The sequence below is a fragment of the Microcoleus sp. A006_D1 genome (assembly GCF_036702805.1).
Classification (GTDB): Bacteria; Cyanobacteriota; Cyanobacteriia; order Cyanobacteriales; family Microcoleaceae; genus Microcoleus.
Genome location: NZ_JAUBVZ010000001.1, coordinates 537,450 through 652,792, shown reverse-complemented (window position 1 = coordinate 652,792; position 115,343 = coordinate 537,450). Strand labels below are relative to the sequence as shown.

Below are 115,343 nucleotides of genomic sequence, written 5' to 3'. Positions count from 1 at the left end.
TAACAGGGAATGGGAAAAATAGCAGGTACCAGAAAGCAGGCTTGAATTGCCAATTTCACCGGCCTCCGGCTCGATCCATTATCAATTACCAGTTATCAATTACCAGTTATCAATTACCAATTAACTGTCAGCAATCTGTGATTGGAAGTAGCGGGCTGATTCGCCTGTAACCAATAGTCGATCGCTGACCGGAATCGAGGATCAGGATAAGTGCGATCGGACTGCGTGATTGGCGAAAGTTAAAAAACCAGCCAATGCCCGTATTTCCTCCCGCAGCTAAATCCGCCCTCGTTTCCACACTTCGGTACTAATTTATGAAGACACAGAATATTGCAAGATGCCTGAACTATTCGCTCGCATTCTATTTCTATTCCTCCTCTTCTCACTGCTCAAATCGTGGTGGGATACATCAGGAGGCAAAGACAATCCGTTATTAGACCGGCTGCGCGTTTTGTTGCTGATCAGCCTTTTGTTCCTGGCCTTTTTTGCGCCAGACACAGAAGTCGGAGCAGCAATTTTTGGTCTAATAGCCTTCTTCTTTACGCCGTTAGGTTTTTCGATCACGCTGCTGGTAATTGCATCGGCGCTGATCACGAACGGGGGCATCCGCAACCCGGCGCCGAGAATGATCCTAGCAGCGCTGCTAGTTTTGATTTTGTCGAGTCTGCCAGTTGTCGCTTACTGGTTCGCTGACCAAGCAGAACGAGACGCTGCTGCACGCACCACAGTTTGCTGCGACGAAACTGCTGCGGCGATCGTCCTGCTGGGCAAGGGAACCACTTCGCCTCACATCCCCAACCGAGGGGCAATCCAACTGACAGATGCAGGCAATCGCCTGCCCTATGCTGCTGTGCTTTACAAAAAGCAACTAGCACCTTTACTTATCGTTACCGCTGGGCCGAGACCGGAGTTGGAAGGCTCTGTTGGCGAAGCTAAGGATATCGAAACTTTGCTAGCAAACAACATGGGCGTGCCACGCAACAGTATTGTTCTGGACGATAACGGCCGGAATATACGCACCAGCGCCCAAGAAGTAAGAAAGATACTCGACAGCCGCGGTGTCGGGCGCAAAGTAATCCTGGTAACATCTGCGATTCAGATGCGCCGTGCCAGCCTAGCATTTGCAAATATGGGAATTCAGGTAATTCCCAGAGCTACTGACTTTTACACTTACCAGCCCACCGCAGGAGGGAAAACTAGACTCCGCTTAGACGCAGGGAAGTTTTTGCCTAGTGCAGAAGCCTTGGTAACTACCACGAAAGTATTCGATGAATATTTCGGGTCTTTTTATTACTATTTGCGTGGCTGGCAGAGTCCTAGGGCCTAAAGCGGCAAGTTGGTGGTGTTTTTCTGAGGCAACACCGACTGCTCCCCAGATTGGTTTAACATCTCATGAGAATGTGACCTTTGTGGGGGGCTGTATTTTCTCATTCCGGCGGGGTCGCCGACGGCAAAGTTGGCCATTAATGCAAACAATGCCCAAAAGAAAACCGGCTCCCACTCGGATTTTTTTGGGGCTGGCGCTTCTTTAGCTTTGGCGGAGGTGACGATGACTTTGAGGTCTAGTTTGCCTTCAATTTCTTTGCCTTTGAGAATTCCTTCGCTGCATACACCCTTAAAAACTAGCGGATCTGGTTTCGCTGCTTCTACTTTCGCTTCGTCTGCCATTTTTTTATCCTGATTTTGGTAGATTCGGTTGGATAGTAAATTCTCAGAGGTTCGGGGGGTATCCGGAAAGGATTGCGAATTTCTCCCTTGAGAATTAAGTTACATATGCACCCTGCCCCATTCCTGGGGATTTAAAGTCACGATCTAAACGCATTTCCAGCTAGTGCTGGTTGTTGTCGGGTAAACAACTTTGCCTTGAAGCTGCTACTTATGTATCTATCTGACGAAATAGCAGGTTTTTATGCAAAGTAATTTTTTTTGTTAGATTTATTCTAAAATCGGGCATGGAAAGATTTGTGATCTCGATCGGGCGATCGGACTTGAGATTAGGTTAAAAAAATAAGTTATCAAATTTGAAAATATCCACAAACAAGCTATCTCATCTGCAACCCGAACAACTGGCAGATTGGGCAACAGAGGCAATTAATCGCAGTAAATCAGGTCAAATTCCTGCTTATATACCTCTCCTTGCGCAAGCAGACAGACAAGTGTTTGCAGTGCAAATTCGGGCAATTGACGGTCAAAATTTGAGCTGGGGCAGCGCTGCTACAACATTCCCGCTGATGAGCGCCGTCAAGCCCTTTGTGCTGCTTTATTTGCTGTGCGAATTGGGCGAAACAGCGGTATTTGAGTGCGTGGGCTGCGATCCTTCGGAACTTCCTTTCAATTCCCTGACTCAACTCGAAACAGATAAAGGGAAGCCGAGAAATCCGATGATTAATAGCGGGGCGATCGCCCTTGCGTCTTTAATTCCCGGTAAAAATGCGATTGAGCGCTGTCAAAACCTGCAAACTTGGCTGAATCAACAAGCAAACAGTCAGTTATTTGTTGACGAGTTAATGCTCGATTCAGTGAATGCAAATCCGAATCAAAACAATTGGGATCTTGCCTTAGCAATGGTAGAATCGGGTTATCTTCAAAACTCGGAAATTGCTTTGGAAACCTACAATCGCCTCTGCTGTTTGTCGGGAACTGTGGAGGATTTGGCGAAGCTGGGAATGGTGTTGGTAAATGGTGGTGAAGCGATCGCGGAAAACTCCCGCACTGTCAAAGCGCTGATGGCTACTTGCGGTTTGTATGAAGCATCTGGCAGGTTTGCGCTGCGGGTGGGAGTGCCAGCTAAGTCGGGTGTTAGCGGGGCTTTGCTGTCGGTAATTCCGGGTGAAGGGGCGATCGCATCTTATAGTCCACCACTGAATAAAGAGGGGAATTCTGTAGGCGGTTTGTTTCTGTTAGAACAAATAGCTAAAAGTCTGCGGCTGAGCGTATTTGATTAAATTGGGAATTTGGAATTGGGGAATTGGGAATTTGGAATTGGGGAATTGGGAATTTGGAATTGGGGAATTTGGAATTTGGAATTTGGAATTGGTTATTAGAAAAATCACTAACAAGTAACCACTAACTATTACCCATGCCCAATGCCCGATGCCCGATGCCCAATGCCCCATGCCCATGCCCACTGACTATTACTTTTCGCCCAAAATAGCATAAACCACAGTTTCTTCTTTTTTGCCGCGCAATTGAATAGCTCCTACTTTTTGGCCTTCGTAGCGATCGCGCACGTAAGCAAAAGTCCTCCCCGTCACCAACAAATTAAAAGGACTATCAGACACTATTTCCTTATTCATCGCCTCCAATCTAGCAGCAACGTTAACAGCATCGCCGATTACAGAATAATTTAAACGCCGCGAACCGCCGACGCTACCGGCAACTAACTGTCCGGTATGCAAACCAATGCCAAACTTAATTAAAGGTTTGTGGTCAATTCTAAGCTGCTGATTAATTTCGTGGAGTTTTTCGTGCATGGCGATGCAAGCCGCCACGGCATTTAAAGCATCTTGTTGAATTTCTGCATATTCGCTGTGGCAAAAAGGCACACCAAAAACTGCCATAATTGCATCGCCGATGTATTTATCAACAACGCCGCCGTGATCCATAATACAGTCGGTCATTGCTTCCAGATAATTGTTCAGCCAGGTGAGTAAATCTCGCGCTGGCATTTTTTCTGAAATCGAAGTAAAACTGCGAATATCCATAAACAGCACAGTTGCTGTAAGTTCTTGAGGTTCGAGTTCTCCCTGTTCAAATATCTCTGCTTTGCGTGCCCAAATAAGCTGAGCAGTTTCGGGTGCGACGTGCTGTTCAAATAACCTCATCAACTGCTGTTTTTCGTACTGTTCGCGCAGTTGCAAAGCAGTGCCCGATAAAATAAGGGTTCCGATGGGTGCGGCAATGGGAATCCACCAAAAATAGCAGCCAAATAACACAGCAGCAGTGGCAATCCAAACTACAGGCAAACCAAGGGCGATCGCAATTCTGTCTTTAACACCTCGCTTGGACAAAACCCGAGAGGTAAGCGGGCCAATCCCCAACAATAACAAAAATTCTAGCAGTACCGGCAGCCGCTTGAGCAAGCGCTGATTGAGCAAATTGTCAATCAACGCTGCATATAAATAAACCCCACCCGTAGTTTTGTTGAGAGGTGTAGATATCTGGTCAAAACCAGTAGCTACTAGGCCGACTAAGACTAATTTATTCGCTAAAGCATTTTCAGGGATTCTACCTTCTACAACATCAACAAAAGCATAGGTGGGTAGATTTTTTGTGTTCCCGGGCCAGTTAACCCAGACTTTTTGGTCTTGCATATTTTGTGGCTGCGGCAGTAATACAGGATTTTGGGGGTTAGCAGCATTGTACCTCTGAGTGATTGCTAAACCGAAGTTAGGAATGGAGTCGAGAAATATTTTTGAATCGCGGCTAACGCCGTCGCTGTTGGGTTCGTGCATGATATGTCCGATACCTGCGGCGGCTGCTTTTAAAGATGCTACTGGTTGTTCTTTGGTGGTTCTTGGGAGTACAACTTTGCCGTTGGTGGCGATCGCACCGGCTAACATTTCATCTTTGGGACTCGGATCGACGAACAGAATGTCGAAACCAACTGCTGTGGGGGGAGATTTTTTCAGGGCTGACAGTAGTTCGGCGTAGCGATTGCGCGGCCACGGAAATTTACCGTATTCCTGCAAGCTTTGGGGCTCGATCGCAATTACTGCAATTCTGTCATCCCATCCCGGATTTGGCAAGATTCCCGATTCTCGAATTTGAAATAGGGTTTTGTATCCCAAATATTCAAGGGGTTTCCAGATTCCAAATTGCAGCATGGTTGCAGACAGGACACCTGCGGCGGCGCCTGTCAGCCAGGGAGGATTTGTGGTGATATATTGCCGGATGCCGATCAGTTGATGTTGTTTGAGACGATCGATCAATTCTTTGAACTTCATGCAATTAATTTGACGCAATAATTGACATCAGAGTCCGATGTTTCAGATTAGAAGACCGGGCGGTTGAAACCGCGTCTATACAAACAAAACCCGGATGGTGCGCGGGTTGAATACCAGCAGGTTAAAATTACCAGAAAGAATTGGTTGAAAGTTGTTTAGGGAACTGCCAGGTTGTAATGCCTTTCTGTGACTGACGGGCCTCGGACTACGATGTTGAGGCGGCGGCTTGGAGGTAAAATCCCTTGGATTTTGAAGTTTCCCTGTCGATCGATCTTAATTGTTTCGTTGTTGATATCAATTATGTCGATCGGGTTAATTTGACCGCTGAGGCGATAGATATTGCCACTGAGTCTCGACAAACTGCGGACTTTGAGTTGAGGTAGGCGAGGGCTGGCTGAGGGCGCCGCGGGCGGGGTTTGAGGGAAAATTACCGTAGTGTTGCCCCGGGTGACAGCTACTTGCGAGTCGGTGCGCCCCGATACTTCGACTGTACCTTCAATGGTTGCGACTGAGGTTTTGCCGTCAGGGCCGACGCTGACGCCAAAGGATGTACCCCTGACTCCGGCGACGCCTTCGGGGGTTTCTACTCTGATTGGGGCGGTTCTGGGAGATTTTTTTTGTTGGGCAATTTGACTTGTTTTGCCGAGTCCGCTGAAGGTATTGAGGGCGGCTATTTGGTTGGGCGGGATAATTGTTGAGGTGTTGGCGGCGGCTGTGGGCGCATTAGTTTTGCCGATCGACAATCTGACTCGCCCACGGCTGACAAAAATGGCTGTGTCTTTTTCGCCCCCTGCACTGCTTGACAAATTGGAGATTCTGACTGCGGTTTTTTCAGCAACTTCGACGATGCCGATGTTGTTGTCTATCGCTAACCGAGCTGTGGAATTTCGGCCGGTGATGATTTCGTCACCGTTCGCGAGTAGCCGATCGCCCACCACGGCGGGCCGCCCTTTCAAGGTGACTGTACCGCGAATTTCTTGAATTTCGAGCGATCGCACCAAAGCTGTTGCTTGAGCGTTGATCGTCTGGGTTGGGGATGGATTCGCCGCCACTGTTACCGGAAATTTTGGATATTTTGAGCCGGTTGGGAGTGCTGGAGGTCGATCGACTGAGACAATTTTAGTAGGGTTTGACTGCTGTTTGGGGGATGGAGAGAGCGGACTGGCGATCGTAGAGCGAAATGCCGGCAGACAGGCCAGCACAGCCAAGGACAAACTTAGGAGTGGAATTTTGGTCGATCGCCAGCACGTAAAAATTTTATTCATAATTTCTATTATTTCATGTTGAAGTTCCTAGACTTCATTTCCTCTCTTAGACTCCTTAAATCCGGCAATCGTTCCATTTTTTCTGCCATAAAGTATCCGCAAAAATAAGCTTTCTCAGCAGGAAAGCTTAGCATTAAATTTGATTTTTATTGTCAGATTTTAGTAAACTGTTACAACATGACACTTTACTAAAATCTGATGTTCAAAAATTTTGCCGTCCCTAGTTCAAAGTCCTTCATAGCATGAGTTTTCGCCGATGTAAAGGTTTCCGAGCAAGTATTTATTATAGCAAATATAAAATTAATTACTGCTGGTAAATGGTTTTTGCCTTCTGTCGGAAGGATGACTAATTGGGTAGAAATCCTGTAGTTGTGGCAATTAATAAAAAGATGCGCTTTGGGAAGCGATAAAAAATAATTATCTGAGGGTGGGGGGTTCAGGGAGTGGAGGTGGCGCTGCGGAGCCCCTAGCTGAGCTGCGCGATCGCGAAAAGCGAGGAAACATCCAGCAACTCGGACTAGAATACCGTCTTTTAGGAAAAGTAGATCGAAATTTCGCTGAAAAATCATGGCGGGCGATCGGGCGAGCTGGCGTTACTGTTCGATCGAGACCGCCAAACTGTAAAATGGACGCTTGTATATAGCTTATATAGAGCAGGAGAACAATTTCCGTGGCAATAGAAGTAGGTCAGAGAGTTAAGGTGCGCCGTCTCAGAGATCGGATACCTGCAAATATGGTGGGCAAGATCAAGGAGAATCCACTAGGCACTGTGGATGGATTCAGAATGGTTGATGGCAGCGGAGTAGGCGTGGTTGTCAAGTTTGACGTTGGTTTTGCGACTTGGTTCTTTGAAGATGAGCTAGAACCCGTTTAACAGAAGGCAGTTGTCAGTGGGCAGTGGGCAGTCGGTAGTGGTTCTTTCTGATTCCTGATGTGTGAGTTGTTAGCTGCTACCAATAACAACTGACAACTGACAACTGACAACTGACAACTGACAACTGCCCCAATCTCGATGGCGGTTGCGCTTAAATGTTAAAGAGTAAGCTTTGGCACTGAGAAGAGAAAATGGCTTTGATTTTGACATTTTTGGGCAAAGGCGGCACTGGCCGCAGTACGATCGCGATCGCAACAGCTAAAAAATATGCGGATCTTGGCAAACGAGTTCTGCTACTCGGCCAAGATCCGGGCCCTGCATTGGGTATTCTGCTAGGAGTTCCGCTGACTCCCACGCCCCAGGAAATCGCCCCCAACTTCAAAGCAGTACAGGTGCAAAGCGCGCCGCTGCTAGAACGCAGGTGGGACGAAGTTAAACAACTAGAAGCTCAATATGTCCGCACTCCTTTTTTCAAGCAGATTTACGGGCAAGAATTGGGAGTGTTACCGGGGATGGACAGCGCGCTGGCGTTGAACGAACTTCGGGAATACGACGACAGCAAACAATACGATGTAATTGTGTATGACGGTAGCGGCGGCATGGATACGCTGCGGATGCTGGGAATGCCGGAAATTTTGAGCTGGTATATCCGCCGCTTCCGCCAAGCTTTGGTAGATTCGGATTTGGGGAAAGCTTTGTCTCCTTTTATTCAACCGGTTGTCAGTACCGTGTTGACTGTGGATATGTCGGGAGACAATGCTTTTCAATCTACGAAGCAAGTCGATAATCTGTTGGATAAGGGTAAGGAAGCGCTGGCAGATCCGAACCGCACGGCGGCTTATTTGGTGACTACTGGAGATGCAAGTGCGATCGCCACTGCGCGCTATTTGTGGGGAAGTTCTCAACAAGTTGGTTTAACTGTGGGCGGTGTAATTGTCAATCAAGCAGCGGTGACAGAAACTGTTGCTGCGGATTTCGATCCTTTGACAGCAGTTGCGGTGCCAGCCCACAGCGATAATAATTGGCAGCCGTTAATTGATGCTTTGCCAGATTTTTATCAGGCTGGGAAAGCTCCTAAACCGATTAACATTAACACTGCACAGCGTCTAGTAAGTTTGTTTTTGCCTGGGTTTGACAAGAAAGAAATTAAATTGATTCAATCCGGACCGGAAGTGACGATCGAAGCGGGCGATCAGCGGCGCAATATTTTGCTGCCTCCAGCGCTGACTGGTAAGTCTGTGACTGGTGCTAAGTTCCAAAATGGTTACTTGATTGTTTCTTTTTAACAGTTAAGTTGTTCGGGATTTTGGGTGAATTTTGGGAACGGGCAAGATGCCCGTTCCACATTTTTAGGAAAATATTGAGAGATTTTGGAAAATGCGATCGCTTGCCGTTCGTCTATAATCAAATAAAGTCATGAGCAAATTTGGGGAAACAGCAATGGTTACAAAACTGCAATCTCCCGATAAATCAAATATCATCTACCCTGACGACAACGGTGAACCAATGTCAGACAATACGGAGCAATTTAGATTAATCGTCTGGATCAAGGAAAACTTAGAACTGTTATTTGCTAACGATGCTAATGTTTTCGTAGCAGGGAACTTGTTGTGGTATCCAGTGGAAGGAAATAACAAAATTTATCAAGCGCCGGATGCAATGGTAGTTTTTGGTAGACCAAAAGGTTATCGAGGTTCTTACCAACAATGGCTTGAAGATAATATTGTGCCGCAAGTGGTGTTTGAAATTTGGTCGCCAGGAAATCGCCTCACTCCGATGATTCAAAAATTCAAATTTTACGAACGCCACGGTGTGGAAGAATATTATTTGTACGATCCGCAAACATTAGAACTGACGGGATGGCAGCGTTCGGATGAAGAATTAGAGGCGATCGCACAAATGGACGGTTGGACAAGTCCCAGACTGGGCGTGCGGTTTGGATTGTCTGAGTCAGGACTGGAAATGTTCGGGCCTTCTGGAGAATCGTTTGTGAGTTTTGTGGAACTCGCTCAACTGCGACAACAAGCAGAAACGCGGGCACAGCAGGCAGAAAGTTTGCTGGAACAAGAACGATCGCGATCGCAAGCTTTAGAATTAAGACTGCGAGAAATGGGAATCGACCCAAATCAATTGTAGGAGACCGGGCGAATAGAATTCGCGTCTACACAAACAAAACCCGCCTCCGCGGGTTGAAGAAAAGACAGTTAAAATTACGCGATATTCTTCAGTCCGCGGAGGCGGACATCGTTTGTGTAGACGCGGTTTCAACCGCCGTCTTATCTTTTATCATTACCATTACCATTACCATTCCCATTGCCGCCAGTCGTAAGCAAAACCCGCTTAGCCAAAGGTTCCGGTACTTCTTGCAATCGATCGAACTCCCAGTTAAAAAATCCGACTCCCATCGTCTGCGATCGCAATTCTACGATCAAATCCTGCATTTCGGCGATCGGCAAATAAACCGAAACAGCATCCCATCCCTTCCAGTCTGGTTTACCTTCGTAGCCGAGAATTTGGCCGCGATGTCCGCTGACTAATTGCAACACCTTTGATGTACACTCGTTGGGAGCGCAAATTTCCACTTTGGCGATCGGCTCCAGCAAAGTTGATTCGCACTTCTCCATCCCCAACTGCATCGCCAACCGTGCCGCCTGCTTAAAAGCTTGTTCCGAACTATCAACAGAATGATAGGAACCGTTTGTCAGAGTCACCGATACATCTACTACCGGAAAACCCAACGGGCCACGATCCAAATATTCGCGCACTCCCACTTCCACGCCCGGAATGTACTGTTTTGGAACGACTCCGCCGACTATTTTGTCGCTGAAATTGAAACCTTCTCCGCGAGGCTGCGGTGCGATGTCGAGGTACACATCACCAAACTGTCCATGTCCGCCGCTTTGGTGTTTGTAGCGCCCGTGGATGGAAGCTACGGATTTGCGAATGGTTTCTTTGTAAGGCACTTGTGGTAAGTGAGTTACCATCGGCAAATTGTACTTGCGGCGCAACCTGTCTAAGGCTACTTTCAGGTGGATTTCACCTTGACCCCAAAGTATAACTTCGTGAGTATCTCCATGCTGTTCCCAAACCAGAGATGGGTCTTCTTCTAATAGTTTAGCTAAGGCAGAACTCAACTTAACTTCATCGTTGCGCTTTTCTGGGACGATCGCCAGTGCGTACACAGGCGAGATGATTTCAGCTTTTGGCAATAATTCGTCAGAACCCAGCACATCGCCTGTTCTCAAGCCTTCCAGCCTGCCCACAGCGACAATTTCCCCGGCACTGACGGACTGCAAACTTTGCGTTTGTTGGCCGATCAATCGGTACAAACCGTTAACTCGAACCCCGTTCAAAAGTGATCCGTCTGTCAGGGTTCCCCGCCACATTCTCACTAACGATAACTTACCTCCTTGAGGCGTGTAATAGGTTTTGAGGATTTGACCGAGAACCTTGTTTTCACCTTGTATAAAACCGCGTCGTTTTGCTGTAGTTTCCGGTGTCGGCGCTTCTCTGAGTAAAGCTTCCAACAGAGGCCGCACGCCGAAATCTTGTTCGGCGATACCGATGAATACGGGCACTATTAAATCTGCGCCTAATTCCATCTTCAAATCGCGGGTAATCTCTTCGACATCGGGATTGATTTCTTCCAGCAATTCTTCGAGCAAATGGTCGTCAAAATTGGCTAATTCTTCGAGCATTTCCTGTCGCGCGGCGCTTTCTTGTGCTTTGAGGTGTTCGGGAAGCGGGACGGGATCTGCGGGTGCGCCGGGGTGATAGTGGTAAGCTTGTTCGGTTACTAAGTCGATAAAACCGATGATTTGTTCGTTTTTGCCGATCGGGTATTGGTGAGGTACAATTGGTCTGCTAGAAACGGATTTGAGCGCGTTGAGCACTTCGGTGAAGTTGCTACCGCAAGTCGTTTCGTCTGTGCACGCGCGATCGATCTTATTGATGAAAACTAGGTGGGGAATTTCCCAATCGTCGAGGAATTTGAACAGCGGGGCGAGGGTTAAAGTGCGATCGGCAACGGGTTCGCAAACAATCACAGCCGCATCGACACCGATAAGTGCATTGTAAGTTTCTTGGGCAAATTCGATCGAGCCGGGACAGTCAAGAAATGTGAAGCGGACGTTTTCGTATTCGGCGGTGGCGCTGTTGACTTCTACGCTCATTTTGCGATCGCGCGCTTCCGGCGAACTGTCACCTACCGTATTACCATCCTTAGCATTACCCTTGCGAGTAATCGTCCCTGTCACCGACAGCAAACTTTCCAGCAGTGCGGTTTTACCGCTTAAATAAGGGCCAACAATTGCCACGTTTCGCGCGGCCCTAATGACATTTTCGTTCATATTGCCTCCTACACAAAGTGAAGGGGAAGGGGAAGGAGAAGATGATAATTCAGGAAAAAAACTTGTGTTTGCCGGTTTCTCCCATCTCTTCCCTTTTGAATTTGAAAACTTTTATTTTGTGATGTTCCTAGTTTAAGCTTAAATCGCGACACGAATTCATTAATTACTATAAAGTATTAAGTAGTTTTGTAAATTGAGTTGAGTCGTGAAAATGCTAATCCCAGAAACCGGGTTTCTTCCTAGATTTCTCGTACTCAACCGAAAATATTCATAGAAACCCGGTTTCTTCGCCTCACCAGTAGCCAGAAACCGACTCACGGGTAGCCAGAAACCGGGTTTCTTCCTAGATTTCTCGTACTCAACCGAAAATCTTCATAGAAACCCGGTTTCTTAGCCTCACGAGTAGCCAGAAAGATAGCCAGAAACCGGGTTTTTTCCACAAGATCTCGGTATCACCAACAGAATCGAAAAAAAACCCGGTTTCTTAGCCCCACGAGTAGCCAGAAACCGACTCACGGGTAGCCAGAAACCGGGTTTTTTCCACAAGATCTCGGTATCACCAACAGACTCGGAAAAAAACCCGGTTTCTTAGACTCACGGGTAGCCAGAAACCGACTCACGGGTAGCCAGAAACCGGGTTTTTCACCACAATATCTCGATATCACCAACAGACTCGGAAAAAAACCCGGTTTCTTAGCCTCACGGGTAGCCAGAAACCGGGTTTTTTCCACAATATCTCGGCATCACCAACAGACTCGGAAAAAAACCCGGTTTCTCCAAGTCTTAACCTCCACCAAACCCAAAAATCTGCTACAATCGGCAACAACACATCACCCACCAAGCCAATGATCCGAAAAATCTGGCAAACAATCCTCAAGCTGTGGCGGAAAATTTTCCCGCAACCCAAACCACCAGCACCCCCACCGCCAACTCCGATTCGCTCTTTTGGGGAATACGAACAGAAATTCATGGAGTTGTTAGAGGGAGTTGAACAAGGCTGGAGTCGCGGCGAAATCAAAGGCTTTTTAATCGGCAGCAATATCAAAGATGCTGAGTGGGAAAATTGGCTGCAAGAATTTGGAGAAAGGTTGCTGGTATCCCCGGAAACAAATTTAGAATTGGGTAGGCGCATGGTGCGGCTGGGTGCGGCAAATTGCGGGAGAATCAGTGTGGTTGCTGGCAATATCGGCAGGCAATTGTTGGCTGGGGAGAGTTTGAATCTGACTGCTGCGGATGATTCATCTATAAGTGATAATGTTCCTGAATTGTTGGGAAGCGAGAGTTTGAGTTTTTCTACAGATAGTTTGTCTGCGGCTAATCAAGGCGACTCAACTTCGCAGTCAGAATCTATAGGAAGAGAAATTAGTAAAGAGGCAGAAGAATTATTTCAGCAAGGAGTAAAACGTTATTATTCGGGAGATTTAGAAGGGGCGATCGCAGCCTTTGAAAAAGCCTTAGAAATTGACCCCAAATACTACTATGCCTGGAACGGGCTGGGCAATATTCTAAAGAATTTGGGCCACAACAGAGAGGCGATCGCAGCCTACGACAAAGCCTTAGAAATTGACCGCAAATACCATTTGGCCTGGAGCGGGATGGGCAATGCGCTATATCATTTGGGCCCCAACAGTGAGGCGACCGCAGCCTACGACAAAGCCTTAGAAATTGACCGCGAATACCACTTGGCCTGGTACGGGCGGGGCATTGCGCTAAAAGATTTGGGCTACAACAGTGAGGCGCTCGCAGACTTCGACAAAGCCTTAGAAATTGACCCCGGATTCCACTATGCCTGGCACGGGCGGGGCATTGCGCTAAAAGATTTGGGCAGCAACAGAGAGGCGATCGCAGCCTACGACAAAGCCTTAGAAATTACAGGCGATCAATTCTGGGAAGCTTGGTGTAATAGAGGTTGGGCATTTTTCAACTCCTATCGCTACACCGAAGCCATTCAAAACTGGGATGAAGGCTTACAAAAATATCAGCCCAGCAACCGCGACTATCGCGAAGCTTGCGGCAGATTGCACCTGCAAAAAGGCGATGCACACTACAGACACGGCAAACAAAAATCCCAATATTGGGATTTTTTCCACAAAGCCAAAGCCAGCTACGAACAAGCCTGCGAATTCTTGAAATCTCCCCCGATTCCAGAAGCTTATTTAGAAGTAATGCAAGGCTTAATTACCATCTGTCGCAGCTTGGGAGATCCCAAAACCAGCGAGTACCTTACCGAAGCTACTACCGCCTTAGAAAACTTACTTTTAGACAATCAAACTCACCCCGAAATCAAACAGCGACTCCAGCGCAAATTTGCCGGACTTTACCAATTAGAAGTCGATACCCTCGTCAAGTCTGGCAAAAAGATCAATGCACTAGAAAAAGCCGAATCGCGGAAAAACTTTTGCCTGCAATGGATGCGCGCAGGTTCGCCAAACCGCACCGATAGCCCAACTTATCCGCAAATCCGAGACTTGCTGGCAAACAACACCGCCACAGCAATAATTTACTGGCATCTCAGCCCAGTTTCCCTGACAGCTTTTATCATTACCCCAGACAACTTTCAAACAATCTCCACACCAGTCACCGATTTATCCCATGATTCCAAAAATCCGAGTTTAGAAAAATGGCTGAAAAACTGGAAAACCAACTATCAAAATTACAGCAAACTTAGCAAAGAACAAAACAAAGAATCCCATTCCTGGCGGCAATCAATGACAGCGCAATTGCAAAAACTCGCTGACATCCTCAAAATCCCCGAAATTTGCACGCACCTCACCAATATCAAAGACTTAATCTTAATTCCCCACCGCGATTTGCACCTGCTGCCACTGCACATTTTATTTTCCGATAATCTTTTCACTATCACCTATCTGCCCAGCATCCAAGTTGGGATAGACAGACTAGACAGAAAACCCTCACCTTCAATGTCTCTGCTGTTGGTAGAAAGCCCAGATCCATTACTTTTTGCTGAAATAGAAGCGCCCGCGATCGCGAATTTTTACCTTAACTGCAATACCATCCCCAGTTCACAAGCTACCAAAAACAATCTTAAAGAAGCTCTGCAACAACCTGCTGACATATTCCATTTTACAGGTCACGCCTACCACAATACAAAACAGCCGTCCCAGTCAGCCCTAATCCTGAAAAACAAACAGCCTCTAACTTCAGAAGAAATCGCCAAATTCGATTTAAAAAGCTATTATTTAGTCGGCCTTTCCGCTTGTGAAACAGGGATAACAGGAAAAGAAGAACTGATAGATGAATTTGTCGGTTTAGCCAGCAGCTTTTTAGCGGCGGGTGCTGTTTATGCCCTCAGCACTCTCTGGATAGTTGATGAGATTTCTACCGCCTTAATGATGATTCGATTCTATGAAATTCTGAACGAACAGCGTTGCCCAAATAAGTTACATCCGGCACTAGCCCTCAAAGAAACGCAAAAATGGCTCCGAACTATTACTTACAGCGAACTATCCGACTGGTATCTCGAATTGTCTGAAATAACGAAAGATAATTCCGCTTGCAGTCAAGATTTGAGAGACGAAGCTAACCTAATCCGCAGAAATGATGCTAAAATGGTGTCTCAGGAACCTCCTTATGCCGATCTCTATTACTGGGCAGGTTTCACGATTACTGGTAAAGTTAATCCCTAACTTCCCAACCCTCGACTATTATGAAAGCAACAGATATTATTCGGCTACAAGCGATCGGGGCTACTTTAGCTCAACTAGATTCATCTATTGAACTTGGCGAGTTGGAAGATAGTATTATAAGCTCTGCGATATTGGCTTTTGAAAAATTAGCCAAACAAAACACTGTTATCGACGAAATTTATACAAGAGAACGCCTCGACTTAAAAGAACAGTACCAAGCAAAATCAAAAGATAAACGCTACCAGCCGACAAGTGACAGCATTTACAGCACTGATGCTGGAAACTTAAGCCCTTCCTTTCCTCAGCCACAAGGAGAAGCGGAGAGTCCCTCTGAAATAGCTACAGCCTTTGACAATTTAATTGCATCATTTAATCAAATCAAAAGCCTGTACGCGGTTGAAAACCCCGTAGAAAGTTTTAAAATCATTATCGAACAAGAAGCGATCGCACTTTTGATTTTAGAAGCTCATTCTAAAGTGAGAGAACTATTTCCTAGCGAAAGATTAGCCTTGGAAGTCAAAACCGATCCAGAAATTGCCAATTGGCGATCGCTCTGGATTACGATCTATACTAAACTAGAAGTCGATGAAGCTTTTGATAAATTGATGATTCTTGATGATACTTGGTGGCTGGATAAGATAACTACTGTTGCCAATAGTAAATTGCATATTAGTTTGGGATTTGAGTCAAATGAGATTTGATTGGTCTGAATATTTGAATTTAGCGCAAGAATTGGCGGCAATCTCTGGCGATTCTGATAATAATGAGGCAAAATTGCGATCGGCTGTAAGTAGAGCATACTATGCAGTATTCTGCCTAGCTAGAAATTACTTGCGCGATGTTGAACAAGACTCTAGACTTTCTCGCAAAACTCCTGATATTAATGAACATCAATATGTCGCTGAAGAATTCATTTTTCATAAATCAAAAGCTAAAAAAATAATCAAAATAGGGGAGAATTTAAGCAGATTAAGGCTGTTCAGGAATAAGGCTGATTATGAAGATAGGGTGTTTACATTATCAAGCGATGTTAAAATTGCTTTGAAAACAGCTCAAAATATTATGACATCTCTGAGTGAATTAAATCGGGAAACTGAGTGATAAAAGTAGGGGCGGGTTCACCAACCATCTATGAAACCCACAAATAATTTCATAAACCCGCCCCATCCCCGCGATTATTTACATCAACATTTTACAAATAAATTCATGGTACATTTTTATTGTTGGTGGGGAGGGCGGGTTTATGAGATTGTTGCTTTTTATCATAAATGGTTGGTGAACCCGCCCCTACAAATTCGTCTGGTAACGAGTAATTTAATTAATGTCTCAGCAACCGCAAACCGCTCAATGTTACCAAAACTGTAGACCCTTCATGACCGATAACGCCGATCGGCATTGTGATATTTCCGAGAAAATTAGCTGCCAATAACAGTATAATGCAACTGAGTGCAAAAACAATGTTTTGCTTGACAACATTTTGAGCGCGGCGGCCCAAACTAATCGCATGGGCTAATTGTTCTAACTTATCTGCCATTAATACTATATCAGCAGTTTCTAAAGCCACATCGCTGCCGGAAATACCCATCGCAATGCCCACGGAAGCTTGAGCGAGGGCGGGTGCGTCGTTGATGCCGTCTCCTACCATTGCGACGGTTTGATACTGGGTTTGCAGCTTCTTAATTAGGTGCACTTTGTCTTCGGGCAAAAGTTCGGCGTACACTTCATTGATGCCTAATTGGCGGGCGATATATTGGGCGGTTTGCTCATTGTCGCCTGTCAGCATTATGATATGTTCTACGCCTAGTTTTTGCAAGCGTTTTACTGTGGCTGCTGCTTCTGGGCGGACTGTATCTGCTACTGCAATGATGCCTAAAATTTCATCGCCCTTTGCTACCCAAACAACTGTTTTGCCTTCACCTTGCAACCGATGACTGACTTCTGTTAATTCAGCAGTTGCTGCGACAAAATCGGCTTTACCAATAGTAATGATTTGATTGTTAACTTTACCGACAATTCCTTGACCAATTTTTGCTTGTACGTCGATCGCACTTGACAACGGTAACTGTTGCTGCTGGGCGGCTTGGACAATTGCTTGGGCGATCGCGTGTTCGGAATGAGCTTCTAGAGCCGCAGCCAATTGCAGAACTTCTGTTTCAGTATATCCGACTGCTGGTACAATTTGGATAACTTGGGGTTTTCCCGTGGTGAGGGTTCCAGTTTTGTCAAAGGCGATCGCCCGAACTTTACCAATTATCTCTAATTGCGCGCCACTTTTGAACAAAATCCCCTGTCTCGCCCCGTTAGCAATGCCCGACAGCAGCGCCGGCATAATCGAAGCCATCAGCGCGCAGGGAGAAGCGACTACTAAGAAAATCAGCGCCCGATAGATGGTGTCTTCCCAACTCCAGCCTAAAACAAAGGGCGGCAAAATTGCCAGCAGCAAGCCTAAACCGACAATTAATTTAGCATAACCGCGCTCGAACTTTTCCACAAACATTTGAGAAGGCGGCGATTCTGTTTGCGCTTGTTGCACCAGCCGAATCACTCGCTGAATCAAACTGCTTTCTGGAGTTTTGTGCACTTCCAATTGTAGCGCGCCCGCACCGTTAATCGTGCCTGCATAGACTTCATCGCCGGCGGTTTTTTCGACGGGCATCGATTCGCCGGTAATTGAGGCTTGATTTAATGCGCTGTAACCTTCAACAATTATCGCATCTGTGGGGATGATTTCTCCGGGCTTGACCAAAATGCGATCGCCAATTTCTAATTTTGCGATCGCAATTTCCCGTTCTCCATCGTACATTAACACCCGCGCAGTATCCGCAGTCAAGCTCATCAAACTGCGAATACTCCGTTCAGTCCGCTGCATAGCATAACCTTCTAGCGCGCCGCTAATTGCAAAGATTAAAATTAAAACAGCACCGTCAACAATTAAATGATATTCTCGCCGCCACAGCCCCAAACCTGCCGCGCCCAAAGCAGCCACAATCATCAACAAATCTACATCTAATTCATGTTCTTGAAATAGCGTAGTTAAGCCTTCGCGGGTGCTGGAATAGCCGCCGATCACGTAAGCAGCGGGCAATATTAACACGGCTAAGCCCAGCCAACCGACTTGTAGGGCGATCGAACCCAAAATTACCAGAATTCCGCACAGGGCGGCACTTAAGGCATCTGGGTGTTCTTCTGCGAGGCGCGAGAGGCGAGATATGGGGAGGGAGTTGGGAGTCATTGGGGAAATTGATTTGGTAGAATGACTCCTTTACCCTAAACCTTGACATTAGTGTCAATGTCAAGCTTTTGGCCTAAATTCCCTCCGGGTAGGGAGACGGCACTGCCGTCTCCTGTATTTCATCGAATGGCAAACCGCGATCGACTGTCGGTAAGGTCGATCGCACTTTAAACAAACTCTACCCTGGTATCTGTCCCAATCTAGCCATCAATTCATCAGCCGATAACTGAGGCAATTGTTCCAAAAACAACGTCAATTCTGCGACAGGTAAAGCCAGTAAATTAGCAACCATTGCAGGCAAACTCTCGGTAAATTCATTTAACCGCAGTGCCAAGACATTTTCTGCTAACAATCTCACCGCTTCTTGCCTTCCTGCTGCATCCACCGTGAGCATAGATATTCCCAGTAAAATCACCGTAAACTCGGCAGCAGGTATCCTGGAAACTGGAGAGAGAAACGCTATCATCAGCGAGTCTAACTCTCCAAATCTCACTCGCAGAAAGTTCTCTAAAATTAAGCGCTGTTGTTCTTGTCTTCCTTGTTCTAATCCTTGTTCTAATCCTTGCTCTAATCCTTGCTCTAATCCTTGTTCCTGTGCCGCTTGTAACTGTTCTTGAAAAAGAGGTGCGATAGTCATAATTAACTCCCGGTCTTCTGTTTCTATGGGCTGTTCTAAATCTGCTACTAAGTTTGATTGCAGTCGATACAGCAATTCTAACGCATTAGTTCGCAGGGGGTTGTCTGTAGCCAAGGCGATCAACTCGGCAACTGCTCTTTCCTGCACCTTTCCTCTGCCCAAAATCCTCAGCCACAAGGTTTCAGGAGTTTTTGGCAACTGATGGATCACCACAATTGCCGATCGCAAATATTCCCCCAAAAAATAGATTCCCGGCATCCAATTGGGTTCGTCTAGTTGTGCGCGAAACCCGTTTAACAGCGATTCTGACGCTGTGGGAGTGAGAATCCACAATTTTGGAAAATCATTTTCGTTAAGTCGAATATTGTCTCTTCTAGCTTCTCGCTCTAATTCGCTCTGAATATCAAACAATTTGCTGATGCAGCCGACAATTTCCCTGACAGTTACCGGGTTTCGTAATGGTTCAAAAATTGCCGTCGAAGTTGCTAGTCTTCCCAACAATCCCAAGTTTTCGATATGTTCTGGGACTGTGGCATTATGAGTAAAGTAAACATCGATTTCGCGCACTTCGGAAGTGACATCGCGACCGATATTGACTGTTCCTAATGGAGACAGCATCTCTTCTAGGTATTCTTTGGCAAAGCGGTCGTGAATTAATCGAGTCATTCGATTTTAGATTTTGGATTTTAGATTTTAGATTCACTGCATAAGTTGATTTTATCATGCTTTCAATCTGTATTTTAAATTATCTGTCATTGCGAGGAACGAAGCAATCGCAAAGACTTAGATTGCTTCGTTCCTCGCAATGACAATTATGAAAATTGACTCGTATCAATAATTAAACTCTCTTAAATAAGAATGTTAATCAGAAAATTTGCATAACCCCGCGTCGGACACGGCATTGCCGTTTGCCTACAGATATAGGGTACAATTTAGAATAGTTAGCCCTAGTTTTCGGAATTGGTATTATGCAGCAACAATACCTGACAATCAAACAACTTACAGACGCGGTAAAAGGCACAATTACGCCTCGGATGGTGCGGCATTATCACGCTTTGGGGCTGCTATCTCCAGCCGTGCGATCGACATCTAACTACAGACTGTACACCCGCAGCGACGTGCAAAGACTGCAAAGAATCGTCGCACTCAAGCAGCAAGGCTTTCAACTGTCTCACATCCGCAAATTGTTAGAAACAGACGCGGATGCTTCCCCAGACGCGCTGATGGCGACTCTGCAACGGCAATATCTGTCGGTAATTCAGCAGATTGTGCGCCTGCGAGAAACGGCTTGTGCCCTCGAAGGATTGCTGGGGCGGGATCTTTCGTGTCAAGCGGTGCAAGCGGGCGCACTCGCGCAATTGAGGCTGTTGGAGGCCCAAACTGAGGGACAGTTGGAACAACTTTGGGATGGTTGGGATGCGGGGGCACACACTCACCCGGAGGCGTTTGGGGAGTCGTTGCAGCATTTGTTGCCGGATTTGGGCGATCGCTCGGAAATTGAGGTAGACTTGCTTTCAAAACTGGTATTAGCCTGCGGAGATTGTTCGCTGTTGCCGTTTGTGAAGTTGAGCGAAACCGCAATTCAATCGGCGCGGGAAGCTTTGAAAAATCGGTGTCAAATCGTAGCTGATGTGCCGCCTGTTTTTGCGGCTTTGGATGGCACAAGATTGGCGCATTTGGGAACAAGTATCACAACTTTAATTGACGATCCGCACATCAATGCTGCGGCGGAAGCGGAACAGGAATTTTGGCATGGGCGCGAGTGGTTTGAAAAATTGTTGAAATTGGAAAAAGGATGTATATTAGTAGTAGGATATGCGCCGTCTGTGCTGATGGCGGTTTGTGAGGCGATCGCAAATGGGCAACTACAACCGGCTTTGGTGATTGGAATGCCGATCGGCTTCAGTCATGCTCCGGTGGCGAAACGGCGGTTAGTGCGATCGGGCATTCCTTATATTACGACTGTGGGAACTTTTGGCGGCGGGTTGTTGGCGGCGGTTGCTTTGAATGCTTTGGCTGAGTCTTTGATTGAAAAGCCGAATTGTCACTGTCATCTTAGAGCAGTTGACAGTTGACAGTTGACAGTTACATCCAACAAGAATCAAACTGTTTATTGATAGTGGATAAGCGAGTCTGTTGATGAAGTTATTAATGTCCTAAGCGATGTGGCGGTTCCTATAAGTTAAGTAAAAATGGGATTTAGATTAGTTTGGTTTCAATCTTTAATAGGGTTTAAGTTGAAATTCCTGGACGCATTTGGGCAAAAGAAACCGGGTTTTTACCTAATCTGCGGGCTGGAATGAAATATTTTCGCAAAAAACCCGGTTTCTGACTAGCTACCCAACCTCAGCGACTTGCAAAATTTCGTTAACAGGTCTGCCTCGTTTCAGTTCAACCCATTTAACCTCAATCGGTTGATAAGCGCAATAACATACTGCGATTTGCTGGTTGGTTTCGTGAGACGAAAACTGGTGGATGCGAGTCACAATCCAGTCGCCGTCTCTACCGTGAGTGATGCCATTGTCTGGGTCTTGCAGGTTGGTGTATTCTCGCACGCGATCGCCGATTTGGGGCAATTTGCCGGAAAAGTCCCATTCTTCTGTCAGCATTTCGGTTAAACCGCCGGAGGGCATTAATTTGCGTTCTCTCCAGCCTTCGGCGCTCATTGATTCGACTTTGTAAACGATCCAGGTTTCCTTGTTAGCCATAATTACCTCACTCTTGGTTGTCGTGCCAAAGATCTTGAAAAGAAGTCTGTTCGCCGTGAAAGATGCAATCGACTTCTAGTGGCAAATCTTTGTTTGTTCTAATTCTCTTCAGTTTCCAACCGTATCGGCTCTCCATTTCCCGGCATTTCTGGGGATCGGTGGCACTGTGTACGTTTTCTTGTTCTGACTGTTCTTGTTCCACTATCTTAATTACTCTTGTGACGCTGATGGGGGTTTGTTCTCAGCCAGCCATGCTTTCATGGCTTGTTCTATCAAGAGGTTGGACAAATTGCTGACCGTTCTTTTTTCCTCTTTTGCTCTCTCCTGTAAAGCCTGAAAGAGTTCTGGCTCTAAATATATGGTGGTTCTTGGCTTCTGGGTTGGCACGTCGGTAGGTTCTGTTCTAATGGGTGTTGTTCATTATTCTCCCTCTCAAGACTCTCTTTGTCATTTAAGTGCATTACCTATTAATATACTACATTACTTGCGGTCATCATGACAACTAGGAACGACAAAAAAAAATCGCCCTTAAATCAAATCACCACTTCCCCAGAGCCCCCCAAACAGTACCCGAAATTACCCCCCAAATCGCCCCCAAACCAGCCCCCACGATCGCACCCACGACAGGGGCCAACTGCACCGACACCCCACCGCTGAGGGCCGGAAATATCGCACAAACCCCCGCCCCCAACACCGCACCCGCCACAGTCCCCAAAAAACTGCCCCAAATCGAACCCAAAGCCGCACCGCTGACACCCGAAGGCTGAAACGACACCGGTAGCTTCGGCGCAAACCCGCAAACACCCAACAAACTCCCAGAAACCAAGCCCCCAACAGCACCCACACCAGCCGCCACGATCGCCACACCCACCAACAAACCCCCAAACTCGTTCACCGGCCGCATCTGCCCGTTATACTGCTGCCAAACCACCCACCCAATCCCCAGCAAAACACCAGCCACAGTCCCCAAAAACGCTCCCCAAACCGCCCCCAAAAATGCTCCCCGCCGGCCCCAAACTCTCCCGATCGGCAGCGCCAGAGGAGGCGCAAAAGCACCCCAAACACATCCCCAGACAGTACCAACCCCCGCGCCAGACAAAATCGCTTGCCCGATCGTCCTATTGTCACTAATCGCCCCAAACACCACACCGCTGATCGCAGCCAAAAAGAAAGCCCCCCAGAGACTCCCCACCAAAACTCCCCCCCACTTCCGCCAAATCTGGTTCGGCGACAAAGTAAAAATCCCCCACATCATCCCAAAAAAACTGCCCCAAATCGAACCGACAAAAATCGCCCCCAAAATCGCGCCGCCGCCCTCAGCAATTGCCGAAAAAATCCCCGCCAAAGCGGCCAAACACAAAGTCCCCCAAACACCACCCCAAGCAGCATCCTGAACAATGCGTTCCAACTTGCTAGGGGGAATCCGAGGCACCGGAGTCCGACTCCGAGAAGGAATCGGTAGCATCGGCAGTTGATAGTTGCCCATTTGGCGTGGCAGCCCCGTGGCGGGCTGTTGTCGGCGCGCTGCGGTCTCCCTCACAGGAGGCGGGGGTTGGGGCTTTTTACGCTTGGTTGTGGCGGGCTGCAAGTGCAATCCGTTGCTGACTGCGCCGCGCGAAGGAAACGGATCGCGGCCTTTGAGGAGTTTTGCCCGATCGCACCAAGGGCACCGACTCAGATGATTTCCGTATTTGTGCTGAGTGTTTTTGCTGCAAGTAATTAGAGAATCTTCCGCTTCCCGAATCGCATTCACCCAAGTTTTCGCATCCGGGCGCGCCGCCGGATTCCCGTGCCCTTCCTCAAAACAGCGGACAAACATCTGCCGCAGCCGCGGATGCAGCATCTCCAAAGGCGGCGCGGCGGGCATCGGGCGGTAGGGTATCCGCTTGGTACCGCTGGGGAAATGGCCCGATCGAATTCTCGCTTCCAAAGACGGCGGTTCGTCGCTACCGAGATAAACTCCCGAAAACGGGTGCGTACCTTCCATCAGCAATTGAAAAATTAGTACCCCCAAACCGAACAAATCGTGCTCTGGAGCTCGATCGATATCGCGGAAAGTCTGTCCCTGCAATTCCGGCGGCGTAAACTCCGGTTTCCCCACGGGACACCGATAAACGTAACCCGTATAAGGATCGCGCACTTGAAAGGAATCGGTGTCTACCAGCGTTACCAACGCCGTATCCGTCACCAGAATGTTCGACTCGTTCACGTCGCCGATGACGTAACCCCTGACGTGGAGGGCGTTTACCGCCGAGGCGAGATTTCTGGCGGTGCGGTGCAGGTAAAGATAGTTAAATAGCGGTTTTTGTTCGCGCCTGGTTTTGGGTGTATAAAAAGTGTGTACCGGCAAGGCTTTCTTGACGCGCGGCATCACAAAACCGACGATTTTTTCGCGCCCGCCGACAGTATGCAGCAAATCCAGTGGCCAAGCAATTGAAGCGTGTCCCAGTTCCGCGATCGGCGCATCCGGCGGCATACTGAACATGACAGTGAGTTTGTCGCCGTCTTCGTCTGTCGGTCTGTGGTAGATTTTTGCTACTAGGGACGAGTCTTGGGCGATCGGGTAGATGCGACCCTCACCACCGCTGGCGATCGCGCTGTTGCTGTCGATCGCAATCAGTTGTCCGCTAAATTGGCGCTGCAACTGCATAGAATTCCGTTAGGGGATAGAGGATTAGTCGATTTTAGATTTTAGATTTTGGATTTTAGATTAAAGAAAGCTACCCCACTGATAAACCCGTAATTCTATTTTATTGTGGGATGGGCATCCTGCCCGTCCTGGAAAACTCAGCAACAGGCTTTCCGGCCTGTTCCACAATAGTTCAATTTTGCAATTGTGCTTACAATCGATCGGGTTCGATTCCCATTTCTCGCAGTCTTGATTCTAAAGCTTGCGATCGCGATCGTTCTTGTTCCAGCAGCATTTCTGCCTGTTCGGCCCGCAGCCGTTCTTGTTCGGCCCGCGCCTCGGCTTGCTGTCGCAGTCGATCGATCTGAGCAAAACTCATAAACGGTTCTCCAGAGGGCCCGAACATTTCGAGTCCTGTTTCAGATAATTGAAACCGCACTCCCAGTCTCGGACTTACCCAACCCTCCATTTGTTCGATCTGTTCTAATTTTCCCTCAACCCGCAACCATCCTATCAGTTCCAATTTTTCTGGATCATACAAATAGTATTCTTCCACACCGTAGCGTTCGTAAAATTGAAATTTTTGCATCATCGGAGTCAGACGATTTCCCGGCGACCAAATTTCAAAGGCGACTTGCGGCGCAATATTATCTTCGTTCCACTGTTGGTAAGAACCTCGATATCCTTTGGGGATGCCAAAAATTGCCATCACATCTGGTGCTTGGCGTAGTTTATTATTCCCTTCCACCGGATACCAAAGCAAGTCACCTGCTACAAAAACATTCGGATCGTCTGCAAACAGCAATTCTAAATTTTCTTTAATCCAAACGATTAATCGAAACTGATCCGTATTGTTTGACATCGGTTCGCCGTTATCGTCGGGGTAGATGATCTTTGATTTTTCGGGAGATTGCAGTTGTGTAAGCATTGCTGTTTTCCCATTTTTTTGAGGAGTTGATTTTATTGTAGTCGATCGCCTGTTTCGTCTTCCAGTTCGTCAACTGCGGTTTTAATGAAATTATCCACCAGCCAGTCGCGGGTACGCGAGAAATTGCTCTCCAATTCTAGGTAATGACTGCCTAATTTTGTTTTAAAGTCTTTCGGGAAAATCTCTTTAGCCCCTAACAGATTTTTCCAACGAGTTAGCTGGCTGCTATTGCGATCGGGAAAGCGGTTGTACAGATAGTCGATCGCGATCGCATCCATCAGATCCGCCCCCAGGATTTCCCGCCGTTTTTCCTCGTTTCCCGGCGCACTTTCCGGCTGCTGAGTTAGATCGATATTTTCGCTGACAGTTGGTTCAATCAACTGCTGAATCAGCCAGTTTCCCGCACGGAAAAAATCGCGATCGAACTCCAAGTAAATCGCGCCAAACAAAGCCTCAAAACTCTCGGACAAAAATCTCTTATACTCGATTTTGTCTGTTTCTTTCCCGAGTTCACTGCGCCCACAGAGTTCGTTCAATTTGAAATTTTGTGCGAATTCTGCAAGTTTTTTCTGTTCTGCTAAACCTGTTTTTAAGGTTGAGATTGCCTCCGCATCCAGGTGGGGATATTCGCGGTACAGGTAATCGGTAACAACAGCACCGAAAATCGCTCCGCCTAGGAGTGACAGGCGTTGGTGCTTCACTTCTTGCCCGGATGGAGAGTGGTAGGAAGGGCGAGTCAAGGCGATTTCCAGCAGTTGGGTTTGCCCGAAGTCCGAAAGGTCGATCGCTACTTTGACTGCTTCAACATCTACATTTTTGCTGGTTATGTATTCTAATTCTTCTTCACAATTTCCCCACTTTTCCAACCAATCACCCCCAGCATCTTCCACATACAAATCAACAAAATCCACCCCACAATTTATCCAATCATCCTGCATTTTTCGGGCTGCTTCTAGTTCTTCTAAGACTTTTTGCAAATTGTTTTCAACGGTGCTTGTACCTTGTAATGTCATAGTATTGATTTTGATGTAATTAGTTTTTATTTCCCACAACTTCACCGCGATCCAATCCAATCTCAATTCAATTTATACCGAGTTGCTAGCTATTTCGCTCTGATTGATTGTTCGGTAAATCTTCCCGTTACTGAGGCAGGAATTACGCAGAATCTCTATCTTTCGTAGGGTGCGAATTGCACACCTTACCGCTATTGATTGCTGCGGTAAATCTTCCCGTTGCTTAGCATTTGTATCAAGTACCTGCGGCCGCAGTCTGCTCAAGCCCTCCCGGAAACACAAAATGGGAGGAAAAATCTCTAGCCTTCCCTTTGGCAGGAAGCAGTCTGATGTTTAGGTTGGTAGTATTCTCTAGAATTCTGCAATGTGCGAGTTATTCAAAATTTGTTGTTCACCGAGTGTTTAGCAGTCGAACTATTCTCAGCAGCAGATCGGGTGAATTTAGGGGAATTTGAGGTAACGACCTGCGGGCAAATTATCACTATTATATAATGCAATGTTAACTAACTGGTTCAGGAAATTTGCATCTTTCGTATCATAACTTAAAAATAGTCCTCTGTCAATCCCCCATGCTTGAAGAGTTTGTTGCCATTTTTGATATTTTTGTTCAGAAAACTCATCAGAAAGAGTAGTGACTTGAATGCAGAGGGGCTGCTGTTGGCGGTTGCTGACGATCGAATCGGTGGCCATAGAAAGATCTGCTACATAGCGATACAAAACACTGCCTTGGCGTTCGACTATCCGGGATGCGATCGCACGAATCACTATATCATCAGCCGGATCGAATTTACCGGCCTTGAGTTTTTGTTTCCAGATGTAAAACTTGCGATCGTTTTCCCTCAACCATTTAGGAAATAGATAGCTGTACCAATACCTTTCGCCTGGAGTCATTAACTCAAACGCAGCCTGTTGTTCTCTTTCCGAAGGTAGAGATTGAACCGCCAGCCAAACCTGAGAATCTCGGATAAGCTGTAGCAAAAAAGCCATCACAAATTTCTTAGCAGTTAGCGAACCGGGTTTAACATCTTTCACCCAGCGATTGATTTCATCCAATCTTCTCGCCAAACTGGGATCTATTGGATCTGCTGCGCTAATTAGGGAGTTGAGCTTATCCTTAATCTCTTGTGCTTGCAAGTGACGACCTACTGTACAGACTAAACCAGAATTGTTGACACCTCGATTTTATTATAGAACCGTGTCAAATTTTCGCCGCTCATTCAGTTGAACGGATTAGACTTGTTGCAAAATTCAGAATCGGGAATTTTTAACCGCAGATGCAACGCCGATTGACTCAGATGGATGTTCGCTTTTGCAAGATGTCTATTTTTAATTGTGCTGTGCCTCCGAACTCGAAAAAGTTGCTAACAATAATGTTAAGTCATCATCGGTGCGTTCGGAAACGCGGGGCGATCGCAAAAATGACTCTAACTGCTGTTTCGCATCCGATTCTTCTTTCGCTTCGCCAGAAAACCGAAACAAAGGTGCAAAAAACGGCTTGTGCGGCGTGCCTTCCGGGATTTTGAGAGCTAGCATTTGCAAGCCATCGGAAAAAACAGCCAAGTGCCGCAGTTGTTCCCGCAGTACCTGAAATTGCGCTGTTTCGATCGCATTTGGCGAAACCAAAAAGATAGTTTCGTTGATATATTCGCCGCAGGGAGGTATGGTAAGGGCGATCGCATTTCCCGCACTATCACCCGCCACCGCCGCACCATCGCCAATTTGAGCAACTGCGATCAATTCCGGCGTAGCAACAACCGCAATTAAAGTGCAAGCCAAATCTCTCGCCGCCACTTCCCGGGTTGCCGCTTCTGCTTCCACAGCCGCCCGCGCGACTTGCAGAGATGCGGTAAAAAATACCTGCCATTCTTCGTCACTTTCCGGCTGCAAATCCTGTTGGCAAATCGTTTCCACAACCGCTTCCACAGCAATTTTTGCCCCCACTTCTGCCAGTGCAGCCGAGCCCGCGCCGTCAGCAACCGCTGCCACCAAAACACCGTTCGGCAAGACGCGCCAGCAGTGGGCATCTTGACAGGGTTGCGATCGTTTTTCGTGGCTTGTACCAGTCACCGATGCTGCTACAACTTGCCAATTAGATGATGAATTCTCCATTGATAACTCTTTAATTCAAAACTTCGTAAATTCAAAATGTAGGGTGCGTGATGGATACCTTACCGCTTACATGGGGAGAGGGCGGGTTTTGCCATTTTTTTAGTCATTTGTATCATAAATCCTTCGCTAAACCCGCCCCTACAAACTGCCAACTGCCAACTGCCAACTGCCAACTGCCAACTGCCAACTGCCAACTGCCAACTGCCAACTGCCAACTGCCAACTGACTAATGACTAAACAGTTCCCCATCCGGGCGGCGGTAGTGCAACTTGTTCATCAATTTTTGAGTGAGAAACTCTCTGCATACTAGCCGACAGCCAGATGAACATCTCTCGAAAATCTAATCCTCTCAATTTTACAGGCGTGCGCTCGACAATTTCTGCGAGACGAGCGATATTAGCACCTTCGACTCCGACTGCAAAAAAAGCCACGCGTTTGTTAGTTTCTTCCTGTTGAATGCGCTGTGCTGCTATTTCCACAACATCATCTGATTCGCCTTGAGGTTCGCCGTCGGTAATCATGAATACCCACGGGCGATAGTAAGTAATGCCATTGTTGCGGTATTCCGATTTGCGGGCGGCAATCAAATCTAGTGCTTGCTGAATACCTGCGCCCATGTGGGTTTGTCCTTGAGCAGTCAGCAGTGGTGTCTCGAACTGGTCGGCAGTCACAAAATCTTGCACGACTTTGATATTATTGTCAAATGAAATAATCGCGACTTCGACTCGCTTTTTAGCTAGTTCGTCTTTAATTAGGTCATTCCTAAAAACTTCCAGCCCCTCATTCAAGGCATCTATCGGTGCGCCTTGCATGGAACCGGAGGTGTCCAGCAGGAGGACGCAGGGACAGCGCGGCTCTGGATTTTCGGCAAATTCTACGGCTTCGTCTAGTCTCATGGTTCGGGGTTGACCTTGGAGTGGCTCGGTTTTTAGGTTTGTTACTTTATAGCAGAAGGAAGAAGGAAGAAGGAAGAAGGAAGAAGGAAGAAGCGATCGACCGCATGGGTTAGGAGTATTAATCACGTTCTAATCGTCTCGATCGCATTTTACCATTTCCGTGAAATATCAGCGTCAAATATCGGTGTCAAATATCAGAAGGGCGATGGCTTACGCCCCGCTACGCTACGATCTTGTGTTCATCCGCGTGCATCCGCGTGCATCTGCGGTCAAAAAAACAAATTCATTCCTGTCTGTGGTAACATAGGTTGATAGTATTCCTGCAAAATAAGGGTAAATCTTATGATTGCAACAGTCACACCAAAAATCACCTTTGACCAATTCCTTGTAGAATGTCCAGAAGATGGACTCTATGAACTGGTAAATGGAGAAATTGTAGAGATGAATGCCACAAGAAATCATTATGATGTTGCTAATTTCATGTTATTTGACTTCAATGATGAAATTCGGCGACTAAATTTGAATTATGTAGTCAACATTACAGCCGTTATCAGAACTGTAAATAAAGCTGGAGTAGAACAAGGGAGGAGACCGGATGTCAGTGTAATCGATCGCGATTTATGGCGATCTAACCGTTCTGCTTATGCTGCTTTGCGAGAACCAATTCAATTGGCAGTCGAAGTAACATCAACAAATTGGGATGACGATTACATTGATAAATTGGACGAGTATCAGCGCCTCGGAATTCCTGAGTATTGGATTGTCGATTATTTAGCAATTGGCAGTAGAGACTTTCTGGGAAATCCCAAAGTTCCAACTATATTTGTCCACCTTTTGGATGCAGACGGTAACTATCAAACAACTGCATTTAAGGGCAGTGATAGAATTGTGTCGCGGACTTTTCCAGAATTGACGCTGACAGCCGAACAGGTGATGAATGTTTAAATTAGGTTAATGGAGCTAACTCTGTTATTATATATGAAAAATTACTAAAAACATGAAATCTATTTCCGAACAAAAAGCTATTAGTCCTTGGAATTACAAACCTTGGTGGTGTCAGCCTTGGTCGATTCTTTTGACTGGTACGAGTCTAATTTCAGGTAGTTGGTTTTTGCTAAAAACTGTTTGGATAACTGTTTTAGTCGCGATTCCTTTATTAGCTTGGATGGGATTTTTCTTATTGCTTTGGCCGAGATTGATGCTGTCTAGCGGTGCTTTAGATTCTCATTCAGATTAAGTTTTGAATGGTGCGTAGTTTGTAGGATGCGCACTGCGCACCGGTTGAATTTGTAACCCACATTTAACACCGATTGACTTTCTGTGGGTGTGCACCGCGCACGGGTTGATTTTACAACCCACATTTCAAACCAGTTGAATTTGTCGCAGTGCACACCCTACTCAACCGGTGCGCAATGCACACCCTACAGTGGGTAAGGTGCGCAGTGCGCACCCTACAATAATCCTACATTTGCGGGTAATAGTCTTGAATTGCTTTCACTTCCATCGGGTGAGATTTGAGCGATCGAATTCCCGCTGCTGTCGCCTTGGCACCGGCTATTGTGGTAATAATCGGGATTTTGTAAGTCAAAGCTGTGCGGCGGATAAAGATTCCGTCAGCGCGGGATTCTTCGCCGGAAGGTGTGGTAATAATTAGTTGGATATTCTCATTCTTGATCGAATCCAATAAATTTGGCCGCCCTTCATGCAGCTTCAATACCAAATCTACCTCTAAACCTTGCTCTAGCAAAACTTTGCGTGTCCCGTGGGTTGCTACTATTTTGAAACCCAATTCCAAGAATTCCTTGATAACTGGGACTACTGCTAGTTTATCCCGATCGCGCATCGAAACCAGCACAGTTCCCGACAGCGGCATCACTTGGCCTGCACCGAGTTGAGCTTTGGCGAAGGCTTTGCCAAAATCTGTGTCGATTCCCATGACTTCGCCAGTCGATCGCATTTCCGGCCCTAGCAATGTATCAGTTCCTGGGAACTTAGCAAATGGTAGCACAGCCTCTTTCACGGAAACGTGAATTGGTACAATCTCCTTGGTAAAACCTAAAGCTTCGAGAGTTTGGCCCGACATGACTCGCGACGCCATTTTTGCCAGGGGAACCCCAATCGCCTTGGACACAAAAGGTACTGTTCGAGAAGCGCGCGGGTTAGCTTCCAAAATGAAAACTTCCTCCCCTTGAACGGCAAATTGAATGTTCATCAACCCGATGACTTTCAGCGATTTTGCTAACTCTATAGTCCAGCGGCGGATTGTGACTAAAGCTGCGTCGGGAAGCGTTTGGTAAGGGATGGAACAAGCCGAGTCGCCGGAGTGGATACCCGCTTCTTCGATGTGTTCCATAATACCACCGATTGTGACATTGCCAGTCGCATCGGCGATCGCATCTACATCAACCTCGATCGCATTTTCCAAGAACTTGTCAATTAAAATCGGATGATCCGGTTCTACCAGCACCGCGTAGGTCATGTAACGTTCCAATTCTGTATCGGAATAAACAATTTCCATGCCGCGTCCGCCCAACACGTAACTAGGCCGCACCACCACCGGATAACCGATCCGTTGAGCTACGATCAAAGCATCCTCATAACTGCGCGCCAAACCGTTAGCTGCTTGCTGAATATCCAACTCCCGCAGAATCTTTTCAAATCGTTCCCTGTCTTCAGCACTATCAATTGAATCCGGTGAAGTTCCCCAGATTTTTGTTTGTACGTCAGGATGATTTTCGAGAGCCTTTTGTAAAGGAATCGCCAATTTAAGCGGTGTTTGTCCGCCAAATTGAATGATTACTCCCTCGGGATTTTCCGCCTCGATGATGTTGAGAACATCCTCTTTTGTTAGCGGTTCAAAATACAGGCGATCGCTCGTATCGTAATCTGTCGAAACCGTCTCCGGGTTCGAGTTGACCATAATTGTCTCAAACCCATCTTCCCCGAGGGAATAAGCAGCGTGACAGCAACAATAATCAAACTCAATCCCCTGTCCGATTCGGTTCGGGCCGCCACCTAGAATCATCACTTTGCGCTTAGTAGAAGGCAAAACTTCCGACTCTGGGGCGAGACTGTGACCGACTGGCGAAATCTTCTTTTCTTCATCCCCCAAGTCCCAAATTGCTGCTCCCGCTTCGTAGGTGGAATAGTAATAAGGTGTAAACGCTTCAAATTCAGCGGCACAGGTATCAACTGTTTTGTAAATCGGTATTACACCCAACTGTTTGCGGTAAGCGCGGACTTCATCTTCTGATGTTTTGGTGGCGTAAGCAATTTGCCGATCGCTAAATCCCAACTGCTTTACTTCAAACATTGTGTCTTTTGTCAACTGCTTGAGCGCAGTCCGTTTCAAGAACTTCTCGGCTTCCAGCAATTCCTGCATTTTATCCAAAAACCAGGGATCAATTGCTGTGAGCTCGAAGATTTCTTCCACCGACATTCCCATCATCATCGCGTGGCGAGCTGTAAAAATGCGATCGGGATTTGGTGTACGCAATCCAGCGCGAATTTGTTCCAAACTAGGCAATTTTTCCGGTTTGTCGCACCCGAAACCTGCGCGGCCAGTTTCCAATCCCCGCAGCGCTTTTTGGAAAGATTCGTTGAAGGTTCGCCCGATCGCCATTACCTCTCCTACTGACTTCATTTGCGTCGTCAGAGTCGGTTCGGAACCGGGGAACTTTTCAAAAGCAAATCGGGGAATCTTCGTCACCACGTAGTCAATTGTCGGTTCAAAAGACGCCGGAGTTTTCTTGGTGATATCGTTGGAAATTTCGTCTAGGGTGTAACCTACCGCTAATTTTGCCGCCATTTTGGCAATGGGGAAACCGGTTGCTTTCGAGGCCAAGGCGGAGGAACGAGAAACCCGGGGATTCATTTCAATGACAATGAAATCGCCGTTGACTGGATTCACCGCAAATTGAATATTGGAACCGCCGGTTTCAACTCCGATTTCGCGGATGATTTTAATCGAAGCATCCCGCAGGCGCTGATATTCTTTGTCTGTCAGAGTTTGGGCTGGTGCGACGGTAATCGAATCGCCCGTGTGCACGCCCATTGGGTCAAGATTCTCGATCGAACAAATAATCACTACATTATCTGCCAAATCGCGCATCACTTCCAGTTCGTACTCTTTCCAACCAATCAAAGATTGTTCGATCAAGATTTGCGACACCGGACTGGCGTCAACGCCACCTTGTGCCATTTCTTCAAACTCTTCTTGATTGTAAGAAATGCCGCCTCCCGTGCCGCCCATTGTAAAAGCAGGACGAATAATTAACGGATAACTGCCGATTTGGTGACCGATTGCTTTGGCTTCGTCGAGATTGTTGGCAATTCCCGAAGGGCAAACGGCGACACCAATTCGTGCCATCGCTTCCTTAAATAACAGTCGGTCTTCTGCCATTTCAATTGCTGGCAATTTAGCACCAATCAACTCAACGTTGTACTTTTCCAAAACGCCATTTTTAGCGAGTGCAACTGCTAAATTGAGCGCCGTTTGACCGCCCATTGTCGGCAAAATTGCTTGAGGTCTTTCTTTAGCAATGATTTGTTCGAGGATGGCCGGCGTTAGAGGTTCGATGTAAATGCGATCGGCAGTTTCTGGATCGGTCATAATCGTTGCAGGGTTGGAATTCACCAGCACTACTTCATAACCTTCTTCTCGCAAAGCTTTGCAAGCTTGCGTCCCCGAATAGTCAAACTCGCACGCTTGGCCGATAACAATTGGGCCGGAACCAATGAGAAGAATCTTTTTTAAGTCTTGACGACGGGGCATAGGTTCGTAATTGGTAATTGGACAAGATTAACGATAAATTTGACATTTTGCACCAATTTGGACGAGTCGGAGCCTGAAACTGGCAACTTTCGCAGCTAGGGGAAGCCCCGCCCCGAAGAGTTCGATCGCAAAATGGTGCAACATATCATCAAGTCCAAACTATTTTAATTGTTGTTGGTAATATCGTGTTGTAAAATACAAATCCGCTGGTAAAATGCTTTGAGCGTTCCGCCGCTGCTGGCTTAACCCGATTTACAAGGCTTCTGAGTCGATCGTACACTCTGCTCTACACCAGATAAATATTTTTTATGGCGAAACAGGCAGGATGCCTGTTCCACCACAGATGAATTTGCTTGATGGGCAGGCATCAGGGCCTCCCCTCAAGCAAATATCGGGAATACAGGCATCGTGCCTCAACTTACACCAGTTGCATTAGTTTTTGGAACTGGTATCAATCGAAAATCGTAAATCGTCTTACCTTTGTCGATTTTTCAGGTAGCTCTTAATTTTTGTTGTCGGTTCCATCAGCCACGGCTCCCATCTTTTGTATTTTACCTTTAGCCTCGAAAGCCAATCAGAATTATTTTTAATTCGGCTCAGTTCGTCCTTAAACGGTGTCTGAGACAACATCTCCAGCCATAATTTATTAGGCTGCGGGCTTTGCCAAGGTTTCGGACTGGAGATAAAGTGCATCACTCTGGTGGACGTATCCTCCGTATCGGGATTGTTCCATATCTGCTCTAATTGCTTCCACCTTCCCGCCAAAACCGAATTTGACGTTCCCTGGTCGCAATCGCACCAAAGGTTTACTCTAGCGTTGTCGAGCATTTTTTCTGAAAGTTTTTCTGACTCCCAAAGCTTCAGATTGAAAACTAAAAGACCTGCATTGAAATAAGGCTTTTTATCGGCCGGATTGTTCGGATTTCCCCAGACATTGAGCGCTGCTGCTACGGGCATTCCTTCAAAGTCTAAGTTCCACAGCGGCTCTAAACTACCCAGAACAATCATGTCGCTGTCGAGCCAAATCAGCCTGTCTTTTGCCTTAGTATATTTCTCCGGTTCCAATCTCGCGTAAGTCAGCTTAGAACCCGACAGGGACAGCAATCCCCCGTAATTCGGTTTAACTTCTTCCCATTCAATCTCGTATTTGCAGCACTTCTGCAACTTTTCCCTTTGCTGTGTATTTATACCTGTTGAGACCACAGTAATGTTGACGGGCAAATTCGGATCTTCAGTAATATTGAGTTCTATGGACTTCAGCAGCGCTGCTATCCCCAAAATGTAATTGTGATCGCCAATAATGGATACGTTCATTCCACTCATTGATTAAAGTGTATATAAAATAACCCTACCATAATTTTTTGTGAAGTCAAAGCCGATCGCCAGTTAAGAGAACTTGTGCAAAAACCGAGTTTCTGCACAAGCCCTAAAATTTAACAATCCAACGGCTATTTCCGGCGCTGGGAGCGCCACAGAATTGGCTGTAACAGCCTAATTTGTAAGCTTTTGGCGGCGGTTGGCGGCGAATCAGGACACTGACAACTTGCCCCGGCCCGGCGGTCGGCTGCGGGCGACGACCATCGCCGACGGCAGCAAATCCCAGCCGATAAAAAGTGTGTATAGTTTGTAACACCGCTGTGCGGGAACCGACAACCGATATCCGCACGACTTCTGGTTGGGATACTGCACAGCCGTCATATCGATTTAAGATTTTGGATTTTAGATTTTAGATTGTCCTGAAAGTTTAATCGGCGCAGCCTACAAGTTTATGCGATTGCAACGCCCGCGCCAGCTCGCAATGACATACAACTCTCCCTATCTCCACTCTCTCCCCTCTCCCTCTCCTCCCTTCTCCCTCAACTCAATCCAACCTACTAGATGAGGGAATGCGCCGAGGATCGGGTAAAATATGAAATCGTTCTAAAACCTTAAAATCAAAAATCTCAAATACCCATATGCCTAGAACTCCCAGCGAATATTCCGTGCACCTGCTGATTGATGGCGGCCACCGCGAAGAAATCCGTTTTGCAACCCTGGCAGAATTTCAACAGTGGTATAAAACTCTGGTTCCCAAACAAGATTCGTCAGAATTTGTCAATGTCCCGATCAAAAATATTCAAGGCGAATACATGGTAATTCGGCCTACCAGCATTCTCGGAATTCGCGTAGAACCGATATTTAGTTCTAGCATCGATCGCTATGATGAATGATCGATCAGGAAAGTTATCAATTGAGTAGGAAAGATTGTAAATTGAGTAAGATTTTTCGTTATCAGCTATTGGCGATCGCCTGTTGCGTTTTGGCGATCGCATTTTCGGTGCCCGCGATCGCAATTCCGGCGCTGCAACCCATTAGTGTAAATCAATTACAACCGAGTGAGTTGGAGTCGATCGCCTTTGACGCTCAAATCTGGGGCGAAAATGGCAAACCGGGCGATAAGCAATTGCTGTTAAAGTCGATCGACTACAGCCTCGGCTATCTTAACTCCCAAGCGGCTGCTAGTGCTTACAGTCGCTATCCGGTAGCAGGTATTACGCGCGATCGAGTTCGGCGATCGCTCGATCGATTCCGGCAATTAGTTGTCAGTTCTACAACTCCAGCACAACTCCAGGAATCTGTCAAGCGGGAATTTGTTTTTTACAAGTCGATCGGCAAAGACAACAAAGGAACAGTTGCATTTACGGGTTATTTCGAGCCGACTTATCCGGCCTCTCGCACACCTAATTCCGAATACCGTTACCCCCTGTACAGAGTGCCGCCAAACATGGGTTCTTGGGCGAAACCTCACCCGACTAGACTGGATTTGGAAGGTGCGGATGCTTTGCAGGGAAGTAAAGGATTGCTGCGGGGATTAGAATTAGTCTGGTTGCGCGATCGATTCCAAGCATTTCTCGTACACGTCCAAGGTTCCGCGAAGTTGCAGCTAACAGACGGCGGCGTAATGACAGTGGGTTTTGCGGGGAAAACCAGTCAGAGTTATACAGGAGTCGGGCGAGAATTAGTTAAGGACGGCAAGTTTACTTTAGAACAGCTAACATTGCCCAAACTAACGGAATATTTTACCAATTTTCCCGCAGATATGGACAAGTATTTGCCGAAGAATCAAAGCTTTGTGTTCTTCCGGGATACTAACGGAGCACCTGCTACGGGAAGCATTGGAGTGCCTGTAACTGCCGAAAGGTCGATCGCCACCGATAAAGTGTTAATGCCCCCCGGCGCGCTAGCATTAATTAGCACGAAACTGCCCTATCCCAATGCGGCGGGAAAACTCGAACAAAATGCCGTGAATCGGTTTGTTTTGGATCAAGATACGGGCGGTGCAATTAAAGGCGCGGGCAGAGTTGACGTATTTATGGGCACGGGAAACCTGGCGGGCGATCGGGCTGGTTATATCAACTCTACTGGAGAACTGTATTATCCGCTATTGAAGTAGAGTGATTCTAGGACAAAATCTTGTAATTGCGATCGCGATCACGGGGCGGGTTCACCGAAATTTATGTCATCAAATTGCATAACTCAAAAACCCGCCGCATCCCATCGCAAAACCCCAAAAACTTTTGTCCTAGTATCCAGTAGCACAGAATGCTGCCCAATACTTGGGATGACTAAACGGCTGTTCCTCTGTCGATGCCATTAACCACAGTTCCACGCGTTGCCCAGATTTTTTATCTAAATTTAAGGATTTAACCCAAACTCCAAAATCCTCCTTGCTGACTGCGCGCATCCAGTTTTGGGACGCGTTCAAAGCGACTGCTACTGAAACTTTCGGTAGCAATTCCTGATAAAATTTTATCATTAAAATCGCCGTCGCAAAATCATCGACCGACCACAATGTGCTCACAACATTCATACTCCCAGCATACAAGAAGCCGCTGGGTAAACCAATGTATTCATCAGTCATTTCTGTTGAACTGGTTAACCCGGTTTCGCAGGCGGAGAGTGTCACGAGATTGCACTTGCTTAACTCTAAATCGGCAAATATTTCTCGCAAAGTTAGGCATTTTTCCGGGATGGCTTTTCGCCCACTTCGCATTGTCACATAGCGCGGTGATTCAAGCCCCCTCTCTTGAAGCCCCCCCTTACCAAGGGGGGGTTGGGGGGGGTTAATTTCCTCTTGAAGCCCCCCCTTACCAAGGGGGGGTTGGGGGGGGTTAATTTCCGAGACCGATTCGATGGAATCGGCTAGGGCTAGAAGGGACAGCAGCGGATAGTCAAAGTTAAAGACTCCGTGACAGGAAAAGTGGATGTAGCTGGCATTGGAGAGGTTTTTGAGGTTTTCGTTGAAGGCGATTTTTGTGGCTTGTTGTTTGATTAAAATGTCATGGGTATCGAATTTTTGTTTGATTATTTGTACTTCCATGTCGGCGTTCGATAAATCTTCGGTAGGATTCTGAATCGCAAATAATGGCTGAAGTTCGGGGGCGGGAGATGTGCGGGTTTTGATGCGGTTTTGTACGAGTTCGAGTAGTTGCAAACTGGGGGCGTATTTCACGCCGCTGGGGAAGCAGTCTAGGAGGTTTCCGCGAAACAACATTGTTTCTTGGGTGAACCGGGTTTGTGATGTGAATGGTAGGGCGTGGAGGGGGAATAGGTGCAGGTAGCGATGGGGTACTAATATTAGTTGGCGGCAATGATTGGGGATTTTGGCGACTATCTCGTTGAGGCGCAAGATTTCGGAGAGTTTGTGCAGTTTGGCGGATAGGGTTTGTTGCCAGATTTTTTGTTTGGCTTTGTCGCGGTATTCGTTGAGATAGTCGTTTTTCCAGGTTTCTAATTCGGCTAATTCGGTGGCGGTAATTTGTACTAAGTCTATTTTGTCGCGGGTGATGATGAAGGCTGATCCTCCCCAGTCTTGGTTGTTAAATTTGGGGTTGCCGATGTACCATTCTACAATTGCTGTTTCTGTATCTAATGTTTGCTGGAATTCGGCGATGTTTATGGGTTCGACTTTTTGAGTTAGGGCGAATTCGGGTTCTCGCTGTTTTATCTGTTTCAGCAATTGTTCTAATTGCTGCAATGTTGTTGCTAATTTGTCTTTTTCTTGTTGAAATGATTCGGGGCTGAGACTGCGGGTTTGAGTTGGGCGTTGTGTGTCGGAGTCTTCGGAAACTCCCTTGCTAAGGGTGGGAGAAAGAGTGGGAGAGGATGATTCTGTTTCTAGGAATTGTTGGGAGGCGGCGATTTGGCTGCGTAGGTTTCTGAGTTGTTGTTTCTCGGATTCTGTGGCGGTTTTGGGATAGATTTCGCTGTTGGCGAAGAGTTCGACTAGGTAGCGGGATTTGCTGCGTTCTACGGTTTGGACTGCTTTGTGATATTGTTGGTGGTTGATGCAGGATTGCATCATTTTTTCGTAGATGTTGAGGTTTTCTTCTATTAGTTGTCGTTTGCGGGTTTGGGATGTTACCCACTCGCGGGTTTGTTCGACTGCTTCGATGGCTTTTTCGTAGCCGAAGATGGCTGTTTCCCACAAACTTTCGTTAAATCCTAAATCGCCTAAGTTCTGCCCACTCCGTAGACAGTCAAGGGGTAAGGTGGTAGGAGTGCAAACTTCTAAAGCAGCTTTATGACATTTAATCGCCCTTTCTAAATTATCACCCCTGTCTCCCTGGATTCTCTCACTGTAAGCAGTTGCCAAATTATTTTGAGTCATTGCCCAATCTTGGGGAAAAGCTTGGCGGGTACAAACTTGTAAAGCAGCTTCATAAAAGGCGATCGCCCTTTCTAAATTATCACCCCTGTCTCCCTTGATTCTGTCACAGTAAGCACTTGCCAAATTATTTTGAGTTGTTGCCCAATCTTCGGGAAAAGCTGCGCGGGTGCGAACTTGTAAAGCTGCTTCATAAAATGCGATCGCCCTTTCTAAATTATCACCCCTGTCTCCCTTGATTCTGTCTGAGTAAGCAATTGCCAAATTATTTTGAGTCATTGCCCAATATTGGGGAAAAGCATCGCGGGTGTAAACTTGTAAAGCAGCTTCAAAAAATACGATTGCCATTTCTATATTCTCTCCCCTGTCTCCCTTGATTCTGTCACTGTAAGCAATTGCCAAATTATTTTGAGTCCCTGCCCAATCTTGGGGAAAAGCTTGGCGGGTGTAAACTTGTAAAGCAGCTTCATAAAATGCGATCGCCTTTTCTAGATTATCCTGCCTTTCTCCTTTGATTCTGTTACTGTAAGCAGTTGCTAAATTACTTTGAATATCTCCCCACTTTTCGGGATCATCATATCTGTTAAAAATTTTCAGTACCACATCGTAGCCTGCAATGGCAATTTCCATATTGCTGCTTTTGCTACCCAGTGGAAACTCTTGAATCAAGTTACTGAAGTTAAAAATCTTAATAATAATAACTCTAGCTTGGCGGATTTTTTTTTCTGCTATGATTTTAGTTGCCCACTTCCGTAAAAATTCCGCAAAGTCATCATCGATCCGTTTTCCCTTGGATTTCAAGATGGCGATTTGTGCTTCCTTGTTCGGGGAGTCTATCAGGGATTCGATCAGGTCGAAATAGGTTTGTTTTTTGCTTTTCATTGCACCACCCATGTTTGAGATATTTTACATTTTTTGCTGCGGGAAAACAAGGGGTTTTTGGGTGGGTTTCTGGGGCTCAAGAAACCGGGTTTTTATGGAGATTTAGGGTTATTTGCAAGTATTTGGGAGAAAAACCCGGTTTCTGGGTGGGTGGCTGGGCTCTGGGATAGACTTCTGTTTACCGCCGAGGCCAGATCCCCCCTTAGCTTGCCCCCTACTCCCCCTTAAAGAAGGGGGACAAGATTCCGATCAAAGTCCCCCTTCTTAAGGGGGATTTAGGGGGATCTGGCCACCGCTATAAACGAGAGATAAAAAGAGTTTTAGTCTCCTACACAAACCCAGACTAACCCAACCCTTCAACCAACAAATTGCGAGCACTTTCCAACGCTTCCTGCAACTTACTAGCATCGCGTCCCCCAGCCTGCGCCAAATTAGGCCGCCCGCCGCCTTTACCGCCGCAAAGTTGAGCAATTCCCCCAATAAACTTGCCAGCTTGCAATCCTTTCTTATTGACTTCAGGACTAAAAGCAGCTACCAAACTCACCTTATCCACATCAGCAACCGAAGCCAAAATAACCGCAGCATTTCCTAATTTTTGCTGCAATCTTTCCGCCGCAGTTTTCAGCGCTTCTGCATCGACATCACCCAATTGAGCTACAATGATTTTGAATTCACCGATCGCCTCAGCCGCATTTAACAACTGGTCAGATTTCGCGATCGCCAATTCCGACTTCACAGCCGCCAACTGCTTCAGAGTATCCTTCAACTCATTCTGCAAATTAGTAATCCGGTTGGGTAACTCTTCCGGCTTCGCCTTAAATCGATCGCCCAAATCGCGCACAACCCTGTCACGCACATTCAAATAATCCAACACAGCCTGGCCCGAAACCGCCTCAATCCGGCGAGTACCAGCCGCAACCCCAGCCTCCGAAACAATCTTAAACAGCCCGATTTCAGCCGTATTGCTGACGTGAGTCCCCCCGCACAATTCCATAGAAACGCCGGGAAAGTCGATAACTCGCACCACGTCGCCGTACTTCTCGCCAAACATCGCTGTAGCGCCTTTTTCCCTCGCTTGGGCGATCGGCATTTCAGCAACTTCCGCAGCGTGGGCTTCCGCAATCCAACTATTAACTAAATCCTCAATTTTCTCCAACTCTTCTGCTGTCACAGCGCGGGGAGAATTGAAATCAAACCGCAATCTTTCCGTCGATACCAGGGAACCAGCTTGGGAAATTGAATCATCCACAATTTTTCGCAAAGCTGACTGTAATAAGTGAGTTGCTGTGTGGTTGGCTTGAATTCGGCGGCGGCCGCTATTGTCAATTTTCGCAGTCAAACTATCGCCAACTTTCAACGTTCCCCGTTCCACTAAGCCGAAATGCACGAAGAAATCCGACTCTTTCTTCACATCATCAACTCTCACCAACAAACTCTGACCATTCTCTCCGCTTTGCAAATAACCTTTATCCCCAAGTTGTCCGCCGGATTCTGCATAAAACGGCGTTTGGTTCAACACAATTTGTACCTCGGTTCCCGCCTCTGCTGATTCCACAGCTTGGCCGTCAACTAAGATAACTTTTATCTCAGCTAAACTCGACAATGCAGCATAACCAACAAACTCAGTTCCTTGGATAGTCTCAGCCAACTTATCCAATGAACCCTGCACCGTCAAATCGATAGTTTGATGAGCTTCTTTGGCGCGAGTTTGCTGTTCCTTCATCGCGACTTCAAAGCCTTCTAAGTCAACAGTAATTCCCTGTTCTTCAGCAATTTCTTGAGTTAGTTCTAAGGGGAAACCGTAGGTATCGTAAAGCGTGAAAGCATCTTGTCCGCTGATTTGTTGGTTGGCTTGCTGTTTTGTGCGATCGACAATTTCCTCCAACAGCTTCTCTCCCCGTTCCAAAGTCTTGAGAAACTGGGCTTCTTCCCTTGCCAATTCCGCCTTAATTTGAGCTTCCCGCGATCGCACGTTCGGATAAGCAGCTTCCGAAAGGGCGATCGCACTTTCAGCCACCCGCACCGTAAATTCACCCTGAATCCCAATCAGCCGCCCGTGGCGCACCACCCGCCGAATCAAGCGGCGCAAAATGTAACCGCGACCAACATTCGACGCGCGAATTTCGTCTGCAATCATGTGTACCACAGCCCGAATATGATCGCCAATTACTTTCAGCGAAACCTTGACATTTTCATCACTATTATGGTAATCAATTCCGGCAATTTCAGCCGCCGATTGGACGATCGGAAAAATCAAATCTGTTTCGTAATTGTTAGGGACTTTCTGGAGGATTTGCGCCATCCGTTCCAATCCCATCCCAGTATCAATATTTTGATTTTGCAGCGGTGTTAAATTGCCCTCTGCATCCTTATTGTACTGCATGAAAACCAGGTTATAAAATTCAATAAACCTGCTATCATCTTCGAGGTCAATATTATCGCCTCTTTCCGGGTGGAAATCGTAATAAATCTCAGAACACGGGCCGCAGGGGCCTGTCGGGCCAGATTGCCAGAAATTGTCTGCTTCTCCCATGCGTTGAATGCGATCGCCCGGAATCCCAATTTCATCGCGCCAAATCGCAAAAGCCTCGTCATCTTCGCGAAAAACGCTAACAACTAAATTGGATGCTGGTAAACCGAAAACTTGCGTAGAAAGTTCCCAAGCCCAGGCGATCGCCTGTTTCTTGAAATAATCCCCAAAACTGAAATTACCCAACATCTCAAAAAACGTGTGGTGGCGGGCGGTGCGGCCGACGTTTTCGATGTCGTTGGTGCGGATGCACTTTTGCGAAGTCGTGGCGCGCGGTGATTCTGCGGTGCGCTGTCCGAGAAATATCGGCTTAAATTGTAGCATTCCGGCGATCGTCAGCAACACTGTCGGATCTTCGGGCACCAAAGAAGCGCTCGGCAATATTTTATGTCCCCGTTGGGAATAAAATTGGAGGAAGGTTTCGCGGATTTCGCTACCACTGAGAAACTTAGGAGAAATAGACATGACAAAAATTGTTAAGTATGTAAGGATGTAGCAACAATAGAATTTATAGTCCTGGACGCACGGGTGTCCAGAAACCGGGTTTTTCAACCAGAATACTTGCTTAAAATCCTCAATCTCGGTGAAAAAACCCGGTTTCTTTGTTCGGAGTGCGTGAGTCCTAACTTACATCTATGTGGATATTCATATCATTATACTTAGTAATGTAAAGACCCATCAAGTTTTGCAAATTGTGCTTTACTCCTCCCAAAGCTCGTGCTAACTTAATAATAGACACCGAGACGTAAAACACAGGAGGTCGCCATATTTAGAAACAAAGTTCGAGGATATAGGCATGGTGTCTCCGGTCTAGATTCCGAGGCGCGGCAGAAATTAACCGAGCACAACTTGGAATAGTGGCAACGCTGCGATCGCGCAGTCAAGCCAAACCGCAGTCGAGTCAGACTTATTGTGCTTGCGGATTAAAAGTAAAGCTGCACAAGTTGTAAACCCTAGTAAGTAATTGTTCTTTACCGGAAACACATCTCGTTTGTTAGAAAAAACAAAGCTCTCATATTATTGGGCCTGGTCATTGTCGATCGGGCCCTACGCTTTTTTGTAGGGAAAGAGGGGGAGACGGGGAGAGAGGGAGACGGGGAGACGGGGAGACGGTTTGATCTCTACTCTTCAGTCCGCGGAGGCGGACTTCGTTTGTCTAGGCGCGGTTTCAACCGCCGACTTAGGCGGACTTCGTTCCACTTTTTGCCGTGGCCAGGCCCTCTGGCCCACCGGCACTGTCAATATGGGATATCATAGAAAAATCTGTACAAAACATTAAAACCTACGTCGCTGACTGCGAGACAGTCTACAATTGATCAGCTTGCTGCAACGCAAGGATAGCAAACCGCTATTTTGGGGAGCCTCATTGTGGCTCTGATGATTGCCTCCAAGAACCTGAATTTCAGGAGATTTAGAGTGAAATTTCTCAAGAATCTCATCCCCGACGAAGGGGTGAGAGTGTCTAACAGTCAAGCTGTGCCAAGTCAAAAAGCCCATGTATCCGACAACTGTCACCAATCACAGTAAAAGTCGCCAGCACGTCTTTTAGCCTTGTTCAAACGGTTCGACTAGCAGTTTAACAAAAAATATAGTACACTTCTTAAACTCACAATTTTCGGAGATTCGAGGTAAAATCATGGCCGAAATAACCAAAGAAGAAATGCGCGAACGGCTGGGAAATATTGACCAGATTCGCGATATAATTTTCGGGGCGCAGCTTAGAGAATACGACAATCGTTTCGACAAAATAGATTCCGAGATCTCGATGATGCAGCAAGATATGCAGGCTCGCATCGAACAGGTAAAAACAGTTCTGTCCACAGAAATGAGGGCGGCAGTTGATTCCTTTGAAAAGAAAGTTAAATCCCTCACCTTAAACACGCAAGAAGAAAGCGCCGACCTGCGGCAGCAAATCGATCGCGTTAACCGCAAATTCTCCAGCAGCATGGAAGCCCTCGACGAGGCTATAGACAATCAAACCAGTTCACTTCGCGACGAACTCTCCCAAACCAGAGAGCGACTATCTGAAGAAACCCGCACTTTGAAAACACAGGTTTTTGAAGAGCTAGATCGCCGCTTTTCTATGCTCAGAGATGTTAAAGTTTCTAGAGACGACATGGCAGAAATTCTGTTTGAACTCGGCATGAGGCTCAAAGGAACAGAATTTGTACCCGAACTTAAAGGCGTTGCGGATAATAAGTTAAATACCGAATTTCTGTTGCCGGAGCGCCACAATCACGGATAATAACGCATGGCTTTACCGAAAGAAAATCCGGAAGTTGAAGATCAGCTAGAGGGTTTTGTTTCTCAACCTGACGAGTCTGCTGCCGATGCAGCAACCCAGCTAGAACCCTTGCTGAATCTGTTAGTCGATCTCAAAATTATTGCTGGTTCAAAACAGCAAAATCCAGAGCCAGAAAGTCACAGCAGCAGCAACAACAATCAAGCTGGGGCCCTCGGCGGGTTGATGGATTTGTTAGGTATTTCTTCAGCAGAGCAAGAGGAAATTGCAGCCGTCCTGCCGCCAGAAACAGGCTCTCGCCCACCGGAGTTTACTGATTCTCCGGCGGTTGCACGCGAGCCCAAAAGTAGGCTCTTCCCTACTCAAAAACTCAACAGTTCTGAACTGGAAAGAAACTATTCCTCAGCTAAAACTATCAATATTTCCGCAGATGTTTCGGATGTTGAGCAAGAATTGCCACCGATATCAGAAGCATCGCCTGACTTGACAATTTCAGATTCTCCCCACTACGTACAGGCGGAAAAATCCGAGGATTTCGACACCGCTTTAGAGGATTTGACCGCTCCCCAAACTCTGGCACCACCAGGAGCAACTGAGCAGAATGCCGCAGTTCCCACACTTCTCCCGGCGTCAGAAAAAATATATTTAGATGCGGTGGTTGCTTCGGTTCAATCGATGCCAAACTTGTTAGAAAATCCGACACACATATCCCAGCAAGCAGAAATATTAGGCGAAATTAAACAAGACTTAAATGAAGCCGACAACGCGATGGGAAGGCTGCAAAATCTAATTTTTGGCTCGCAAATGTCGGATATCGAGCAAGTGAAAAATCTCCTCGCACAAAATGACTTGCCCGGGGTGCGCCACCTGCTGGCAACCATCGATGATAAATTAGGAAAACTGGAACACCAAATCCACGATCCCCAAGAGCTGATCGCCCTGATGCTGCCTTGGATCGGAGAAATTCTCAGCCGCAAAATTGCCGATTCCAGAGAAGAAGTTGTCAACGCGATCGTGCCAATTATTGACGAAGTGATTAGGGCAAAAACTCAGGAAAACAAGTCGGCAATGAGTTCGGCAATAGCTGAGCTGCTTCCCGACGCCCTTGCTCAACAAATAGTGAATTCGCCAGAGGATATTGCTAAGGCGATCGCCCCAGAAATCGGCATGGCAATTAAAGAGCAAATTCGCCTCGATCAAGAGTCGATCGCCCAAGCCCTCGCCCCCGAAATGGGCAAAGCGATTACAGCCCAAATAAAACTCGAACGCGACTCTATGGTGGATGCGCTCTATCCCGTAATTGGCAGTACAATTTCCCGATACATGGCAGAAGCTATCAAGACAATCAATGAAAAAGTGTCAAATGCCATCAGCGTCGAAGGAGTTCAGCGCAAAATTCGCTCCAAAGTACAAGGAGTCTCCGAAGCTGAATTAATCCTCAAAGAATCAGTACCCTTCACCGTCCAAGCAGCATTCTTAATTCACAAAGCATCAGGCTTGATTATTTCGGAAGTTCAAAACTCAGAAAGCTACCAGTTAGAATCAGAAATGGTAGCAGGAATGCTGACAGCTATTCGCAGTTTTGTTAACGAGTGCATCGTTCGACCTGGAGAAGTTTCCGAACTCAATCAAATCGAATACGGCGACTCAAAAATTATGCTAGAAGTAGCGGGATACTGCTACATGGCAGTCGTAATTAAAGGAGAACCGCCACAGTCGTTCATCACCAAACTGCGGAAAACAGTTAGTAATCTTATCCTTAATTACGCTAAATTAATTCACGAGTTTAACGGCGATCCCGGTACTATACCGGACTCGCTGCACCCGTTTATCAAAAGTTTATTCGACCCGTTGGAAAGGGAAAAATCAACAAAACCCCCGATCGCCCTAGCGGGTATCAGTTTACTCGCCCTCAGCTTAATTTTAGTACCTTGGGGAATTTATCAGTACCGCAGCAGCATCGACCGCCGCCTCGAAGCAAATGCCGCTTTAGCTTTAGCATCGACCCCAGAATTAGCGGTGTACCGCTTAAACGCCGACGTGGATGGCAACACTCTCAAATTAACCGGAAAATTGCCAAATCCAGAATTGCGCGCAAAAGCCGCAAAAATAGCCGCATCCACTGCACCAAATCTGAAATTAGACAATAAAATTGTCGCTGTAGATGTACCTCCCGATCCCGTGTTGACGGCGGCTGAGGTGCAGCGGATTACCGCTGTTTTGAACCGCTTGTCGGGCGTTTCTATTTCTAGTCGGTATGACGATCGCAAAGTTATAGTAGAGGGCACAGTCACCGAAGGTGCCGACTCACAGAAAATTGCTCAGTCCCTGAAGCAAATTCCCGGCGTTCAGTCGGTCATCAGCACTGTTAAACTAGATCCGCTCAAGATTGCAACCCGCATCTACTTTGAGCAAGGAACGACAACATTAGACTCAACACATCGAGAAATCATCGCCAGTGTCAAAAATTTCATGGATCAATATCCTCAAAAACATATTAAGATAATTGGGCATAGCGATCGAACTGGGGAACTTGTCACAAATCAACGGTTGTCACTCCAGCGTGCGGCAGCAGTGCGAGATGCTTTGGTGCGACAAGGTGCTGATCCGAAGCGCCTCCAAACGGTCGCCAGCCCAAATCCTCCGGCCGGCGTGGAACCCAATCAACCGCTACTTTTAAGCAGATGCGTGCTATTTGAACCCATAACTAAGACCATAAACAGCAAATAATTATGTCCGTTACTATATCTAAAAAAATGTGCATGATCGGCGATTTTGGCGTCGGCAAAACCAGCCTGATTCGCCGTTTTGTCGATCATCGGCAATTCAGCGACCAATACCTCTCCACTGTCGGAGTGAAAATTTCCCGCAAAAGTATCATATTAGAAAACACAAAACAGCAGGAAGTCGTCACAGCACAGTTACTGATTTGGGACTTAGAAGGACATACAAAATTCAAAGGAATCGCACCGACTTACTTGCAGGGATCTGGGGGCGTTTTAATCGTTGCCGATGTCAGCCGAACCGAAACAGTTGAGCGAATCTCCGAACACATTAAGCTTTTTTCTTCAGTCAATCCCAAAGGATCAATTATCATCGCTTTGAACAAAGTAGACTTGATTGACGAAGAAAAATTGGCACTGCTAGTGGAAATCTCCCATTCGATAGGTCAAGACAAAGTAATAGCAGTATACACGACATCTGCTAAAACAGGCAAAGACGTTGACGAAATCTTCCACAAACTAGCTTACACAATGGTAGAACAAGTATGAATTCCCTTTTCAAGAAGCTTTTAGGCCCGCGACAAACAGAGTATTTTGTAGTAAATCACAATTTCATCATTCAAGAAATCTCTGCCGAAGTGCAGAATTATGCCGATACTCCCAGCGACGCGATCCCCGGTGCAGATGCTCGCATCAGTTTTCCCGAACTGATTGGCATTGAAAATATCCTGATGTCGATCGTGATGGGACGGCGGCCGAGTTTTGAACTCAAAGGTATCGCTCGGTTTGCCGACAACCACCGCCCTTTATACTTCGATCTGTTGGCGATAGAGCATGAAAACGAACAAGATATGGCAAGTAATTTGCTCATCTTGATTGAAGATGCCACCGAAAAAATGGTGATGAAGCAATCCTTAATTCAGAGAGCGAATGAAGCTAATCTTTTGGTGAGCGCCTTAGCCGCTTCAAAAGATTATATAGATAAAGTGATTCGCTCGATGGGCGATGCTTTGTTGGTGACATCAACATTAGGAATTATCAAAACAGTCAATCAATCGGCACAATGGTTGTTTGGGTACAGCGAAGCAGAATTGCTCGACCATCCCCTCTCCAAAATAGTAGTCGAAGAAACCTTGCTTTACCAAGCTCGCCACCGCTATATTTTGTCTCAAAAAGAGCTGCTCAGAGAACTGGAAGTAGTCTGCATTACTAAAACAGGAGAAGAAATTTGGGTAGAGTTTTCCTGTTCGGCAATTCAGACAGAATTACAGGGACTTTACGATTTCATCTATATCGGCAGGGATATTACAGAACGCAAGCAAGAAGAAATAGAAATTCGCCGCTCTTTGGCAAAAGAGCAAGAACTCAGACAGGTGAAATCTCGTTTTTTCTCGATGCTCGCTCACGAATTCGGCAATCCTTTAAATACAGTATTATTTGCTACTCAAATCCTCAAAGAATACGGCGACGAAATCACCAACGAGGAAAAACAAGAATACCTCGAACACGTTAGATCGGCATCTAAACACATGGCTCAGCTATTAGATGACGTGCGGTTGCTCAGCAGCGCCGAAGCAGGAAAACTCAAATTCAATCCCGCCCCAGTTGACTTGCAAAAATTTTGCAGCGAGTTAGTAGAATCTATTAAAATTAGTTACGGGAAAAATCATAAAATTAACTTTAATTGCCGAAAAAATCACACCTCGCTCGCGAAAAAAACAGCTCAGGAGTCGGAGGAAACCCAACAATTGCCCGCACTCGATTCCAAATTGCTGCGGCACATCTTGACAAATTTGCTTTCTAATGCTGTCAAATATTCGCCGATCGACAGCAATATTTATTTTCAATTAAATTGTCATAATGAAGAAGCTATATTTAAAATTAAAGACGCAGGCATTGGCATTCCTATAGAAGACCAAGAACAACTGTTTGAATCTTATTACCGCGCCCAAAATGTGGGAAAAATACCCGGTACAGGACTGGGTTTATCCATAGTCAAGCAGTGTGTAGACTTGCACGGAGGTCAAATCGAATTTTCCAGCGAGACAGGGTTAGGCACTACCTTTATAGTCACAATTCCCTTTTACAAACACAGATAAATATAGCCTTTCTCAGAAAGATCAGGTACGCGAACGGCATAGGGCTATGGGCATAGGGCATAGGGCATAGGCCTCCGTGGGCATACCTCACCACGCTTGAGAACCGCTATAGATTAATTTCAGATAATTCGATCCCCAGGGCGCATTCACTACTAAAAATGTCACATGAAAACCTTGTTAAAAAAACTGTTAGTTCCCCCCCACTTGGAGTACCTAGCACTGGATAAAGACTTTTTAATCCAAGAAACATCTCTCAAAGTGCAGCGGTTTGGCGACTGTCCCGAGGAAGTAGCGGCCGGCAACGATGTCCGCATTCCCTTTCCCGAATTGGTGGGAACTGAAGAAATTTTAATCGATATTTTTGAAGGGCGGTTGCCAAATTTTGAATTAAAATCGATGACGCGGGTATTAGAAAATGGCTCGCGGCTTTATTTTGATATGTATATCGTCGAGTTTAGCAATGACGATAATTATCACAGATTAATTGTATTTTTTGAAGACGTAACCGACAGGATGGGTTTGGAACAAACTCTAGTCCAAGCTACCAATGAAATGAATATTTTATTGAGTACCTTAGCCGCTACTAATAATTATGTTGAAAAAATCATTACTTCAATGGCTGAAGTTTTGTTGGTAACAACATCATCGGGAAAAATTAAAAAAGTGAATCAAGCGGCTCAAGATTTGTTCGGTTACAGCGAATCAGAATTAGTCAGCCAGCAAATAGATACTCTTGCTGCTGTTGGCGAATCTTTGCAAGCAGTCAGCCAACAGCCGCCTCAACTATCTCAAACTAATACCGAAGTAATTTGCACGGCAAAAACCGGAGAAAAGCTCACAGTTTCCTTTTCCTGTACGGCGATTCCGAGTGACATGAAAAATATTTCTGAATCTTTGGCCGCCCTCCAAGATTTCGTTTACATCGGCCGCGATGTTACAGACAAACAGCGCGCCCGCAAGCGAAAAATAGCTCAGTATGTCACCACTCGCATCCTGTCGGCATCCGAAACAATCAAAAAAGCTTTAGCAGCAATTCTCCCCGTAATTTGCGATAGCTTGGGATGGGATACCGCCGAGCTTTGGATGCCAGAATCTGGGGAAAAACTGCTGTCAGGAAGTAAGAGAATAACTGCGATTTCAGACCCCAATTTGCTGCGATGCGTCGCCAGTTGGACAAAACGCTCAGTTTCTATCCCCAAATTTGCCGAATTTGCCGAACAAATGACCTGTGCCATGGGAGAAGGATTGCCCGGTCTAGTTTGGGCTAGCGGTTCCCCTCAATGGATTGCAGATGTCACAGAAAGTGATAGTTTTATGCGCCGAGAAATCGCCGCAGCAGAAGGACTACACGGAGCTTTTGGTTTCCCAATTTTGGGCGACCACGAGGAGGAAAATTCGCAAAGGTCTGTGTTGGGAGTGATGATTTTTTTTAGCCGCGAAGTGCAGTATTTTGATGAAGAATTGCTCCAGACAATGGCAACAATCGGCAGCCAAATCGGTCAATTTATCAAGCGAAAGCAAGCCGAAATAGCTTTGCGGGAAAGCGAAGAACAACTGCGAGATTTATTTGAAAATGCTACTGACTTAATTCAAAGTATTGGAGAGGACGGTCATTTTTTGTATGTAAATCGGGCTTGGCAGGAAACTCTGGGCTACAGCGAAGCAGAAATTGCTCAAATGACTGTTTTTGATATCATTCATCCCAACAGTTCCCAAGAGTCTCTGGATATATTGTATCAAGCTATTACGAAAAAGATTGTCAATGAAAATACATTTTATCCCGACTCAATTCAAGTAATATTTATTACTAAACATCACGAACAAATTTTGCTGGAAGGCAGCATAAGCTGTAAATTTGCGGAAGGTTCGCTAGTGGCAATTCGGGCAATTTTGCGAGATATTACTGCTAGACAAATGGCAGAAGACGCGCTAGCAAAATCTGTGTCGCTGCTGCAAGCAACGTTTGATTCTACTGCTGATGGTATTTTAGCTATTGACAGGAACGGGAAAATAGTCACTTTCAATCGAGAATTTGTAGAAATGTGGGACATCCCTAACGAAGTGATGGCACTGCGAGACGACGCGACAACGATCGCGTTTGTGCAGAACCAACTCAAAGACCCCCAAGCATTCCAAGAGAGAATAGAATCGCTTTATGAGCAGCCAGAAGCCGAAAGTTACGACTTGTTGGAATTTCAAGACGGCAGATTTTTTGAACGCTATTCGGAACCGCAGCGCCTGGGAGACAAAATTATAGGTAGAGTCTGGAGTTACCACGATATTACGGAACGCAAGCAAGCAGAAGATGCTCTGCGGGAAGAACAAGAAAAATCAGAAAAGCTGCTGTTAAATATCTTGCCTAAGGCAATAGCAGAACGCCTCAAGCAAAACGAAACAACTATTGCGGAATACTTTCCGGAAGTGACTGTTTTGTTCGCAGATATTGTGGGGTTTACAGCTTTGTCTAGCACCATGAATCCGATCGACCTTGTGGAACTCCTGAATAAGATTTTCTCAGGATTTGACCTTTTGTGCGAAAAGCACGGCTTAGAGAAAATCAAGACTATCGGCGACGCATATATGGCGGTGGGAGGGCTGCCCTATCCCCGGATCGATCACGCTGAGGCGATCGCCCAAATGGCCCTGGATATGCAAACAGAAATAGCTCGGTTTAATGCTCAGAATAAAAAATATTTTAGCATCCGCGTCGGCATCCACAGCGGCCCTGTCGTTGCCGGAGTAATTGGCATCAAAAAGTTTATTTACGATTTGTGGGGCGACACGGTAAATATTGCTTCCCGGATGGAATCTCACGGGTTGTCTTGGCGGATTCAAGTCAGCGAAACTACTTATAAGTTATTGGAACACAAATATTTGTTTAAGGAGCGGGGAATTATTGATGTTAAAGGTAGAGGGCGCATGAGAACTTATCTGCTCGTTGGTAAAAAATAAGTTTAGTCAGTTGGCAGTAGTCAGTTGGCAGTTGACAGTTGACAGTTGACAGTTGGCAGTTGATAGTTGGTAGTTGGCAGTAGTCAGTTGGCAGTTGACAGTTGACAGTTGACAGTTGGCAGTTGATAGTTGGTAGTTGACATCAGGCTGAGGACTAAAAGTGTTGCTAAAGTTAGTTAGCAATACTTTTTGGTCGAGACTTATGGAACTTGCTAATTTTTCGGCAAATTTACGATCGCCCTTAGAATTTCTCGATCGCCATCCGGTGACTGTTGCGCCATCAACTTCCCTGGGGGAGGCGATCGCTCTGATGCGTCGGGCGAGAAACACTTGCCCGCTGGCGAATGCACCGCCGCACTCAAACGCCACGCTAAAAACATCGATGAGTTGCGTCTTAGTTGTCGAGGAAAATCAGCTAGTCGGAGTGCTGGGCCCGCCAGATGTGCTGAACTTAGCCGCCGAATCGGGATGGCAAGAAATGCCAGTTGCCGATGCAATGACGCGGAATTTAATTGTCTTAAAAGAATCAGAATTTACCGATATTTTTACCGCATTTAAGCTATTTTGTCAACACTCGATCGATTGTTTGCCAATTGTGGATGAACGGGGTCAACTCGTAGGTTCAGTCAGCGCAGAAAAGATTCGCCCAGCCATGTATAGCTGGATAGAGTTACTGCAACAAGCAGCGGCAAAACGGACGGAAGAAAAAGGCGAAGTGTTAGACGCCCAGCGACAGGAAGCCGCAGCGGCGGGCCTCCGCCGCGAGGAACAACTCAAACTCACCCTAGAGTTTACCCGTACCGCTAGTTGGCAGTGGCAACTCGCCACGGGCAAACTCACCGGAAACGACAGCGGTTTCCGGCTGATGGGTTTAAGGCCCGGAACCGATGAGTTAAATTATCGGGTTTGGCGCGATCGCGTGCATCCAGACGATCTCGACAGAGTCGAGTCAGCCCTCACTGGCGCCCTAGAAAACCGCAGCGACTACGAAAGCGAATTCCGGCTGATTTCTCCCGAAGGCAAGCTGTACTGGCTTTTGGAAAGGGGTAGAGGCATTTACAGTGAGACGGGTGAGGCTGTGGAGATGGTGGGGATCTCGATCGACATTACCGATCGCAAACAAGCAGAAATCGCTTTGCAGAAGCTCAATGCAGAGTTAGAAATGCGAGTCCAGCAGCGGACTCAATGGTACGAACTAGCAGTATCGGCGGGCCAAGTGGGGATTTGGGACAGGAATTTGGAAACCGCCGAAATCTACCTCGATCCGTCTGTGAAAGCTTTGTTGGGCTATCAAGACGCAGAGATTCCCAACTGCATGGAAAATTGGACATCTCTGACTCATCCCGACGATCGAGCTGTAGTCGAGGCAGCAGTAAATGCTTATCTAGATGGCGTGACAGAAATTTTTGAAGTCGAACACCGGATGCTGCACAAAGACGGCAGCACCTGCTGGATATTTGCCCGCGGCACTGCTGTGCGATCGCCCGAGGGCAAGGTTTGCCGCCTGATCGGGACTGACACCGACATTACCGATCGCAAATTGACCGAAGAAAAACTGCAAAACTCCGAAGCCGAACTGTTGGCGCTGTTTAATGCGATGACAGATGTCGTGATGGTTTTCCATGCCAGCGGCCGCTGCCTCAAAGTTGCCCCCACGGCTCCCCAACTGCTGTACAAACCGGCTGCTGAAGTGCTCGGCAAAACCCTCGCCGAAATCTTCCCAGAAGCGGAAGCTAATTTTCTCCTCGGCCACATTCGCCAAACCTTGGGATCTGGGGAAACCCACAGAGTTGAATACAGCCTGGAAATTGAGGGGAAGTTAATCTGGTTTGATGGCAGTGTTTCGCCACTGGGAGTCGATCGGGTGATGTGGGTAGCCCGAGACATTACCGATCGCAAACAGGCAGAAGCTGCACTGCAAAAGAGTGAGGAAAAGTTTCGCAATTTGTTTGACGATGCTCCAATCGCGATCTGTTTGGCAAGCGTGCGCGACTACCGGATTATCAAAGTGAATGAAGCTTACCGCCAAATATTGGGCTACAGCGATGCGGAGTTGGCGACGATGACTTTTACCGATCTCACGCATCCAGAAGATTTACAAGCAAAAATCGATGGAATCAAGCAGTTGGTCGAGGGCAATATTTCTCGCTTCCAAATGGAAAAACGCTTGATTAAGAAGAATGGCGAGTTGATGTGGGGAAACTTGACGGTGACGCTGATCCGCGACAGCGACGGCCCTCCTCTCTACACCATGGCGGCGATCGAAGATATCAGCGATCGCAAGCGGGCAGAAAGGGAATTGCAGCAGTTAAAAGAACGCCTGCAATTTTTGCTGGCTTCTAATCCGGCGGTAATTTTTACTGCCGCGCCGGGGAGAGAATTTTGTACTACTTATATCAGCGACAACGTTCAGGCAATTGTGGGCTACGACCCCCAAGAAGTGTTGGCAGATTCTAACTTTTGGTCGAGCCGCATTCATCCTGAAGATCTGCCGCAATTTATAGTAAACTTTTCTGATTTGTCCGAAAATAAAAATTGCATTTGCGAGTACCGCTTTCGGCATCAAGATGGAATCTACCGCTGGCTGCGGACGGAACTAAAACTCTTGGTTGACAGCAGCGGTATTCCGATCGAAATTATTGGTTACGCGGCGGACATCAGCAATTCTAAACACGCTGAAATCGCCCTGAGGCAGCAGTTCGAGCAAGAACGGCTAGTTTCGGCGATCGCCCGCCGCGTCCGCCAGTCTTTGGAATTAGAGGAAATTCTCAACACCACGGTTGCGGAACTCCAGCAAGTCTTGTTAGCCGATCGAGTTTTGGTTTATCAAATTTTACCCGAAAGTGGCGGTTTAGTCATTGCTGAAGCCGTGGCCGAAGGATGCAGCCCGCTGGTAAATAGATGTTTTGGCGAAGAGGTTTTCCCCGCCCAAAGTTATCAGCTTTATTTGCAAGGGCGAATTTCTGCGATTTCCGAACTAGACGATCCCTCCATTACACCTTGTGTGGTGGAGTTTATGCAACAAATTGAAGTTAGGGCTAAGTTAGTAGTGCCGATTATTCAGCACAGCCAACTTTGGGGATTGCTGATTGCACACCAGTGCGATGGGCCCAGGGAGTGGCAAGAATGGGAAATCAATTTATTTCAGCAGTTGGTTAATCAATTGGCGATCGCCATTCAGCAATCTCTACTCTACCAGCAACTGCAAGCGGAACTTATCGAGCGCAAACAAGCGGAAGCAAATTTAAAAATTTCTCTCAAAGAGAAAGAAATCTTGCTCAAAGAAATTCACCACCGCGTCAAAAATAACCTCTGCGTAGTTGCCAGCCTGTTAGAATTGCAATCTAACACAGTTGCCGACCCGCAATTAGCCCTCATGTTTGAAGAAAGTCAGAATCGCCTCTACTCTATGGCTCTGATTCACGAGAAACTGTACCGCTCGACCAACCTGGCGGAAATTAATTTTGGCGAATATCTGGAAGATTTGGTAACGAACTTGTTTCACTCTTACAATATAAGTGACAACCGCATTCAGTTGCAGGTAATAGCTGAACCAATTTCCCTAAACCTTGAAACCGCTACTCCCTGCGGTTTAATCGCTAATGAATTGGTTTCAAATACCCTGAAACACGCTTTCCCTCACGGCACGAGCGGTACAGTTAGTGTAGAATGCTATCAAACGGGCGATCGGGAAATCCACCTCTTCGTTAAAGACAACGGCATTGGCTTTCCTGAAGAATTAGATTTTAGGAAAACTAACTCGATGGGCTTTCAAGTTGTCTGCACTTTAACCGATCAGTTAGAAGGAACCATCGAACTGTCAAGAAAAATAGGCACAGCATTTCACTTAATATTTAACGAATTAAACTACTTTCAGAGGTTGTAAAAAAATGAATTTTTCACAAAAACAAATTCAGATTTTGATTGTCGAAGACGAACTCTTAATTGGTAAAAATTTAGTATTAAAATTAGAAAAATTGGGATATAAAATCGTCGGTCTTGTTTCTTCAGGAGCCGATGCCATCCAGCGCGCCAATGAAATTAAACCAGATTTAATCTTAATGGATATAGTCATCAAAGGTGACATTGACGGCATAGAAACAGCAGCCAGAATAAATCAAGAATTAGAGATCCCAATTATCTATACAACTGCCTATGCTGACGACGAAACTTTGCAGCGAGCCGAAAATACTGGCTCTTACGGCTACCTCCTCAAACCGTTTAAAGAAAGAGAAATACACGCCACCATCAAGATAGCGCTGAGCAAACATCAAGAAGCAGTGAGGATGAAAAAAATAATTGCATTAGCCGCAGCGAAAAGCGAAAGTAGAGCGCGACTTGTTTCAATGGCATACCACGATTTAAATACTCCGTTGACTACCATACAGCTATCGGCTGAAATGCTGGAAGATAGTGAATTGCAGGCGAAGCCAGGAACTCCCAATAAAAATGTCGCTCGCATCAAAAAAGCCGTCAGTAATATGAGCGAATTGCTGGAGGATATTTTAATACTCAGTAAAGCAGAATCAGGCAAATTTTCCTTGAGTTTAAATCAGCTAAATGTGACGGATTTCTGCACCTCTATTTTAGAAGAAATGCAACCGATAGTCACCCAAAAGCACGTCCTCACTTTCCTCGCCAAAACAGAGCCTCTGTACGCCCATCTCGATCCAAAATTGCTGCACCACCTCTTGACTAATTTGCTTTCAAACGCTATCAAATATTCTCCAAACGGCGGCCATATTAGTTTAGAATTAAGCTGCGAAAACCAGCACATAATTTTTGGAGTTCGAGATGAGGGAATTGGGATGACAGCGGAATATCAAGGAAAACTATTTCACCAGTTTGAACGGGGGACGAATGTAGGCCAGATTAAAGGCTCGGGTTTGGGACTTTGCATTGTTAAACACATCGTTGACTTGCACGGCGGTACAATAACTGTGGAAAGTGCGATCGACAAAGGTACTAAATTTAGTGTCGCGCTGCCTTTTCTGAGTCATTAGTCATTGGTCATTTGTCATTGGTTATTGGTTATTGGTTATTGGTTATTGGTTATTGGTTATTGGTTATTGGTTATTCCTAGACGCAGAACATAATTATGTAGGGTGCGAAGTCCGCACCTTACGGCTATTATTCACGCGTTGCAAAAATCCTGGATTTTATTATTTCTTCCTTCTTCCTTCTTCCTTCTTCCTTCTTCCTTCTTCTACAAATCGATTGGGAGACAAAATCTCAATCGCCCAATCTTTTGATCCTGCCGCCGAGTTAGCAAATCGCTCCGCCAAAGCAGGTACAATCGCCAAAGGATTGCTCAAACCCGAAAAAACGTGGAATCCCGGGCGAGAGCCAATTTCCCCGACTATGGGCAGCTTATCAGCGCTAAATGCCACAATACAATCGTGCCAAGTTGCGGGTAAATTTGCCGCATCTGGTAAAACCTTGCCGATACCCGCACGAATTGCCGTTTCGCTGGTTTTGCGATCGACTTTAGCATTCAAATCGCTCAAAGTCCGAGACAATTGCCCGATCCGCAAACTGCCATCATTAAATTGAATTGCACCAGAATCTAAAATCGGTGGTAACAACTCATTACCTGGTTTATCCCAAAGAAAATCTAGCTCAATTTTACTCGATTCAGCTTCCAATTCAAAACGTTTTAATACCGCGGGCATCACCAAAGTCCTGAGTTTCAAATCCACAGGTGCAGTCTCCAAAATCTCGGCGCGACTAAAATAAACTCCCGCAGAAATACCCGCCGCCTTCAGCAAACTGCGACTCCAACCTCCAGCACAAATCACCGCATTTTCGCAAGCATAACTTTCGCGTACAGTCTGGACTCCAGAAATCCGATTTCCCTCTGCTATTAAACCAATTACTTCAGCAATTTCTATAGTTCCTCCCAACCGCACAAACCCTTGACAATAAGCTATATTTGTGGCAGTCGGCGAAATGTGACCGTGACGCACAGTTAGAGCTCCGGCGATCGCACTTTTATTCAGCAAAGGTTCCAACTCACCAGCTTCTGCAACGCTCAAGAGCTGCGGAGGAATGGCAAAATGCGCGTAATTTGCCGCAACTTTTTCGGGATCAGTACCCGCATCAATTGTCAGCAACAAATCCAACTCGCGAAACTCAGTACCAGCCTCTAATTCCGCCGATAAATTGCGGTGGCGTTCGATACCTTCGGCACACAATTCACGAGTTAAATCGGTCGTACCCGACCAATAAGCCAAGCCGCCGTAACTAAAACGAGTACCATTGTGCGCGATCGCATCTCGTTCCAAAAGCAGCACGGAAAAACCTTTTTTTGCGAGTTCGTAACTCACCGCTGCACCCGTAATCCCGCCGCCGACAACAATCCAGTCGTAACTTTTCATGGGCAATTCAAAGGGAAGAAAGAAATGATGCTTTGATTTTATATCAATTATGAAAAGTAGGGACACGGCAATGCCGTGTCCTACTCCCCGTGCCGGACACGGCATTGCCGTGTCCCTACGGTTCTTCTTCCTTCAAAAAAGTCTCTACCTACAGAAAGAGGCGATGTGCGATCGCCCTAACAGAAACTTCCACCCCTCGGGAGATGTTTGCGGCCGGAGATTTTTCGTTAAATAGTAGGAATTACAGACAGCACAAAATTAGAAACACCACAGAGGTTTTTATGAGTATCGACAAACCGGGCAAAGATATGCAGCGCACTGCCAATCCGGGCGATCGCATTTCCGAGGAACCGCAAAGCATCGAAGAAAAAGCCGAGCAATTAGCGGTTGACCACGTGCCAGACATCACGGGAGATGTGGTGACAGTTCCCACTTATTTCGTCGTAGAAGAACCGGATGGGGAAAAGAAAGCCCTGCACCACGTCAAAGATGCCGAGGAAATTTCTGACGTAATTCGGCAGATGCGCGTTGACGAAAATGGCGATCGGATTATGGATTAACTTCAATCCAATAAAAACGGGTTTTGTAGAAAACTTATCGCTAGAAATCATGGAAACAAATCAAAGAAATACTACGCCCTATCCCAATATTCCGCCGATTCTAGAAAGTGACGACACAGAGTATCGCGACGCGGGCATTACGAGTACAGTTTCAGTTGCAGGCCATCCCCTCCACCCAGTGCTGATCGTGTTTCCGATCGCCTTTTTAGTAGGAGCCGCCGGCACGGATATCGGCTACTGGCTGACAAGCGATCCGTTTTGGGCGAGAGCTTCGGTTTGGCTGATCGGTAGCGGTTTTGCTGCGGGGATTTTGGCTGGGATCACGGGCTTTTTAGATTTTGCGAAAATTAAAAGAGTGCGCGATCGCAGTGCCGGTTGGTTGCACATGGGCGGCAATGTGGCGGCTCTGGTACTTTCGCTGATTAACCTGCTGTTGCGGCAAGGAAATGCTGCTGAGCCGATCGTGTTTACAGGCTTAGGATTGTCGATCGTCGTTGCCACCTTGCTGGGCGTTACAGGCTGGTTCGGCGGCGAACTAAGTTTTCGCCACAAAGTCGGCGTCATCGGCCCTAGCAGTCAAAATTAGTAGGTTTGCGATCGTTTTTAGTAGGGAATTCAGTCCTGTAGATTGAATAAATTAGGACTAAAGTCCTGACTACAAACTCAAAGATTGTCCAATCCAACTCAGATAAGCCTCGCTGCCAGCGACAATCGGAATCGCAATAATTTCGGGAACTTCATAGGAATGGAGTTCCTGAACTTTTGTTTTTAAAGCCTCAAATTTAGCCAAATCAGTTTTAATCACCAACTGCCACTCTGACTCGGAATGAATCTGCCCTTGCCAAGTATAAATCGAGCGAATTGGCGACAAACTCACACAAGCAGCCAGCTTATTTTCAACTAGAGATTTGGCGATATTCTCCGCCTCCGCCTCCGATCCCGCAGTTACCAACACCAACCCAAAATTAACAGTCATAACGATTTAAAATTAATTTGAACAGAAAACCTCGATCGCATTCCCAGGAAACGTCATTGCCGTGTCCGGCGCGGATCTCTGCCACTTTTAATAATTATAGTCCTGGACGCACGGGTATCCAGAAACCGGGTTTTTTACCGAGATTTACGGTTTAAACCAAGTATTTTGGTAAAAAAACCCGGTTTCTTGGTGAGCGAGTGCGATCGCTAAATTCGTATAAGATTGAAAATTTTAGCAAAACTTTTTAAAATTGGTATGAGCTGTTAGTTGTCCTTGATTGATTACCAATTCCCAATTACCCATTACCGATGCTTAACTTCCGAAACATCCCAAGAATTGACTTTGCACGCCGCAGCTAAGGAAAAGTAGCGCCTAGTCGATTCCGGTAAAATAGCTCCGTCCAACAAAGCATGATCTAAATTAGCTCCTATTAACGTCGCCTCGCTCAAATCTGCCGCCATCAAATCAGCTTGACACAGCTTTGCCCAATTCAGATTTGCCCCTCTCAAACAACTTCCCCTCAACTTAGCCCCGGTTAAGTTTGCACCCGCCAACTTCACCCCCCGCAAAATAGCCGCGCTGAAATTCGCCCCCGCCAAATTCGAGCCTTCCAAATTAGCTCCCATCAGTTTAGCTTCGCTGACGTTAACGCCGCTCAAATCTGCACCGCAGAGATTCACCCCTGTCAACTGCGCTCGCCGCAGACTAACTCCGGTTAATTGAGCTCCAAAAAGTTTTGCACTGTTGAGCTTTGCACCATAAAGGTTTGCCCATTTAAAATTAGCTCCCGTTAGATTCGCGCCGAGGAAGTTAACTAATTGCAAGTCGGCGCTGCACAAATTGGCATTCCACAACACAGCACTCCGCAGGTTGGCGCCACTTAAAGTTGCGCCACTTAACTTTGCTCTCGGTAACTTTGCTTTTACCAAAAAAGCTCCGCTCAAATTAGCTTTTGTCAAATCTGCGTCTGAGAGTTGGGTTTCGCCCATTTTGGCAAAACTCAGATTTGTTCTTTGCATCTGTGCGCCTTTGAGTGTTGCTTTGGTGAGAAATGCTCTGCTGAGGTTGGCCCCGGAAAGATTAGCTCGCGAAAGGTTGACTCCGATTAAGATGGCTCCGCTGAGGTTTGCCCCGCCCAGATCGGCTCCAGCAAAGTCTCTTTGTCCTTTTTCGTAATTGTTGAGTAGTTCGCTAACTTCCATAGGGCGTGATACCTTCTCTGATTGGTGGGGGTTCGATCGAGAAATCTTTACTCTTCAGGTTGTTTCAGAAATTGTACTGTTACAAAAATTAGACTGTTTCAGCGTTGGCATCAAACGGTATAACTTCTGGTAACATTACTTTCTGTTCAAGCGCGATCTCTTAATAAAGATTTTATATAGTTCTCGCGGTAGCGATCGCCCTTTCGGTACTTTTGAATTAAAAGTTAATGTTTAGTGACATAGATAGTCATTGCTTAACATCGGCATTAATCTGCAACTTCAGCCGCAGCGTACCCTTGAATCCTGCGGGAGGTTTCCAGGAAGTTAAGGCTTTCTTGAGAGTCTCAAGGGCGTCTGTTGCTTGCAGCGTCGAGGTTTGATTGTCGTTAGCGAAGCCCTCGAAGAGGATCGCCACTTGCTGTACGCTGCCGTTTTGTACCGATAACTCCCACACCGTCTCGCCGCTAACCCCCGCCGGGAGGTTAACAGATTTGAGGTATTGAGTCAGAGATGCGATCGCCCCTGCATCCAACCCTTGGGCGCTGACTACTTGCAAGCGAGCAGCAATCTGCTGCTGGGGTGGCGGTGGCTCTAGCTGTCGCAGTAATCCCATAGGGGCTGTACTCACCGGTGCCGGGCTGTTAATCCCGCCAAAGTTGCGAGTGCCACCTCTCGTTTGCTCGCCCCCCTCAGACTCGAAAATACCTTCATAGCTGACACCCTGGGGCAATTCCACAGGCACTTGCACGCGACGACGAGTTCCATCTGGTTCGACTCGCACTTCTTCGCTCACAGCCACAAAAGCCGTGTATTCCGACAGCAAGCGATAAGTCAGAGCAGTATTAGTCACAGCTTCCACCAAAGATTTAGTCTCGCCGCCAAACATTTGATTCATTAAATCTTGAATGCGCGATCGCCCCCAAAGTTGAGCTACCGCCGAATTTCCAAAATCCGTAGCGGTTGGTGCGACTGAAGTTGACTCCCGCTGCCGCCCGCCGGATTGAGCAAAATTAACAGGTAAAATCTGCTCGTAAGCTTTGCCGCCCGCTTGAGTGCCGCGGATGCGAAGTTGGCCGTTAGTTCGATCGGTCTTTTTGCCAAACAAAACCAGCGGTTGACTCGCAAATAAGTCTGGGGGTGCGATCGGATAAATCTCCGGTTTTTCCCCCACTCCTTCCCAACTAATTTGAATATTAGTCAATACCGGACTATTAATTTGACGAAAAAACTTTTCTGCCGCTGCTGCTGACGGTTCATCTTGACGAATTACTTGAGACGTGCCTCTTCCCACTTGGGCCAAACGGTTAAGCAAAAACCGATTCACCGAACCGCCGACACCAAAACTATAAAGTCGATTTCCCGGTTTCAGACTCCGCTGCACCAGAGCCAGCACTTCTTTTTCATTGCCAATATAACCATCAGTAATTAGTACAATACTCCGCAGCATCCCTGCTTTTGTCGCCGGAAAATTCATCACTGCTTGAATGCCATTGAGCAGTTCTGTTCCGCCGTTAGCCTGCAATTTATCGATATAATTAATTGCCCTTTGTCGATTTTCTGCCGTATTTGCTAAGGGAGTAGTTGAAAGCGCTGTCGCCGTGTTGGCAAAATCAATAATAGTAAAAGTATCGTTGGGATTCAGCCCTTGAATAAAGCGGCGCATCAATTCCTTGGATTTTACCAGCGGATCGCCCTGCTGAGAACCGGAAGTATCCATCAAGAAAATGACTTCTTTAGGTACAATTTCATGAGTTTTGTAGTTGAAAGCCGGAATCAAATAAGTAGCAAAATGGCCGCCGCGCTGGTCGGATTGAGTTAGAACTGTTGCGCGAGTATTTTCGCCCGCTACTCGATAGCGGAGAATTAAATCTTTGTTGGGAATTGTGTCAGAATTGGCTAATTGGACTTGCACAATATTGCCGCTGCGGTCAGTTATAATTTGATGGGAAGTAGAGCGGACATCGCCGATCGCAACTCCGGCATCTATTTCTACCGAAACAGCGATATCCTGACCAGATCGCGTGCTGGGAGGCAAAACAGGCGGGTTAATGCGATCGGCATCGGTCGTATTTCGCGAAATATAGCGCGGGCCAACCACTGTGGGAAACACAAATTCGTAATCACCGCCGACAAACTTGAGACTTTCGGTATAGCGAATCGTAACTTCTATTTTTTCTCCCGGTTTGATATTAGCGAGAGACTGAGTAAAAATATTAGATCGTTCTTGTTCCAACAAACCCGCAGTCCGGCCTTGCTGTCTGGCTTTTTCGTAAATTTCTACAGCTTCATCGCGGCGTTTGATATTAGCTTTAATAGTACGATCGCCTATTGTAATTTCCATGTCATCCACCGCCGCTTCATCGGGCAAAGGAAATACATAAACAGCTTCTAAAGATTCGGGAAAAGGATTTTCAAACTTCTGTACAACTTCGACGCGGGAGATATTGCCAGCAATTTTGGCTTTAACTTCAGTCCGTTTGAGAGCAAATACTTGTTCTCTGGCTGTATTTTGAGTCTTGACGAACAAACCGCCAACTGGACAGCGAGTTTCGGGCGATCGCGCGCGATCGCAACTAACATCGTTACTAGCCAGGATTTTTGGCGGCCCAGACGAATGATTTTGCCCAGGAGTGTTTGCCCGCGCCCCATTGGGAGCGAGCCACACGCCGCACTCGTTAGCGAAGCCCTCGAAGAGGATCGCAGCGAGCAATGCGATACCAGCAGAAAGCAACCGTTGAGGGGATAAAACGCAGACAAACTTCATAGCTGTTTTTTGATCAGACTGGAGGTGCTTTGTTTACCATGACCTTACCATTCGCGAAACGTTCCTGAGTTACCTTTCTGGGAAACATGACTTAACGGGATTTTAGATTTTAGATTAAAGATTTTAGAATTGACTCCAGAGGCGCAGACGCTTGGCTGGCATCGGTATGGAGGTCGGTTAGGGCGATCGACTGCTAACCCAACCTACAAGATCGTATAATAGTTAGATAGCTTAAATAATTCTAACCTCAACCTCTCAACCTCTAATAAATTGAAAAAGCCATGAATTTTATCAACCCCAAAACCGACTTTGCCTTTAAAAAAATCTTCGGCTCGGATGACAGTAAAGACATTTTAATTAGTTTCTTAAATGCTCTCCTCTACGAAGCACAGCCAGTCATCGAAGATTTAGAAATTATCGACCCCTATTTAGCTCCAAACATTAAAGGTATCAAAGACACTTACCTGGATGTAAAAGCCAAGATTAATGGTGACAAAACTGTGATTATTGAAATGCAGGTTTTGAATGTAGAATACTTTCAGCAGCGGGTTTTGTATAATGCAACTAAAACATATTCAATGCAGCTAAGCACAGGAAGTGGCTACAGCAAGTTAAACCCTGTGATTGCTCTGACGATTACAGATTTTAAAATGTTTGAGAACATGGACACAGTGATTTCGCATTTTATCTTCAAAGAAAAGACATTTTTAGTAGATTATCTAGCAGATCAATTTGAGATGGTGTTTGTGGAGTTACCAAAATTCAACAAGGAACTAGATGAATTAGAAACCTTGACAGATAAGTGGATATACTTCATGAAAACAGCTCAAGCTTTACAGGCTGTTCCAGAAGAATTGGGAAATGTAGAGGAACTGAAACAGGCTTTTAAAATTGCCAGTACAGCAAATCTAAATGCTCAGGAACTAGATGAGTTAGATAAGCGAGAAATCTTCATTCAAGACCAGCGTGGCTCCATTAGTCTAGCTACCAAAATAGCCCTTGCAGAAGGAATCGAACAAGGCATCGAACAAGGCATCGAACAAGGCATCGAACAAGGCATCGAACAAGGCATCGAACAAGGCATCGAACAAGGGATCAAACGAGGACAGTTGCAATTAGTTGTTCGTTTATTGGAGCGCCGTGTCGGGCCGCTGTCGTCGGAGATTCAAGCTCGCATCAGTCAGTTATCCGCTGAGCAATTAGAGAATTTAGGAGAGGCTGTTTTAGATTTGGCGAGTATGTCAGATTTGACCGATCGCTTGCAGACATATTCTTGACGAAGGTAAAAAAAGGGTTGGTCTCTAGCCCGCCCTTCGTCTCCTTCAAAAGCGAACTGAGGAACAAGCAAGAGTTGTGAAATGGGCCAGGAGAGCTCAAAACCCCTGCAAATAGCCCGATCGAGCTAATCTGCAACTCGTCATGTCCCCACCCGTATTTGAGAAATGCTGAAACCCTGCTGGACAATTTTCGATTTTAGCTCTTAGAGTTGAGTGTTACCCTCTTAACTAGAAAGATCTAAAGTCGAAAATCTATGACCAAATTTGTGTTTGTGACCGGCGGCGTGGTTTCCAGTATCGGCAAGGGAATTGTCGCTTCTTCCTTGGGCCGCTTATTGAAGTCCCGAGACTATTCTGTCTCGATTTTGAAGCTAGACCCCTATATTAACGTTGACCCCGGCACTCTCAGCCCATTTCAGCACGGAGAAGTCTTCGTCACCGAAGACGGCGCGGAAACAGACCTGGATTTGGGGCACTACGAGCGTTTTACCGATACTTCCATGTCTCGCCTCAACAGCGTCACCACGGGTGCCATTTATCAAGCGGTGATTAATAAAGAACGCCGCGGCGAATATCAAGGGAGTACGGTGCAGGTGATTCCCCACATCACTAACGAGATTAAAGAGCGTATTTTTCGTGTAGCAAAAAATACCAATCCAGATGTGGTGATTACGGAAATCGGCGGAACCGTGGGAGACATTGAATCTTTGCCGTTTTTGGAGGCAATTCGCCAGTTTCGCAAGGATGTCGGGCGGCAAAATGTTTTGTATATGCACGTCACGCTGATACCTTGGATTCCGTCGGCTGGGGAGATGAAAACTAAACCGACTCAGCACTCGGTGAAGGAGTTGCGGTCGATCGGTATTCAACCAGATATTCTAGTCTGTAGGTGCGATCGGCCTTTACATTTGGGGCTGAAACAAAAATTGTCGGAATTCTGCAATGTGTCCGAAGAATGCGTCATCACCGCTCAAGATGCCAAAAGTATCTACGAAGTGCCGTTGATGATGGAACAGGAAGGTTTGGCGGAACAAACCATCAACTTGCTGCAACTCGAACAGCGGCAACCCGATTTGACTCAGTGGCAAACCTTAGTCAAGCGGCTTTACAGCCCCAACCACAAAATTGATATTGCTTTGGTTGGCAAATACGTGCGGTTGAACGATGCTTATCTTTCCGTTGTCGAAGCTTTGCGGCACGCAGCAATCTCGATCGGCTGCGACCTAAATTTGCACTGGATTAACTCAGAAGATTTAGAATCGGGAAACCTCGATAACTATCTCAAAGATATGAACGGCATTGTGGTACCCGGAGGTTTTGGGATTCGGGGAGTAGACGGCAAAATAGCGGCGATCGAATATGCCAAACAGCATAAAATACCATTTTTGGGATTGTGTTTGGGGATGCAGTGTGCTGTGATTGAATGGGCTCGCAACACCGCCCAACTAGAGAATGCCAACAGCGCTGAATTTGACCCAGATACCGCAAATCCGGTAATTAATTTATTGCCGGAACAGCAAGATGTAGTCGATTTAGGCGGTACAATGCGACTGGGTTTGTATCCGTGCCGCGTCAACCTAGACACCCTCGCTTTTAAACTTTATCAGAAAGAAGTCATTTACGAGCGCCACCGCCACCGCTACGAATTTAACAACGCCTACCGCAATCTTTTCTTAGAATCAGGTTATGTAGTCTCCGGGACATCTCCCGACGGCCGATTGGTAGAAATGATCGAATTACCCAATCATCCTTTTTTCATCGCCAGTCAATTTCACCCCGAATTCCAATCTCGACCAAGCGCCCCGCACCCATTGTTTCAGGGGTTTATCCAGGCGGCCAGCACCCAGGGAAAGCAGGATGTTTTAGAAGCTGAGGCTCGCGACTTGGTGGCGGGGAAACTTGCCGGAAGTTAATCTGCCCTAAATGTGCGATCGATTAGTTCTGGTATATTAGAAGTCTGTAGGGGCGGGTGAGTGCAGACAATATTCAAATAGGGCAGATAGTCGATCGTACTCTCACCCCCCAGCCCAACAATCGGATTTAATTGGGGTGGCACTTACCAGACACGATATCGGGCAGCATTCTCAACGAGTGAAAAACCTCACCTCCTGGCCCTAGCATAGGAGTTGGGGGGCTAGTACCCGAAGGGAGAAGACAGAAGGTAAAAATTCTTAGTATTTTTACTTAACTTTTTAGCTGAGATTTCAATGGTGATACCAGTTTCAAAAAAGAATGCAACTGTAGGCAATATCCAAACCCATACAGAATCTGTCATTCCCAATCTAGAATATAAAATCTAAAATGGTATGAGTTGTCAAACTATCCTAAAATACCAGGAAGCGCAGGTTTGAGGAGGTTTTTGTGGCGTATTGGAGCAAATTTACTTATGAGAAAAGTACATACATAATTGACCTTGACACTATTAGTGCTTTTTCTAGCGAACTAGATAACAAGCGTATCACATTTTGGCTGCCTAATAGCAGTCAGCCGATTATCTTGAATCCCCAAGGCAATCATGAGGCTTACAGGCAAATTCTCGAATACATCAAAAAAACGATCGATCGCAATTCTAAAGGTTCGTGGATTAAAATTAATTATGACCGCAAGGAATTTGCGATCGATCTCAGTAGAATTAGCTCTTTTGCTTGCGAACAGAACGGTCGGCTAATCAGCTTTTGCCTGCCAGACAGCGCCAATAATATTATTCTCATGCGCGAAGGCAACTCGGACGATTATCAAAAAATTCTGGATTACATTAAAAATACGACTGGACACTCTCTGCTATGAAGAAGTCATTAGTCATTGGTCATTAGTCATTAGTCATTAGTTATTAGTCATTAGTTATTGGTCATTAGTTATTAGTCATTAGTTATTAGTCATTAGTTATTAGTCATCAGTCATTAGAGCAATTTGCCACGCTAATTTAGCTGCGCCTACCATGCCTGCTTGATTGCCCAATTTTGCAACTAATAACTGCAAATCTTCGCGAGAACTCGGCAGCACCCGCCGCTCTATTTCGGCTCGAACTGCTGGTAAGAAAAACTCTGCACCTGCACTAATTCCGCCACCGATAATAATAGCTTCCGGCGTTAAAACATAAATTATACTTGCTAAACCGATACCGAGATAGCGCCCGTAATTTTGCCAATATTCTAAAGCTTTGTCATCTCCAGACTTAGCTAGATTTGCTAATTCTAGGGGTTCTAAACCCGTTTCGCGGCGAATTGCTTGCACCGAAACGTATTGTTCTAAGGAGCCACGATTGCCGCTATTGCACTCTGGGCCGTCGGGATTTATGGCAATTAATCCGAGTTCTCCGGCGGCACCTTGATGACCTGAAAATAGTTTGCCATCTAGGATAACTGCGCCGCCGACACCTGTACCTAAAGTCATTAATATTAGGTTTTTAAAGTGCTTTCCTGCACCTAACCAAGCTTCTCCTAATCCGGCACAGTTGGCGTCATTTGCTAATATTGTCGGTAGTCCTGTTTTGGCTTCCAACCAGTCAGCGAGGGGGACGTTGTGCCAGTTTTTGAGGTTGATTGCGACTCTGACTATTCTGCCGGCGGCGTCTGCGGGGCCTGGTGTGCCGATGCCGATCGCACTTATTCGATCGCCCTGGGGACTTTGAAGTTGTAAAATAGCATCGGTGATGGCGGCTAACACGGCTTCAGGCGTTGCGGGTTGAGGAGTTGGTACTGTTAAGGATTGGTGACAAATGCCGTCTGCGGTAAATCTGCCGAGTTTGATTGCGGTGCCGCCTAAGTCGATGCCGATTACTTGTGCCATGAGGATTTGAGATTGTGGATGCAAGGATTGGGGATTAATCCTCATAGTATCAACAGATTGTAGGGTATACTGCGTGCACCTTACAGATTGCAGGAATTATTTCGGTGTAACCCTTTCCGCACAGTGGTGCCATAAGTCGTAATTCGTATGTTAGCCGATCGCCTGGATATTGCCGATCACACCCAAGCGCATCAAGTAGAGTGGGTAGTTAGCGATCGTACTGAAGGCGATCGGGCTAAATCTCTAGCAACTTGCCCAATTCATAAATTTTCAGTTATATTAAAACATATTTAACAGGGATACAAAATCATGATGTTGTCAACACTTCTGACCGTAGCATCAGTAGTTTTAGCTGCTCTCTTAACATACACGCAACTCAAACTCTCAAAAGTTAAAAAAAATTTACGTAAGTATGACACAATCTTGTCCAAAGAAGAATTTGAAAAGCAATTAGATTCAAATATAAATCTCAAACAAACGGAACTCGACCAGATAGTCGGCGAGCAACAGAAACTAAATGCTCAAATCAAAAAAATCCAGCAAAAACTCAATGAAGTTCAAGAAGCAGAAACCGTTCAATCTTTTGGATTTTATCAATCTAAGTATAATTTTGGTAGTTCTGAAGAATATAAAGTCAGACTTGATCAAATCAGAAGCCAACAAAGTCAAATGCTCAAAAATAAGACTGCTGCCATCTGTCATATACCGTGGACAGTAGATGGCAGTAAAACAAAAGGTAAAAAACTGACCGATGACTTTCTCACACTTATACTGAGAGCATTTAACGGTGAGTGCGATGCTGCAATTCTTCAGGTTAAATATAATAACGTCCAAAAATTAGAAACCAGGATCAACAAAGCTTGTCAAACCATTAACAAATTATCAGAAAGTAATCGCTGTACAATCATGCCTACGTATCGCGACCTCAAACTAGAAGAACTCTTTCTGACCCATGAATTTCACGAGAAGAAACAAGCAGATGCCGAAGAACAGCGAAGAATTCGAGAGCAAATGCGCGCGGAAGAGAGAGAACTTCGTGAAATAGAAAAAGCGAAGAAAGAGGCGGAACAAGAAGTAAAAAGCCGCGAAAAAGCTTTAGAACAAGCTCGTCGTGAAATGGAACAAGCTGCTGGCAAACAAAAAGAACAACTAGAGGCTAAAATCCAAAAACTCAGTCAACAACTTGAAGAGTCCCTTGGTAATCAAAGGGCTATATCTCGCGCTCAGATGACAAAATCTGGTCATATATACGTCATTTCAAATATTGGTTCTTTTGGGGAAAATGTTTATAAGATAGGGATGACACGCAGATTTGAACCGGAGGAACGGATTAAAGAACTAAGTGGAGCGTCAGTGCCATTTCCTTTTGATATTCATGCAATGATTTCTTGTGAAAATGTGCCAGAAATTGAGAATTTGTTACATAAATATTTTCGCGATAAGAGCGTCAACAAAGTTAACGAACGCAAGGAATTTTTCAAGGTATCATTGGATGAAATCGCCTCTGCCGTTGAAAAGATTGCAGCAGAAACTAAAACTGTAAAAAAAGATGCGATTCAATTTATTAAAGTTGCCGAGGCAGAACAATATCGCAAAACGCTAGCTATAGAATGCGGAGAAACCCAGCCTCCAGATTCAAATTATACGCCCAGTTGGGATGAAGAAGAGTCTGATGAAAACGAATAAAAAATGCAAAGGCTATGGAGTCCACCTAATGGCAATCTGTCGAAGCGTTTAACCAATATCCGCAAGTTATTATTACTTTCACTCAGCCATGCTTTTGTACAGGATTTCTAACCAACTTTACCCAAACCCGTCATACTTTTTTCGATTCATCCGATTCACCCTCCACACCTCCACGATTCCCATCCCCAGAAACACCCAAACCATCCCCAGCAAACACCGCCTCAATCACATTCCCATACCCACCATCATCCTCAACCACCGGCAGCGGAAATCGCCTCAAAATCTTCCGCCCAATATCCCCCGCCACCTGCGACAATTCCCCGCTACCAATTCTACCCAACAATCCCAGCCTGCGCGCCAATTCCTGAAGCGAAGCCACCGCATCCGCAGCAGCCGTGTCATCATGTTCGCCCTCAAACAATCCAGTCCCAAACCGTCGCAACCAAGCCGCCAATTCACCATCTCTCAGGCGTTTTGCGATTAAGAATCCCGCTACATCCCCTCGACTCCAGCCGGCATTCACCCCTTCGAGGATTTCCATGAATTTCGACTCGTATTCCGCGTCTGTTAGGGTGGGGCGGGGCGCAGGTGGTGGTGGTGGTGGGGGTGTGCTTCCCAATAGGCGCTGGATTAGTCGTTTGAGGAATTGCCAAATTTTGTTTAGCATTTGTGGGGTTTTGATGGGTGGTATTTTCTATTTTAGTCTGGTTTCAATTAATCGGGACTTACGCACCAATATCTAAGAAACCGGGTTTTTTACCTAATCTTCGGGCTATAGCGAATAATTTTCGTAAAAACCCGGTTTCTGGCCACTCGTGAATATCGAACCGGGTTTTTTATACCAATTGGAAAAAGTGTTGCTACAATTGTTAGTATTATAAAAATTATCTTTCTATTTGCATAACCCCCCGTCGGACACGGCAATCCCTCCGCTTCGCTTAGCCCATTGGTGTCAAATTAAGCCTTACAACTTTTGTATTTCTCGTTTATAGCCGAGGCTTCTTCCCCCTAAATCCCCCGAAAGCAAGGGGGACTTTGAGAAGATTCTTGTCCCCCCCTTTTTAAGGGGGGCTAGGGGGGATCTAGCCTCAGCGGTAAACAGCAGTCTGTAACTACGTTTGACGTTAAGTTAACACCAATGGGCAATGCCGTTTCCCTACAAATGAGATCCTCTAATTTCTATATACCAATATTTTTAATAATTGGTATAACTAGGTGGTTACAAATAAACCTTACATGGGAAGGGCGAGTTTTGCACTCATACACTCGCTTGTATAGGAGTGATGTTAGCTAAACCCGCCCATAACAAGATTGAGCTTAATATTGAGGAACAGACGAATCTACTTCTTGACTCCAAGCAGTAATCCCGCCCTTAACATTAATCCCCTCAATTCCTGCTTCCTTCAAAATGCTCAAAGCCTTCGCAGAACGGCCGCCCATTTTGCAATGTGCAATCAAGCGATGTCCGTTCAACAATTCCTTGACCTTAGCAACACCTGCGCCGTGTTCGATATCCGGTAAAGGAACCAAAACTGACCCAGGAATTTGAGCAATTTGATACTCGTTAGGATTGCGAACATCCAACAAGACAAAATCCTTGGCGCCGCTGTCAATTAACTTTTTAAGTTCGGTGACAGTCATCTCGGAAATTTGTTGTTGCTGTTGCGCTTCCTGTGCTCTAGCTTGAGGAATGCCGCAGAATTGTTCGTAATCGACTAACTTTTCAATTACCGGGCGCACTGGATTCGGCCGCAATTTCAATTGGCGGAATGTCATGTCTAAGGCATTGTACAGCAACAATCTGCCGCTTAAAGTAGTTCCTTGACCTAAGATAATCTTGATAGCTTCCGTTGCTTGGATAGAACCGATAACTCCGCACAAAACGCCTAAAACGCCGCCTTCCGCACAGGAAGGAACCATCCCAGGAGGGGGGGGTTCTGGGTACAAATCGCGGTAATTCGGGCCGCCTTCGTAGTTAAAAACAGTTGCTTGTCCTTCAAATCGGAAAATGGAACCGTAGACGTTGGGTTTGTTCAAAATCACCGAAACGTCGTTCATCAAATAGCGAGTCGGAAAGTTGTCCGTACCATCGATAATAATATCGTAGGGAGTGGCAATGCCGATCGCATTTTCGGAACTAACGCGAGTCTCGTACAAATCAACCTGACAAAAAGGATTGATTTCTAAAATCCGATTTTTCGCCGACTCAATCTTCGGCTTCCCAACCCAAGAAGTGCCGTGAATTACCTGGCGCTGCAAATTAGAATGGTCAACAACATCAAAGTCTACAATCCCAATGCGGCCAACACCAGCGGCTGCTAAATACAGCAGCAGCGGCGAACCGAGGCCTCCCGTACCGACGCAGAGCACACTCGCAGCTTTGAGACGCTTCTGGCCTTCCAATCCAACTTCTGGCAGGATGAGGTGGCGAGAGTAGCGTTCGTATTCTTGTTTGTTGAGCTGGATCTCGTCCAGATTAGGATTTAGCATGATATTCTGTATAGTGCCGATTTTGAATTATATCCTATCTGAATCTTTGGCATTTTTGCGTGTTTGTGATTTTTAGTAACTATTTCTTAATCTGAGTCGGTTCGACTGCGAGAATTTCCTCTGCTTGAAAGTTCCCCTCTCCGTCTAGACTCCAACTGCGGAGGTCTTCTGAACTGCCTTGTCGCACGGACACGATGATGTAAGAGTATTGCGCCCATGCCATTGTCCGATCGCACTCCGAGGGCACTGCGGCACAATCTGGGTGAGAATGGTAGATGCCGATGATGTCTAAATTGCGATCGCGCCCATGTTTCATCGCCCGCAACATATCTTCAGGTTTAATAGCATATCTTCGTTTTTCTGTCAATCCTGTTTGTTCCGGCCAATTATCCTCAGCTTCTGCACTCCAAGCATTGTCAGTCGGCCAAACTTCTACTAAAGTTTTAACGCCAGCAGTAACTCGACCAAGTAACAAACCGCAGCATTCTTCGGGATAAGCCCTTTCGCCGTGGCTGCGGATTGATAATAGCTGAGATTCGGTAAGTGCTATATTTTGCATTTTTTTATAGGCTTTTTTTAATGAACCGCGAAGACGCTAAGGACGCGAAGGAGGAAAGGAGAAGGGAAGGGAGATTTTATAATTGATTTGGGATTTCTCTAGCTGTTTGCAAAACAGTTCTATAAGCAATCACAGCTTGAGTCTGATTATCATATCCGACATATTGACTCAACACGGAAAAGTCTAACTCTGGCAAAAATTCACTACTGGAAATTAACTCATAACCAGAATCTCGCAAACGGTAAAGAGAAAATCGGTCATTCGCCCAAAACCAGACTTCAGGAACCTGCAAACCTCGATACACATCGAGTTTGTCAACACCACCGCTAGTTAGAGCAATTTCCATCACAATATCCGGGACTTCTGCAAGCAAACCCAAACAATAACACTCGTCTGGTTCCGCACCCCGTCTCACAACTTCGCGGCGAAATGTAGCACTTCCGTAACCGTTGAGATTAATTAGCCTTTCAACTGCATAGGTTTCGATTAACCGGGCAATAATCTTTTTGAGTCTTTCGTGTTCTGGCGAAGTCGTCATAATGATTTCTAACGTTCCTTCTAAGTAAGTCATCCTGGGGAATTCATCGGCAAACATATCGGAAAGTTGCTCGTATTGTTCCCAAGTCACATCATATAAAATAATGCGCTGTTCGGTTGCTGGTTCCAGTGTTTTTGGATCTAAAAGTAGCATAATTAATTACCTGCACTTAGATGTCTAAACGTTAGATTTTCTGATCTTCTCACCCTTATTCTCTGTGTTCTCTGTGCCCTCTGCGGTTCACAAAAAAAGTCAATTTAGCTAACTAACAGTAGGGTGTATCAGGCGAAAACCCTTAGCCTGTAGTCAAAACATTCAAACCTGACGCACCCTACAATAACTATCTAGCCCCCAATTGCTATCAAGTCGGAGTTTGCTGCAATTCTGGCCGTTCGTCTGGGACGATCGCATTTTCGACTGGACACACCTGCAAACAAATGCCGCAATCTATGCAGGTATCGAAGTCAATCCAATACCAATCAGTACCTTTGACGTTTTTGCCGGGGCCGGGGTGAATGCAAGCAACCGGACAAGCGCCGACGCAATCAGCAACTCCTTCGCAAATATTCGTAACGATAGTGTGCGCCATGTTTCTATTTTAGATTTTGGATTGTGGATGAGAAATTAGCAATTGGTAGTTAGCAATTAGGTTTCAAAAAATCCTAATTTACTGTTTCAATTGTTGGGGAACCTTCGGCATTTACCCAGGCAATTTGAGCAATTCTGCGATCGCGCGCGTAGTCCCTAGCAGCCTCCTCTGTCTCCCGACTTTCCAAATCTATCTCCACCCGAGCTTGGGGAGTAGACTCTCGGAGTTTGCGGGCATAATCAAAGGCCGCCGCCGCCGCTTCTGGAGTTTGAGGCACCACCAACCATTCGCTGGCTGGTGTCTCCGTGGGCAATTTACCCTCTGTCAGCAACACTTGGTGCAAATCTTCAATGTTCAGACAAAACCCGATGCCGGGGGAATTTTGCCCTTGGGGGTCGAACAGTCCTAGCAGTTGGTCGTAGCGTCCGCCTTGTCCTAAAACTCGCTGTCCTGTTTTGCTGCTGCTGACAACTTCAAACACTATTCCAGTGTAGTAGTCAAAGGTTTGAATTAAACTCAAATCGAGGTGGATGTGAGATTTCAAATTGGGGATTTTTGCTTGACATTTGTGCAGCAGTTCGATCGCACATTTGAGATTATTTAACGCGGCTTGCTGTGGCAAATCTAAATCCAGCTTTGCCACCACCTGCAATACATCTTCTGGGCGGCCGCGCAAGTCAAATAACAGCAGAGCTCTTGATCGCAATTCGTCCGACAGCGGCAAGGTTTCCAAGGCGATGCGATCGAGATTTGCGATCGCCGATCGCACTTTTTGGCGCACATTTGGCGGAAACGGTTCTAGCAAAGTTGCAGTCAAGCCCGCTTCTCCCAGCACCAAATGCCAGTCATCAATTTCTAAGCTCTGCAAGCACTCAGACAGCAGCAGCAGCACTTCCGCATCGGCAACGCTCCCGCCCGCGCCGAGCAGCTCGACCCCGGCTTGATAGAACTCCTGTTGCCCGCCTGAGCCAGTATCCGGGCCTTTGCGGAAGACGTTCGCGTTGTAGTAGAGGCGCTGGGGCTGCCAGCGCGTCCCGGACATCCGCATCGCAGCCGCCCGCGCGATGGATGCTGTCAATTCTGGCCGCAAGCCGAGTTCTCCATCCTCAGCGTCTTGGAGTTGAATTAAGGTCGATCGGTCGATCGCACCCCCAGCCATCAACGTCTCCAGCCTCTCTAGAGTAGAAGTAATAATCCGGTGATAGCCCCAGCGGTGAAAAACCTGCTGCAAGCGCCGTTCGATCGAATTTTTTTGAGCAACGTCAAGGGGCAATAAATCTCTTGCACCCGATGGGGGTTGGTAAACCATATCAATTTTAGAGTTTAGACTTTAGATTTGCGATTGACCTTAGAAGCTTAGCTTGAGAGACGGTGTTAAAGTCGAACGCCGTAAGCCTAACATTCGACTTTAACAAATTCAGGTATCAACAATACGCTTGGGTTCAGAACACCGGGCGCTTGAAACCGCCGTATTATCTTTTCAACGATTCAAAACTGACAACTGACAACTACCAACTGACAACTGACAACTGACAACTTTTTATTTCTTCGTCCCGCCAAACAAACTTGCAAAAAATCCCGGTTTCTTCTCACTTTTTTTAGCCTTTTCCAAAGCTTGTTCCAGCTTTTTCTTCACCTCCAAAGCCGTAGGTTCTTCGGGATCTGATGCCAAAGCTTTTTGCACTTCAAGTTTTGCCATTGTGGCTTGACTTTGTTGAAAGTAACACATGGCTAACAAAGCGTGAGCTTTGCTGTGTTTCGGTTCGCGTTTCAGGGCTTCTTTCAACTCCAAAGTTGCTTTGGCGTAATTTTTGCTGTCCATAAATCCTTGAGCTCGGACGCAAGATCGATCTGCCAGGGAGTCTATTGGGGGTTTGACCGACGGCTGTTGAGTCACCGGGTCTTGTTTTGTTGTTTTCGGATCTACAACTTTTGGATCTTCTTTTTTTGGGGGTGGCGGAGGTGGCGTTACACCAACGCCAAGGCGCTCTTTTCGCAGCAGGTAAACCATGTTGAGTTCGCTAATTTGAGCGATCGCCTCTTGGGTTTCCGCAACCGACTCGTACTGCTTGAGAGCGAGTTTGCCCACTGCTGTTTTGTAAGCTTCTTCCAAATCTTTAGCTGTAGCTAACTCTTTGGCTGCTGCACTTTCGATTTGCATTTTCGCTTGTTCTTTAACCAGGCGCTTGCTGATGGTTCCTAATAGCAGGTTGTATTCTTTGCGATCGCTTTCCTTAGAGAATTTGTTGTAGGCCGGATTGACCACTTTTGACAAAAATTGGTTAGCCCAATCTTTATCCGCTTGGTCTTCAAAAGAGCAAGTATCCGAATGCAAGCGGCGGGCGATTTTCATGTAGCGCTTGCGGATGTCGCTCAACTCGGAGTCTAAGGGAATTCCCAAAATTGCGTGCTGATCCGTAAAATCGTACTTGAACAGCCCTTTTGTCATTTCAAAAGACATAACTTTTACTCTCGCTTTCCTGGCTTTTGACTATTCTTTAATGTAGCCTGAGTCAAGGGGTTATGACCCCCGTACTATCCCTGAGCTCTTGTTGCGGGCGTGCTACCTCCAGGAAGATAAGGGCGGAACTGCTAGCAGTGCGCTGCTGAGTTCGGCGTGGATTTTGCCGTTTGTGGCCAAAACTCGACCAGAGTTCATCTCAAAGGCACTACCGTCATAGGCTGTGACTTCACCTCCGGCTTCGGACACGATCAGTACACCGGCTGCTACGTCCCAAGGGGCGAGTCCCCGTTCCCAATATCCGTCCGATCGCCCGCAGGCTGTATGTGCGAGGTCTAGGGCAGCCGAACCGCTGCGCCGCACGCCTTGGGTGAGGTGGGTGAGGTGACAGAATTCGGCATAGTTATTGTCTGCTGTTTCGCGCCGATCGTATGCGAAGCCGGTCACTAGCAAGCTGGTTCTCAATTCTGAACTTTGGGAAACTGCGATCGACCTCCGGTTACAGGTTGCTCCCAATCCTTTGCCCGCCCGAAACAATTCGTTATGCAAAGGGTCGTAAATTACGCCAATTTGTGGTATGCCGTCGATTAAAAGTCCGATCGACACAGCGTAAAAAGGATATTGGTGAGCATAATTGGTTGTACCGTCCAAAGGGTCGATCGCCCACAGGTATTTGCTAGTTGCATCTCCTAATTTGCCCGATTCTTCGGCGAGGATGGCGTGTTCGGGTACGTGGCGGCCGAGAATTTCTAAGATGACTGCTTCTGAGGCTTTGTCGGCTTCTGTGACTAAATCGCCCGATCGGCCTTTTTCTTGAATGTTTTCTAATTTGCCGCAGAAAGATTGCAGCACGGAACCGGCAGCGAGGGCTGCTTCGGTGGCTATTTCTAAGTAGTTTTGGAGTTGATTATCTGTCATTATGAAGGAAGAAGGAAGATGGAAGATGGAAGATGGAAGAAGTAAGAAGTAAGATGGAAGAAGTAAGAAGTAAGATGGAAGATGGAAGAAGTAAGAAGTAAGATGGAAGATGGAAGAAGTAAGAAGTAAGATGGAAGAAGTAAGAAGTAAGAAGACGCGAAGGACACTAAGAAAAAGGAAACAAGGAAGAGGGAAGAATAATCCTAATGCCAACTGCCAACTGCCAACTGCCAACTGCCAACTGCCAACTGCCAACTGTCAACTATTTCTGATTTTGCTGGCGAAATTCTGCCGGAGTTTGTCGCAAAGCTCGTTCTGGATTCCACAGGCCTTTACCCATGAGTCTCGCCCATTCTTGAGCGTTGATCAGTCGCTGTTGATATTTGGTGTTGGGCGATCGCACTGAGGCCAAAACATAACCTTCTTTGATTAGCTGTTCGTTGAGCAAAATTTTGTCTTGCCACAAATAGGCTAGTTTGCGATCGAACCTGTCTTTCTCTTCGATGTCTGATTCTAATAATACTTGTTTTCCCCCAGTTAGCTGTTCTAGTCTTTGTTTGGCTGCTTCTCCCCAAGGTTGCTGTTTTAAATCTGGTGCATCAATACCAATCAGCCTGATTTGTTCTAATAAGGCGATTTTGTCGGCTGTACTGATAACTTCGATTGTTTGCCCGCTGACGGCCCTTTCTACTTTGGCGATCGTACCTTGGGGTATTTCTGGTTTTTGGCAGCTAGCTAACAACACGCAAAGGGCGATCGCAAATAACCTATAAAGCAGCATGGGTAATTGGGAATTGGGAATTGGGAATTGGGAATTGGGAATTGGGAATTGGGAATTGGGAATTGGGCGAAGCGTAGTGATGGAGAATAAAAGTTTTCAGTTTCCGAATCATAATTTTCCGAGTGTAGTGCTGTCCCCAAAGAGCGATCGATCCGTCCCCACTCGGGTTATAATTCCGATCTAACCAGATTTGAGATCATTCTTCATCCAACGGCAAACCGAATCTAACTTTACCTTTACCGAAATAGCGGCCGAATTGCAATTCGTACACTTCATCTTCGTCTTGCGTCTCTACCTCGATGTTGGAACGGGGATAGCAGACGCACAGCAAAGCATAACCTTCTTTTTGCAGTTCCACAGAAAGTCCCATGGCTTCGGGCTGGTGCAGTTCCCCCGATTTGACGCGCACCGCACAGGCGGTACAAGCGCCGTTGCGGCAGGAAAAGGGCAATTCTACGCCTTGGTTTTCGGCGCTTTGCAGGATGTAGCGGTCTTCGGGTACTCGCACTGTGTGGCGATCGCCCGTTTGTCTGTTATGAATTTTAATTGTGTAAGAGCGAGTCATAGGGATTTTAGATTTTAGATTTTAGATTGAAGAATTGGGGATTTGGGGGTCAAATCCTTGATGTGAATGGGTTTGCCACACAGGGAAGCAGAATCCTACCCGCCCGTTTGACACCCTACCCACATTAAACAACAAATTTATGCCGTTACCCCTTCCCAAATCAGATTTGTTCTGCTAAGATAGTTTAGCTGTGGCTGAATGGTTTCATTTAGCCCTGGAGAGGTGGCCGAGCGGTTGAAGGCGCACGCCTGGAAAGTGTGTTTAGGGCAACTTAACGAGGGTTCGAATCCCTCCCTCTCCGTTACTCAAGCTGTTAGGGAAAAAATAACAGCTTGTAAAAAAAAATCTCTTGTATGAGATAAATACTTTAATTAGATCGCCCTTGAGTTTTTTTGATAAAAGTCTGGGGCGATCGCTTTTATATTTTTGAGTGTAAATTACGGGCTATTTGAGTATTTTAGGTGCAGGTTAGAAGTCCACCCACCAGAAAATTGAGTATTTTAGGGGCAGGCTTCTAGCCCGTTGCTAACATCAAATAGCTATGGAACGGGCTTCTCGCCCCTTGCTAAAATTAGTGCAAGATATCAGTGCGATCGAACTTAGCACCGATGAGATTTGCCCCTCGAAACGAAGTACCCTCAGCATTTGCAATCTCTCCAACAATAGCAGAGAAAGACACCAACGCCAACCAAAGATACAGCAGCGACAGCAAGCCGAAACACGTACCCAAAAACAGTTTCTGAGTGCTCAAAAAAGCGCTAGCCGTTGCAGAAAACAAAAAAGCTGCTGCATAAGTCGCAACACTTCGGGCCGCAGCGATCGCCACCTTAGCAAATTGGCGACGAATCCGGGAATTCACAAAAAACATTAACACCCCGCCGATCGCCATTCCAGCCACAGCAGCCTGAGAATTATTGTTAGTTGCAGTCCCAGCATAGAAAAATCCCAACAAAGCCCCTGATAGAATAGCAGAAATTGTCCCCGCAAATCTACCGATTTTTGAGGTTGGTGGCTGTGTGCGGGCGATCGCCCCAGCAATCCCAGCAGCGCTCAAAACCCCATACAGCAACAGCACAAAAGACCAACTCCGAGACTCCGGTATTTGTCCTTGGGTACTCAAAATTAGCCGACTCACAACATCGCCCACAATCACACAAATCGCGATCGCCCCAGCACTCAAAACAGCAATCTGTCGCCCAGAAACCCCAATTTTCGCACCAATAAAATTCGCACCCTCCAACTGAGCATTTCTAAAATTGCAGCCGCGAACATCCGCACCGCCAAAATCCGCACCATTCAAAACTTGTCCTTTGAACGATCGATTTCGCAAAACTTGATTGCTAAAATTATTGACATCCGAATGATTCATATTTCCCTCTCATCTCTTCCTAGCGCTTACGCGCTGCTTCGCGTACTGCGTCTTTTGCGTCTAAGCGCTTCGCGCAGGCTGCGCCAACGCGGTTCATTAAAAAATATCCCTCACAAAATGAAACTAACCAATCCGCTCAAAATCAAACACATTGCACACATTCTCGGTTTCGGAATCTTGCTCGCACCAATACTAATTTATAACATTCCCTACTTTTCGCGTCCAGCACAAACCAACGAAGTGCGATCGCTCTTTCAAGGAATAGCCTACCGCAGGGAATTCCGCTCAAATCCGCGTCCCATCATAATTCACATTGTTAGCATCGATCTCAAGGCCCCAGGAATCGGAATTTTTGTCACTCCCGGAAGCGCCACACCCGATTTAACAGAAACCAACGCTCGCACCGCTACTGAATTTCTCAAAGAATTCAAATTGCAACTAGCAGTCAACGCCAATTTCTTTTATACCTGCATCGAAGAAGCACCTTGGGATTATTATCCCCGCAGTGGCGATCGAGTCAATAATGTCGGACACACCATTAGCAAAAGCCAAGCTTATTCCCAACCAGATCCAAAATTTCCCGCCCTTTGTTTTGATGCCAAAAACCGCGCTCAAATAATCGAAAACGGCACTTGTCCCCAGGGAACAGCCTATGCGGTTGCGGGAGATACCGTGCTGGTGAAAAATGGCAAATCTGTACCACAAAACCCGGAAAAAAGCAAGGATGATAAACCTTATCCGCGAACAGTTGCGGCGATCGACAAAAAAGGCGAAAAATTGTGGTTCATTATTGCAGACGGTAAGCAGAGGCTTTACAGCGAAGGGCTGAAGTTGAGCGAAATCACAGAGATTTCGATGCAGTTGGGAGCCGATACAGTGCTGAATTTGGACGGTGGTGGTTCGGTAACTTTGGCAGTAGCATCACCATCAGGAGCAAAACTGTTGAATGCTCCGATTCAGAACAAAATTCCCATGCAGGAACGTCCAATTTCTAATCATTTAGGGTTCTATGCGCGGGAGAATTAGGGCTGCAAATTGTTGCACAGGAACTGGCAAATATTAACAGATATTAGTTCCGATGAGTGAAGTTGTTGCAAATCTTCATCGGCGAGATCGTGGCCTGCGCCGTCAGCAGCCTGAATCAGTTGGATTGCTGCGGGATAACGCGAATTTTTCCAGGCGGCTAAGCTGACAATCCGGGCTTTGGAGATTAATGCTTTGGCTTTGACGCTTAATTGGAGAGTCACAGATAAATGGCTAGTCGGTAATTGCACGGAGATTGCATATCTTGACTTTACCAGAAGTGCGATCGGCATCACCGCCAACCAACCTAAATCTGGAGTATCCTAATTGCATATTGTTTAAATTTTGACTTAAATGCAAAAATTTCTAAAAGAGCTAGGGCAAAAAAAGACCAACCAAGAGAAGTTTTCATTTAGACCAGACCCAAAAATACTGATAGCATCACTAATAGTGACGGCGATTAACTTCAGCCTTGGTCAAATCTCCATATTTCTATCATTCCAAAATGGTGTCTCTGCAATTTGGCCGGTAGCTGGTCTTTCTCTAGCTAGTTTGCTGCTGCTAGGCCCACGTATTTTACCTGCTTGCATACTCGGCGAATTCCTGGTTAACGTAACAAGTGCTTACCCGCAAGACTTTTTAACCAGTGGTTTAATTGCTCTTGGCGATGGTGCTGACTCGTTAGCAGCAAGTTTTCTGATTAATCACTTTGTTAAACACCGAAATTTACTAGATAGATCGCAGGATGTTTTCAGATTCCTGTTGCTGCAAATACCCACGCCTTTGATCAGCAGCACCCTCGCCGCTACCGTACTGTGTCAGCGAGGAATTAGTCCCTGGAGTGCTTACCCAGAAGTTTGGCGGAGTTGGTTTACAGGAATCATTACTGGTACGATGATTGTGACGCCAGCAATCCTCGCCTGGGCTCAGAAATCCAAGCAGTCCGAAAAACTTCGGCCGCAACAGATAGCCGAATTTGCGATTTTGCTGCTGTTGCTGGTTGTTATCACCAGAATTGCTTTTTGGCAAAAGTACCCCATCGAGTACATGATGATTCCGCTGCTGATTTGGTCGGCATTTCGATTCGGATCGCGGCAATCGACTTTGCTGGTGGTGATTGTTTCGGCGATCGCAGTTTTTGGAACAGCCCGCGGTTTGGGTTCCTTTGTCAGACCATCCGTCAACGAATCGCTGTTGCTGCTGCAATCTTTTATCGGTGTAGTCGCCGTTACAACCTTTGTTTTATCTGCCGTAATTAACGAAAATAGACAGGCAGAAGCTAGACTAAAAAAACTGAATAACGAGTTAGAACACCGAGTAGAAGAACGCACAGCCCAACTGCAAGAAGCTAAAGAAGTAGCTGATAATGCTAATCAATCGAAAAGCGACTTTCTCGCCAATATGAGCCACGAACTTCGCACTCCCCTGAACGGCATTTTGGGCTACGCTCAAATCATGAACCGTTCCCAATCTTGGGGAGAAAAAGAGCGCAACGGTGTCAGCATTATTCACCAGTGCGGTTCCCATCTTTTGACACTAATTAATGACATTCTCGACCTCTCCAAAATCGAAGCAGGCAAATTAGATTTACACTCAAAAGCTTTTCATTTCCCCTCTTTCTTGCAAAGTATTGTTGAAATTGTTCGCATCCGCACCGAACAAAAACAGATTGACTTGATTTATCTCCCCGATGCTGAACTTCCCGAAGGCATAGAAGCCGATGAAAAACGCTTGCGCCAGGTATTGATTAATTTACTGGGAAATGCGGTCAAATTTACCGATCAAGGCAGCGTAACTTTCAAGGTAGAAGTCATGAAATGTGAGTCATCGCCGTATTCCCAATCTGCAATCGCCAATCCAAAATCCAAAATCCAAAATCGCTCGATTCGGTTCCAGATTGAAGATACAGGTGTTGGCATGACTCCCGATTCGTTATCAAAAATATTTACACCTTTTGAACAAGTAGGAGATACCAGCCGCAAAACAGAAGGAACCGGATTAGGACTGGCAATTAGCACTAAAATTGTTAATTTAATGAGTAGTGAAATTGAAGTTGCAAGTGATTTTGGCAGCGGCAGCACCTTCGCTTTTACCGTCGATTTTCCGTTAGCTGCTGACTGGGTAAATGCCGCCGCCACCGCTACCGGGAAGCAGATTCTTGGCTATCAGGGAACTCAGAAAACTATTCTCATCGTCGATGACAACTGGCAGAATCGTTCAGTGATTGTTAGCCTGCTGGAACCGCTTGGTTTTGCGGTAGTCGAAGCTGAAAATGGCGAGGATGGGTTAGCGAAAGCAGCTCAAATCCAGCCAGATTTAATCATCTCTGATTTGTTGATGCCTGTGATGGACGGTTTTGAAATGCTGCGGCAGTTGCGGAGTTCTGAATCATTAAAACACTTGCCTACTGTCGTCTCATCAGCATCTGTTTATGAGATGGACAGGCAAAAAAGTTTGGATGCTGGCGGTGATGATTTTCTGCCGAAGCCGGTGCAGCTTGAGGAATTATTTTCGATCGTGCAAAAGCATTTGCAAATTAAATGGAAGTACCAGCAGACAGCCTCAACTGAAACTACTGGCGAACAATTAGCACCTAAACCTATATCTAATTTACCTCTGGCAACTTCAGCAATGACAATTCCTGCACCGGAAGATTTAGTTTTGTTGCTGAAATTAGCGCAGCAGGGCCGCTTGAAAAAACTGACTGAAGAAGCTAAGCGCATCGCACAACTCGACAAGGGTTATACTCAATTTATGCAGCAAATTCTGCAATTAGCAAAGAGCTTTCAAGCTGATAAAATCGAAGACTTGCTCAAGCAGTATATGAACTAACTGGGGAAAATATTTATGTCAGAAGCTGAGTTGATTTTAGTAGTAGACGATACGCCTGCTAATCTGGACGTGATCTCCGAGGCGTTGACGGATGCGGGTTATGAAGTTGCGATCGCCATTGACGGCGATCGAGCTCTCAAGCAAGTTCAGTATACACTGCCGAGTTTAATTTTACTGGATGTGATGATGCCGGGAATTAACGGGTTTGAAACCTGCCGCCGCCTCAAAGCTTCAGCAGTTACAAGGGATATTCCTGTAATTTTTATGACGGCTTTGTCGGATACAGCAGATAAGATTAAAGGATTTCAGCTAGGTGCTGTTGATTATATCACTAAACCTTTTGAAGAAACGGAGGTTTTGGCGCGTGTCAATACTCACGTGAAACTGCGAAATCTGAATAAAGAATTAGAACAGCGAGTAGCCTCACGCACGGCGGAACTAACTGCTGCTTTGGTACAAGTCAAGCAATCGCAGCTTCAGTTAATCCAGAACGAAAAAATGTCGGCTTTGGGCAATTTAGTCGCTGGTGTCGCTCACGAAATTAACAATCCAGTGGGTTTTATTTATGGCAATATCAAGGAGTTGAATTTGGCGCTCAAAGACATCATTGACCATTTGCAGCTTTATCAGCAACAATGTCCGAATCCGGGGAAAGATATTGAACTCCACGCCGCAGACGTTGATTTAGAATATGTGTTGCACGATACAGCAAAGATGTTGTCATCTATGGAGATGGGATGCGATCGCCTGCGCAACATCAGCACTTCCCTCCGCACCTTCTCCCGCGCCGATACGACGGTGAAAGTCTCGGCTAACATCTGCGACGGCATCGACAGCACGCTGATGATTTTGCAGCACCGCCTGAAAGCTCAAGATATTCGTCCCGAAATTAAAGTTATCAAGAAATATGGTAATATTCCCCCGGTAAAATGCTATTTGGGACAACTAAATCAGGTGTTTATGAATCTGCTTTCAAATGCGATCGATGCTGTAAATGAGTGCAGTTACGGACGCAGTTATCATGAAATTGAAGCGGCTCCTAATACGATTACTATTACCACAGAATTAACTGAAGACGCAGAAAGTGTTGTCGTTAAAATTAAAGATAACGGTGAGGGGATTTCAGAGGATGTAAAAGCGCAGATTTTTGACCACCTGTTTACTACGAAATTAGTTGGTCAAGGGACGGGTTTGGGTTTGTCTATTAGCCGCCAGATAGTGGAAGAAATACACGGCGGTTGTTTGACTTGCTCTTCTGTGTTGGGTGAGGGGGCGGAATTTGCGATCGCACTGCCGATCGACTAATGCGATAATTTAGAACGATCCCCGGTGGCTATTTAATTGCTCTGGATGTGCAGCCTCTGTTTGGCGGTGACGCTGACTACCAGGCTAAGTATACTCGACAGATCGCACAATTTTTTCAAGCTCATACACCGCACCTCCCCTAGGGTGAGGATTTCCCGAGTCAGCGAAGCAGTTTTTCCAAGCCGGCATTGCTGTGGAGTCGCCCCAAGGTAACGGAAGTTGTGGAGACTGACGTTTTCGCACAATTCAAAGACTATTTGGCTGCTGATTTAGATTTAGTCGATCGCGCCGAACCCGTGACAGATAGCGCAAAGTTAGATAGTATTTTACCAGCTCAACTGCGCCATCTGCGGTACCGTGCCGAAAAAGACCCGGCCCGCGGAATGTTTAAGCGGTTCTGCGGCGAGGAATCGACTAAGCGAGTATATTCACGAATTTTTGTTAGATTGGGAACAGAAGCTGCCACAATTGATAAGTAACAAAAATTGATTTTAATAGAAGCTTCAGCCACTATACTAATAAGTGTAGGTTGGCATGAGGAAAATGCCAATGGTAAAAAAAAGTCGCAATGTAGTTAGTTCAACTCCAGACAGCAAAGTCAAAATCGGACTTTCGCTGACTCCTTTTAGTGCCGATCGGTTGAATGCGATCGCTCGAAAACTCGGAATATCAAGGTCGGAACTCCTAGAACGCTTGGCAAAAGGCAATCTGGCTATTTCTACCGACAAGAGTGAGGTTAGTGTCACTTGGAAAAAAGGTGAAGAAACTGCGGTCGAGACCGCCCAGTTGCCAGGGGAAACAGCCGAAGAAAGCGACATTAATCACGCTATAACGGCAGAAACTCTATTGGACTCGGCTGTACAGCCAAATCCCCTGCAAGCAAGTTACGAAACTTTACAGCAGCAGTTGAGTGAACGGGAAAGTGCGATCGCATCTTTGCAGCAGCAATTAGCCGCCGAAAAGCAAAATATCGCCAGCCAATTGCAGGAAACTGTAGCGAAGTCAAGTTACGAAACTTTACAGCAGCAGTTGAGTGAACGGGAAAGTGCGATCGCATCTTTGCAGCAGCAATTAGCTGCCGAAAAGCAAAATCTCGCCAGCCAATTGCAGGAAACTGTAGCGAAGTCAAGTTACGAATCTTTACAGCAGCAGTTGAGTGAACGGGAAAGTGCGATCGCATCTTTGCAGCAGCAATTAGCCGCCGAAAAGCAAAATCTCGAAAGTCAATTGCAGGAAACTGTAGCGAAGTCAAGTTACGAATCTTTACAGCAGCAGTTCGCCGAGAAAGAACATCGGGCGCAGGAATTGCAGCAGCAATTAGCCTCCAAGTCGAGCGATTTGGAATCTTTGCAGCATCAATTCGCCGAGAAAGAACATCGGGCGCAGGAATTGCAGCAGCAATTAGCCTCCAAGTCGAGCGATTTGGAATCTTTGCAGCATCAATTCGCCGACAAAGAACATCGCGAACAGGAATTGCAGCAGCAATTAGTCTCCAAGTCGAGCGATTTGGAATCTTTACAGCAGCAATTAGCCGCCGAAAAGCAAAATCTCGCCAGCCAATTGCAGGAAACTGTAGCGAAGTCAAGTTACGAAACTTTGCAGCAGCAATTCGCCGACAAAGAACATCGCGAACAGGAATTGCAGCAGCAATTAGCCTCCAAATCGAGCGATTTGGAATCTTTGCAGCATCAATTCGGCGAGAAAGAACATTGGGCGCAGGAATTGCAGCAGCAATTAGCCTCCAAGTCGAGCGATTTGGAATCTTTGCAGCATCAATTCGCCGACAAAGAAAGTGCGATCGCATCTTTGCACGAGCAATTTGCTACCGAAAAGCAAAATCTCGAAAGCCAATTGCAGCAAACCGTGTCGAAGTCGAGTTACGAAGCTTTGCAGCACCAGTTAGCAGAAACGTCAAGTGCGATCGGCAACTTGCAAGTTCAACTGACCGAGTTCCACTCTCTAAAAGATCAATTGAGCCAAAGTGCTGCAAAACAGCGAAATTACGAGGCTTTGCAGCAACAGTCTCAAGAACAGCTAAGAACAATCAAAGCTTTAAGAGAAGAACTAGGTCAAATGCAAGCTGTGGCTACGATTGGCGAAGCTTATCTCAATAAGTGGCGCCGTCCCTGATTCTCCGGGTGCGCCTGAAAAGTCCTCTCAACTCGGACGAGTGCTCTTGTAGCGATAGATTTCAACCTGTCGCTGCAAGAGCTTTTTCTTGCTAAATATGAGCATAATATTAAGAAATATTACAATAAATAAATTATGATGATCGATCGCACCGCCCAGAGCAAATCCAGTCCAGCAGACACAAAGGGCCGCGTCACGGTAATTGGCGCCGGCATCGGCGGGCTAACCGCAGCCGCCCTGCTCGCCCGCAGAGGATACCAAGTGCTAGTGTTAGATCAGGCGATCGTCCCCGGAGGATGCGCTTCCACCTTCAAACGCCGAGGCTTTACCTTCGATGTCGGCGCGACGCAGGTTGCAGGCTTGGAACCCGGAGGCATTCACCACCGAATTTTCTCAGAATTAGACATCGAACTTCCCGCCGCCACACCCTGCGATCCCGCTTGTGCCGTAATTTTGCCTGGAGAAACCGCACCGATTAGCGTGTGGCGAGATCCGCAAAAATGGCAGGAAGAAAGACAGCGGCAGTTTCCCGGAAGCGAACCTTTTTGGCAATTATTGTCTACATTGTTTCAAGCTAGCTGGAACTTTCAAGGGCGCGATCCAGTTTTACCGCCCAGAAACTTATGGGATTTCTGGCAGTTAATTCAAGCAGTTCGCCCCGATACTTTAATTACTTTGCCTTTCACTTTTATGACGGTGGGAGATGCTTTGCGGCTTTGCGGGTTGGGCGACAATTTGCGCTTGAAAACTTTTCTGGATTTGCAGTTAAAATTGTATTCTCAAGTTGATACTGAAGAAACGGCGCTGCTTTATGCGGCGACGGCTTTGGGAGTAAGCCAAGCGCCGCTGGGATTGTATCATCTACAAGGAAGTATGCAGGTATTGAGCGATCGCCTGGTAAGTGCGATCGAACTCTACGGCGGCAAAGTCCTGTTGCGGCATACAGTCGAAAGTATTGTCACCACTAACGGTAAAGCCACCGCTACAGTGATTCGCAATCAAAAAACAGGCGAAGTTTGGACAGAAACTGGCGATCGTATTGTTGCCAACGTGACCGCCCAAAATCTAGTAAAATTGATGTCAAATCAGTCTGTTGTCGCAAATTCAACAGATAAATCAGAAACTTCAGAGACAACAAACCAACTGCCAAATCAAATGGCAGGCTACAAATATCGAGTTGATAAATTGCCGCCCGCATCCGGCGCATTTGTCATATATTTGGGAGTGCATGAAAGCGCAATTCCGGCAAATTGTCCGCCGCATTTGCAGTTTCTCTACGACTACGACGGCGAGATTGGGGAGAATAATTCATTATTTGTTTCTGTCAGCCATCCTGGCGATGGCCGCGCACCAAAAGGTATGGCGACAATTATCGCTTCGTCTTTTACTGATACTCGAATGTGGTGGAATTCGGCTGATTATGAAGGATTAAAGCAAAAATATACTGAAGGGGCGATCGCCCGTTTAAGCGAATACTTTAATTTAACACCCGAAAAAATTGTACACCAAGAATCAGCCACGCCTCGCACCTTTGCCCGCTACACAGCGCGCGATAAAGGCGTTGTCGGCGGCATTGGCCAGCGAGTACCAAACTTCGGCCCCTTCGGATTTGCCAACCGCACGCCAATTAAAAACCTCTGGTTAGTCGGCGATTCCACCCATCCCGGAGAAGGAACTGCCGGTGTTTCCTATTCTGCTTTAACAGTCGTGCGGCAAATGGAAGCAGAATTTTGATAATTGGGTGAGTAACTTGTAGGGGCGGGTTTAGCGCGCAACATTGAATGTAGGGCACAATCTCCGAACAAAACCCGCCTTTGCGGATCTGTGACTGTTATCATGTCCGGTAACTGCCAAGAGAATAAAATCCTGTCGTTGGGTTGGGGCGGGTTTTGTACTAAAATTGTCTGCTGTTGGTTCAGATTTCGCGCTAAACCCGCCCCTACAAGTCTCGAAATTTGTCGATTGATCGCACCAACCCAAAAAAACCTCAGTCTGCACCAGCAAACTGAGGTCTCGTAGCGACAGGTTCAAACCTGTCGGCTACATTCTATGACTACTTGATAGAAATCTTTGCGCCCACAGCTTCAAGCTGTTTCTTCATTTCTTCAGCAGCATCCTTACCAAGAGCTTCCTTAACTGCCTTCGGTGCGGCTTCTACCAAGTCTTTCGCTTCCTTCAGACCCAGACCGGTAATCGCCCGGACTTCTTTCAGAATTGCGATTTTCTTGTCAGCAGGAAATTCTTCAAGAATTACGCTGAACTCAGTTTGTACTTCTACTTCTTCAGCAGGAGCAGCAGCGCCGCCCATCATCATCATGCCGCCTACAGGAGCAGCAGCGCTGACGCCAAAAGCATCTTCAATTTGCTTGACCAATTCAGAAGCTTCGAGCAAGCTCAGAGTCTTCAATTTTTCCAAGATTTCGTCGGTTGCAGTAGACATTCGTTAAACTCCTAGTTCGATTGTAGATTTGGATTTTGGATTTTGGATCGATCGTTAATTATTAGTCTCTTGTCTCCATTCGTTAGCGCGTCAATCAACACTAATGACTAATGACTAATGACTAATGACTAAGCAGTTTATGCTTCTGCGGGTGCTTCTGCTGGTGCTTCTGCGGGTGCTTCTGCTTCTGCTTCTGCGGGTGCTTCTGCGGGTGCTTCTGCTTCTGCTGAATCACCGTTCTGGTCTTTTTCAGCATAAGCTTTGAGACCGCGCGCGATCGAAGTAGGAACTTGATTGATACCCACAGCCAACTTGGTTGCGACACCGTTGAGAGCGCCAGCAATTTGAGCCATGAGTTGTTCCTTCGACGGCAGATCAGCTAATGCTTTAACATCAGCTTCTCTCAATACCCGTCCTTCCATCACGCCGCCGCGAAGAGCACTCTTCTTAGAAGCTTTTTGGAATTCTTGGTAAGCTTTAATCGCGCCGCCAATATCTTCTTGCACGAACATGAATGCCGACGTACCAGTCAACAATTCCTGCATCGGCTGCCATGTTTCATTGCCTTCAACAGCAATTCGCATTAGCGTGTTTTTTGCCACTTGGCAAGTGCTGCCTTTCGGACGCAAACGCCGCCGCAAATCTGTTATTTCAGCAACAGTTAAGCCCGTGTAGTCGATCGCGATTACCAATTGAGATTCGCTCAAGGTTTGCTTGAGACCTGCAATAATCTCATTCTTTACTGCTAAACTTTTGCCCATACTAATTTCACCTCCTTTTAGGATCTCAAACTGCCAATCAAAAACCCCAACCTTAGAGCCGGGGCAGAGAATTAAAAATTAAGAATTAGGAATTAAAAGATAGAACTTTTTAATTGATTTTCTTGAGTTTTTATTTCTTCAGCCTCGGCAGGAAATTAAGCGCTCGGCACCTGCGGTCTTCAGCTTATGGATTTTCGATTAGGCTATCACCATCCGGCAGACATTAGCAAGGGTATGATGTAAATCTCGTGAGAGATTTACACAGACAGCCGAAGCTGTCTTTTACCTTCTGCCGAATGCTCAATACCTTCTAACCAGCATCAATTTTCGTATCGCGCAGGACACTGATATCGACTTCGATCGATGGGCCCATGGTTGCGGATACGTACAAACTGCGCCAGTAGCGACCTTTCGCACCAGAAGGGCGGTTGCGGTCAACAGTTTCTTGCAAAGCATGAAGGTTAACCAGCAAATCTTCCGCTGAGAAAGCTGCCTTGCCAAACATAACATGAACGATGCCTGTGCGATCGGCACGGAATTCTAGTTTACCACCTTTGAACTCGTTGATCGCGCGAGCAATGTCAGTTGTCACCGTGCCACCTTTGGGAGAAGGCATCAAGCCGCGCGGGCCCAATAACCGACCCAATTTGGCCACCAACGGCATCACGTCTGGGGTAGCAATCAGGCAATCGAAGTCCATCATGCCCTTTTGAATTTCCTCGATCAACTCTTCAGAACCAGCAATATCCGCGCCAGCATTCAGAGCTTCTTTAACTTTTTCGCCCTTAGCAATCACCGCAATTCTGACTACTTGACCAGTGCCTTTTGGCAGCGATACAGTTGTCCGCAACTGTTGGTCAGTATATTTCGGGTCAATTCCCAAACGGATGTGAGCTTCAGCAGACTCGCCAAACTTAGCGGTTGCTGTTTCTTTCAAAAGTTGCAGAGCTTCCAGCGGTAGGTAAGGTCTCTCTTCAACTTTCTTTTGAAGTTCTTGCAGTCTTCTGGATACTTTCTTTGTCATTGTTATCTCCTGGGGTCAGTTGATTTTAGGTTTGAGATTGAAGAATTGAACCGTTTCGCTCATTTCAAATCTCAAACATTTGCGATTCCTAGCGAAGTATTACTTCTCCCCCTGAATCGACTTAGAATTTGGGATTTTAGATTCTGTTAAATCCGTTAAATCCGTTAAATCCGTTACACAATCCGTTGCCGAACTTGCCTTAATCAGCGATCGCCACGCCCATGTTTTTAGCTGTTCCCGCCACAATTTTCATAGCAGCGTCAACATCATTAGCATTAAGGTCAGGCATCTTGGTTTCAGCGATTTCTCGCAACTGAGCCTGTGTAATTGTCCCTACTTGCTTGCGATTAGGTTCACCCGAACCCTTAGCAATGCCAGCAGCTTTTTGAATCAAAACCGACGCCGGGGGGGTTTTGAGAATAAACGTAAAACTGCGGTCTTCAAAAACCGAAATTTCTACCGGAACCACCAGACCTGCTTGGTCTGCGGTTCTAGCATTGTACTCCTTGCAAAACATCATGATATTGACGCCGTGCTGACCCAATGCCGGGCCGATCGGAGGAGCTGGGTTGGCTTTTCCCGCCGTAATCGCCAACTTAATTACTGCAACAACTTTCTTTGCCATTAGTTAGTTCTGTTTCTGAACCTGATTGAACTCTAATTCTACAGGCGTATCGCGCCCAAAAATCGAGAGTAAAACTTTGAGCTTGTTCCGTTCCGGGCTCACTTCAATCACATCACCTTCAAAATCCTTAAATGGCCCGGAAAGTACCACAACGTGGTCTCCTGTCGCCATCGATACTTTGACAACCGGTTCTGATTCCTGAGCGTTTCTGAAGATCCGTTCTACTTCCGAATGACTTAGAGGTAGCGGTTTGACGTGACCCCTGCCGCGCCCGTAGCGGCGTTTCTGCTCTGCCCCGACAAAATTAATTACATTCGGGGTATTCTTGATCACCTGCCACGTATCCTCGTCCATAAACATACGAATGAGTACGTAGCCGGGGAAGATTTTTTCATCTGACTGCCGCCGGGAACCGTCTTTGCCGACTTTGATCGCCGGAGTTTGCGGAATTTCGACTTGAACGATGCGATCGGCAACATCCAAGGTTTGAATCCGCTGCTGCAAGTTTGCCTTCACCCGCTTTTCGCAGCCAGAGGCAACTTGAACAGCATACCAGCGAGCGTCAATCTCCGGCACATCTGGCGATGCTGGCTGTCCCGTCGCGTCTGTGGAATACTCAGATTCTTCTGATGCAAAAGTCATGGCCCAAACACCTTTCCCGCGCCCCAGTTAAAGAAGTTATCCACCAAATAGATCAGGCTTGCTGAAAGGATTACCATCAAAAGCACGGCCAAAGACTCGCTAATTAGCTGCTGCCTGCTCGGCCAAACCACTTTATCGAGTTCTTCTCTAGTTTCCTTTAAAAAACCCGCAGGGTCAAACCCAGGCGCAGTCATTTCTGGAGTTTGTTGAGCTTCGTCTTTTTTCGCCACGATTGAATCCCCCTTGCGATTTTAGATTTTAGATTTTAGATTTTAGATTTTGTGAGTGGCTCGCGGCTATCTGATTTTTTGACACTAACCACTTACGCCCAAGTCCAAAATCTCAAATCCAAAGCCAGCACTTTTTTACAAGCTCAACCCATCAACGATGTAAATGCCGATCGCCCTTTTGGCCGATCGATCTGCCACACCGAACATTTGTTGATGGCATTTTTTGCGAACCGCCCACAAAAATTAATTCTACCCGAAAGTCTGCGGTTTTGGCTGTTTCCAGCCAATTATCCGGGCGCTTTCGGGCAGAATTAAAATTTTGGTGATTCAGCGCGCCCTGGAGGACTTGAACCCCCGACATCAGGTTTTGGAGACCTGCGTTCTACCAACTGAACTAAGAGCGCACAGGTGAGGTTGCTGAAACTCGCTTAACCTCTAGATTCCTATTTTAACACAGTGCGCTCGAAAATGGGAAACTTTTTTTTGAAATTTTTCAATTTCCCATTTTGCATCAACCAAGAGGAAGCTGGGTGCATTCCTACAGGGAGCGATCGAACCGCTGTTTGACGCGAGTAGCTTTGCCCACCCGATCGCGCAGGTAGTAAAGTTTGGCTCTACGGACTTTACCGCGGCGCATGACTTGGACAGTAGCGATGCGGGGCGAGTGAATCAAAAACACCCGTTCCACACCCACGCCCTGAAACACGCGGCGCACGGTGATTGTTTCATTAATCCCGCCGTTACGCATGGCAATCACAGTGCCTTCGTAGGGTTGAACCCGTTCTTTCGCGCCCTCTTTAATTCTCACGCCGACTCGAACTGTGTCGCCGACGTAAATTTCGGGGAGCACTTTGCTGAGTTCTACCTTGACTCTATTTATTTCTGCCGTTTCGAGCGAACGGATTATTTCTGCTGCGCCTTTCATAGGATTTCCTAAAACTCACAATCCCTTATCATATATCGAACTGCCAGTTTTATCTCAAAAAACTTCTATGTTAAATAGTTCTGGGGTCGAATTTCTGCAACTGGGGGCGATCGCGATACTAGCCTTGTACGTCGCCGCCAACTTGGGGGCCAATGATGTGGCGAACTCGATGGGGACATCCGTAGGCTCGAAGGCGCTCACGCTGCGGCAAGCAATAATTGTTGCAGGGATACTGGAGTTTTCCGGCGCAGCACTGTTCGGGCAAGGAGTTTCCGAAACTCTGGCAACAGGAGTTGTGAATGCAGAAGTGTTTGTGGCAAAACCGCAGGTATTTTTAATCGGGATGGTTTCAGTGCTGGCAGCTTGTGGCTTGTGGCTGCAAATCGCTACCAGTCGAGGCTTGCCGGTTTCTTCATCCCATGCGGTGGTGGGCGCGATCGCAGGTTTTAGCTGGGTTGCAGCCGGAATTCATGCCGTTGACTGGCCGATAATCGGCAGGATATCGCTAACTTGGGTGGCGACACCTTTTGCTAGCGGTGCTTTAGCCGCCCTATTTTACAGTGGGGTGAAGCATTGGATTCTCGATCGCCCAGATCCTCTATTGCAACTGCGCGAGTGGATACCTTGGCTGAGTGCAGCACTGCTGAGCGTTTTCGGGATAATTGTACTGCCGTCTATTGTCGATGTGGCTTTTGTGCAGACAGGGGCGATCGACTTCGCGCGCGATACATTTGGCTGGAATCTGCCAATTCACGATATTACAATCGGCATTGGGAGTCTGGGGGCGATCGGGCTTACATTCAATAGTTGGAAAAACTTAGAGAAGGAAGGTTCGGCAGCGGATTTTGTAGCGGATGTAACGGATGTAACGGATAGAAAGAAGAAGCAAGAGGGAATATTTTCCCCATCTGGCAAACTCTCTCACTCTGCGATCGAGCAACAGATGGCGAGATTTCAGGTGTTAAGCGCTTGTTTTGTGGCATTTGCTCACGGTTCCAACGACGTAGGTAATGCCGTTGCGCCTTTGGCTGCGATCGCCTATATCCAGCGTACAGGCTCCTTTCCCCTAGAGGATTTCAGCGTTCCTCTGTGGATTTTAGTCCTCGGAGGTACAGGAATCGTCATCGGTTTAGCCATCTGGGGTCAAAAAGTGATCGCTACAGTCGGCGAAAACATCATCCAACTGCAACCCAGCGGCGGATTTTGCGCGGAATTAGCCACAGCTACCACAGTATTATTAGCATCCCGCTTGGGTTTGCCGGTTTCCACATCCCACGCTTTAGTCGGTGCAGTTGTGGGAGTCGGGCTGATTAAAGGTTGGAAATCGGTACGCTGGCAAACTTTGCAGTCAATTGGTTCGGCTTGGGTGGTGACAATCCCGATCGCCGCCGGTTTGGGTGCTAGCATTTTCAGTATCGCTCAATGGATTTTAGATTTGAGATTGTAGTGAAACGCAGATGACACGGGAGCATCCCAATCAGAGCTTTCATAGGAGTGCGAGCATATTGCTCGCTAGATACGCAAGCGAGCGGGAAGATCGCACTCCTAGAAAAACGCTTTTTATAGAACCCATTTGACATCTTTGAGTTTTTGGGTTTGGTGACGAGAAATATAGAGAGAAACCAGTTTGTGAGATTTACGCTGATGTCGAGAAACCGGGTTTCTACGAGTTTTTGGGTTTGGTGACGAGAAATATAGAGAGAAACCCGGTTTCTGAGATTTACGCAAAATAGATATCAAATGGGTTCTATAAAATCGGGATGACTAATCTTTCTGATTACCTCGGTTGGGATAAACTCGCGAAGGCAACAGTTTCCAAGCCGCAGCATCTGCACCCCAATTGCGAAAAATTTTCACAGACGCGAAAATTTGAGAGAAACGCCAATTATAGTAACGCTTCCAGTCAGGAGGCCAGTTGGCGGTTTCGTCATCCGCTTGCAAAGCTCTGACTTCAGCTTCGAGTGCTGCGGCGTGGCGCTGTATGATGATTTCTAGTTGCACAAAGTGTTCTTCGGGCGAGCGCAATTTTTTTACATCCTAACTACAAACGTGATAACCGTGATTTTACCGGACATCAGATTGCCCACTTCACTAATAGCAATGGAGCACATCAAACCCGGTTTCTGCGAACAAGCAAGCCCAACGACCGCTCAATCACTTCTGCTCCAAGCAATGCTGTAACTGTCGAGCCAGTACCTCGACACAGGGCTTTCTCAACATAGTAAGGTGATTCCCAGGAACTCGAATCACCTCTACTTGTGCCGTCGTTAAATCCCTCCAGCCAAGAGTCGGATCTTGATGACTCATGCTTAGCTTTTCCCCCGATCTAAACAGAGTAATTCGGTGCGGATAAATTTTCGGTACATAGCTGAGAGTTGCTTGACTGTTAGCCTGAAATACAGTAAACATTGAGGGAATTGCCAGCTCGCGCCAGCTTTTTTCTGTTGATTCTTTAGATAATATGCTAACCATAACAGCCTGTTTCCAATTCCAGCCATGCCAAAATTTAGCTACAAAATTAAGCAGCTTATTTAACTTAGGAAACCGCCCAGCAATACCGCCAATTTGCAAATTTTCCGCCGCAGCCACCAAGCGAAAATAATCGACTACAAAAGGCCAGATAGAGCGCGAAACAGTAGTCAGAATAAACTTGCAACCGTCCCAAACAGAAGGTTTGTTAGCAGCAACCGGTGCTAAAGTATCCAGCACAGCCAGCAAAGCCACTTCCTCTCCGGCTGCAAGCAACTGTTGAGCCATCTCAAAAGCCACCAAACCCCCAAAAGACCAACCTCCCAAAAAATACGGCCCTTTTGGTTGAACTGTACGCAAGGCTGCAATGTAGTCAGCCGCCATATCTTCAATGCGAGTTAGCGGAGCAGTTTCGCCGTCAATCCCCTTTGGTTGCAGCCCGTAAAACGGTTGATTTTCTCCTAGCTGAAATGCTAACTCGCAATAAGGAAATACGACGCCAAAGATGGGATGGACGCAGAAGAAAGGCGGATTTTTACCGCGCGGTTTGATTGCGACTAAAGGCGACCATTCCCCAGATTTTGTTCCTGAATCTAGCGAATCTGCTAAACCTTCAATTGTCGGATTTAAGAACAAAGATGATAGTGGCAACTCGCGTTCAAATTGCTGGTTAATCTCGTTAATCAGGCGAATTGTCAGCAGGGAATCTCCACCCAAATCGAAGAAGTTGTCGCGAATGCCAACGGGCTCGGTGTTGAGGATTTCCGACCAAATTTTGGCGAGGGTTGATTCGGTTGGCGTGCGAGGTGCAATGCAGCTTTTATCTGTTGCACTGCTAGTGAGATTATCCGGTGATCTGAGGCGCAGGCGATCGATTTTGCCATTGGGAGTTAGGGGCAGAAATGCGATCGCCACAAAGGCATGGGGAATCATGTAATTGGGCAGCTTTTCCTTGAGAAAACTCCGCATTTCCAAGGGATTGAGCGCCCGATCGCGATCGGCGACGACATAGGCAACTAGGCGCTTGTTTCCCGACAAATCATCCTCAGCAACCACCGCTGTTTCTTTGACTGCTGGATGCTGCACCAGCAGCGCTTCAATCTCTCCTAATTCTATGCGATACCCGCGAATTTTTACCTGTGCGTCAGTGCGGCCTAAAAACTCAATATTGCGATCGACTAAATAGCGAGCTAAGTCACCTGTTTTGTAAATTCGTTCTCCTGGTTTCTCGCTAAACGGATGAGGAATAAAGCGCTGAGCGGTTAATTCGGGGCGGTTGATGTAGCCTCGCGCTAAACCAGCACCGCCGATGTACAATTCACCGGGAATTCCGACGGGTACGGGCTGTAAATTTTCATCTAAAATATAGAGTTGAGTGTTGGCAATTGGGCGGCCGATTGGGGGTTTTTGGCGTGAAGCGAAGCTATCCCGCAGTTCATCGCCAATTTCAGCAAAACTCGACCACACAGTCGCCTCTGTAGGGCCGTAAGCATTAAAAAACCTCCGCCCGGAAGCCCAGCGTTTTACCACATCCAAGGAACAGGATTCGCCAGCACAGATAATTGTTTGCAGTGCGGGAAGTTCGGCGTCTGGAAGCACAGCTAGCAGCGAAGGCGGGAAGGTAGCGTGGGTAATAGCATTGTCCTGCAAAAATTGAATTAATGTTGTTCCTGGTAACAAAGATTCTTTCGCGGCACAGTAAAGTGTGGCTCCGCTTCCCAAGGCCATGACAATCTCAAAGATCGAGGCATCAAAACTCAGGGAGGCGAATTGCAAAACGCGGTGATTTGAGTTTAATTTAAAAGCTTCAATTTGAGCTAAAGCTAAGTTGTAAAGTCCGCGGTGTTCGATTAAAACGCCTTTTGGTTTTCCGGTTGAACCGGATGTGTAGATGACATAAGCCAGGTTTTCTGGTATGATATTTAAAGTTAAATTTGCTGGGCTTTGTCGGGCGATAATTTCTCTGTCGGAGTCCACACAAACTACTGGATATTCCGGCGCAGTTAAGTTTTTTGCTAAGTGCTGCTGAGTTACCAAAATCGACACGCCAGCATCTGCTAACATGAAGTTGAGGCGCTGTTGAGGATAATTTGGATCTAAAGGCAGATACGCTGCGCCTGCTTTGATAATGCCTAAAATTCCGACGATCGCATCTAAGGAACGTTCTACACAAAGGCCCACTAAAACTTCTGGTGCTGCTCCCAATTGCTGCAAGTAACGTGCAAGTTGGTTGGCTCGGCTGTTGAGTTGGCGGTAGGTTAACTGCTGGTTTTCAAAGACGGCGGCGACAGCATCGGGCGCGAGTTCGACTCGCTCTTCAAATAACTGATGGAAACACTGGTTTTGCGGATAATCTCTCTGAGTGTGATTCCAATCAATTAATAATTGCTGGGATTCTGGTGCTGTCAGCAAAGCCAAGTCGCTGAGGCGCTGTTTGGGATTAGCAACAATCGCTGCGAGTAGCGTTTGAAAATGCCCCGCCATCCGCGCAATTGTGGCGCTATCAAATAAGTCCGTACTGTAGATAAATTGCCCGTGAATCCTTCCTGCATCTTCCCACAAGTTGCACTCTAAATCCAGCTTGGCGCTTCCGGTGTCAAAGTCGTGAAGCGTAGCTATCCCGTAGGGAATCGCCCTAAAAGCGATTCCCGGCAATTCCAGCGCTGCTACAGGAGTGTTTTGCAGGCTGAAACTAATTTGAAACAGGGGATTGCGGCTCAATTCGCGATCGGGGTGCAATTCCTCCACCAGCTTCTCGAAGGGCAAATCTTGGTGCGCGTAGGCTGCGACGGCGACGTTTTTTACCCGATGCAATAGTTCCAAAAACGTGGGGTTTCCCGATAGATCGGCGCGCAGCACTAAACTGTTGACAAAAAAACCGATTAATGCTTCTATTTCGCTCAGGTTGCGATTGGCGATCGGCGTTCCTACTGCAATATCAGCTTGTCCTGTATAGCGGTACAGCAAAGTTTGAAAAGCCGCGAGCAAGGTGATAAATAGAGTCGCGCCTTCTTGCTGGCTCAGTGACTTTATTGAGTTACTTAAAGCGGCAGATAGTGCGATCGACTCTTTGGCGCCCCGGTAGGAGGGAACCGCCGGCCTTTGTCTGTCTGTCGGTAGATCGATCGCAGTAATTCCGCTTAACTGCTGGCGCCAATAAGCTAACTGAGTTGCTAACACTTCGCCCTGCAAATATTGGTGCTGCCATTCTGCAAAGTCTGCGTACTGCAAGGGAAGTGCTGCGAGGGGCGATCGCCCGTTTTTAACAAATGCCGTGTAGAGCGTTCCCAGCTCTCGAATTAGCACTCCCATAGACCAACCATCAGCCACAATATGATGTAAATTCAGCAACAAAATATGCTCTGTTTCACCTAGTTGTAACAGCGTTACTTTAAATAACGGCCCGGCGGCCAAATCAAAAGGACTTTGTGCGGCATCGGTTGCGAGTTGCAGGGCCGCGGTTTCCTGCTGAGTTGGCGAGAGAGTTTGTAAGTCAATTGTAGTGAAAGATACCGTGAAAATCGGAGCAATAATTTGCACGAGTTCCCCTTCAAACATCGCAAAAGTAGTGCGCAAACTTTCGTGTCGCTGCACAATTTCATTGAAGGTTTGCTCTAAGGCAATTAAGTTGAGGGAACCTGTTAAGCAAAGTGCGGTTGAAACATTGTAGAAAGGATTGCCCGGTGCTAATTGATTGAGGAACCAAAGCCGCTGCTGAGCAAACGATGCTGGGAAGACGAAAACTTCTGTTTCTTCGGAAAGATTAAGCTTTTCTTCACCAGCCGGGAGGGAATTGTCGGAAAGATAGTTAGTCATATCAAATTATCAGGCAAGCCTCAAAGGAAAGCGCGTACAAAGTAGCCTCTAAATATTACATATAGAAGATTTCATCTCTTTGATTAAAATCTTTACCAAGGCAATACTAGACTATAACTCGTTTCGATATGCTGCTTCATGCCGAGGTCGGTAACATTCACAAGATGTGTAAAAAACACATCAACATCGTCTATCGCTTTAGCCGTAAGCCGAACTTTTCCGGTTGCTGTTTGAGTCCAAGAAAGCGCGGGAATAGCAAAACCATGTGCAAAACTGTGCCGCACTCTTAAAATCTCATTTAGCTTCTGCCGAACGGCTAATCCGCTCAGGCTTCTTGCAGACCAAACCCAATCGCCAATAGGATCGTAACCAGTGTTTTGAATCAGAAGGTTTCGCGTGTTTTCCGAGTTTGGTGTATTGAATCTTTCAAGTGCGCGTTCCGCCGCATCTCTAGCAATAGAATGTACGGCATGAAATTTGGGATCTAAAGGATTTGCAGTGGCCGCGAAAAAATTGCGAACGAGTTCGTTTATATAAGCATCCCATACAGCAACAAATGCAGCTAGAGCGGAGTGATAGTAGACTTGAGTTTTACTGCGCGATATTGGTTGCAAGCGGGGATCTGTAGCTGTTTCGCGAAGTGTTCTAGCCGTGTTGGACGCTGTTTTGTACTTCAATGCTGCTGGTGACGGCACGGCGATTTCCTAAAGACAATTCACGAACTGTTCGAGTGCATCCCGGTATTTTTTCAGTGGGTCTGGATTCAATTGCACCCGCTCACCTGCGATGATCTTGGGACCAGGTTTTAACTTATGTAAGGGTGTACCAGTTGTAGCAGCGACAACACAGGCACTGTGATAATCGGGGATTTCAATAAAGGTGCTACTTGGGGATTCTTTAGGGTTTGCAAAAATATGACGATGCTTGTTGTATATATCATCCATCGTCTGCTTAATAGTTTTATTTACAGCTTTAAATGCCTTGCTCGCTTTTCCTTCGTACAAAGTCATCCGGTTGCTCACGAATGTATGTAACTTTGGTACAGATACACCATCTTCCTTGGCACGTTTTGCAAAGCTGATTCGTGCGTATGGTGCTGTATGTTCATCGGTGATACCATAGAGAAGTGCAACGACATTCTCTATGGCACGACGCGAACTGTCATCGGCTGTAAATGGCACAACAATGCCTTCTGCCGCAACTAAAGCAAGCTGTGTATAAATCGCAAAACTAGGGTTACAGTCAATGACGAAGAGGGTGTCTCGATCACCACTTTGTTTACGGAGAGCAACTGTCAGATCCTGTACCCAATTTAACACCTGTTTCCAAGCATCAATTGGTATCGAAAGTTGGGATGTCTGTCGGATTGCTTCAGAGATTATTTCGAGGAGATTGTCCCCACATACGAGCCTCAAATTTTCTGGTATGTTCGGATTGAAGTGTTTAGGTTCACACAGGTAGGGTGATACGTCTTCAATCATTTTAAAAGGGGAGTTCAGGCGTGCTTCAAGGTATCCCGCTACCGTCGCACGCGGAGTTTTAGTGTTCAAAGAATGTATTGCATTTGGGCTAGTGAGATACCCACCCAATAGAGTTTCTGACACATTCGCCTGCGGACATAGGTCAATTACGTAGACATCTGTATCGGGGTGACTGTGAGCATATTCAGAAGCAGCGACAAAGCAAAGGAAGCTCTTGCCGACACCACCTTTATTGTTCCAGAAAGCGTATGAACTCATTGGGTGTATTTTTTAAAAGGACAATAGAGTTTTCATCATCTATCTTTGCTTTCTTGGTTGAGGGATGATAATTTGAGCCTGCGGCTCTCGCGAGAGACGGGAACTAAGGCTGGTACTTTAAGTTTAGCACTGCTGTCCTTTAAACTTTCCACAATCTTAGATAATTCTGCAATAGTCGGTGCTTCAAAAACCCGGCGCAAAGGCAACTCTACCCCGAAAGCATCTCGCACTCTAGAAACAAGCTGAGTCGCCAGCAGCGAATGGCCTCCCAATTCAAAGAAATTGTCGCGGATACTGACACGCTTGATTCCCAAAACCTCACCCCAAATTTTGACTAAAACTTGCTCAACCGCAGTCTGAGGCGCAATATAACCGCCAGCTAATTCTAACTTAATCGGTTCCGGTGCGGGCAAAGCGAGCCGATCGACCTTTCCGTTAGCAGTCACCGGTAGCGACTCCAGCACCACAAAAGCCGATGGAATCATGTAGTCAGGCAGTTTTTCTGCTAGATAAGCCTGTAACTGCGGCACTAATTTGCGCGCTGCTTTCGCTTGTAAGGGATTGTTAGCATAAGAGCGAAGCAAGTTATCCACGGTGATTTCTTGCCTCAAATGTCGAGTTTCGCCCCGCACAAACACTACATCATAGCGCCCGTCACGGCCGGAATCTGACCAAGAAATACTAATATTATGCGGAACTTGCAAAGCATACCAAGCTTCGGGATCTATTCCTAAATCGCCGAGTTTTTCCAAAGCTTTCTGTAACTGAGCTGCTGTTTTAATTGTCTCAGCATTTGACAGCAATTCTGCCGTTTTTAGCGCCACAGTTACCCGCGCATTAGGTACATTGGCAATTTTCAAGCTGTCCAGTTGATTCTCTAATAATATTTGTTGCACCTTCCTAACAGTCAGATGCTGATTTTGTTCCGACCAATCTAGCAGTTGCGATCCCCCCTGCCCCCCTTGAAAAGGGGGGTTCTGAAGCTCTTGTTTGTCATTAAAGTCAGAGACACTTCTTAGCCCCCCTTCATAAGAAGGGTTGGGGGGATCTTTCTGCGGTGCAAGATGCAGAATTGCATTGTAGCGAAACTGAGTTAACTCATTGTGGTAGCTGCCCCGAATTAATTGAATTTCTACGCCGCCAATCTGCGGAAAGCAGTGCTGTAAAGCGCTAAAAAAATCTGGGTGAATAACTAACTCTGTTTCTTGAAACATTTGCATTTGTACTCGCTGCTGCAACTGTTCAGCAGCGAGACTCGGTTCGGCTTGATACAGTTGTACTGAAGCGTGGAAAGCAGCCAGCAGCGGCAAGCTACGCACATCTCCAATGAAGATAAAGCCACCGGGAGCAGTTGCTTTCACTGCACCTTCTATCACCTGCACGAGATAGTCGATATTCGGGAAATATTGTACAACAGAGTTGAGAATTACCGCGTCAAAAGCTGCTGTTTCTATTTCGGCAAAATCCGTCGCCATTTTTTGTAACAGCGTGACATTGGCTAACTGTTGATTTGCCAATTGCTGCTGAATGTAATTAATCGAAATTGGTGAAAAATCTGTGCCGCAATATTGAGTGCAGCGAGGCGCAATTTGGAACAGCATCAAGCCTGTGCCGCACCCAATTTCTAAGACTCGCTGCGGCTGCAAAGCTAAAATTTGGGCGGCTTGATTGTTCGCCCACTCGCGCACCTGTTCTGCGGGGATTGGTTGGTTGGTATAACTGCTATTCCAGCCGACAATATTGAATGTTGGATCTGAGTCTGCGGCAGGTAGATTGTAGGTTTCATTGTAGAGCATTTGCCACTGCGAAACTTGTTCTGCTTGCAATTCCAGGATTTGGTCGGTTTCGCTGGCAGTGCTATATTCGGTATTCAGAGCTATATAAGCTACTAAACGTTTATTTTGCTGTGCATCTTCCAAAGCTGTTAATACAGTTTGCTGCACCGCTGGATGTTGAGTTAATACTGTTTCGATTTCGCCTAATTCGATGCGGAAACCGCGAATTTTTACTTGTTCGTCAATGCGCCCTAAAAATTCCAGGTTGTAGTCGGATCGGTAGCGCACTAAGTCGCCTGTTTTGTAAATTCTCTGTCGTGAATTTGGTTGAAAAGGATTGGGAATAAAGCTGGCTGCGGTTAAATCAGGGCGGTTGAGGTAGCCGCGAGCGAGTTTGTTTCCGCCGATGTACAATTCGCCGACAATGCCTGCGGGTACGGGTTGCAAATATTTGTCTAATATGTAGACTTGGGTGTTAGCAATCGGGCGGCCAATTGTTGGGGCGATATCGGACTCTGTTGCGGGAATATAACCGGATGTTGTGACGACAGTATTTTCGGTTGGCCCGTAATTATTTACTAGCTTAAATGGATGGGATTTGAGAGGATATTGTTGCAGTTTTTCGCCGCCTGTGAGCATGATTCGCAATGCTGTTGTTGGAGGCCAATCTAATTGCAATAGTTGCGCTGCTAATGGTGTTGGTAAAAAGCTAATTGTAATTGATTTTGAGATTAACCAGTTTTGCAGTTTTTCTGGATCTCGCCGGATCTCATCTTCGGGAAAGTAGATGCTACCGCCGGCGGCGAGATACGGCCAAATTTCCCAGCCGCAAGCATCAAAGCCGATCGCACCAATTTGCGTAGCCCGATCGCCCGCTGACACTCCAAACTCACTTTGATGCCAAAAAACCAGATTTAACAGGCTCCCGTGCTCAATTTCCACCGCTTTCGGCTTTCCCGTGGAGCCGGAGGTATAAATCGCATAAGCCCGATTTTCGGCTGTGGCGGCGCTGGTGGGATTGTCGGCGATTTCTTGGGAAATCATCGCCCAGTCTGTGTCTAAACAGATAATCTGTACATTGGGCGAGCGCAAATCTTCTACCCATTTTTGCTGAGTTAATAACACAGATAATTGAGCGTCTTTTAGCATAAAGTGCGATCGCGCTACCGGATAGTTCGGATCTAAAATCAGATAAGCTCCCCCCGCCTTCAGGATAGCCAACATCCCGACAATCAGCTCGATCGATCGCCCGCAGTACAGCCCGACTAAAACTTCTGCCCCCACCCCAATTTTTTGCAAGTAACGTGCTAGTTGGTTGCTGCGGAGATTCAGCTCTCCATAGGTGATTTGCTCGCCTGCAAATACCAGCGCCACTGCATCCGGCGCTTGCTTGGCGTGAAGTTCAAAAAGTTGATGCACGCACAAATCTTGCGGATAATCAACCTGATTTTTGTTGCATTCAACTAACAATTTATCCCGCTCTTGCTCGCTGATATATTGCAAGTGCGCGATGCGCTGTTCGGGATTTGCGACAATACTTTCTAACAGCGTTTGAAAATGCGCTATCATTCTGCTAATCGTAGCTTCATCGAATAAATCGGCGCTGTAAATCATCATGCCGCTGATGCCTTCGGAAGTGTCAACCCACAGCTTGTTACTGGGCGATTGGTTGCCTCCCGAGCTGTTGGGCGATCGCTCCCACAAATGCAACTCTAAATCAAACCGGGCTGTTTGCACGTCTAACTGCTGCGGGCTGAAGGTTAATTCTGGCAATTCTAACGGCTGCGCGGGGGCGTTTTGCAGCGCAAAGGCTACCTGAAATAAGGGATTTTGGTTCAGCGCGCGATCGGGGTGCAATTCTTCTACTAACTTCTCAAACGGCAAATCTTGGTGAGCGTAAGCTCCTAATGCGACTTCTTTGACTCGGTTTAAAAGTTCCAAAAAAGTGGGATTTCCCGAGCAGTCTGTACGCAGCACCAAACTGTTGACAAAGAAACCGATTAATGCTTCTATTTCGCTGCGGTTGCGATTGGCGATCGGCGAACCGACAACAATATCTGATTGCTGCGCGTAATGGTAAAGCAACGTTTGAAAAGCTGCCAGCATTGTCATAAACAGCGTCACTCCTTGGCGCTGACTCAACATTTCCAAAGCCTCGCTGAGCGGTTTTGGCAGTTGCAAAAGCAGCCTTTTTCCTCGATAACTTTGAATTGCGGGCCTGGGCCGATCCGCAGGCAAATTCAACATAGAAATACCGTTTAACTGCTGCCGCCAGTAAGCAAGCTGCGTTTCTAAAACATCGCCTTGCAGCCATTCGCGCTGCCATTTTGCAAAATCAGCGTACTGGATCGACAAAGCCGCTAAAGGCGAAGGTTTTCCGCTAGCAAAAGCCGTATAAAGTGCGCCTAATTCCTGAATTAGCACTCCGATCGACCAACCGTCGGAGACAATGTGGTGCATATTCAGCATCAGCAAATATTCCGCATCATCTAACCGCAATAATGTGACGCGCAGCAACAAGTCAGTTGACAAATTGAAAGAGTGTTGAGCTTCCTTAGCCGCGAGCCGATTTGCTTCAGCTTGGCGAGATTGTTCGGGAAATTTTCGCAAGTCAAATACATAAATCGGCACATGAAAACCATCAGCTATTTGCTGCACTTGTTCGCCCGCCACCACTGCTAAATTCGTGCGTAAAGCTTCGTGGCGACGCACTATTTCATTGAAGGTTTGTTGCAGCGCCGGAAAATTCAGCGTGCCCGTCAGGCGCAAGGCTGCGGGAACGTTATAAAAAGGATTGTTCGGTACTAATTGGTCGAGAAACCACAACCGCTGCTGTGCAAAGGATAGCGGTAGATTTCCGGTGCGCTCTATCGGAACGATCGGTGCTGGAGTAAAATTATAATTACGATTAGCTGCTTGTAAAAATGAAATTATCTCGGCTTTTTTCTGAGAAATTTCGGCGCGCAATTGGGCTGTGATAATGCCTTCGGGAGCGTTGCAGCGCAGGCGAGAGCCTTCAACAAAAATATTAATATCTAAACTGCGAAGGTAAGAGATAAATTCTACTAACTCCACCGTGATAGAATCTCTTGCATTTGGCGATGAACTCGATATTTTTGGGTCTGGCATTTTGAGTCATCCTGTCATTACTTGGGCAAATGAATAAAAGAAATTCCACCAGCGCACAAATTAAGAGCTTAACTTACCCCTTGCCGACTGTGGCCTAACCTAAGTATGATTCTGTTTGAATCCGCAACCAAAATCCTACCCAAGGTTTCAGCTTATGCCCTTCATGCCCTTCAATTTCCTGTTCCTATGGCTGGTGGGACTGCTGTCCATCGGCGTACTTGGCGGAGGTATATACATTGTCTATGAATATTACATCGGCGCACTTGTAGGAATTTCCTACTTAGTCAGCGGAGTCTTGATGCTTCTTTGGTCTGTTGGCGGCCGCTTGATCAGTTTGCCACTGTTCCGCCGCCCCGGTGCTGACGAACCCAAGCCGACGCGGACGGGTACGGTGCAGCGGGTAGAGAGGCCTGATGGCACTATTTTACAAGTAGAATTCTACGGCCCAGAGGATGGACAACCGATTATCCTCTCGCACGGTTGGGGGCCGAATAGTATGGTTTGGTATTACGCGAAACGCCAACTTAGCGATCGCTACCGAGTGATTGTTTGGGATCTTCCAGGCTTGGGAAAATCCACTCGACCAAAAAACAGCGACTACTCCATAGAAAAATTTGCCCGCGATCTAGAAGCCGTCGTTTCCCTAGCAGGAAATAAACCGGTTATCCTACTCGGACACAGCATTGGCGGCATGATTTCTCTCACATTCTGTCGGCTTTTCCCAGAACTTCTCGGTAGTCGAGTAGCTGGTTTAATTCTCGTAAATACGACTTATACTAATCCCGTCAAAACCTCTATTTTTAGCGGTTTATTGCGCGCTTTGCAGAAGCCGCTGCTCGAACCGATTCTCTACCTCGCCGCAGCTCTGGAACCCATTATGTGGGCAATGACTTGGCTGAGCTATCTCAATGGTTCGCTGTTTATCAGTGTAGAATTATCGGGATTTAAAGGCACTGAAACGCGCGGTCAATTAGAGTTCTCAGGTTTCTTATCAGCCTTGGGTTCTCCGGGGGTTCTGGCTCGCGGCACCCTGGGAATGTTCAAATTTGACGAAACAAAAACTTTGCGATCAATTGACATTCCTGTGTTGGTGATCTGCGGCGATTCAGATATTGCCACTACCCCCCCAGCTAGCCTGCGGATGAAAGCTGAATTGCCTCAAGCAGAGCTAGTTACTATACAGCAAGGAGGACACATGGCATTAATGGAGCACAACCAGCAGTTTGCAGAAGCTGTTAGGGCATTCTGCGCTGAATTTTCCTAACTAAAAATGTGAGTTAAAATCCTGTAGGTTCAGTTAAGCCTGATCCCCCCTAGCCCCCCTTAATAAGGGGGGGACAAGAGCATTCAAAGTCCCCCTTTTTAAGGGGGATTTAGGGGGATCTCCGAGGAATAAACAGTGTTAACCCAAGCGTATTGACTTAAAATCCTGTAGGTTCTGGCTGTGGCGGCCTTAAAATTCCACCTCTTCTCTAGTATCTGCGATCGCGTTGGTAGTTGTTTGATTTTTTGCAGCCCAGCGCACTGTTTCAATGTATTTTGCTAGACTCGCCACAGTCGGCGCTTCAAACAAATTGCTGACAGGTAACTCGACTTGCAAAGCGTCTCGGATGCGAGAAATTAACTGCGTTGCTAGCAGGGAATGCCCGCCTAGTTCAAAGAAATTATCGTATATACTAACTTGCTGTTTTCCCAAAACTTTAGCCCAAATTTTGCCCAGCACCTCTTCGATATCATTCCGAGGTTCTACATAATTTACTGTTAGATCCTCGCTGTTTGTATCTATGTTAGGTAATGCGCGGCGATCGACTTTGCCGTTGGGCGTTAGCGGCATGGACTCCAACACTGCATAAGTTGCAGGTATCATGTATCCTGGTAACTTTGCTTTTAAGAATTGGCGCAATTCACTTGACTCGATATTGGGAATATCTGATTTTTTATTAATGCCGTCAGGGATAACGTAAGCTGCTAAATGTTTGTCGCCCGGGATGTCTTCTCTGACAATTACTACCGCCTCGCTTACTTGTAGATGCTGGCACAAAGCCGCTTCTATTTCTCCCAATTCGATGCGGTAGCCGCGAATTTTTACTTGGTCGTCAACGCGGCCTAAAAACTCGATGTTCCCGTCGGCTAGATAGCTGCATAAATCGCCTGTTTTGTAAACGCGCGAACCGGGTTTGTTGCTAAAAGGATTGGGAATGAATGCAGCAGCAGTTAAATCTGGGCGGTTGAGGTAGCCCCGCGCCAGTCCGTCGCCGCCGAGGTACAATTGACCTGTAATGCCGATCGCCACTGGCTGCAATTCCGCATCTAGGAGATAAATCTGCGTATTGGCGATCGGGCGGCCAATGGGGAGAGATGTGGCGGTTTCCGGTACGTCTAGCACCTGATAATAAGCCGAAAATGTGGTATTTTCTGTAGGCCCGTAAACGTGAATTATTTTAGTTGTTTGCACCTGTTTTAAAACTTTTTTCACGCATCTAATATCCGCTACTTCGCCACCAAACAGCAAGCAGCGCAACGAATTAAAAGCTTGCGGTAAAACTCGGCTAATTTGTTGAAATAAGGCTGTAGTTAAAAATAAAATAGTAATTTTTTGTTGGCGCAGTTCTAATGCTAAATCGTGAGGGGAAAGGGTAATATTTGTGCTAATTATTGCGAGTTGAGCGCCGTTGAGCAAGGCTCCCCAAATCTCGAAGGTGGCTGCATCAAATGAAGCGTTTGATGCTTGGGCAATTTTATCTGTAGGTGCTATTTTTATGTAGTTGGTGTTGATTACCAGCCGATTTACTGCTTTGTGGGTGACAGCAACTCCCTTGGGTTTTCCGGTGGAGCCTGATGTGTAAATAACGTAAGCTAGGTTATCGGCGGTTGCGGTGTTGGGGAGATTTTCGGTACTTTCTCGGGCGATTTGTTCCCAGTCGCAATTCAAGTTGATCGCCAAATTCGAGAAGTCTCGGAAATTTTCGCTCAATTTATCTTGAATTAGCAAGACTTTAACTCCCGCATCTTCCAGCATCAAGTTTAGCCGATCGCGCGGATAGCTCGGATCTAACGGTAAATAAGCGCCTCCAGCCTTCAGTATAGCCAACATCCCGACAATTAGGTCGATCGAGCGATCGGCGCAAAGCCCCACCAAAACCTCCGCCCCCACGCCCTGTTTTTGTAAATAGCGCGCCAGTTGGTTGGCTTTGCGGTTGAGCTCTGTGTAAGTCAAATGCTGGCTGTCGCAAGTTACGGCGACATCCTCCGAATGCTGCTCGACTTGCTGCTCAAATAACTGATGAATGCACTGATTTTGAGGATAATCTGTGCGAGTATCGTTCCATTCTCGTAATAAGTGATTCACTTCATCCTCGCTCAATAAAGGTAAGTTAGCAATGCTTTGTTCGGGATTCGCCACAATGCTTTCCAGCAGCGTTTTAAAATGTTTCAGCATTCGGGCGATCGTCACTTCATCAAATAAATCAGGATTGTACACAGCTACGCCTCTTAGGCCTTGCGAATCTTGCCAATGTTCGCCGTACCTGCTGCGAAACTTATCCGCAGCTTCCCACAAATGCAGCTCTAAATCAAAGCGCGTTGTTTGAGTTTCTAAATGAAAAGAACTCAACTTTAATTCTGGCAATTCTAGCTCGTCCACAGGCGCATTTTGTAGACCGAATACTACCTGAAATAGCGGATGTCGGTTGAGCGATCGCTCTGGGTGCAATTCCTCGACGAGCTTCTCAAAAGGCAAATCTTGGTGAGCGTAAGCTCCCAGGGTTACTTCGCGCACCCGCCCCAAAAAATCTCGAAATGTCGGGTTTCCCGAGCAGTCTGTCCGCAGCACTAAAGTGTTGACAAAAAAACCGATTAATGCTTCTATTTCGCTGCGATTGCGGTTGGCGATCGGCGAACCGACAACAATATCTGCTTGCTGCGAGTAGCGGTAAAGCAAAGTTTGAAATGCGGCGAGCAAGGTCATAAATAAAGTCGCTCCTTCTCGCTGCGACAGCGCTACAAGTGCATCCTTCAGCTTTTTCGGCAGTTCTAAATATTGAGTTTTTCCTCGATAATTTTGCATAGCTGGTGCAGGGCGATCGATCGGCAAATTTAACACCGAAATCCCGCGCAATTGCTGCCGCCAATAAGCTAGCTGAGTTTCTAATACTTCTCCTTGCAGCCATGCGCGCTGCCATTCGGCAAAGTCGGCATATTGAAGTGATAATTCTGGCAGGGGAGATGGCTGGTGATTTATAAAAGCTGTATAGATAGCTTCTAGTTCTCGAATTAGCACGCCGATCGACCAATCATCGGAGGCTATGTGGTGCATATTTAGCAAGAGAATATGCTCGCTATCTGTCAGCCGCAGGATGGTGACTCGCATCAGCGGCCCGGTGGCTAAATTGAAAGGGCGAAGAGATTCGGCTGCGGTGAGTTTTTTTGCTTCTGTTTGCCGTTGTTCTGGCGGCAAATGTTGCAGTTCTAATAGTTTTAAATTAATCTTGCAAGCGGGAGAGATTATCTGCACTGGTTGGCCCGATACCGCTGCAAAAGTGGTTCGCAAAGTTTCGTGGCGCTGCACTATTTCGTTGAAGGTTTGCTCTAAGGCCCTCAAGTTGAGGGAACCAGTTAAGCGCAGTGCAGTTACTACATTGTAGAAAGGGTTTTCCGGTGCGAATTGGTCGAGAAACCACAGGCGCTGCTGGGCAAATGATGCCGGAAAGACAAATACTTCGGTTTCTGAGGAATTATTCAGGTTTGGGCGATCGCCTGTAAAGGAATTGTCATAATTTTCGGAAACCATATCTGTTGCTCTCGGGGGATGGGATGTGTTAGTTTTTTGATGGCGCGGGGTGACTTCTTCAGGGTGCGATCGCCTCTTAAAACTTTCGCGAACAAAAAAATAGAACTTTTAATATCATAAATCCGGGTGCAAGAGTGCGGCAGAGATTTGGGCCCAGAAACCGGGTTTCTGGCCATTTAATGCTCAAATTATGCCTTTAGGGGTGAGGAGTCTCGGCCCTACCGTCAACTTTAGTTGTCTGGAAACGGGCGAGCCTGCTAGCGTTGCGGGTGAGTTGGATGCGAGAATTACCGGGAGCAATCGGTGCAGAGGTCAAGCTGTAGTATGATTTCTAATTGCACAAAGTGTTCTTGGGGCGATTAAGATCCCGATAGCTTCGCTCGCGCGTAATTATTCTCACATTTCTAGCTGAGCGACTACTATTGATTAAACAGTGTCCGCAATCTTTTAGATCAACTCACTATAACTTGCGACCTGATGCAGCCAAAATACTTAAGAACACTGAACGTGCAGTTTAAATTAGAGGTTATAGGCTAATGGCGCAGCGGAACGTATACTCGTCAAAGGGCGAGCCAGAGGATGCACAATCAGCAGAAGAAGTCCTCCACTCAGTAATGCAAGAACTGGACGCTTTGCATGAAAATGTCAAAGGTCAGTTAAATCAGGACATTACTCGGCTGCAAACAGAAAAAAATCACCTGATTGACGATATTGAAGGGCTCCGGGAGCAATATCGAAAATTGCAGTCCCAGCAAATGGAATCTCTGTCTGGGCGATACATTCAGCAGCAGCAATTGTGGCTGAAGCAGTTGGCTCAAGTTTTGGCTCACAATTTGCAAGATTTGTTGGTGCAGCGGTTCAACGAACTCAGCGCTAACTCGGGACATTCTCTCAGCAGCCCGATTCCCAGCGGCGAATTCCCGCTCCCCATGCCCCCGAGCAACTATGAGGAACGGGCTTCGGAGTTATTGGCGGCGCTCGACGATCGGATCGATCGCAGTTTCCAGATGCTGGAACAAGATTTGAGCAGCTACGAAAGCGAACTCTCCATGCGGCTCAATAACATGAAAACCCTCGAACTGCAAGGGGAAGAGCTGTTACAAAATCTCGTCAACCGCATCAGGGAAGAACTCGCAGAAGAAGAATATCTTGACAATCCTTTCGATGCTCAAGATTCCTATCCCGAAGCATCAACTAATTCTATCCGCCCCCAAGTTCTGGAGCCAACACCTGCTGATGCACCGCGGCCAGCCCTGCCGCAGCCCTCAGCAGCGCCCTCAGCAGCCGCGAAAGCAGCTTCTCAAGTACAGGCTGGTTTGATTCTGGCTTTGTCTTCGGCGGTGGTATTGTCGATGTTTAATGTTTGTTTAAGAATTTTAATTAAAAGCAAAAATCCTCGGATGATTTTTGGCTTGTTTGAACTTGAGGGAGTGGTGACTCGGGGTTTTGGAAATTCTTTGTTGATTTTGTTGATGCGGCTGATCGTGGTGATGGCTTTGATGCCAGTATTGGCAACATTTCTGTATCCATCAGTGTGGAAAGATATCAGGCGGTTGTTCCAGTCGGGCGATCGAGCTTTGTGGAGCAAGGTTTTAGGAAGCGCATTTTTTCTGTTTTTGTCTCAGGTTTTGATTTATTTGGCGATCGGCAATATCCCGGCGGGGATTGCGATTACAATTTTCTTTATTTACCCGATCGTCACCGTA

The 115,343-nt window shown here is 46.5% G+C and carries 90 protein-coding genes, 2 tRNA genes and 1 other annotated feature (1 of these 93 only partly in view); of the genes, 40 read left to right on the top strand and 52 right to left on the bottom strand.

All coding sequences use genetic code 11. The annotated features are described in order from the left end of the window. Positions 1-337 precede the first annotated feature (337 nt). Complete coding sequence (locus QUB68_RS02675) at positions 338-1,327, top strand: YdcF family protein (RefSeq protein ID WP_332989121.1); 990 nt, start codon at positions 338-340, stop codon at positions 1,325-1,327. On the opposite strand, the gene QUB68_RS02670 is transcribed toward QUB68_RS02675, so the two are convergent. Beyond that, positions 1,324-1,668 (bottom strand): hypothetical protein, encoded by a 345-nt coding sequence (locus QUB68_RS02670; RefSeq protein ID WP_332989119.1) that lies wholly within the window; start codon positions 1,666-1,668, stop codon positions 1,324-1,326. The two genes, QUB68_RS02675 and QUB68_RS02670, sit on opposite strands and share 4 nt — an antisense overlap. A 353-nt stretch (positions 1,669-2,021) precedes the next feature. Here QUB68_RS02670 and glsA point away from each other — a divergent pair, with 353 nt between their 5' ends. Next, a complete protein-coding gene (gene glsA / locus QUB68_RS02665; RefSeq protein WP_332989117.1) occupies positions 2,022-2,945 on the top strand; it encodes a glutaminase A in 924 nt (307 codons plus the stop codon). 189 nt (positions 2,946-3,134) lie between these two features. Here the strand turns inward: glsA and QUB68_RS02660 are convergent, their stop codons facing one another. Together QUB68_RS02660 and QUB68_RS02655 are read right to left on the bottom strand one after the other, a co-directional pair. Then, positions 3,135-4,946 carry a CHASE2 domain-containing protein gene (locus QUB68_RS02660; protein WP_332989115.1) on the bottom strand — a complete coding sequence of 604 codons (1,812 nt, stop codon included), beginning with the start codon at positions 4,944-4,946 and terminating at the stop codon, positions 3,135-3,137. 155 nt (positions 4,947-5,101) lie between these two features. Next, the gene (locus tag QUB68_RS02655) at positions 5,102-6,211 is read right to left on the bottom strand and encodes a FecR family protein (protein ID WP_332989113.1); all 1,110 of its coding nucleotides are present in this window, start codon (positions 6,209-6,211) and stop codon (positions 5,102-5,104) included. A gap of 670 nt (positions 6,212-6,881) precedes the next feature. Between QUB68_RS02655 and petP the strand changes: the two genes are divergently transcribed. From petP to QUB68_RS02640, 3 genes are all read left to right on the top strand, one after another. Continuing rightward, entirely contained in the window at positions 6,882-7,085 is a 204-nt protein-coding gene (gene petP / locus QUB68_RS02650; protein WP_332989111.1) for a cytochrome b6f subunit PetP, read from the top strand. 191 nt (positions 7,086-7,276) lie between these two features. Then, entirely contained in the window at positions 7,277-8,371 is a 1,095-nt protein-coding gene (locus QUB68_RS02645; RefSeq protein WP_332989109.1) for a Get3/ArsA fold putative tail anchor-mediating ATPase NosAFP, read from the top strand. A 154-nt stretch (positions 8,372-8,525) separates the two neighbouring features. Then, positions 8,526-9,221, top strand: a complete 696-nt coding sequence (locus tag QUB68_RS02640) for a Uma2 family endonuclease (RefSeq protein ID WP_332989226.1) — start codon at positions 8,526-8,528, stop codon at positions 9,219-9,221. 140 nt (positions 9,222-9,361) lie between these two features. On the opposite strand, the gene QUB68_RS02635 is transcribed toward QUB68_RS02640, so the two are convergent. Then, the gene (locus QUB68_RS02635) at positions 9,362-11,434 is read right to left on the bottom strand and encodes an elongation factor G (protein ID WP_332989107.1); all 2,073 of its coding nucleotides are present in this window, start codon (positions 11,432-11,434) and stop codon (positions 9,362-9,364) included. 845 nt (positions 11,435-12,279) lie between these two features. On the opposite strand from QUB68_RS02635, the gene QUB68_RS02630 reads away from it, so the two are divergent. The 3 genes from QUB68_RS02630 to QUB68_RS02620 are packed head-to-tail and all read left to right on the top strand — an operon-like array spanning position 12,280 to position 16,182. Further along, positions 12,280-15,081, top strand: coding sequence for a CHAT domain-containing protein (locus tag QUB68_RS02630; protein ID WP_332989105.1), 2,802 nt, complete (start codon positions 12,280-12,282; stop codon positions 15,079-15,081). 20 nt (positions 15,082-15,101) lie between these two features. Beyond that, on the top strand, positions 15,102-15,782 hold the full coding sequence (locus QUB68_RS02625) for a hypothetical protein (RefSeq protein WP_332989103.1): 681 nt from the start codon (positions 15,102-15,104) through the stop codon (positions 15,780-15,782). After that, on the top strand, positions 15,772-16,182 hold the full coding sequence (locus tag QUB68_RS02620) for a HEPN domain-containing protein (RefSeq protein WP_332989101.1): 411 nt from the start codon (positions 15,772-15,774) through the stop codon (positions 16,180-16,182). Before QUB68_RS02625 ends, QUB68_RS02620 begins: the two co-directional genes overlap by 11 nt. A gap of 217 nt (positions 16,183-16,399) precedes the next feature. On the opposite strand, the gene QUB68_RS02615 is transcribed toward QUB68_RS02620, so the two are convergent. Further along, positions 16,400-18,313: a heavy metal translocating P-type ATPase gene (locus QUB68_RS02615; RefSeq protein ID WP_332989099.1), complete on the bottom strand. Its 1,914-nt coding sequence runs from the start codon at positions 18,311-18,313 to the stop codon at positions 16,400-16,402. Positions 18,314-18,491: 178 nt separating this feature from the next. Then, complete coding sequence (locus QUB68_RS02610; protein ID WP_332989097.1) at positions 18,492-19,616, bottom strand: flagellar assembly protein H; 1,125 nt, start codon at positions 19,614-19,616, stop codon at positions 18,492-18,494. 302 nt (positions 19,617-19,918) lie between these two features. On the opposite strand from QUB68_RS02610, the gene QUB68_RS02605 reads away from it, so the two are divergent. Continuing rightward, positions 19,919-21,025 carry a precorrin-8X methylmutase gene (locus QUB68_RS02605; protein ID WP_332989096.1) on the top strand — a complete coding sequence of 369 codons (1,107 nt, stop codon included), beginning with the start codon at positions 19,919-19,921 and terminating at the stop codon, positions 21,023-21,025. A gap of 261 nt (positions 21,026-21,286) precedes the next feature. On the opposite strand, the gene QUB68_RS02600 is transcribed toward QUB68_RS02605, so the two are convergent. The 9 genes from QUB68_RS02600 to QUB68_RS02565 all read right to left on the bottom strand — a co-directional run bounded on the left by QUB68_RS02600 (position 21,287) and on the right by QUB68_RS02565 (position 29,233). Beyond that, the gene (locus tag QUB68_RS02600) at positions 21,287-21,658 is read right to left on the bottom strand and encodes a hypothetical protein (RefSeq protein ID WP_332989094.1); all 372 of its coding nucleotides are present in this window, start codon (positions 21,656-21,658) and stop codon (positions 21,287-21,289) included. 7 nt (positions 21,659-21,665) lie between these two features. After that, complete coding sequence (locus QUB68_RS02595) at positions 21,666-21,860, bottom strand: hypothetical protein (protein WP_332989092.1); 195 nt, start codon at positions 21,858-21,860, stop codon at positions 21,666-21,668. A gap of 8 nt (positions 21,861-21,868) precedes the next feature. Beyond that, positions 21,869-22,045 carry a ribbon-helix-helix domain-containing protein gene (locus QUB68_RS29915; RefSeq protein ID WP_442923032.1) on the bottom strand — a complete coding sequence of 59 codons (177 nt, stop codon included), beginning with the start codon at positions 22,043-22,045 and terminating at the stop codon, positions 21,869-21,871. A gap of 151 nt (positions 22,046-22,196) precedes the next feature. Beyond that, positions 22,197-24,308: a DNA-binding protein gene (locus QUB68_RS02590; protein ID WP_332989090.1), complete on the bottom strand. Its 2,112-nt coding sequence runs from the start codon at positions 24,306-24,308 to the stop codon at positions 22,197-22,199. 190 nt (positions 24,309-24,498) lie between these two features. Beyond that, a complete protein-coding gene (locus tag QUB68_RS02585; protein ID WP_332989089.1) occupies positions 24,499-25,215 on the bottom strand; it encodes a Uma2 family endonuclease in 717 nt (238 codons plus the stop codon). Positions 25,216-25,247: 32 nt separating this feature from the next. Further along, positions 25,248-26,228 (bottom strand): ribonuclease III domain-containing protein, encoded by a 981-nt coding sequence (locus tag QUB68_RS02580; RefSeq protein ID WP_332989088.1) that lies wholly within the window; start codon positions 26,226-26,228, stop codon positions 25,248-25,250. Positions 26,229-26,669: 441 nt separating this feature from the next. Beyond that, positions 26,670-27,362 carry a hypothetical protein gene (locus QUB68_RS02575; protein ID WP_332989086.1) on the bottom strand — a complete coding sequence of 231 codons (693 nt, stop codon included), beginning with the start codon at positions 27,360-27,362 and terminating at the stop codon, positions 26,670-26,672. 192 nt (positions 27,363-27,554) lie between these two features. Next, positions 27,555-28,337, bottom strand: coding sequence for a PP2C family serine/threonine-protein phosphatase (locus QUB68_RS02570; protein ID WP_332989084.1), 783 nt, complete (start codon positions 28,335-28,337; stop codon positions 27,555-27,557). A 233-nt stretch (positions 28,338-28,570) separates the two neighbouring features. After that, a complete protein-coding gene (locus tag QUB68_RS02565; protein ID WP_332989082.1) occupies positions 28,571-29,233 on the bottom strand; it encodes a vWA domain-containing protein in 663 nt (220 codons plus the stop codon). Between the two features lie 342 nt (positions 29,234-29,575). On the opposite strand from QUB68_RS02565, the gene QUB68_RS02560 reads away from it, so the two are divergent. After that, positions 29,576-30,178 carry a Uma2 family endonuclease gene (locus QUB68_RS02560; protein ID WP_332989080.1) on the top strand — a complete coding sequence of 201 codons (603 nt, stop codon included), beginning with the start codon at positions 29,576-29,578 and terminating at the stop codon, positions 30,176-30,178. Between the two features lie 52 nt (positions 30,179-30,230). Beyond that, positions 30,231-30,470 carry a DUF6737 family protein gene (locus tag QUB68_RS02555; RefSeq protein ID WP_332989079.1) on the top strand — a complete coding sequence of 80 codons (240 nt, stop codon included), beginning with the start codon at positions 30,231-30,233 and terminating at the stop codon, positions 30,468-30,470. A 225-nt stretch (positions 30,471-30,695) separates the two neighbouring features. On the opposite strand, the gene carB is transcribed toward QUB68_RS02555, so the two are convergent. The 3 genes from carB to QUB68_RS02540 all read right to left on the bottom strand — a co-directional run bounded on the left by carB (position 30,696) and on the right by QUB68_RS02540 (position 35,673). Then, entirely contained in the window at positions 30,696-34,007 is a 3,312-nt protein-coding gene (gene carB / locus QUB68_RS02550) for a carbamoyl-phosphate synthase large subunit (RefSeq protein WP_332989076.1), read from the bottom strand. Positions 34,008-34,481: 474 nt separating this feature from the next. Next, on the bottom strand, positions 34,482-35,321 hold the full coding sequence (locus QUB68_RS02545; RefSeq protein ID WP_332989074.1) for a glycosyltransferase family 8 protein: 840 nt from the start codon (positions 35,319-35,321) through the stop codon (positions 34,482-34,484). A gap of 112 nt (positions 35,322-35,433) precedes the next feature. Next, positions 35,434-35,673 (bottom strand): hypothetical protein, encoded by a 240-nt coding sequence (locus QUB68_RS02540; protein WP_332989072.1) that lies wholly within the window; start codon positions 35,671-35,673, stop codon positions 35,434-35,436. A gap of 289 nt (positions 35,674-35,962) precedes the next feature. On the opposite strand from QUB68_RS02540, the gene QUB68_RS02535 reads away from it, so the two are divergent. Next, positions 35,963-36,217: a hypothetical protein gene (locus QUB68_RS02535; protein ID WP_332989070.1), complete on the top strand. Its 255-nt coding sequence runs from the start codon at positions 35,963-35,965 to the stop codon at positions 36,215-36,217. 41 nt (positions 36,218-36,258) lie between these two features. Next, the gene (gene mltA, locus QUB68_RS02530) at positions 36,259-37,440 is read left to right on the top strand and encodes a murein transglycosylase A (RefSeq protein WP_332989067.1); all 1,182 of its coding nucleotides are present in this window, start codon (positions 36,259-36,261) and stop codon (positions 37,438-37,440) included. A 129-nt stretch (positions 37,441-37,569) separates the two neighbouring features. On the opposite strand, the gene QUB68_RS02525 is transcribed toward mltA, so the two are convergent. Next, positions 37,570-40,536, bottom strand: a complete 2,967-nt coding sequence (locus QUB68_RS02525; RefSeq protein WP_332989065.1) for a CHAT domain-containing protein — start codon at positions 40,534-40,536, stop codon at positions 37,570-37,572. 343 nt (positions 40,537-40,879) lie between these two features. After that, on the bottom strand, positions 40,880-43,531 hold the full coding sequence (alaS, locus tag QUB68_RS02520; RefSeq protein WP_332989062.1) for an alanine--tRNA ligase: 2,652 nt from the start codon (positions 43,529-43,531) through the stop codon (positions 40,880-40,882). A gap of 1,171 nt (positions 43,532-44,702) precedes the next feature. Here alaS and QUB68_RS02515 point away from each other — a divergent pair. The 7 genes from QUB68_RS02515 (at position 44,703) to QUB68_RS02485 (ending at position 58,085) form a co-directional block, all read left to right on the top strand. Beyond that, the gene (locus QUB68_RS02515; RefSeq protein WP_332989060.1) at positions 44,703-45,311 is read left to right on the top strand and encodes a hypothetical protein; all 609 of its coding nucleotides are present in this window, start codon (positions 44,703-44,705) and stop codon (positions 45,309-45,311) included. Between the two features lie 6 nt (positions 45,312-45,317). Beyond that, the gene (locus tag QUB68_RS02510) at positions 45,318-48,038 is read left to right on the top strand and encodes an OmpA family protein (RefSeq protein WP_332989059.1); all 2,721 of its coding nucleotides are present in this window, start codon (positions 45,318-45,320) and stop codon (positions 48,036-48,038) included. 2 nt (positions 48,039-48,040) lie between these two features. Continuing rightward, positions 48,041-48,580: a Rab family GTPase gene (locus QUB68_RS02505; protein ID WP_332989057.1), complete on the top strand. Its 540-nt coding sequence runs from the start codon at positions 48,041-48,043 to the stop codon at positions 48,578-48,580. After that, positions 48,577-50,130 (top strand): PAS domain-containing sensor histidine kinase, encoded by a 1,554-nt coding sequence (locus QUB68_RS02500; RefSeq protein ID WP_332989055.1) that lies wholly within the window; start codon positions 48,577-48,579, stop codon positions 50,128-50,130. The genes QUB68_RS02505 and QUB68_RS02500 overlap by 4 nt, the downstream gene beginning before the upstream one ends. 165 nt (positions 50,131-50,295) lie before the next feature. Continuing rightward, complete coding sequence (locus QUB68_RS02495; RefSeq protein WP_332989053.1) at positions 50,296-53,082, top strand: adenylate/guanylate cyclase domain-containing protein; 2,787 nt, start codon at positions 50,296-50,298, stop codon at positions 53,080-53,082. Between the two features lie 160 nt (positions 53,083-53,242). Further along, complete coding sequence (locus QUB68_RS02490; RefSeq protein ID WP_332989051.1) at positions 53,243-56,968, top strand: PAS domain-containing protein; 3,726 nt, start codon at positions 53,243-53,245, stop codon at positions 56,966-56,968. 4 nt (positions 56,969-56,972) lie between these two features. Next, positions 56,973-58,085: a hybrid sensor histidine kinase/response regulator gene (locus tag QUB68_RS02485; RefSeq protein ID WP_332989049.1), complete on the top strand. Its 1,113-nt coding sequence runs from the start codon at positions 56,973-56,975 to the stop codon at positions 58,083-58,085. A 159-nt stretch (positions 58,086-58,244) separates the two neighbouring features. Here the strand turns inward: QUB68_RS02485 and QUB68_RS02480 are convergent, their stop codons facing one another. Next, positions 58,245-59,459: an NAD(P)/FAD-dependent oxidoreductase gene (locus QUB68_RS02480; RefSeq protein WP_332989048.1), complete on the bottom strand. Its 1,215-nt coding sequence runs from the start codon at positions 59,457-59,459 to the stop codon at positions 58,245-58,247. Positions 59,460-59,529: 70 nt separating this feature from the next. Here QUB68_RS02480 and QUB68_RS02475 point away from each other — a divergent pair, with 70 nt between their 5' ends. From QUB68_RS02475 to QUB68_RS02465, 3 genes are read left to right on the top strand one after another with little or no spacing between them, the layout of a single operon-like run. Next, entirely contained in the window at positions 59,530-59,694 is a 165-nt protein-coding gene (locus QUB68_RS02475) for a hypothetical protein (protein ID WP_332989047.1), read from the top strand. Positions 59,695-59,740: 46 nt separating this feature from the next. Further along, the gene (locus QUB68_RS02470; protein WP_332989045.1) at positions 59,741-60,019 is read left to right on the top strand and encodes a hypothetical protein; all 279 of its coding nucleotides are present in this window, start codon (positions 59,741-59,743) and stop codon (positions 60,017-60,019) included. Beyond that, complete coding sequence (locus QUB68_RS02465) at positions 59,997-60,605, top strand: DUF2231 domain-containing protein (RefSeq protein ID WP_332989044.1); 609 nt, start codon at positions 59,997-59,999, stop codon at positions 60,603-60,605. The genes QUB68_RS02470 and QUB68_RS02465 overlap by 23 nt, the downstream gene beginning before the upstream one ends. Before the next feature lie 69 nt (positions 60,606-60,674). On the opposite strand, the gene cutA is transcribed toward QUB68_RS02465, so the two are convergent. The 3 genes from cutA to QUB68_RS02450 all read right to left on the bottom strand — a co-directional run bounded on the left by cutA (position 60,675) and on the right by QUB68_RS02450 (position 64,961). After that, positions 60,675-60,995 carry a divalent-cation tolerance protein CutA gene (gene cutA / locus QUB68_RS02460; protein WP_332989042.1) on the bottom strand — a complete coding sequence of 107 codons (321 nt, stop codon included), beginning with the start codon at positions 60,993-60,995 and terminating at the stop codon, positions 60,675-60,677. Between the two features lie 302 nt (positions 60,996-61,297). Then, on the bottom strand, positions 61,298-62,197 hold the full coding sequence (locus QUB68_RS02455) for a pentapeptide repeat-containing protein (RefSeq protein WP_332989040.1): 900 nt from the start codon (positions 62,195-62,197) through the stop codon (positions 61,298-61,300). Positions 62,198-62,444: 247 nt separating this feature from the next. After that, positions 62,445-64,961, bottom strand: coding sequence for a VIT domain-containing protein (locus tag QUB68_RS02450; protein WP_332989038.1), 2,517 nt, complete (start codon positions 64,959-64,961; stop codon positions 62,445-62,447). Between the two features lie 281 nt (positions 64,962-65,242). On the opposite strand from QUB68_RS02450, the gene QUB68_RS02445 reads away from it, so the two are divergent. The 3 genes from QUB68_RS02445 to QUB68_RS02435 all read left to right on the top strand — a co-directional run bounded on the left by QUB68_RS02445 (position 65,243) and on the right by QUB68_RS02435 (position 69,025). Then, complete coding sequence (locus QUB68_RS02445; RefSeq protein WP_332989037.1) at positions 65,243-66,238, top strand: Rpn family recombination-promoting nuclease/putative transposase; 996 nt, start codon at positions 65,243-65,245, stop codon at positions 66,236-66,238. A gap of 254 nt (positions 66,239-66,492) precedes the next feature. Beyond that, a complete protein-coding gene (locus tag QUB68_RS02440) occupies positions 66,493-68,151 on the top strand; it encodes a CTP synthase (RefSeq protein ID WP_332989035.1) in 1,659 nt (552 codons plus the stop codon). A gap of 448 nt (positions 68,152-68,599) precedes the next feature. Next, positions 68,600-69,025, top strand: coding sequence for a hypothetical protein (locus tag QUB68_RS02435; protein ID WP_332989033.1), 426 nt, complete (start codon positions 68,600-68,602; stop codon positions 69,023-69,025). A 99-nt stretch (positions 69,026-69,124) separates the two neighbouring features. On the opposite strand, the gene QUB68_RS02430 is transcribed toward QUB68_RS02435, so the two are convergent. Next, positions 69,125-70,027 carry an ROK family protein gene (locus QUB68_RS02430; protein ID WP_332989224.1) on the bottom strand — a complete coding sequence of 301 codons (903 nt, stop codon included), beginning with the start codon at positions 70,025-70,027 and terminating at the stop codon, positions 69,125-69,127. Positions 70,028-70,174: 147 nt separating this feature from the next. On the opposite strand from QUB68_RS02430, the gene QUB68_RS02425 reads away from it, so the two are divergent. Both QUB68_RS02425 and QUB68_RS02420 read left to right on the top strand, forming a co-directional pair. Beyond that, entirely contained in the window at positions 70,175-70,321 is a 147-nt protein-coding gene (locus QUB68_RS02425) for a hypothetical protein (RefSeq protein WP_332989031.1), read from the top strand. A 15-nt stretch (positions 70,322-70,336) separates the two neighbouring features. Continuing rightward, positions 70,337-71,713: a DUF4041 domain-containing protein gene (locus QUB68_RS02420; RefSeq protein ID WP_332989029.1), complete on the top strand. Its 1,377-nt coding sequence runs from the start codon at positions 70,337-70,339 to the stop codon at positions 71,711-71,713. A 130-nt stretch (positions 71,714-71,843) separates the two neighbouring features. Here QUB68_RS02420 and QUB68_RS02415 read toward each other — a convergent pair whose 3' ends face one another. The 9 genes from QUB68_RS02415 to QUB68_RS02375 form a co-directional block, all read right to left on the bottom strand. Further along, the gene (locus QUB68_RS02415; protein WP_332989028.1) at positions 71,844-72,380 is read right to left on the bottom strand and encodes a hypothetical protein; all 537 of its coding nucleotides are present in this window, start codon (positions 72,378-72,380) and stop codon (positions 71,844-71,846) included. Between the two features lie 650 nt (positions 72,381-73,030). Continuing rightward, the gene (gene moeB, locus QUB68_RS02410; RefSeq protein WP_332989026.1) at positions 73,031-74,203 is read right to left on the bottom strand and encodes a molybdopterin-synthase adenylyltransferase MoeB; all 1,173 of its coding nucleotides are present in this window, start codon (positions 74,201-74,203) and stop codon (positions 73,031-73,033) included. 79 nt (positions 74,204-74,282) lie between these two features. Next, on the bottom strand, positions 74,283-74,762 hold the full coding sequence (locus QUB68_RS02405) for a M67 family metallopeptidase (protein WP_332989024.1): 480 nt from the start codon (positions 74,760-74,762) through the stop codon (positions 74,283-74,285). A gap of 76 nt (positions 74,763-74,838) precedes the next feature. Beyond that, entirely contained in the window at positions 74,839-75,453 is a 615-nt protein-coding gene (locus QUB68_RS02400) for a Uma2 family endonuclease (protein ID WP_332989023.1), read from the bottom strand. 208 nt (positions 75,454-75,661) lie between these two features. Next, a complete protein-coding gene (locus tag QUB68_RS02395) occupies positions 75,662-75,889 on the bottom strand; it encodes an indolepyruvate ferredoxin oxidoreductase subunit alpha (RefSeq protein ID WP_194010874.1) in 228 nt (75 codons plus the stop codon). A 73-nt stretch (positions 75,890-75,962) separates the two neighbouring features. Then, positions 75,963-77,198: an ATP phosphoribosyltransferase regulatory subunit gene (locus QUB68_RS02390; RefSeq protein ID WP_332989021.1), complete on the bottom strand. Its 1,236-nt coding sequence runs from the start codon at positions 77,196-77,198 to the stop codon at positions 75,963-75,965. A 231-nt stretch (positions 77,199-77,429) separates the two neighbouring features. Next, positions 77,430-78,350, bottom strand: a complete 921-nt coding sequence (locus QUB68_RS02385) for a J domain-containing protein (RefSeq protein ID WP_332989019.1) — start codon at positions 78,348-78,350, stop codon at positions 77,430-77,432. Between the two features lie 102 nt (positions 78,351-78,452). Further along, on the bottom strand, positions 78,453-79,268 hold the full coding sequence (locus tag QUB68_RS02380; protein ID WP_332989017.1) for an inositol monophosphatase family protein: 816 nt from the start codon (positions 79,266-79,268) through the stop codon (positions 78,453-78,455). Positions 79,269-79,530: 262 nt separating this feature from the next. Then, entirely contained in the window at positions 79,531-80,046 is a 516-nt protein-coding gene (locus QUB68_RS02375) for a thermonuclease family protein (protein ID WP_332989223.1), read from the bottom strand. 1 nt (position 80,047) lies between these two features. Here QUB68_RS02375 and QUB68_RS02370 point away from each other — a divergent pair, with 1 nt between their 5' ends. Next, positions 80,048-80,233 (top strand): hypothetical protein, encoded by a 186-nt coding sequence (locus tag QUB68_RS02370; protein ID WP_332989015.1) that lies wholly within the window; start codon positions 80,048-80,050, stop codon positions 80,231-80,233. Positions 80,234-80,245: 12 nt separating this feature from the next. On the opposite strand, the gene QUB68_RS02365 is transcribed toward QUB68_RS02370, so the two are convergent. Then, positions 80,246-80,614 carry a 2Fe-2S iron-sulfur cluster-binding protein gene (locus tag QUB68_RS02365; protein ID WP_332965964.1) on the bottom strand — a complete coding sequence of 123 codons (369 nt, stop codon included), beginning with the start codon at positions 80,612-80,614 and terminating at the stop codon, positions 80,246-80,248. A gap of 216 nt (positions 80,615-80,830) precedes the next feature. On the opposite strand from QUB68_RS02365, the gene QUB68_RS02360 reads away from it, so the two are divergent. Then, positions 80,831-80,915, top strand: a tRNA-Ser gene (locus QUB68_RS02360). A gap of 270 nt (positions 80,916-81,185) precedes the next feature. Here the strand turns inward: QUB68_RS02360 and QUB68_RS02355 are convergent. After that, positions 81,186-81,983: a pentapeptide repeat-containing protein gene (locus tag QUB68_RS02355; protein ID WP_332989014.1), complete on the bottom strand. Its 798-nt coding sequence runs from the start codon at positions 81,981-81,983 to the stop codon at positions 81,186-81,188. 117 nt (positions 81,984-82,100) lie between these two features. Here QUB68_RS02355 and QUB68_RS02350 point away from each other — a divergent pair, with 117 nt between their 5' ends. Then, complete coding sequence (locus tag QUB68_RS02350; protein WP_332989012.1) at positions 82,101-83,009, top strand: phosphodiester glycosidase family protein; 909 nt, start codon at positions 82,101-82,103, stop codon at positions 83,007-83,009. On the opposite strand, the gene QUB68_RS02345 is transcribed toward QUB68_RS02350, so the two are convergent. Continuing rightward, positions 83,006-83,230 carry a hypothetical protein gene (locus QUB68_RS02345; protein ID WP_332989010.1) on the bottom strand — a complete coding sequence of 75 codons (225 nt, stop codon included), beginning with the start codon at positions 83,228-83,230 and terminating at the stop codon, positions 83,006-83,008. The two genes, QUB68_RS02350 and QUB68_RS02345, sit on opposite strands and share 4 nt — an antisense overlap. Positions 83,231-83,360: 130 nt before the next feature. Between QUB68_RS02345 and QUB68_RS02340 the strand changes: the two genes are divergently transcribed. The 5 genes from QUB68_RS02340 (at position 83,361) to crtD (ending at position 91,007) form a co-directional block, all read left to right on the top strand. After that, positions 83,361-85,838, top strand: a complete 2,478-nt coding sequence (locus QUB68_RS02340; RefSeq protein ID WP_332989008.1) for an MASE1 domain-containing protein — start codon at positions 83,361-83,363, stop codon at positions 85,836-85,838. 15 nt (positions 85,839-85,853) lie between these two features. Beyond that, positions 85,854-87,143 (top strand): sensor histidine kinase, encoded by a 1,290-nt coding sequence (locus QUB68_RS02335; RefSeq protein WP_332989006.1) that lies wholly within the window; start codon positions 85,854-85,856, stop codon positions 87,141-87,143. Between the two features lie 188 nt (positions 87,144-87,331). After that, a complete protein-coding gene (locus tag QUB68_RS02330; RefSeq protein WP_332989004.1) occupies positions 87,332-87,622 on the top strand; it encodes a hypothetical protein in 291 nt (96 codons plus the stop codon). A gap of 70 nt (positions 87,623-87,692) precedes the next feature. Continuing rightward, positions 87,693-89,273, top strand: coding sequence for a CopG family transcriptional regulator (locus QUB68_RS02325; RefSeq protein WP_332989002.1), 1,581 nt, complete (start codon positions 87,693-87,695; stop codon positions 89,271-89,273). Between the two features lie 135 nt (positions 89,274-89,408). Beyond that, entirely contained in the window at positions 89,409-91,007 is a 1,599-nt protein-coding gene (gene crtD / locus QUB68_RS02320; RefSeq protein WP_442923031.1) for a C-3',4' desaturase CrtD, read from the top strand. A gap of 319 nt (positions 91,008-91,326) precedes the next feature. Here crtD and rplL read toward each other — a convergent pair whose 3' ends face one another. The 6 genes from rplL to secE all read right to left on the bottom strand — a co-directional run bounded on the left by rplL (position 91,327) and on the right by secE (position 94,995). After that, a complete protein-coding gene (gene rplL / locus QUB68_RS02315) occupies positions 91,327-91,713 on the bottom strand; it encodes a 50S ribosomal protein L7/L12 (RefSeq protein WP_332989000.1) in 387 nt (128 codons plus the stop codon). 137 nt (positions 91,714-91,850) lie between these two features. Beyond that, positions 91,851-92,474 (bottom strand): 50S ribosomal protein L10, encoded by a 624-nt coding sequence (rplJ, locus tag QUB68_RS02310; RefSeq protein WP_332988997.1) that lies wholly within the window; start codon positions 92,472-92,474, stop codon positions 91,851-91,853. A 29-nt stretch (positions 92,475-92,503) separates the two neighbouring features. Beyond that, positions 92,504-92,675 (bottom strand) — a sequence feature (ribosomal protein L10 leader region). Between the two features lie 109 nt (positions 92,676-92,784). Further along, complete coding sequence (gene rplA, locus QUB68_RS02305) at positions 92,785-93,498, bottom strand: 50S ribosomal protein L1 (RefSeq protein WP_332988995.1); 714 nt, start codon at positions 93,496-93,498, stop codon at positions 92,785-92,787. Between the two features lie 199 nt (positions 93,499-93,697). Continuing rightward, positions 93,698-94,123 carry a 50S ribosomal protein L11 gene (gene rplK, locus QUB68_RS02300; protein ID WP_265239320.1) on the bottom strand — a complete coding sequence of 142 codons (426 nt, stop codon included), beginning with the start codon at positions 94,121-94,123 and terminating at the stop codon, positions 93,698-93,700. A 3-nt stretch (positions 94,124-94,126) separates the two neighbouring features. Then, positions 94,127-94,765 (bottom strand): transcription termination/antitermination protein NusG, encoded by a 639-nt coding sequence (gene nusG / locus QUB68_RS02295; protein WP_332988992.1) that lies wholly within the window; start codon positions 94,763-94,765, stop codon positions 94,127-94,129. Next, positions 94,762-94,995, bottom strand: a complete 234-nt coding sequence (secE, locus tag QUB68_RS02290) for a preprotein translocase subunit SecE (protein WP_265239322.1) — start codon at positions 94,993-94,995, stop codon at positions 94,762-94,764. Before secE ends, nusG begins: the two co-directional genes overlap by 4 nt. A 78-nt stretch (positions 94,996-95,073) precedes the next feature. Here secE and QUB68_RS02285 point away from each other — a divergent pair, with 78 nt between their 5' ends. Then, a complete protein-coding gene (locus tag QUB68_RS02285) occupies positions 95,074-95,310 on the top strand; it encodes a hypothetical protein (protein ID WP_332988990.1) in 237 nt (78 codons plus the stop codon). Between the two features lie 16 nt (positions 95,311-95,326). On the opposite strand, the gene QUB68_RS02280 is transcribed toward QUB68_RS02285, so the two are convergent. Together QUB68_RS02280 and rplS are read right to left on the bottom strand one after the other, a co-directional pair. Next, positions 95,327-95,399: transfer RNA gene (locus QUB68_RS02280), tRNA-Trp, on the bottom strand. A 134-nt stretch (positions 95,400-95,533) separates the two neighbouring features. Next, the gene (gene rplS, locus QUB68_RS02275) at positions 95,534-95,920 is read right to left on the bottom strand and encodes a 50S ribosomal protein L19 (protein ID WP_332988988.1); all 387 of its coding nucleotides are present in this window, start codon (positions 95,918-95,920) and stop codon (positions 95,534-95,536) included. 67 nt (positions 95,921-95,987) lie between these two features. Between rplS and QUB68_RS02270 the strand changes: the two genes are divergently transcribed. Next, a complete protein-coding gene (locus QUB68_RS02270) occupies positions 95,988-97,367 on the top strand; it encodes an inorganic phosphate transporter (protein ID WP_332988986.1) in 1,380 nt (459 codons plus the stop codon). Positions 97,368-97,684: 317 nt separating this feature from the next. Here QUB68_RS02270 and QUB68_RS02265 read toward each other — a convergent pair whose 3' ends face one another. The 5 genes from QUB68_RS02265 to QUB68_RS02245 form a co-directional block, all read right to left on the bottom strand. Further along, complete coding sequence (locus tag QUB68_RS02265) at positions 97,685-97,945, bottom strand: hypothetical protein (protein ID WP_332988985.1); 261 nt, start codon at positions 97,943-97,945, stop codon at positions 97,685-97,687. A 129-nt stretch (positions 97,946-98,074) separates the two neighbouring features. Beyond that, complete coding sequence (locus tag QUB68_RS02260) at positions 98,075-102,205, bottom strand: non-ribosomal peptide synthetase (protein WP_332988984.1); 4,131 nt, start codon at positions 102,203-102,205, stop codon at positions 98,075-98,077. Between the two features lie 92 nt (positions 102,206-102,297). After that, positions 102,298-102,900 carry a HEPN domain-containing protein gene (locus tag QUB68_RS02255; protein ID WP_332988982.1) on the bottom strand — a complete coding sequence of 201 codons (603 nt, stop codon included), beginning with the start codon at positions 102,898-102,900 and terminating at the stop codon, positions 102,298-102,300. 9 nt (positions 102,901-102,909) lie between these two features. Further along, positions 102,910-103,944: a ParA family protein gene (locus QUB68_RS02250; protein ID WP_332988980.1), complete on the bottom strand. Its 1,035-nt coding sequence runs from the start codon at positions 103,942-103,944 to the stop codon at positions 102,910-102,912. Positions 103,945-103,979: 35 nt separating this feature from the next. Next, entirely contained in the window at positions 103,980-108,848 is a 4,869-nt protein-coding gene (locus QUB68_RS02245) for an amino acid adenylation domain-containing protein (protein WP_332988977.1), read from the bottom strand. A 154-nt stretch (positions 108,849-109,002) separates the two neighbouring features. On the opposite strand from QUB68_RS02245, the gene QUB68_RS02240 reads away from it, so the two are divergent. Beyond that, a complete protein-coding gene (locus QUB68_RS02240) occupies positions 109,003-110,112 on the top strand; it encodes an alpha/beta fold hydrolase (protein ID WP_332988974.1) in 1,110 nt (369 codons plus the stop codon). A gap of 189 nt (positions 110,113-110,301) precedes the next feature. On the opposite strand, the gene QUB68_RS02235 is transcribed toward QUB68_RS02240, so the two are convergent. Both QUB68_RS02235 and QUB68_RS02230 read right to left on the bottom strand, forming a co-directional pair. After that, entirely contained in the window at positions 110,302-113,637 is a 3,336-nt protein-coding gene (locus QUB68_RS02235) for a non-ribosomal peptide synthetase (RefSeq protein ID WP_332988971.1), read from the bottom strand. After that, entirely contained in the window at positions 113,586-113,813 is a 228-nt protein-coding gene (locus QUB68_RS02230; protein ID WP_332988968.1) for a hypothetical protein, read from the bottom strand. Before QUB68_RS02230 ends, QUB68_RS02235 begins: the two co-directional genes overlap by 52 nt. Before the next feature lie 360 nt (positions 113,814-114,173). Between QUB68_RS02230 and QUB68_RS02225 the strand changes: the two genes are divergently transcribed. Continuing rightward, positions 114,174-115,343 carry the 5' portion of a DMT family transporter gene (locus QUB68_RS02225; protein ID WP_332988966.1) on the top strand. It continues 594 nt past the right edge of the window, so only the first 1,170 of its 1,764 coding nucleotides appear in the window; its start codon is at positions 114,174-114,176; the stop codon falls past the right edge of the window.

Bases quoted from the DNA above. Each gene is read 5' to 3' on its own strand.
- rplK (WP_265239320.1), bottom strand. From the start codon at position 94,123: ATGGCAAAGAAAGTTGTTGCAGTAATTAAGTTGGCGATTACGGCGGGA.
- QUB68_RS02450 (WP_332989038.1), bottom strand. From the start codon at position 64,961: ATGAAGTTTGTCTGCGTTTTATCCCCTCAACGGTTGCTTTCTGCTGGT.
- QUB68_RS02235 (WP_332988971.1), bottom strand. From the start codon at position 113,637: ATGGTTTCCGAAAATTATGACAATTCCTTTACAGGCGATCGCCCAAAC.
- rplA (WP_332988995.1), bottom strand. From the start codon at position 93,498: ATGACAAAGAAAGTATCCAGAAGACTGCAAGAACTTCAAAAGAAAGTT.
- QUB68_RS02325 (WP_332989002.1), top strand. From the start codon at position 87,693: ATGGTAAAAAAAAGTCGCAATGTAGTTAGTTCAACTCCAGACAGCAAA.
- QUB68_RS02350 (WP_332989012.1), top strand. From the start codon at position 82,101: ATGAAACTAACCAATCCGCTCAAAATCAAACACATTGCACACATTCTC.
- QUB68_RS02370 (WP_332989015.1), top strand. From the start codon at position 80,048: ATGGGTAATTGGGAATTGGGAATTGGGAATTGGGAATTGGGAATTGGG.
- QUB68_RS02570 (WP_332989084.1), bottom strand. From the start codon at position 28,337: ATGGAGAATTCATCATCTAATTGGCAAGTTGTAGCAGCATCGGTGACT.
- QUB68_RS02470 (WP_332989045.1), top strand. From the start codon at position 59,741: ATGAGTATCGACAAACCGGGCAAAGATATGCAGCGCACTGCCAATCCG.
- QUB68_RS02475 (WP_332989047.1), top strand. From the start codon at position 59,530: ATGCCGTGTCCTACTCCCCGTGCCGGACACGGCATTGCCGTGTCCCTA.
- QUB68_RS02565 (WP_332989082.1), bottom strand. From the start codon at position 29,233: ATGAGACTAGACGAAGCCGTAGAATTTGCCGAAAATCCAGAGCCGCGC.
- rplJ (WP_332988997.1), bottom strand. From the start codon at position 92,474: ATGGGCAAAAGTTTAGCAGTAAAGAATGAGATTATTGCAGGTCTCAAG.
- QUB68_RS02245 (WP_332988977.1), bottom strand. From the start codon at position 108,848: ATGCCAGACCCAAAAATATCGAGTTCATCGCCAAATGCAAGAGATTCT.
- QUB68_RS02500 (WP_332989055.1), top strand. From the start codon at position 48,577: ATGAATTCCCTTTTCAAGAAGCTTTTAGGCCCGCGACAAACAGAGTAT.
- QUB68_RS02445 (WP_332989037.1), top strand. From the start codon at position 65,243: ATGAATTTTATCAACCCCAAAACCGACTTTGCCTTTAAAAAAATCTTC.
- QUB68_RS02510 (WP_332989059.1), top strand. From the start codon at position 45,318: ATGGCTTTACCGAAAGAAAATCCGGAAGTTGAAGATCAGCTAGAGGGT.
- QUB68_RS02625 (WP_332989103.1), top strand. From the start codon at position 15,102: ATGAAAGCAACAGATATTATTCGGCTACAAGCGATCGGGGCTACTTTA.
- QUB68_RS02390 (WP_332989021.1), bottom strand. From the start codon at position 77,198: ATGGTTTACCAACCCCCATCGGGTGCAAGAGATTTATTGCCCCTTGAC.
- QUB68_RS02405 (WP_332989024.1), bottom strand. From the start codon at position 74,762: ATGCAAAATATAGCACTTACCGAATCTCAGCTATTATCAATCCGCAGC.
- QUB68_RS02660 (WP_332989115.1), bottom strand. From the start codon at position 4,946: ATGAAGTTCAAAGAATTGATCGATCGTCTCAAACAACATCAACTGATC.
- QUB68_RS02355 (WP_332989014.1), bottom strand. From the start codon at position 81,983: ATGAATCATTCGGATGTCAATAATTTTAGCAATCAAGTTTTGCGAAAT.
- QUB68_RS02385 (WP_332989019.1), bottom strand. From the start codon at position 78,350: ATGTCTTTTGAAATGACAAAAGGGCTGTTCAAGTACGATTTTACGGAT.
- QUB68_RS02380 (WP_332989017.1), bottom strand. From the start codon at position 79,268: ATGACAGATAATCAACTCCAAAACTACTTAGAAATAGCCACCGAAGCA.
- QUB68_RS02420 (WP_332989029.1), top strand. From the start codon at position 70,337: ATGATGTTGTCAACACTTCTGACCGTAGCATCAGTAGTTTTAGCTGCT.
- QUB68_RS02605 (WP_332989096.1), top strand. From the start codon at position 19,919: ATGCAGCAACAATACCTGACAATCAAACAACTTACAGACGCGGTAAAA.
- QUB68_RS02515 (WP_332989060.1), top strand. From the start codon at position 44,703: ATGGCCGAAATAACCAAAGAAGAAATGCGCGAACGGCTGGGAAATATT.
- QUB68_RS02335 (WP_332989006.1), top strand. From the start codon at position 85,854: ATGTCAGAAGCTGAGTTGATTTTAGTAGTAGACGATACGCCTGCTAAT.
- crtD (WP_442923031.1), top strand. From the start codon at position 89,409: ATGATGATCGATCGCACCGCCCAGAGCAAATCCAGTCCAGCAGACACA.
- QUB68_RS02630 (WP_332989105.1), top strand. From the start codon at position 12,280: ATGATCCGAAAAATCTGGCAAACAATCCTCAAGCTGTGGCGGAAAATT.
- QUB68_RS02545 (WP_332989074.1), bottom strand. From the start codon at position 35,321: ATGAACGTATCCATTATTGGCGATCACAATTACATTTTGGGGATAGCA.
- nusG (WP_332988992.1), bottom strand. From the start codon at position 94,765: ATGACTTTTGCATCAGAAGAATCTGAGTATTCCACAGACGCGACGGGA.
- QUB68_RS02415 (WP_332989028.1), bottom strand. From the start codon at position 72,380: ATGCTAAACAAAATTTGGCAATTCCTCAAACGACTAATCCAGCGCCTA.
- rplL (WP_332989000.1), bottom strand. From the start codon at position 91,713: ATGTCTACTGCAACCGACGAAATCTTGGAAAAATTGAAGACTCTGAGC.
- QUB68_RS02485 (WP_332989049.1), top strand. From the start codon at position 56,973: ATGAATTTTTCACAAAAACAAATTCAGATTTTGATTGTCGAAGACGAA.
- QUB68_RS02675 (WP_332989121.1), top strand. From the start codon at position 338: ATGCCTGAACTATTCGCTCGCATTCTATTTCTATTCCTCCTCTTCTCA.
- QUB68_RS02555 (WP_332989079.1), top strand. From the start codon at position 30,231: ATGAAATCTATTTCCGAACAAAAAGCTATTAGTCCTTGGAATTACAAA.
- QUB68_RS02505 (WP_332989057.1), top strand. From the start codon at position 48,041: ATGTCCGTTACTATATCTAAAAAAATGTGCATGATCGGCGATTTTGGC.
- QUB68_RS02600 (WP_332989094.1), bottom strand. From the start codon at position 21,658: ATGGCTAACAAGGAAACCTGGATCGTTTACAAAGTCGAATCAATGAGC.
- QUB68_RS02365 (WP_332965964.1), bottom strand. From the start codon at position 80,614: ATGACTCGCTCTTACACAATTAAAATTCATAACAGACAAACGGGCGAT.
- QUB68_RS02535 (WP_332989070.1), top strand. From the start codon at position 35,963: ATGCCTAGAACTCCCAGCGAATATTCCGTGCACCTGCTGATTGATGGC.
- cutA (WP_332989042.1), bottom strand. From the start codon at position 60,995: ATGACTGTTAATTTTGGGTTGGTGTTGGTAACTGCGGGATCGGAGGCG.
- QUB68_RS02655 (WP_332989113.1), bottom strand. From the start codon at position 6,211: ATGAATAAAATTTTTACGTGCTGGCGATCGACCAAAATTCCACTCCTA.
- QUB68_RS02620 (WP_332989101.1), top strand. From the start codon at position 15,772: ATGAGATTTGATTGGTCTGAATATTTGAATTTAGCGCAAGAATTGGCG.
- QUB68_RS02670 (WP_332989119.1), bottom strand. From the start codon at position 1,668: ATGGCAGACGAAGCGAAAGTAGAAGCAGCGAAACCAGATCCGCTAGTT.
- QUB68_RS02440 (WP_332989035.1), top strand. From the start codon at position 66,493: ATGACCAAATTTGTGTTTGTGACCGGCGGCGTGGTTTCCAGTATCGGC.
- QUB68_RS02580 (WP_332989088.1), bottom strand. From the start codon at position 26,228: ATGACATTACAAGGTACAAGCACCGTTGAAAACAATTTGCAAAAAGTC.
- QUB68_RS02230 (WP_332988968.1), bottom strand. From the start codon at position 113,813: ATGGCCAGAAACCCGGTTTCTGGGCCCAAATCTCTGCCGCACTCTTGC.
- QUB68_RS02465 (WP_332989044.1), top strand. From the start codon at position 59,997: ATGGCGATCGGATTATGGATTAACTTCAATCCAATAAAAACGGGTTTT.
- QUB68_RS02240 (WP_332988974.1), top strand. From the start codon at position 109,003: ATGCCCTTCATGCCCTTCAATTTCCTGTTCCTATGGCTGGTGGGACTG.
- QUB68_RS02250 (WP_332988980.1), bottom strand. From the start codon at position 103,944: ATGAGTTCATACGCTTTCTGGAACAATAAAGGTGGTGTCGGCAAGAGC.
- QUB68_RS02560 (WP_332989080.1), top strand. From the start codon at position 29,576: ATGATTGCAACAGTCACACCAAAAATCACCTTTGACCAATTCCTTGTA.
- QUB68_RS02495 (WP_332989053.1), top strand. From the start codon at position 50,296: ATGAAAACCTTGTTAAAAAAACTGTTAGTTCCCCCCCACTTGGAGTAC.
- QUB68_RS02455 (WP_332989040.1), bottom strand. From the start codon at position 62,197: ATGGAAGTTAGCGAACTACTCAACAATTACGAAAAAGGACAAAGAGAC.
- QUB68_RS02585 (WP_332989089.1), bottom strand. From the start codon at position 25,215: ATGCTTACACAACTGCAATCTCCCGAAAAATCAAAGATCATCTACCCC.
- QUB68_RS02480 (WP_332989048.1), bottom strand. From the start codon at position 59,459: ATGAAAAGTTACGACTGGATTGTTGTCGGCGGCGGGATTACGGGTGCA.
- alaS (WP_332989062.1), bottom strand. From the start codon at position 43,531: ATGTCTATTTCTCCTAAGTTTCTCAGTGGTAGCGAAATCCGCGAAACC.
- moeB (WP_332989026.1), bottom strand. From the start codon at position 74,203: ATGCTAAATCCTAATCTGGACGAGATCCAGCTCAACAAACAAGAATAC.
- QUB68_RS02260 (WP_332988984.1), bottom strand. From the start codon at position 102,205: ATGACTAACTATCTTTCCGACAATTCCCTCCCGGCTGGTGAAGAAAAG.
- QUB68_RS02610 (WP_332989097.1), bottom strand. From the start codon at position 19,616: ATGACTCGATTAATTCACGACCGCTTTGCCAAAGAATACCTAGAAGAG.
- QUB68_RS02340 (WP_332989008.1), top strand. From the start codon at position 83,361: ATGCAAAAATTTCTAAAAGAGCTAGGGCAAAAAAAGACCAACCAAGAG.
- QUB68_RS02640 (WP_332989226.1), top strand. From the start codon at position 8,526: ATGGTTACAAAACTGCAATCTCCCGATAAATCAAATATCATCTACCCT.
- QUB68_RS02430 (WP_332989224.1), bottom strand. From the start codon at position 70,027: ATGGCACAAGTAATCGGCATCGACTTAGGCGGCACCGCAATCAAACTC.
- QUB68_RS02645 (WP_332989109.1), top strand. From the start codon at position 7,277: ATGGCTTTGATTTTGACATTTTTGGGCAAAGGCGGCACTGGCCGCAGT.
- QUB68_RS02590 (WP_332989090.1), bottom strand. From the start codon at position 24,308: ATGCAGTTGCAGCGCCAATTTAGCGGACAACTGATTGCGATCGACAGC.
- QUB68_RS02615 (WP_332989099.1), bottom strand. From the start codon at position 18,313: ATGACTCCCAACTCCCTCCCCATATCTCGCCTCTCGCGCCTCGCAGAA.
- QUB68_RS02635 (WP_332989107.1), bottom strand. From the start codon at position 11,434: ATGAACGAAAATGTCATTAGGGCCGCGCGAAACGTGGCAATTGTTGGC.
- QUB68_RS02400 (WP_332989023.1), bottom strand. From the start codon at position 75,453: ATGCTACTTTTAGATCCAAAAACACTGGAACCAGCAACCGAACAGCGC.
- carB (WP_332989076.1), bottom strand. From the start codon at position 34,007: ATGCCCCGTCGTCAAGACTTAAAAAAGATTCTTCTCATTGGTTCCGGC.
- QUB68_RS02270 (WP_332988986.1), top strand. From the start codon at position 95,988: ATGTTAAATAGTTCTGGGGTCGAATTTCTGCAACTGGGGGCGATCGCG.
- rplS (WP_332988988.1), bottom strand. From the start codon at position 95,920: ATGAAAGGCGCAGCAGAAATAATCCGTTCGCTCGAAACGGCAGAAATA.
- QUB68_RS02395 (WP_194010874.1), bottom strand. From the start codon at position 75,889: ATGGCGCACACTATCGTTACGAATATTTGCGAAGGAGTTGCTGATTGC.
- QUB68_RS02425 (WP_332989031.1), top strand. From the start codon at position 70,175: ATGTTAGCCGATCGCCTGGATATTGCCGATCACACCCAAGCGCATCAA.
- QUB68_RS02525 (WP_332989065.1), bottom strand. From the start codon at position 40,536: ATGAAAAGCAAAAAACAAACCTATTTCGACCTGATCGAATCCCTGATA.